General features: G+C 67.4%; 95 protein-coding genes (2 of these 95 running past the window's edge). 41 read left to right on the top strand and 54 right to left on the bottom strand.

Annotation, left to right across the window (positions count from 1 at the left end; translation table 11 throughout):
* Positions 1-1,827, bottom strand: partial view of a RelA/SpoT family protein gene (locus ACVN9Z_RS13760; protein ID WP_024068097.1) — the 5' portion only. Its footprint begins 465 nt before the window's first position; 1,827 of the gene's 2,292 nt are visible here — the first part of the coding sequence; the start codon lies at positions 1,825-1,827; its stop codon lies beyond the left edge, outside the window.
* A gap of 108 nt (positions 1,828-1,935) precedes the next feature.
* Here ACVN9Z_RS13760 and ACVN9Z_RS13755 point away from each other — a divergent pair, with 108 nt between their 5' ends.
* Positions 1,936-2,769, top strand: a complete 834-nt coding sequence (locus ACVN9Z_RS13755) for a M90 family metallopeptidase (RefSeq protein WP_020924710.1) — start codon at positions 1,936-1,938, stop codon at positions 2,767-2,769.
* Positions 2,766-3,275, top strand: a complete 510-nt coding sequence (locus tag ACVN9Z_RS13750) for a flavodoxin family protein (protein WP_026382584.1) — start codon at positions 2,766-2,768, stop codon at positions 3,273-3,275. Before ACVN9Z_RS13755 ends, ACVN9Z_RS13750 begins: the two co-directional genes overlap by 4 nt.
* 165 nt (positions 3,276-3,440) lie before the next feature.
* Here the strand turns inward: ACVN9Z_RS13750 and ACVN9Z_RS13745 are convergent, their stop codons facing one another.
* Together ACVN9Z_RS13745 and pncB are read right to left on the bottom strand one after the other, a co-directional pair.
* Positions 3,441-3,794, bottom strand: coding sequence for a RidA family protein (locus ACVN9Z_RS13745; protein ID WP_006389266.1), 354 nt, complete (start codon positions 3,792-3,794; stop codon positions 3,441-3,443).
* Positions 3,795-3,864: 70 nt separating this feature from the next.
* Positions 3,865-5,040, bottom strand: coding sequence for a nicotinate phosphoribosyltransferase (gene pncB, locus ACVN9Z_RS13740; protein WP_006389265.1), 1,176 nt, complete (start codon positions 5,038-5,040; stop codon positions 3,865-3,867).
* A gap of 156 nt (positions 5,041-5,196) precedes the next feature.
* Here pncB and fdxA point away from each other — a divergent pair, with 156 nt between their 5' ends.
* The 14 genes from fdxA (at position 5,197) to ACVN9Z_RS13670 (ending at position 18,935) form a co-directional block, all read left to right on the top strand.
* Positions 5,197-5,520: a ferredoxin FdxA gene (gene fdxA, locus ACVN9Z_RS13735; protein ID WP_006389264.1), complete on the top strand. Its 324-nt coding sequence runs from the start codon at positions 5,197-5,199 to the stop codon at positions 5,518-5,520.
* A gap of 46 nt (positions 5,521-5,566) precedes the next feature.
* A complete protein-coding gene (locus ACVN9Z_RS13730) occupies positions 5,567-6,367 on the top strand; it encodes a ferredoxin--NADP reductase (protein WP_020924712.1) in 801 nt (266 codons plus the stop codon).
* 236 nt (positions 6,368-6,603) lie between these two features.
* Positions 6,604-7,830: a polyhydroxyalkanoate depolymerase gene (locus ACVN9Z_RS13725; RefSeq protein WP_020924714.1), complete on the top strand. Its 1,227-nt coding sequence runs from the start codon at positions 6,604-6,606 to the stop codon at positions 7,828-7,830.
* Between the two features lie 62 nt (positions 7,831-7,892).
* Positions 7,893-8,534, top strand: coding sequence for an electron transport complex subunit RsxB (gene rsxB, locus ACVN9Z_RS13720; RefSeq protein WP_024068095.1), 642 nt, complete (start codon positions 7,893-7,895; stop codon positions 8,532-8,534).
* Complete coding sequence (gene nth, locus ACVN9Z_RS13715) at positions 8,531-9,166, top strand: endonuclease III (RefSeq protein WP_020924716.1); 636 nt, start codon at positions 8,531-8,533, stop codon at positions 9,164-9,166. The genes rsxB and nth overlap by 4 nt, the downstream gene beginning before the upstream one ends.
* Positions 9,167-9,534: 368 nt before the next feature.
* Complete coding sequence (locus ACVN9Z_RS13710) at positions 9,535-10,308, top strand: ABC transporter ATP-binding protein (protein ID WP_006389259.1); 774 nt, start codon at positions 9,535-9,537, stop codon at positions 10,306-10,308.
* Positions 10,305-11,015: an ABC transporter ATP-binding protein gene (locus ACVN9Z_RS13705; protein ID WP_006389258.1), complete on the top strand. Its 711-nt coding sequence runs from the start codon at positions 10,305-10,307 to the stop codon at positions 11,013-11,015. The genes ACVN9Z_RS13710 and ACVN9Z_RS13705 overlap by 4 nt, the downstream gene beginning before the upstream one ends.
* A 61-nt stretch (positions 11,016-11,076) precedes the next feature.
* Positions 11,077-12,291 (top strand): ABC transporter substrate-binding protein, encoded by a 1,215-nt coding sequence (locus tag ACVN9Z_RS13700; RefSeq protein ID WP_006389257.1) that lies wholly within the window; start codon positions 11,077-11,079, stop codon positions 12,289-12,291.
* Positions 12,292-12,389: 98 nt separating this feature from the next.
* Positions 12,390-13,277 (top strand): branched-chain amino acid ABC transporter permease, encoded by an 888-nt coding sequence (locus tag ACVN9Z_RS13695; RefSeq protein WP_006389256.1) that lies wholly within the window; start codon positions 12,390-12,392, stop codon positions 13,275-13,277.
* Positions 13,274-14,257, top strand: a complete 984-nt coding sequence (locus tag ACVN9Z_RS13690) for a branched-chain amino acid ABC transporter permease (protein ID WP_241135898.1) — start codon at positions 13,274-13,276, stop codon at positions 14,255-14,257. Before ACVN9Z_RS13695 ends, ACVN9Z_RS13690 begins: the two co-directional genes overlap by 4 nt.
* Positions 14,258-14,369: 112 nt before the next feature.
* Positions 14,370-15,380: an ABC transporter substrate-binding protein gene (locus ACVN9Z_RS13685; RefSeq protein ID WP_346507022.1), complete on the top strand. Its 1,011-nt coding sequence runs from the start codon at positions 14,370-14,372 to the stop codon at positions 15,378-15,380.
* 72 nt (positions 15,381-15,452) lie between these two features.
* Positions 15,453-16,298: a branched-chain amino acid aminotransferase gene (locus ACVN9Z_RS13680; RefSeq protein ID WP_006389253.1), complete on the top strand. Its 846-nt coding sequence runs from the start codon at positions 15,453-15,455 to the stop codon at positions 16,296-16,298.
* Positions 16,299-16,380: 82 nt separating this feature from the next.
* The gene (locus ACVN9Z_RS13675; RefSeq protein ID WP_458213472.1) at positions 16,381-18,531 is read left to right on the top strand and encodes a phosphocholine-specific phospholipase C; all 2,151 of its coding nucleotides are present in this window, start codon (positions 16,381-16,383) and stop codon (positions 18,529-18,531) included.
* Positions 18,528-18,935, top strand: a complete 408-nt coding sequence (locus tag ACVN9Z_RS13670) for an ASCH domain-containing protein (protein WP_458213471.1) — start codon at positions 18,528-18,530, stop codon at positions 18,933-18,935. Before ACVN9Z_RS13675 ends, ACVN9Z_RS13670 begins: the two co-directional genes overlap by 4 nt.
* Positions 18,936-18,957: 22 nt before the next feature.
* On the opposite strand, the gene ACVN9Z_RS13665 is transcribed toward ACVN9Z_RS13670, so the two are convergent.
* The 7 genes from ACVN9Z_RS13665 to ACVN9Z_RS13635 form a co-directional block, all read right to left on the bottom strand.
* A complete protein-coding gene (locus ACVN9Z_RS13665; protein ID WP_006389249.1) occupies positions 18,958-19,722 on the bottom strand; it encodes an ABC transporter ATP-binding protein in 765 nt (254 codons plus the stop codon).
* Positions 19,719-21,557, bottom strand: a complete 1,839-nt coding sequence (locus ACVN9Z_RS13660; protein WP_068981509.1) for a branched-chain amino acid ABC transporter ATP-binding protein/permease — start codon at positions 21,555-21,557, stop codon at positions 19,719-19,721. The genes ACVN9Z_RS13665 and ACVN9Z_RS13660 overlap by 4 nt, the downstream gene beginning before the upstream one ends.
* Before the next feature lie 5 nt (positions 21,558-21,562).
* Positions 21,563-22,600 carry a branched-chain amino acid ABC transporter permease gene (locus tag ACVN9Z_RS13655; RefSeq protein WP_020924722.1) on the bottom strand — a complete coding sequence of 346 codons (1,038 nt, stop codon included), beginning with the start codon at positions 22,598-22,600 and terminating at the stop codon, positions 21,563-21,565.
* Positions 22,601-22,733: 133 nt separating this feature from the next.
* Positions 22,734-23,897 carry an ABC transporter substrate-binding protein gene (locus ACVN9Z_RS13650; RefSeq protein WP_006389246.1) on the bottom strand — a complete coding sequence of 388 codons (1,164 nt, stop codon included), beginning with the start codon at positions 23,895-23,897 and terminating at the stop codon, positions 22,734-22,736.
* Positions 23,898-24,144: 247 nt separating this feature from the next.
* Entirely contained in the window at positions 24,145-24,702 is a 558-nt protein-coding gene (locus ACVN9Z_RS13645; RefSeq protein WP_020924723.1) for a biotin transporter BioY, read from the bottom strand.
* 53 nt (positions 24,703-24,755) lie between these two features.
* The gene (locus ACVN9Z_RS13640; RefSeq protein ID WP_020924724.1) at positions 24,756-25,352 is read right to left on the bottom strand and encodes an energy-coupling factor transporter transmembrane component T family protein; all 597 of its coding nucleotides are present in this window, start codon (positions 25,350-25,352) and stop codon (positions 24,756-24,758) included.
* Positions 25,349-26,026 carry an energy-coupling factor ABC transporter ATP-binding protein gene (locus tag ACVN9Z_RS13635; RefSeq protein ID WP_024068089.1) on the bottom strand — a complete coding sequence of 226 codons (678 nt, stop codon included), beginning with the start codon at positions 26,024-26,026 and terminating at the stop codon, positions 25,349-25,351. The genes ACVN9Z_RS13640 and ACVN9Z_RS13635 overlap by 4 nt, the downstream gene beginning before the upstream one ends.
* A 52-nt stretch (positions 26,027-26,078) precedes the next feature.
* On the opposite strand from ACVN9Z_RS13635, the gene msrB reads away from it, so the two are divergent.
* The 4 genes from msrB (at position 26,079) to ACVN9Z_RS13615 (ending at position 28,180) form a co-directional block, all read left to right on the top strand.
* Positions 26,079-26,477 (top strand): peptide-methionine (R)-S-oxide reductase MsrB, encoded by a 399-nt coding sequence (gene msrB / locus ACVN9Z_RS13630; RefSeq protein WP_006389242.1) that lies wholly within the window; start codon positions 26,079-26,081, stop codon positions 26,475-26,477.
* Positions 26,474-27,040 carry a septation protein A gene (locus ACVN9Z_RS13625; RefSeq protein WP_054496691.1) on the top strand — a complete coding sequence of 189 codons (567 nt, stop codon included), beginning with the start codon at positions 26,474-26,476 and terminating at the stop codon, positions 27,038-27,040. The genes msrB and ACVN9Z_RS13625 overlap by 4 nt, the downstream gene beginning before the upstream one ends.
* A 76-nt stretch (positions 27,041-27,116) precedes the next feature.
* Entirely contained in the window at positions 27,117-27,386 is a 270-nt protein-coding gene (locus ACVN9Z_RS13620; protein WP_006389240.1) for a BolA family protein, read from the top strand.
* 17 nt (positions 27,387-27,403) lie between these two features.
* Positions 27,404-28,180 carry a peptidylprolyl isomerase gene (locus ACVN9Z_RS13615; protein ID WP_006389239.1) on the top strand — a complete coding sequence of 259 codons (777 nt, stop codon included), beginning with the start codon at positions 27,404-27,406 and terminating at the stop codon, positions 28,178-28,180.
* A 197-nt stretch (positions 28,181-28,377) separates the two neighbouring features.
* Here the strand turns inward: ACVN9Z_RS13615 and ligA are convergent, their stop codons facing one another.
* From ligA to smc, 3 genes are read right to left on the bottom strand one after another with little or no spacing between them, the layout of a single operon-like run.
* Complete coding sequence (ligA, locus tag ACVN9Z_RS13610) at positions 28,378-30,477, bottom strand: NAD-dependent DNA ligase LigA (RefSeq protein ID WP_053514646.1); 2,100 nt, start codon at positions 30,475-30,477, stop codon at positions 28,378-28,380.
* The gene (locus tag ACVN9Z_RS13605; protein ID WP_026382595.1) at positions 30,477-31,541 is read right to left on the bottom strand and encodes a cell division protein ZipA C-terminal FtsZ-binding domain-containing protein; all 1,065 of its coding nucleotides are present in this window, start codon (positions 31,539-31,541) and stop codon (positions 30,477-30,479) included. Before ACVN9Z_RS13605 ends, ligA begins: the two co-directional genes overlap by 1 nt.
* A 46-nt stretch (positions 31,542-31,587) precedes the next feature.
* Positions 31,588-35,121: a chromosome segregation protein SMC gene (smc, locus tag ACVN9Z_RS13600; protein WP_458213470.1), complete on the bottom strand. Its 3,534-nt coding sequence runs from the start codon at positions 35,119-35,121 to the stop codon at positions 31,588-31,590.
* 312 nt (positions 35,122-35,433) lie between these two features.
* On the opposite strand from smc, the gene lplT reads away from it, so the two are divergent.
* Positions 35,434-36,750, top strand: coding sequence for a lysophospholipid transporter LplT (gene lplT, locus ACVN9Z_RS13595; RefSeq protein WP_054484616.1), 1,317 nt, complete (start codon positions 35,434-35,436; stop codon positions 36,748-36,750).
* A 64-nt stretch (positions 36,751-36,814) separates the two neighbouring features.
* Here the strand turns inward: lplT and ACVN9Z_RS13590 are convergent, their stop codons facing one another.
* Together ACVN9Z_RS13590 and tsaB are read right to left on the bottom strand one after the other, a co-directional pair.
* Positions 36,815-37,744: a uracil-DNA glycosylase gene (locus tag ACVN9Z_RS13590; protein WP_207384634.1), complete on the bottom strand. Its 930-nt coding sequence runs from the start codon at positions 37,742-37,744 to the stop codon at positions 36,815-36,817.
* Entirely contained in the window at positions 37,741-38,997 is a 1,257-nt protein-coding gene (gene tsaB / locus ACVN9Z_RS13585; protein ID WP_437263036.1) for a tRNA (adenosine(37)-N6)-threonylcarbamoyltransferase complex dimerization subunit type 1 TsaB, read from the bottom strand. The genes ACVN9Z_RS13590 and tsaB overlap by 4 nt, the downstream gene beginning before the upstream one ends.
* A gap of 131 nt (positions 38,998-39,128) precedes the next feature.
* Between tsaB and risA the strand changes: the two genes are divergently transcribed.
* The 4 genes from risA (at position 39,129) to ACVN9Z_RS13565 (ending at position 42,492) form a co-directional block, all read left to right on the top strand.
* Entirely contained in the window at positions 39,129-39,863 is a 735-nt protein-coding gene (gene risA, locus ACVN9Z_RS13580) for a response regulator transcription factor RisA (protein ID WP_003813882.1), read from the top strand.
* Positions 39,864-39,897: 34 nt separating this feature from the next.
* Positions 39,898-41,292 carry a sensor histidine kinase RisS gene (risS, locus tag ACVN9Z_RS13575; RefSeq protein WP_006389232.1) on the top strand — a complete coding sequence of 465 codons (1,395 nt, stop codon included), beginning with the start codon at positions 39,898-39,900 and terminating at the stop codon, positions 41,290-41,292.
* 59 nt (positions 41,293-41,351) lie between these two features.
* Entirely contained in the window at positions 41,352-41,900 is a 549-nt protein-coding gene (locus tag ACVN9Z_RS13570; protein ID WP_006389231.1) for a peroxiredoxin, read from the top strand.
* Positions 41,901-41,973: 73 nt separating this feature from the next.
* The gene (locus tag ACVN9Z_RS13565; RefSeq protein ID WP_458213469.1) at positions 41,974-42,492 is read left to right on the top strand and encodes a carboxymuconolactone decarboxylase family protein; all 519 of its coding nucleotides are present in this window, start codon (positions 41,974-41,976) and stop codon (positions 42,490-42,492) included.
* 115 nt (positions 42,493-42,607) lie between these two features.
* Here ACVN9Z_RS13565 and ACVN9Z_RS13560 read toward each other — a convergent pair whose 3' ends face one another.
* The 3 genes from ACVN9Z_RS13560 to ispD all read right to left on the bottom strand — a co-directional run bounded on the left by ACVN9Z_RS13560 (position 42,608) and on the right by ispD (position 46,134).
* Positions 42,608-44,665 carry a DUF4344 domain-containing metallopeptidase gene (locus ACVN9Z_RS13560; RefSeq protein ID WP_458213468.1) on the bottom strand — a complete coding sequence of 686 codons (2,058 nt, stop codon included), beginning with the start codon at positions 44,663-44,665 and terminating at the stop codon, positions 42,608-42,610.
* A gap of 303 nt (positions 44,666-44,968) precedes the next feature.
* Entirely contained in the window at positions 44,969-45,454 is a 486-nt protein-coding gene (gene ispF, locus ACVN9Z_RS13555) for a 2-C-methyl-D-erythritol 2,4-cyclodiphosphate synthase (RefSeq protein WP_047992188.1), read from the bottom strand.
* A complete protein-coding gene (gene ispD / locus ACVN9Z_RS13550; RefSeq protein ID WP_024068081.1) occupies positions 45,451-46,134 on the bottom strand; it encodes a 2-C-methyl-D-erythritol 4-phosphate cytidylyltransferase in 684 nt (227 codons plus the stop codon). Before ispD ends, ispF begins: the two co-directional genes overlap by 4 nt.
* A 29-nt stretch (positions 46,135-46,163) precedes the next feature.
* On the opposite strand from ispD, the gene mfd reads away from it, so the two are divergent.
* Both mfd and serB read left to right on the top strand, forming a co-directional pair.
* Positions 46,164-49,646, top strand: coding sequence for a transcription-repair coupling factor (gene mfd, locus ACVN9Z_RS13545; RefSeq protein WP_458213467.1), 3,483 nt, complete (start codon positions 46,164-46,166; stop codon positions 49,644-49,646).
* A gap of 23 nt (positions 49,647-49,669) precedes the next feature.
* On the top strand, positions 49,670-50,527 hold the full coding sequence (serB, locus tag ACVN9Z_RS13540) for a phosphoserine phosphatase SerB (RefSeq protein ID WP_020924737.1): 858 nt from the start codon (positions 49,670-49,672) through the stop codon (positions 50,525-50,527).
* Positions 50,528-50,534: 7 nt separating this feature from the next.
* Here the strand turns inward: serB and ACVN9Z_RS13535 are convergent, their stop codons facing one another.
* From ACVN9Z_RS13535 to ACVN9Z_RS13450, 18 genes are all read right to left on the bottom strand, one after another.
* Positions 50,535-52,802 carry a TonB-dependent receptor gene (locus ACVN9Z_RS13535; RefSeq protein WP_054471959.1) on the bottom strand — a complete coding sequence of 756 codons (2,268 nt, stop codon included), beginning with the start codon at positions 52,800-52,802 and terminating at the stop codon, positions 50,535-50,537.
* Positions 52,803-53,077: 275 nt separating this feature from the next.
* Positions 53,078-55,312 carry a TonB-dependent receptor gene (locus ACVN9Z_RS13530; RefSeq protein WP_458213466.1) on the bottom strand — a complete coding sequence of 745 codons (2,235 nt, stop codon included), beginning with the start codon at positions 55,310-55,312 and terminating at the stop codon, positions 53,078-53,080.
* Positions 55,313-55,529: 217 nt separating this feature from the next.
* The gene (locus ACVN9Z_RS13525; protein WP_024068076.1) at positions 55,530-55,859 is read right to left on the bottom strand and encodes a DUF2818 family protein; all 330 of its coding nucleotides are present in this window, start codon (positions 55,857-55,859) and stop codon (positions 55,530-55,532) included.
* A 12-nt stretch (positions 55,860-55,871) separates the two neighbouring features.
* On the bottom strand, positions 55,872-57,356 hold the full coding sequence (gene nuoN, locus ACVN9Z_RS13520; RefSeq protein ID WP_006389222.1) for an NADH-quinone oxidoreductase subunit NuoN: 1,485 nt from the start codon (positions 57,354-57,356) through the stop codon (positions 55,872-55,874).
* Between the two features lie 9 nt (positions 57,357-57,365).
* A complete protein-coding gene (locus ACVN9Z_RS13515; protein WP_047992185.1) occupies positions 57,366-58,868 on the bottom strand; it encodes an NADH-quinone oxidoreductase subunit M in 1,503 nt (500 codons plus the stop codon).
* Positions 58,865-60,901 carry an NADH-quinone oxidoreductase subunit L gene (gene nuoL / locus ACVN9Z_RS13510; RefSeq protein ID WP_047992184.1) on the bottom strand — a complete coding sequence of 679 codons (2,037 nt, stop codon included), beginning with the start codon at positions 60,899-60,901 and terminating at the stop codon, positions 58,865-58,867. Before nuoL ends, ACVN9Z_RS13515 begins: the two co-directional genes overlap by 4 nt.
* 17 nt (positions 60,902-60,918) lie before the next feature.
* Positions 60,919-61,227, bottom strand: coding sequence for an NADH-quinone oxidoreductase subunit NuoK (gene nuoK, locus ACVN9Z_RS13505; protein ID WP_006217969.1), 309 nt, complete (start codon positions 61,225-61,227; stop codon positions 60,919-60,921).
* A complete protein-coding gene (locus ACVN9Z_RS13500; RefSeq protein WP_020924742.1) occupies positions 61,224-61,874 on the bottom strand; it encodes an NADH-quinone oxidoreductase subunit J in 651 nt (216 codons plus the stop codon). Before ACVN9Z_RS13500 ends, nuoK begins: the two co-directional genes overlap by 4 nt.
* A 17-nt stretch (positions 61,875-61,891) precedes the next feature.
* Positions 61,892-62,380: an NADH-quinone oxidoreductase subunit NuoI gene (gene nuoI / locus ACVN9Z_RS13495; protein ID WP_006389216.1), complete on the bottom strand. Its 489-nt coding sequence runs from the start codon at positions 62,378-62,380 to the stop codon at positions 61,892-61,894.
* Positions 62,381-62,401: 21 nt separating this feature from the next.
* Positions 62,402-63,475: an NADH-quinone oxidoreductase subunit NuoH gene (nuoH, locus tag ACVN9Z_RS13490; RefSeq protein ID WP_006389215.1), complete on the bottom strand. Its 1,074-nt coding sequence runs from the start codon at positions 63,473-63,475 to the stop codon at positions 62,402-62,404.
* Entirely contained in the window at positions 63,475-65,802 is a 2,328-nt protein-coding gene (nuoG, locus tag ACVN9Z_RS13485) for an NADH-quinone oxidoreductase subunit NuoG (RefSeq protein ID WP_458213465.1), read from the bottom strand. The genes nuoH and nuoG overlap by 1 nt, the downstream gene beginning before the upstream one ends.
* A 15-nt stretch (positions 65,803-65,817) precedes the next feature.
* Entirely contained in the window at positions 65,818-67,185 is a 1,368-nt protein-coding gene (gene nuoF, locus ACVN9Z_RS13480) for an NADH-quinone oxidoreductase subunit NuoF (protein WP_006389213.1), read from the bottom strand.
* Positions 67,182-67,676 carry an NADH-quinone oxidoreductase subunit NuoE gene (nuoE, locus tag ACVN9Z_RS13475; protein ID WP_006389212.1) on the bottom strand — a complete coding sequence of 165 codons (495 nt, stop codon included), beginning with the start codon at positions 67,674-67,676 and terminating at the stop codon, positions 67,182-67,184. The genes nuoF and nuoE overlap by 4 nt, the downstream gene beginning before the upstream one ends.
* 46 nt (positions 67,677-67,722) lie before the next feature.
* Positions 67,723-68,979, bottom strand: coding sequence for an NADH-quinone oxidoreductase subunit D (locus ACVN9Z_RS13470; protein WP_006389211.1), 1,257 nt, complete (start codon positions 68,977-68,979; stop codon positions 67,723-67,725).
* A 3-nt stretch (positions 68,980-68,982) separates the two neighbouring features.
* The gene (locus ACVN9Z_RS13465; protein ID WP_006389210.1) at positions 68,983-69,609 is read right to left on the bottom strand and encodes an NADH-quinone oxidoreductase subunit C; all 627 of its coding nucleotides are present in this window, start codon (positions 69,607-69,609) and stop codon (positions 68,983-68,985) included.
* 82 nt (positions 69,610-69,691) lie between these two features.
* A complete protein-coding gene (locus ACVN9Z_RS13460; protein ID WP_006217960.1) occupies positions 69,692-70,168 on the bottom strand; it encodes a NuoB/complex I 20 kDa subunit family protein in 477 nt (158 codons plus the stop codon).
* A 42-nt stretch (positions 70,169-70,210) separates the two neighbouring features.
* The gene (locus ACVN9Z_RS13455) at positions 70,211-70,570 is read right to left on the bottom strand and encodes an NADH-quinone oxidoreductase subunit A (protein WP_020924744.1); all 360 of its coding nucleotides are present in this window, start codon (positions 70,568-70,570) and stop codon (positions 70,211-70,213) included.
* A gap of 420 nt (positions 70,571-70,990) precedes the next feature.
* A complete protein-coding gene (locus tag ACVN9Z_RS13450) occupies positions 70,991-72,124 on the bottom strand; it encodes a porin (protein ID WP_024068073.1) in 1,134 nt (377 codons plus the stop codon).
* Positions 72,125-72,561: 437 nt separating this feature from the next.
* On the opposite strand from ACVN9Z_RS13450, the gene ACVN9Z_RS13445 reads away from it, so the two are divergent.
* The 3 genes from ACVN9Z_RS13445 to ACVN9Z_RS13435 are packed head-to-tail and all read left to right on the top strand — an operon-like array spanning position 72,562 to position 74,050.
* A complete protein-coding gene (locus tag ACVN9Z_RS13445; protein WP_458213464.1) occupies positions 72,562-73,176 on the top strand; it encodes a TetR/AcrR family transcriptional regulator in 615 nt (204 codons plus the stop codon).
* The gene (locus tag ACVN9Z_RS13440) at positions 73,173-73,619 is read left to right on the top strand and encodes a PaaI family thioesterase (RefSeq protein WP_429927803.1); all 447 of its coding nucleotides are present in this window, start codon (positions 73,173-73,175) and stop codon (positions 73,617-73,619) included. Before ACVN9Z_RS13445 ends, ACVN9Z_RS13440 begins: the two co-directional genes overlap by 4 nt.
* A complete protein-coding gene (locus ACVN9Z_RS13435; protein ID WP_054448127.1) occupies positions 73,616-74,050 on the top strand; it encodes an NAD(P)-binding domain-containing protein in 435 nt (144 codons plus the stop codon). Before ACVN9Z_RS13440 ends, ACVN9Z_RS13435 begins: the two co-directional genes overlap by 4 nt.
* Here ACVN9Z_RS13435 and ACVN9Z_RS13430 read toward each other — a convergent pair.
* The 7 genes from ACVN9Z_RS13430 to axyZ all read right to left on the bottom strand — a co-directional run bounded on the left by ACVN9Z_RS13430 (position 74,021) and on the right by axyZ (position 81,919).
* Positions 74,021-74,788, bottom strand: coding sequence for a phosphatase PAP2 family protein (locus ACVN9Z_RS13430; protein WP_053498254.1), 768 nt, complete (start codon positions 74,786-74,788; stop codon positions 74,021-74,023). The two genes, ACVN9Z_RS13435 and ACVN9Z_RS13430, sit on opposite strands and share 30 nt — an antisense overlap.
* Complete coding sequence (locus tag ACVN9Z_RS13425; RefSeq protein ID WP_047992176.1) at positions 74,785-75,621, bottom strand: metallophosphoesterase family protein; 837 nt, start codon at positions 75,619-75,621, stop codon at positions 74,785-74,787. Before ACVN9Z_RS13425 ends, ACVN9Z_RS13430 begins: the two co-directional genes overlap by 4 nt.
* Positions 75,618-76,592 carry a diacylglycerol/lipid kinase family protein gene (locus ACVN9Z_RS13420; protein WP_049055054.1) on the bottom strand — a complete coding sequence of 325 codons (975 nt, stop codon included), beginning with the start codon at positions 76,590-76,592 and terminating at the stop codon, positions 75,618-75,620. The genes ACVN9Z_RS13425 and ACVN9Z_RS13420 overlap by 4 nt, the downstream gene beginning before the upstream one ends.
* A 76-nt stretch (positions 76,593-76,668) precedes the next feature.
* Complete coding sequence (locus ACVN9Z_RS13415) at positions 76,669-78,468, bottom strand: gamma-glutamyltransferase family protein (RefSeq protein WP_458213514.1); 1,800 nt, start codon at positions 78,466-78,468, stop codon at positions 76,669-76,671.
* A 95-nt stretch (positions 78,469-78,563) separates the two neighbouring features.
* Positions 78,564-80,066: an ABC transporter substrate-binding protein gene (locus ACVN9Z_RS13410; protein ID WP_053498256.1), complete on the bottom strand. Its 1,503-nt coding sequence runs from the start codon at positions 80,064-80,066 to the stop codon at positions 78,564-78,566.
* 231 nt (positions 80,067-80,297) lie between these two features.
* Entirely contained in the window at positions 80,298-81,194 is an 897-nt protein-coding gene (locus tag ACVN9Z_RS13405; protein ID WP_054484607.1) for a LysR family transcriptional regulator, read from the bottom strand.
* Positions 81,195-81,280: 86 nt separating this feature from the next.
* A complete protein-coding gene (gene axyZ / locus ACVN9Z_RS13400) occupies positions 81,281-81,919 on the bottom strand; it encodes a multidrug efflux transcriptional repressor AxyZ (protein ID WP_053498261.1) in 639 nt (212 codons plus the stop codon).
* Between the two features lie 242 nt (positions 81,920-82,161).
* Between axyZ and ACVN9Z_RS13395 the strand changes: the two genes are divergently transcribed.
* Genes ACVN9Z_RS13395 through oprZ form a run of 3 tightly spaced genes read left to right on the top strand, consistent with a single transcriptional unit; the run spans position 82,162 to position 87,869 of the window.
* Positions 82,162-83,337: a MexX/AxyX family multidrug efflux RND transporter periplasmic adaptor subunit gene (locus tag ACVN9Z_RS13395; protein WP_458213463.1), complete on the top strand. Its 1,176-nt coding sequence runs from the start codon at positions 82,162-82,164 to the stop codon at positions 83,335-83,337.
* 6 nt (positions 83,338-83,343) lie between these two features.
* Positions 83,344-86,481 (top strand): multidrug efflux RND transporter permease subunit AxyY, encoded by a 3,138-nt coding sequence (gene axyY / locus ACVN9Z_RS13390; protein WP_006389197.1) that lies wholly within the window; start codon positions 83,344-83,346, stop codon positions 86,479-86,481.
* Entirely contained in the window at positions 86,478-87,869 is a 1,392-nt protein-coding gene (oprZ, locus tag ACVN9Z_RS13385; RefSeq protein WP_020924756.1) for a multidrug efflux RND transporter outer membrane subunit OprZ, read from the top strand. Before axyY ends, oprZ begins: the two co-directional genes overlap by 4 nt.
* A 9-nt stretch (positions 87,870-87,878) precedes the next feature.
* On the opposite strand, the gene ACVN9Z_RS13380 is transcribed toward oprZ, so the two are convergent.
* The 6 genes from ACVN9Z_RS13380 to ACVN9Z_RS13355 all read right to left on the bottom strand — a co-directional run bounded on the left by ACVN9Z_RS13380 (position 87,879) and on the right by ACVN9Z_RS13355 (position 97,240).
* A complete protein-coding gene (locus tag ACVN9Z_RS13380) occupies positions 87,879-88,541 on the bottom strand; it encodes a helix-turn-helix transcriptional regulator (RefSeq protein ID WP_026382616.1) in 663 nt (220 codons plus the stop codon).
* A gap of 25 nt (positions 88,542-88,566) precedes the next feature.
* Positions 88,567-89,997 carry an efflux transporter outer membrane subunit gene (locus ACVN9Z_RS13375; RefSeq protein ID WP_458213462.1) on the bottom strand — a complete coding sequence of 477 codons (1,431 nt, stop codon included), beginning with the start codon at positions 89,995-89,997 and terminating at the stop codon, positions 88,567-88,569.
* A 10-nt stretch (positions 89,998-90,007) separates the two neighbouring features.
* Complete coding sequence (locus ACVN9Z_RS13370; RefSeq protein WP_006389192.1) at positions 90,008-93,127, bottom strand: MexW/MexI family multidrug efflux RND transporter permease subunit; 3,120 nt, start codon at positions 93,125-93,127, stop codon at positions 90,008-90,010.
* A gap of 16 nt (positions 93,128-93,143) precedes the next feature.
* Entirely contained in the window at positions 93,144-94,274 is a 1,131-nt protein-coding gene (locus ACVN9Z_RS13365) for an efflux RND transporter periplasmic adaptor subunit (RefSeq protein ID WP_049054705.1), read from the bottom strand.
* A 193-nt stretch (positions 94,275-94,467) separates the two neighbouring features.
* A complete protein-coding gene (locus tag ACVN9Z_RS13360) occupies positions 94,468-96,438 on the bottom strand; it encodes a BCCT family transporter (protein ID WP_006389190.1) in 1,971 nt (656 codons plus the stop codon).
* A 178-nt stretch (positions 96,439-96,616) separates the two neighbouring features.
* Positions 96,617-97,240, bottom strand: a complete 624-nt coding sequence (locus ACVN9Z_RS13355) for a TetR/AcrR family transcriptional regulator (RefSeq protein ID WP_020924762.1) — start codon at positions 97,238-97,240, stop codon at positions 96,617-96,619.
* 166 nt (positions 97,241-97,406) lie between these two features.
* On the opposite strand from ACVN9Z_RS13355, the gene ACVN9Z_RS13350 reads away from it, so the two are divergent.
* From ACVN9Z_RS13350 to ACVN9Z_RS13340, 3 genes are read left to right on the top strand one after another with little or no spacing between them, the layout of a single operon-like run.
* Entirely contained in the window at positions 97,407-98,585 is a 1,179-nt protein-coding gene (locus ACVN9Z_RS13350; protein WP_396027263.1) for an efflux RND transporter periplasmic adaptor subunit, read from the top strand.
* Positions 98,582-101,755, top strand: coding sequence for an efflux RND transporter permease subunit (locus tag ACVN9Z_RS13345; protein ID WP_024068061.1), 3,174 nt, complete (start codon positions 98,582-98,584; stop codon positions 101,753-101,755). Before ACVN9Z_RS13350 ends, ACVN9Z_RS13345 begins: the two co-directional genes overlap by 4 nt.
* Before the next feature lie 2 nt (positions 101,756-101,757).
* Positions 101,758-103,308: an efflux transporter outer membrane subunit gene (locus tag ACVN9Z_RS13340; RefSeq protein ID WP_458213461.1), complete on the top strand. Its 1,551-nt coding sequence runs from the start codon at positions 101,758-101,760 to the stop codon at positions 103,306-103,308.
* A 45-nt stretch (positions 103,309-103,353) separates the two neighbouring features.
* On the opposite strand, the gene ACVN9Z_RS13335 is transcribed toward ACVN9Z_RS13340, so the two are convergent.
* The gene (locus ACVN9Z_RS13335; RefSeq protein WP_065423603.1) at positions 103,354-104,124 is read right to left on the bottom strand and encodes an IclR family transcriptional regulator; all 771 of its coding nucleotides are present in this window, start codon (positions 104,122-104,124) and stop codon (positions 103,354-103,356) included.
* 265 nt (positions 104,125-104,389) lie between these two features.
* Here ACVN9Z_RS13335 and ACVN9Z_RS13330 point away from each other — a divergent pair, with 265 nt between their 5' ends.
* The 5 genes from ACVN9Z_RS13330 (at position 104,390) to ACVN9Z_RS13310 (ending at position 110,038) form a co-directional block, all read left to right on the top strand.
* Positions 104,390-105,403 carry a Bug family tripartite tricarboxylate transporter substrate binding protein gene (locus ACVN9Z_RS13330; RefSeq protein WP_054496711.1) on the top strand — a complete coding sequence of 338 codons (1,014 nt, stop codon included), beginning with the start codon at positions 104,390-104,392 and terminating at the stop codon, positions 105,401-105,403.
* On the top strand, positions 105,403-106,293 hold the full coding sequence (locus tag ACVN9Z_RS13325; RefSeq protein ID WP_070781284.1) for a polysaccharide deacetylase family protein: 891 nt from the start codon (positions 105,403-105,405) through the stop codon (positions 106,291-106,293). Before ACVN9Z_RS13330 ends, ACVN9Z_RS13325 begins: the two co-directional genes overlap by 1 nt.
* Entirely contained in the window at positions 106,290-107,060 is a 771-nt protein-coding gene (locus tag ACVN9Z_RS13320) for a polysaccharide deacetylase family protein (protein WP_049050917.1), read from the top strand. Before ACVN9Z_RS13325 ends, ACVN9Z_RS13320 begins: the two co-directional genes overlap by 4 nt.
* Positions 107,061-107,264: 204 nt before the next feature.
* Positions 107,265-108,401 (top strand): C45 family autoproteolytic acyltransferase/hydolase, encoded by a 1,137-nt coding sequence (locus tag ACVN9Z_RS13315; RefSeq protein WP_006389185.1) that lies wholly within the window; start codon positions 107,265-107,267, stop codon positions 108,399-108,401.
* 74 nt (positions 108,402-108,475) lie between these two features.
* Positions 108,476-110,038 (top strand): ABC transporter substrate-binding protein, encoded by a 1,563-nt coding sequence (locus ACVN9Z_RS13310; protein ID WP_054443119.1) that lies wholly within the window; start codon positions 108,476-108,478, stop codon positions 110,036-110,038.
* 466 nt (positions 110,039-110,504) lie between these two features.
* Here ACVN9Z_RS13310 and ACVN9Z_RS13305 read toward each other — a convergent pair whose 3' ends face one another.
* From ACVN9Z_RS13305 to ACVN9Z_RS13290, 4 genes are all read right to left on the bottom strand, one after another.
* Positions 110,505-112,064: an ABC transporter substrate-binding protein gene (locus tag ACVN9Z_RS13305; RefSeq protein WP_458213460.1), complete on the bottom strand. Its 1,560-nt coding sequence runs from the start codon at positions 112,062-112,064 to the stop codon at positions 110,505-110,507.
* Positions 112,065-112,246: 182 nt separating this feature from the next.
* The gene (locus ACVN9Z_RS13300; protein ID WP_006389182.1) at positions 112,247-112,867 is read right to left on the bottom strand and encodes a GntR family transcriptional regulator; all 621 of its coding nucleotides are present in this window, start codon (positions 112,865-112,867) and stop codon (positions 112,247-112,249) included.
* Positions 112,868-112,957: 90 nt separating this feature from the next.
* Positions 112,958-114,613, bottom strand: a complete 1,656-nt coding sequence (locus tag ACVN9Z_RS13295; RefSeq protein ID WP_054506978.1) for an ABC transporter ATP-binding protein — start codon at positions 114,611-114,613, stop codon at positions 112,958-112,960.
* Positions 114,610-115,343, bottom strand: partial view of an ABC transporter permease gene (locus ACVN9Z_RS13290; protein ID WP_024068057.1) — the 3' portion only. It continues 88 nt past the right edge of the window; only the last 734 of its 822 coding nucleotides appear in the window; the start codon falls outside the window, past its right edge — the gene reads right to left on this strand; the stop codon is at positions 114,610-114,612. The genes ACVN9Z_RS13295 and ACVN9Z_RS13290 overlap by 4 nt, the downstream gene beginning before the upstream one ends.

Raw genomic sequence — 115,343 nt, 5'->3', positions numbered from 1 at the left:
GGCGCTGGCGTGGCGCAGGGCGGCCGGCTGCGGCTCGGCGGCGGGCGCCGGCTGCTGGAACACGGCGTCGATCTGGCGCAGGCTGAATTCTTCCTTGGCGGCGGCCACGTACAGGTCGTCGGCGCGGGCGAACCCGAGGTTCTGCGCCAGCTGTTCGAGATTGACCGCGGTCTTGCCCAGCCGTTGCAGTTCCTTTTCGACCAGCGCCTGGCCTTGCGTGATGCGCTGCTGCAGTTCGATGGCGTTGAACCACATGCGCACCTTGGCGCGGGCGCGCGGGCTGGCCAGGAACCCGAGCTGTGGATTGAGCCAGTCGCGCGACGGGCCGCCGGACTTGGCCGAGATGATCTCGACCGTCTGGCCGGTGGCCAGGCGTGTCTGCAGCGGCACCATCTGGCCGTCGACCCGCGCGCCGCGGCAGCGGTGGCCCAGGTCGGTATGCAGGTGATAGGCGAAGTCGACTGGCGTGGCGCCGGCCGGCAGCTCGATCACCCGCGCCTGCGGCGTCAGCACGTAGATGCGCTCGTCCGTGGGAGCCGGCGTGACGGCGGCGTGGCGGCTCTTGCCCGGGCCGGACTTGGCGGCGGCGGGCTTGGCCGCATCGGACTTGTCGGCCGCGGCGCCATCGCCCGCCTCGACGTCCGTGTTCCAGGCCAGCAGTTGGCGCATCCAGGCCAGTTGCCGGTCGTACTCGCTGGAGGCCGCCACCTGCCCGCCCTTGGCGCCGGCTTCCTTGTAGCGCCAGTGCGCGGCCATGCCGTACTCGGCGAACTGGTGCATCTCGCGCGTGCGGATCTGCACCTCGAACGGCCGGCCGTCGTCGTCGGCCACCACGGTATGCAGCGAACGGTAACCGTTGGGCTTGGGCCGCGAGATGTAGTCGTCGAATTCGTCGGACAGCGGCGTCCACATCTCGTGCACCATGCCCAGCGCCGTGTAGCAGGCGCGCACGTCGTCGACGATGATGCGCAGCGCGCGCAGGTCGTACATCTGCGAGAAATCCAGGCGCTTGACCCGCATCTTGTTCCAGATGCTGTAGATGTGCTTGGGGCGGCCGCTGACCTCGGCTTCGATGCCATGTTTGGCCAGCGCCGTCTGCAGGCGTTCGATGGCGCCGGCGATGAAGGCTTCGCGCTCGACCCGCTTTTCCTCTAGCAGGCGGGCGATCTGCTTGTAGCGGTCGGGCTCCAGGAAGCGGAACGCCAGGTCTTCCATTTCCCACTTGATCTGCCAGATGCCCAGACGGTTGGCCAGCGGCGCGTACAGGTCCAGGGTTTCGCGGGCGAAGGCGGTCGAACAGGGCGTCTTGCTTTCGGCGTGCCAGCGCAGGGTGCGCAGGCGCGAGGCCAGGCGCATCAGCACGATGCGCAGATCGGCCGCCATGGCCAGCAGCATCTTGCGCTGCATTTCCTTCTGCGAGCCGGTTTCCGCTTCGGCGTCGCTGGCCTGGCGCGCGACCACGCCCAGCCGCAACAGGGCCCGGGTGCCCTGCACCAGGCGGGCGACCTCGGCGCCGAAGGTGGTGGCGACGGGGTCGTTGCGCAGCGCGGGAGCCGGCGCGGTCAGGTCGGTCGGCAAGGCGGCCAGCAGGGCCGCGGCGCGCGTGGCGGCGTCGGTGTGCAGGCCGGCCAGGATCCGCACCACGCCGGCGCCGTGCGAGGCCAGCGGTTCGCCGGTCAGGGCCTGCTGGCCCTCGAAACGGGGAACCGACCAGGCCACCGCCTGGTCGATAAGCGCAAGGCCGTCGGCGTCGAGGCCCGCCCCCGCCTCCTGTCGCCAGGAAGCGTCGAAAGGCGAAGGCGCATCAGGAACGGGCGGGGCGGACATCGCGGGCGTATTGCGGTTACGGTAATCGAGGATTCCGACACTCTACACTAGGAATCAACGCTGAAAACCCTGGCGAACGCCAGGCACATATACAAGGAACCCAAGCTTATGTTGCGCTGGCTCAAGGGCCGGGGAGCGCGCGCCGCCGAGGTGGCGCAGATGCAGGCCCGGATCGCGCCCGACCTCTGGCGGCAGGTGCTGCAGGCCCACCCCTTCCTGGCGGCGCTGGACGCCGACGAATCCGCGCAGTTGCTGGCGCGCTCGGCCTGGCTGCTGGCCAGCAAGACCATCAATGGCGCCCGCGGCCTGGAGGTCACCGACTTCATGCGGCTGTCGATCGCCGCCCAGGCCAGCCTGCCTATCCTGAACCTGACGCCCACGCTGTACGAAGGCTGGGACGAAATCATCGTGTACCCCGCGGGCTTTCGCATCCCGCGCAAGCAGATGGACGAGGACGGCGTGATGCACGAATACCTGGAGGACGCCGCCGGCGAGGCCTGGGAAGGCGGCCCGCTGGTGCTGTCCTGGGAGGACACGCAACTGTCCGAGGGCGGCTTCAACGTGGTGATCCACGAGTTCGCGCACAAGCTCGACCTGCAAGCGGGCTTTGCCGACGGCATGCCGTCGCTGGCGGCGCACGGCGATATCAAGCCGCGCGAATGGCGCCGCGTCCTGGACGACAGCCTGGACCGTTTCATCGCCGCGGTGGACGCGGTGGAGGCCGCGATTCCGCATGACGTGGACCCGGAAAGCGCCGAGGCCGACGCCTGGTACGGCCAGTTGCCGCTGGATCCCTACGCCGCCACCGACGAGGCCGAGTTCTTCGCCGTCAGTTCCGAGCACTTCTTCGTCGATCCCCATCCCATGGCCGAGGCCCTGCCCGAATGGTTCGGCCTGCTGCGGGCCTACTACCGCCAGGACACCCTGGCGCGCTACCCATGAAACGGCTGCTGATCGTGTGGCATTCCCGCACCGGCGCGGCCCGCCAGATGGCCGAGGCCGCCGCCCGCGGCGCGGCCGCGGCGGCGGCGCAGCTGGAACAGCCGGACGACCTGGCGGTGACGCTGCGCCGCGCCGCGGACGCCGGGGTCGACGAGGTGCTGGCCAGCGACGGCTTCCTGTTCTGCGCGCCGGAAAACCTGGCCAGCCTGAGCGGCGAAATGAAGGAGTTCTTCGACCGCTGCTACTACGGCGTGCTCGATCGCATATCCGGCCGGCCCTACGCCTGCCTGGTCAGCGCCGGCAGCGACGGCGCCGGCGCGGCGCGCCAGGTGGAGCGCATCTGCACCGGCTGGCGGCTGCGGGCCGTGGCGCCGGCCCTGATCGTCAACCTCGGCGCCCAGACGCCGGAACAGATCGCCGCCCCCAAGACCGTGGCCCCGGCCGAGCTGGCGCGCTGCGAGCAAGCCGGCGGCCTGCTCGCCGGGCTGCTGCTGACGGCGGGTTGACGCGGGCCAGCCGCCGGTCAGCGCGGGCCGGCCGACCCGGCACGCGTCGCCAGAGTCGGCAATTCTTCCCGGCGGTCACGGCGCCGTGATGCCACGCGACGGCCTGCGCAAACAAAAAAAGCCCTCCGGCCTGCCGGAGGGCTTTTCATCGCGCGGACGCGCCGATCAGGCGACGGCGGCGGTGACGACGATCTCGACCTTGAAGTCGGGATTGGCCAGGCGGGCCTCGACGGTGGCGCGCGGGGGCGAGTTGCCGTCGGCGACCCAGGCGTCCCAGGCCTTGTTCATGCCGTCGAATTCCTTCATGTTGGCCACGTAGATCTGGGCCATCAGGATCTTGGTCTTGTCCGTGCCGGCTTCAGCCAGCAGGCGGTCGATGGTGGCGAGCACTTGCTCGGTCTGGCCGGTGATGTCCAGCGTGGAATCGTCCGGCACCTGGCCCGCCAGGTACGCGACGCCGTTGTACACGGCCATGTCCGACAGGCGCTTGGCGACGTGGAAGCGCTTGATGCTGCTCATGAATATTCCCCTAATGACGAGTTGCGGGTTGAACAATGCGAAGAATGGCGAACTTTACCCTGGCCGGGTTTCAGGCGGGCGGCAGCTGGAACACCTGGCGCAGATAGGCCAGGTAGGCCGGATCGTCGCACATGGTCTTCTCGGGCGCGTCGGACACCTTGGCCACCGGCTGGCCATTGCAACGCACCATCTTCATGACGATCTGCAGCGGTTCGTGGCCGAGGTCGTTGGTCAGGTTGGTGCCGATGCCGAATGACACCTTGCAGCGGCCGGCGAACTGGCGCGCCAGCTCGATGGCGCGCGGGAAGGTCAGCGAATCCGAGAACACCAGGGTCTTGGCGCGCGGGTCGACGCGGTTCTTGCGGTAGTGCTCGAGCAAGCGTTCGCCCCAGACGAAGGGATCGCCCGAATCGTGCCGCGCGCCGTCGAACAGCTTGCAGAAATACATGTCGAAGTCGCGCAGGAAGGCGTCCATGCCATAGACGTCCGACAGCGCGATGCCCAGGTCGCCGCGGTATTCCTTGGCCCACACTTCCAGCGCGAACACCTGCGAATCACGCAGCCGCGGACCGAGCGCCTGGCAGGCCTGCAGGTATTCGTGGCCCATGGTGCCCAGCGGCAGGACTTCGTGCTGCTTGGCCAGCAGCACGTTGCTGGTGCCGGCGAAGTGCGGCCCCATCTGGGCCTTCATGGTCGACACGATCTCTTCATGCCAGACCTTGGAGAAGCGGCGGCGGGTGCCGTATTCGGCCACGCGGAAATCGGCCAGCGCCGGGTCGTCCAGCACCAGGTGCATCTTGGACTGCAGGCGCTTGCGGCCCTCGGCCCAGTCCGGGTTCTTGCGCGTGTTGCGGAAGTAGACCTCGTTGACGATGGCCAGCACCGGGATCTCGAACAGGATGGTGTGCAGCCAGGGGCCCTTGACCTCGATGCTGATCTCGCCCGGCCCCTCGCCCTCCTCGATGCTGATGCAGCGCTCGGGCAGGTGGAACAATTCGAGGAAATCGACGAAGTCGCTTTTGATGAAACGCAAGCCACCCAGATATTTAAGTTCGTCCTCGGTGAAGCGCAACTGGCACAACTGGTGCACTTCTTCGCGAATTTCGTCCAGGTAGGGGCGCAGGTTGACCCCCGGAGTCCGGCATTTGTAACGGTACTCGACCTGGGCAGCGGGAAACTGATGCAGCACCACCTGCATCATGCTGAATTTATACAGGTCGGTGTCGAGCAGCGAGGTGATTATCATGATTGCGCGTATCGTTTCGCGACACCATAGCATAGCGGGCCCGGCCGAACCCCCATTGCGCCACGATGTCAACAGGGTATTGGCGGCGTATCGGCCCCGCATTGGGTAAAATTGGCGCAACAAGACACAAATGCCGCCAGCCCGGAGCTCCTGAGAATGACCCACGTAGTCACCGAAAACTGTATCAAGTGCAAGTACACCGATTGCGTCGACGTATGCCCGGTGGACTGTTTTCGTGAGGGTCCGAACTTCCTGGTTATCGACCCCGACGAATGCATCGACTGCGCCGTGTGCATCCCCGAATGCCCGGCCAACGCCATCTACGCCGAGGAAGACGTGCCGCAGGACCAGCTCAACTTCATCGCCCTGAACGCCGAACTCTCGCCCGAGTTCGCCAGCATCAGCCGAGCCAAGAAGCCGCTGCCCGACGCCGACGAATGGAACGGCAAGCAGGACAAGCTGCAATACCTGGAAAAATGATCCGCGAGCGCGCGGCCGCCAGCGGCCCGCGCCGCGCGATGCGCCGATGACCGACGATTCCAAATACACGCGCCAGACCGTCACCCACGTCCATACCTGGGTGCCCGACAAACTGTTCTCGGTGCGCGTCACGCGCGACGACGCGTATGCCTTCCAGCCGGGCCAGTTCGCCCGCGTCGGTCTGCCGGGCGCGGACGACCCCGATGGCCTGCCGACGCTGTGGCGCGCCTATTCGATGGTCTCGGCGCCACACCAGCCCTGGCTGGAGTTCTATTCCATCGTGGTGCCCGAGGGCCTGTTCAGCCCGCGCATGGCGCGGCTGCAGCCCGGCGACGCGCTGTATGTCGAGAAAGCGCCCTACGGCTTCCTGACGCTGGAACGCTTCGCCCCCGGCGGCGACCTCTGGCTGCTGGCCTCCGGCACCGGCCTGTCGGCCTACCTGTCGATCCTGCGCGACCCGGCCGTGTGGCGTGCCTACCGCCGCATCGTCCTGGTGCACGGCGTGCGCACCGCGGCGGAGCTGGCCTACCGCGAGGAAATCGAAGGCTGGCGCAATGACCCCTCCCTGGCGGAGCTGTTCGCGGCCGAGCCGGACAAGCTGACCTACCTGCCGATCGCCACCCGCGAGACGCTGCCCGGCATGCCGCAGGCGCGCCTGACCGCCCTGATCGCCGACGGCGGACTGGAACGCCTGGCCGGCCTGCCGCTGGACCCGGAGCAAGCGAAGATCATGCTCTGCGGCAATCCGGACATGCTGGCCGACGCCCGCAAGCTGCTGGGCGAACGCGGCTTCAAGCCGGGCCGCCGCGGCATCCCCGGCAACCTCGCGGTGGAAAACTACTGGTGAGTCTTCGCCCGGTCCGGATCGGCCCCTCCTGGCCCGTCCGGCCTAGGGCGAAAATCCGCCGTTTTACCCTCCAATGCAACACGATTGCGCCCTAAACTGGTGCGCAAGGGATGACGGGTCGCATTTTTGCAACACAAAATCCGGTTTTCGGGCGCTTTCGTCAGACAAATTGGAAATACCGTTACTCCCCGGCGCAATAATCGGGGCACACGCACGACCCAGAAGGACTTCCCCAAATGCTGTACCAATTGCACGAAATGCAGCGCGCCTTCCTGACTCCGTTCGCTGCATTCACGGATGCCGGTTCCCAGCTGTTCTCCAGCCCTTACAGTCCCCTCGCCTACACCCCGATCTCGCGCCAGATGGCCGCGGGATACGAGCTGATGACGCGCATCGGCAAGGAATACCAGAAACCCGCCTGGAACCTGCCCGCCACGGAAATTGCCGGCAAGCCGGTCCGGGTCACGGAATCGGTCGTGCTGGACAAGCCCTTCTGCCGCCTGGTGCATTTCCATCGCGACGTGCGCCAGACCCCGCAGGACGATCCCAAGGTGCTGCTGGTGGCGCCGCTGTCGGGCCATCACGCCACGCTGCTGCGCGATACCGTGCGCGCCTTGCTGCCCGGCCATGACGTCTACGTCACCGACTGGATCGACGCGCGCATGGTGCCGCTGTCGGCCGGCCCGTTCCACCTGAACGATTACGTGCGCTATGTGCAGGACTTCATCCGCCACCTGGGGCCGGACGTGCACGTGATTTCCGTCTGCCAGCCCACCGTGCCGGTGCTGGCCGCCGTGTCGCTGATGGCCTCGGCCAACGATCCCTGCCAACCGCGCAGCATGGTCATGATGGGCGGCCCGATCGATCCGCGCCAGTCGCCCACGCAGGTGAACCGCCTGGCCACCACCAAGCCCTATTCGTGGTTCGAGAACCAGGTCATCCACCCGGTGCCGCCGCGCTACCCGGGGTCGGGCCGCAAGGTCTACCCGGGCTTCCTGCAGCATGCCGGGTTCATGGCCATGAACCCCGACCGCCACATGAAGTCGCACTACGACTTCTACCTGGATCTGCTGCGTGGCGACGACAGCGACGCCGAGGCCCACCGCCGCTTCTACGACGAATACAACGCCGTGCTGGACATGCCGGCCGAGTTCTACCTGGACACCATCCGCATGGTGTTCCAGGAATTCGCGCTGCCCAACGGCACCTGGGAAGTCGACGGCCAGCTGGTGCGCCCGGCCGACATCAAGAAGGTGGCGCTGTTCACCATCGAGGGCGAGCTGGACGACATCTCCGGCCAGGGCCAGACGCGCGCCGCCATCAAGCTGTGCAAGAACATCCCGGCCGACCGCAAGATGCACTACACCGCCCCCAACTGCGGCCACTACGGGATTTTCTCCGGCCGCCGCTGGCGCGAAATGATCTGTCCTAAAATCGCGGAATTCATCCGGCAATCGGCCTGAGGCCTTTCACCGTCCGTCCACGGGGGCCCTCGCGGGCCCCTTTGCTTTTCCCGTTGTCCGCCATGTCCTGTCGCTCACTCGCCGATCGCATCGACGCCCTGCTGCCCCAGACGCAATGCACCAAGTGCGGCTACGACGGCTGCCTGCCGTATGCCGAGGCCATCGCCGCCGGGGCCGCTCCGATCAACCGCTGCCCGCCGGGCGGCGACGAAGGCATCGCCGCCCTGGCGGCGCTGCTGGAGACCCCCGCCCTGCCGCTGGACGCCAGCCGCGGCGAGCCCGGTCCGCTGCTGGTGGCCCGCATCGACGAGGCGCACTGCATCGGCTGTACGCTGTGCATCCAGGCCTGTCCGGTCGACGCCATCGTCGGCGCCAACAAGCACATGCACACCGTGCTGCCCGACTGGTGCACCGGATGCGACCTGTGCGTGGCGCCGTGTCCGGTGGATTGCATCGAGATGGTCCCCGCCGGCCGCGCCTGGAGCGCCGCTGACGCCGCCGCCGGCCGCCAGCGCCATCGCCACCACCAGGCGCGCATGGAGCGGCTGGCGGCCGACAACGCCCGCCTGATGGCGCCCGAGCCCGCCGCCGCGCCGGCGCCCGCCGCCCCTTCCGATGACGCGCAAGGCGAAGACCGCAAGCGCGCCGCCATTGAATCCGCGCTGGCCCGTGCCCGCGCCCGCCGCAACGCCCCGCGCCCATGAACGCCGCCAAACGCCGAGAGATCTTCGCCCGCCTGCAAGCCGCCAATCCGCAGCCCACCACCGAACTCGAATACGACACGCCCTTCCAGCTGCTGATCGCGGTGCTGCTGTCGGCGCAGGCCACCGATAAGTCGGTGAACATCGCCACGCGCAAGTTCTTCCCGCGTTACGGCACCCCGCAGGCGCTGCTGGCGCTGGGCGAGGAAGGCCTGTCCGATTACATCAAGACCATCGGCCTGTACCGCACCAAGGCCAAGAACGCCATCGCCACCTGCCGCATCCTGATCGAACAGCATGGCGGCGAAGTGCCGCAGACCCGTGAAGCGCTGGAAGCGCTGCCCGGCGTCGGTCGCAAGACCGCCAACGTGGTGCTGAACACGGCCTTCGGCCAGCCCACCATGGCGGTCGACACGCACATTTTCCGGGTCTCGAACCGCACCGGCCTGGCGCCCGGCAAGAACGTGCTGGAAGTCGAACTGAAGCTGGAGAAATTCGTGCCGCGCGAGTATCTGCAGGACGCGCATCACTGGCTGATCCTGCACGGCCGTTATGTGTGCGTGGCGCGCAAGCCGAAATGCCCGCAATGCGGCATTTCGGATCTCTGTGAATTCAAAGCCAAAACTCCCGCCTGAGATCCGCGCCGCCCGCGCGGCGGATTCGCGCGGAAAGTTCGTTCGCGCATGGGCAAATCCGGGTTTTTCCCGATGATTGCAACGATGACGGATTGATGACGGTCAATACGGATTTGCTGCAACGCATTGCATGAGGATATAGGGTTTTCGCCCAGTAGCCATGCGAATTGTCCGCTATCCGACAATTCACCTTTCCGCACCGCAAAACCTATGACAAACCCTCATGGAATTTTGATTCGGAGGTGCGCATACTCGCCGGCAACTCTTATAGAAAACCGTGGCATCGCCATGATTTTCCTTACCCCGCGGGGGGCCCTGCGAATAACGCCGGGCAGGGTCCAAATAAATACAACGCCGGTGCAGCGGACATGGACGACACGATCCTGGAGACAAAAGGCCTCACCAAGGAATTCCGCGGTTTTGTCGCGGTCAATGGGGTCGATTTGCGTATCAAGCGAGGCGAGATTCATGCCTTGATCGGGCCGAACGGCGCGGGCAAGACCACATGCTTCAACCTGCTGACCAAGTTTCTCTCTCCCACCTCGGGAACCATCAAGTTCAATGGCATCGACATCACCGGTGAGCGCCCGGCGCAGATCGCGCGGCGCGGGGTGATCCGCTCGTTCCAGATTTCGGCGGTGTTCCCGCACCTGACCGTGCTCGAGAACGTGCGCATCGGCCTGCAGCGCAAGACCGGGCTGTCGTTCCATTTCTGGCAGAGCACCAGGCGCCTGGCCGCGCTGGACGAGCCGGCCCGCGCCCTGCTCGACCAGGTCGACCTCGGCGCCTTCGCCAACGAGACCACGGTGAACCTGCCGTACGGCCGCAAGCGCGCGCTCGAGATCGCCACCACGCTGGCGATGGAACCGGAGCTGATGCTGCTGGACGAACCCACGCAGGGCATGGGCCACGAAGACGTGGACCGCGTCACGCAGCTGATCAAGCGCGTGAGCGCCGGCCGCACCATCCTGATGGTGGAACACAACATGAACGTGGTGTCCTCGATCGCCAACACCATCACCGTGCTGGCGCGCGGCGCGGTGCTGGCCGAGGGCAACTACGCCGAAGTGTCCCGCCATCCCGCCGTGATGCAGGCCTACATGGGCACCACCGACGGCGAACTCCAAGGAGCGCACGCATGAGTACCCCGGCACTGGAAATCTCGGGCCTGCAGGCCTGGTACGGGGAATCGCATATCCTGCACGGCGTGGATATGCGCGTGGGGCAAGGCGAGGTCGTCACGCTGCTGGGCCGCAACGGCGCCGGCCGTACCACCACGCTGCGGGCCATCCTGGGCCTGACCGGTTCCCGCAAGGGTTCCGTGCGCATCCACGGCACCGAGGCCATCGACCTGCCGACCTACAAGATCGCCCATCTGGGCGTGGGCTATTGCCCCGAGGAACGCGGCATCTTCGCCAGCCTGTCGTGCGAGGAGAACCTGCTGCTGCCGCCCGTGGTGGGCTCGCTCGGCGGCGGCATGTCGCTGGCCGAAATCTACGACATGTTCCCCAACCTGCAGGAACGCCGGCATTCGCCCGGCACGCGCCTGTCGGGCGGTGAACAACAGATGCTGGCGGTGGCGCGCATCCTGCGCACCGGCGCCAACCTGCTGCTGCTGGACGAGATCTCCGAAGGCCTGGCGCCGGTCATCGTGCAGGCGCTGGCCCGCATGATCACCGCGCTCAAGCAGCGTGGCTACACCATCGTCATGGTGGAACAGAATTTCCGCTTCGCGGCGCCGCTGGCCGATCGCTTCTACGTCATGGAGCACGGCCAGATCGTCGAGCATTTCGAAGCCGCCGAACTTTCAGAAAAACAGGACACGCTCAACGAATTGCTGGGCGTCTGAATAACCTGTCATCCGCCGGGTTCCCGGCATCCCATACACCAAAGGGAAGAGGAGTCATCCCATGAAGCTGCACACCATCACTGCTGCACTGGCCATGGCGGGCCTGGGATTCGCCGGGGCGACCGCCCAGGCACAAGGCATCTCCGACGATGTCATCCGCATCGGCTTCATCACCGACATGTCCGGCGTGTATTCCGACATCGATGGCAAGGCGGGCCTGGAAGCGGTCCGCATGGCGATCGAGGACTTCGGCGGCAACGTCAACGGCAAGAAGATCGAGGTGCTGTCGGCGGACCACCAGAACAAGGCCGACGTGGCCTCGGCCCGCGCGCGCGAATGGTTCGACCAGCAGAAGGTCGACGTCATCATCGCCGGCACCAACTCGGCCACCAGCCTGGCCATGGCGGCCGTGGCCGCCGAGAAGAAGAAACCCTTCATCGCCATCGGCGCGGGCGCTTCGGACCTGACCAATGCCCAATGTTCGCCGTACACCGTGCACTACGCCTATGACACGGTCGCGCTGGCGCGCGGCACCGGTTCGGCGGTGGTGAAGGATGGCGGCAAGAGCTGGTTCTTCCTGACCGCCGACTACGCCTTCGGCCACGCCCTCGAACGCGACACCATGGCCGTGGTCAAGGCCGCCGGCGGCGAGATCAAGGGCCAGGTGCGCGCTCCGCTGGGCGCCTCCGACTTCTCGTCGTTCCTGCTGCAGGCGCAGTCGTCCAAGGCGCAGATCCTGGGCATGGCCAATGCCGGTGGCGACACCATCAACACCATCAAGGCCGCCAACGAATTCGGCGTCACCAAGACCATGAAGATGGCCGGCCTGCTGGTGTTCATCAACGACGTGCACTCGCTGGGCCTGGAAGCCACCAAGGGCATGTACCTGACCGACGGCTGGTACTGGGATCAATCCGACGCCTCGCGCGCCTGGTCCAAGAAGTTCGAAGCCAAGGTCGGCCGCAAGCCGTCCATGCTGCAGGCGGGCGATTACTCGTCCGTCACGTTCTACCTGAACGGCGTGAAGGCCACCGGCACCGACGATGCCGACACCCTCATGAAGTGGATGAAGTCGAACAAGATCAACGACTTCTTCACCCAGGGTGGCTATGTGCGCGAAGACGGCCGCATGATCCACGACATGTACCTGATGCAGGTGAAGACGCCGGCCGAATCCAAGGGCCCGTGGGACTACTACAAGGTCGTGGCCACGCTGCCGGGTGACGAGGTCTACACCAAGCTGTCCGAGTCGACCTGCAAGCTGGTCAAGAAGTAATTCCCGTCGATGCGACCCATTGATGCGACCTGGCCCGCGCGGCCGGGTCGCATCCTGAATTTGCCCGCTTCCCTTCGTACGCGCAGGATTTTTACAAGATGACTGATATTTTCGGCATCCCCATACAGGCCTTGTTCGGCCAGTTGCTGCTGGGACTGGTCAACGGTTCGTTCTACGCCATGCTGTCGCTCGGCCTGGCGGTTATCTTCGGACTGCTGAACGTCATCAACTTCGCGCACGGCGCGCTCTACATGCTGGGCGCCTTCCTGGCCTGGATGGGGCTGTCGTACCTGGGGTTGAATTACTGGGTCATGCTGATCCTGGCGCCGCTGGTGGTCGGATTGTTCGGCATCATCATCGAAAAGCTGTTGCTCAAGCACCTGTACAAGCTCGACCACCTCTACGGGCTGCTGCTGACCTTCGGTTTGACGCTGCTGATCGAAGGCCTGTTCCGCAGCTTCTACGGCGTGTCGGGGCAGCCCTACCCCACGCCCGACGCCCTGCGCGGCGCCACCAACCTGGGCTTCATGGTGCTGCCCAACTACCGCGGCTGGGTGGTGGCGGCATCGGTGGTGGTGTGCCTGGCGACCTGGTTCGTGATCGAACGCACGCGGCTTGGCGCCCTGCTGCGCGCCGGCACCGAGAACCCGCGCCTGGTCGAGGCCTTCGGCGTCAACGTGCCGCGCATGATCACGCTGACCTACGGCTTCGGCGTGGCGCTGGCCGGCTTCGCCGGCGTGCTGGCGGCGCCGGTGCTGCAGATCTCCCCGCTGATGGGGTCCAACCTCATCATCGTGGTGTTCGCGGTGGTCGTGATCGGCGGCATGGGGTCCATCATGGGCGCCATCGTCACCGGCCTGGGCCTGGGCGTGATCGAAGGCCTGACCAAGGTGTTCTGGCCCGAGGCGTCCAGCACGGTCGTCTTCATCATCATGGCCATTGTCCTGTTGCTCCGCCCGGCCGGGCTGTTCGGAAAAGAGAAATGAATCGTCAATTCCTGGGCTATGCGGTCCTGGCCGTCGTGGTGGCCATACTTCCTTTCGTCGGGGTGTATCCGATCTTCGCCATGAAGATCATGTGCTATGCCCTGTTCGCCTGCGCCTTCAACCTGCTGCTGGGCTTTACCGGCCTGCTGTCGTTCGGCCACGCCGCCTTCCTGGGCAGCGCCGCCTACGCGGCCGGCCACGCGCTCAAGGTATGGGGCGTGCCGACCGAGATCGGCCTGCTGTTCGGCGTTGCCGTGGCCGCGCTGCTGGGCCTGGCGATGGGCGCGCTGGCGATCCGCCGCAGCGGCATCTACTTCGCCATGATCACGCTGGCGCTGGCGCAGATGGTGTTCTTCTTCTTCCTGCAGGCCAAGTTCACCGGCGGCGAGGACGGCCTGCAGAGCGTGCCGCGCGGCACGCTGCTGGGCGTCATCGACCTGTCCAAGGACCTGAACCTGTACTACCTGGTGATGGGCGTGTTCATCATCGGCTACTTCATCATCTGGCGCACGGTGCATTCGCCGTTCGGCCAGGTGCTGCAGGCGCTGCGCGAGAACGAGCCGCGCGCGATCTCGCTGGGCTACGACGTCGATCGCTTCAAGCTGCTGGCCTTCGTGCTGTCGGCCGCCATCGCCGGCCTGGCGGGCGCCACCAAGACGCTGGTGTTCGTGTCCGCGACCCTGTCGGACGCGACCTGGCAGATGTCGGGCCTGGTGATCCTGATGACGCTGATCGGCGGGCTCGGCACGCTGACCGGGCCTATCCTCGGCGCGTTCATCGTGGTGCTGCTGGAAAACAAGGTCGGCGACTTCGGCCAGATGATGGCCAGCCTGACCGGCGTGGACTGGTTCCTGCGCCTGGGCGAATCGGTGACCATCGTGATCGGCCTGATCTTCGTGATCTGCGTGCTGGCGTTCCGCCGCGGCATCGTCGGCGAGATCGGGGCGCTGATCGAGAAGCGGCGCGCGGCGCGCGCCTGATCCGCGCGGCCGCCGGCCGCATCGCCTGCCTGACCTTCGGGGCCGCTGCACGCGGCCCCGATTGCATGGCGCCTTTACAATGACCGGCACGCAATCAGAAAGGTGCTCCATCATGCGCATGAAGCCTTTGCTCGCCGGCGTCCTGGCCCTGTCCGCCGCCCTGCTCGCGCCCGCCGCGGCCCACGCCGCCAAGCCGGTCTGCGAAGTCGACCGCCCGGTCCGCTTCAGCGGCCTGAACTGGGAATCCAACCTGGTGCTGGCCGGCATCGAACGCTACGTGATGGAACACGGCTACGGCTGCAAGACCAGCGTCGAGATCGGCGAGACGCTGCCCATGCTGGCTGCCCTGCAGCGCGGCGACGTCGACGTCACGCCCGAGGTGTGGCCGGGGCAGATCGAGGTGGCCTGGAAAAAGGCGCTGGCCAGCGGTCGGGTGCAGGGCCTGGGGCACGTCTACGACGCCGGCGAAGGCTGGTACGTGCCGCGTTACACCGTGCAGCGCCATCCCGAGCTGAAATCGGCGGCGGACCTGGCGCGCTTCAAGGAAGTCTTCGCCGACCCCGAGGATCCCGGCCGCGGCCGCATCTACGGCTGCCCGGCCGGCTGGGCCTGCGGCACGCTGAACGACAACCTGTTGCGCGCCCTGGGCCTGGAGCGCGACTACAGCCTGTTCGCGCCCGGTTCCGGCGCCGCGCAGAAGGCCGCCATCCTGTCGGCCTACAAGCGCAAGCGCGACATCGTCTTCTACTACTGGACGCCCACCGCGCTGGTCGGCGCGCTCGATCTGGTCAAGCTGGAACTGCCGGCCTTCGACCAGACTGCCTATACCTGCCTGACCGATCCCAAGTGCGCCAAGCCCGTGGCCACCGAATTCAAGCCCAACCCCGTGGTCACCGGTGTCAACAGCGCCTTCGCCAAGGAGGCGCCGCAGTTGGCCGCGTTCCTGGCCAAGCTGACCATTCCCAGCGACGCCATCGACGCCACGCTCGGTTGGCTCGAGAACGAAGGCAAGGAACCCGAGGAGGCGGCGCGCTACTTCCTCAAGCAGTACGGACCGGTCTGGCGGCAGTGGATGCCGGCCGATGCGGCCGAACGGGTGCAGGCGGCGCTCGACAAGGAGTGAGGCGGTCCGCGCCTCATGTATCCTGACGTTTCGGCGCCGAGATGCGCCAACCTGACACCGAAGGAAACCACCATGGACGCCTTGTTCTGGCACAACGGTCACTGGACCACCGAAAACCCCAAACTGCTCGGCCCCGCCGACCACGCCTTCTGGATGGCCAGCATGGTCTTCGACGGCGCGCGCGCGTTCCGCGGCCTGACGCCCGACCTGGACCTGCACTGCCAGCGCGTGGTGCGCTCGGCCGAAAAGATGCTGATGAAGCCGCAGATCAGCTGGCAGGAAATCCAGGCGCTGTGCCTGCAGGCGGTGGCCAAGTTCCCCGAAGGCAGCGAGCTCTACATCAAGCCGATGTTCTTCTGCGCCGACGGCTTCCTGCTGCCGGATGCCGACAAGACCCTGTTCGTGCTGCACGTGTTCAAGGTGCCGATGCCGGGCGACCAGGGCTTTGCCGCCTGCTTCTCCAGCTTCGCGCGTTCCTGGCCCAACATGGCGCCGACCGACGCCAAGGCCTCGTGCCTTTACCCCAATGGCCAGCGCGCCATCCGCGAGGCGATGGACAAGGGCTTCGACAACGCCATCATGCTGGACGGCGCCGGCAACGTCGCCGAGTTCGCTTCCAGCAACCTGTGGATCGCCAAGGACGGCGTGGTTTCGACCCCGGTGGACAACGGCACCTTCCTGAACGGCATCACGCGTCGCCGCGTGCTGGCGCTGCTCAAGGCCGACGGCGTGGAAGTCCAGGAACGCAGCCTGACGCGCGCCGACATCGAGGCCGCCGACGAAGTGTTCTCGTCCGGCAACTACGGCAAGGTGGTGCACGTGAACCGCGTCGAAGACCGCAAGCTGGAATACGGCCCGCTGGCGCGCCGCGCCCACAAGCTGTACATGGACTACGCCGAAAGCACCCGCAAGCAGTAGGCGCCCCGCGGCGCCACGGAACGCGCCGCCCCGTCCGGGACGGCGCCGCATGACAAGGACACCCCGCAAGGACACCCCCCGCATGCAATCCCGACGCGAATTCCTGCGCGGCGGCGCCGCGATCGCCGGCGCCGGCAGCGCCCTGGCGCTGCTGCCCGCCTCCATCCGCCGCGCGCTGGCGATTCCCGCCAACCGCAGCAAGGGCACGATCGAGGACGTCGAGCACATCGTCATCTTCATGCAGGAAAACCGTTCGTTCGACCATTACTTCGGCGGCCTCGCCGGGGTGCGCGGCTTCGGCGACCGCTTTCCCATCCCGGTGCCCGCCAGTCCCGACTTCGAACGCCGCACGGTCTGGGCGCAGTACAACGGCCGTCCCGATGCCGGCGCGCCCCGCAGCGTGCTGCCGTTCCGGCTCGACACCGGCGCGGCCTACGAGGCCATGCGCGTGGCCAGCACGCCGCACACCTGGTCCAACGCCCAGGACGCCTGGGACGCCGGCCGCATGGGCCAATGGCCGGCCGCCAAGAAGAACCATTCGATGGCGTACTACACCGAGGCCGACATGCCGTTCCAGTACGCCATGGCGCGCGCCTTCACCGTGTGCGACGCCTACCACTGCTCGTTCACCGGCGGCACCAATACGAATCGGCTGTTCCTCTGGAGCGGCACCAACGACGGCCTGGGGCGCGGCCACGGGCCGGCGCTGGGCAACACCTACAACAAGCTGGGCGGCGGCGATCCAGCCGGCGCCTACACCTGGACCACCTATCCCGAACGCCTCGAGCGCGCCGGCATCCGCTGGCGCATCTACCAGGACATGGCGGACAACTACTCGCTCAACCCGACCGCGGGCTTCAAGGCCTACCGCGACGCTTACCACGGCGTGCCGGGCTCGCTGGCCGCGCTCAAGGACAAGGCGTTGACCACCCGCGGCCTGGACCAGCTGCGCCAGGACGTGCTCGATGGCACCTTGCCGCAGGTGTCGTGGATCTGCGCCACCAAGGCCGGCTCCGAGCATCCCAGCCCCTCCAGCCCGGCGCAGGGCGCGGACTACACGGCAAGGGTGCTGGACGCGCTGACCGCCAATCCCGAGGTCTGGAGCAAGACCGTCCTCTTGCTGATGTTCGACGAGAACGACGGCTTCTTCGACCACATGCCGCCGCCCGCCCCGCCCTCGCGCGGCCCGGACGGCCGGCTGGCGGGCGCGTCCACCGTGGACACCGCCGGCGAATACCACGAGATCGTCACCGGCGCCGAAAAGGACGATACGGCCGCCCACCTGCACGGCGTCTACGGCCTGGGGCCGCGCGTGCCGATGTACGTGCTGTCGCCCTGGACCAAGGGCGGCTGGGTCAACTCCGAAGTGTTCGACCACACCTCGGTGCTGCGCTTCGTCGAGCGCCGCTTCGGCGTCGCCGAACCCAACATCTCGCCGTGGCGCCGCGCGGTCTGCGGCGACCTGACGTCGATCTTCGATTTCGCCACTCCCGATGGCGCCAACCTGACGCGCGGCCTGCCGGCCACCGCCACGCGCGCGGCGCGGGCCGCCGCGCTGCCGGGCACCATCACCCCGCCCGCGCCCGAACGGCCGGCCCTGGCGCGGCAGGCGGCCGGCACGCGGCCGTCGCGGCCGCTGCCGTATGCCTTGTCGGCGCGGGACCGCGTGGCGGATGAACGCATCATGCTGCGTTTCGACAATACCGGCAGTGCCGGCGCCGTGCTGCACGTCTACGACCGCCAGCGGCTGGAAGACGGCCCGCGCCGCTACACAGTCGAAGCCGGCAAGCACCTGGAGGATGGCTGGCAGGTGACGGGCGACGACGGCCGCTACGATCTGTGGATACTGGGCCCGAACGGCTTTCACCGCCACCTTGCCGGCCGGCTGCGCGCCGATCCCGCGCCCCTGGCGGTCGAAGCCGCCTGCGATGCCGCCGGCCCGACGCTGCGGCTGAAGATCCACAACCCCGGCGGGCTGGCGCGCGGCTTCCAGGTCGAGGCCAACGCCTATGGCCATGCCGGCCACCACGAGCCGGCGCTGGCGCCCGGCCTGGGCGCCACCCTGGCCTGGGACCTGGCCGCCAGCGGCGGCTGGTACGACTTCAGCGTGCGCGCCGACGACGCGCCCGGCTTCATCCGCCGCTTCGCCGGACGCGTCGAGACCGGCGCGCCTTCCATCTCCGACCCCGCGATGGGCGAAGAATTGATCCTGCAATGGACGCCACCCGCATGAAACCGCCCGCCCCCTACCAGGACGCCGTGACCTTCCAATTCGGCGACTCGCCCGAACTGGCCGACGAACTGCTGGCGTTGGTGCTGTCGGGCGCCAAGACCGCCACCTGCGGCGCGCTGCGCGATTTCAACGAGAAGGAGCCGGTGCCCGAGCCGGGCCGGCGCGACGTGGTGCTGGACGGCCGCGGCCGTCCGGCCTGCGCCATCGAGACGATCAGCATCGTGATCCAGCGTTTCGACGAGGTGGACGAGGCCTTCGCCCTGGCCGAGGGCGAGGGGCCCTACGACGTCTGGCGATCCGGACACATCGATTACTTCGACCGCAATGGCGGCTACGCGCCGGACATGCTGCTGGTGTGCGAGCGCTTCCGCATGGTCGAAGTGTTCAAGCGCGAGGCGGACTGAAGCGCCCGCCTCGCGGCGTGGATCAGGCTTCGGCCTGCTCCGCGCCCTTGCCCAGGCCGAGATAGCTCTCGATCACCTTGGGATCGCCAGCCAGCTCGCGCGCCGGACCGTGCAGGATGACTTCGCCGGTCTCGAGCACGTAGCCGTAGTCGGCCACCTGCAGCGCCGCGCGCGCATTCTGTTCCACCAGCAGGATCGCCACGCCGGTCTCGCGCAGGCGCGCGATGATGTGGAAGATCTCGCGCACGATGCGCGGCGCCAGGCCCAGGCTGGGTTCGTCCAGCATCAGCAGCGCCGGCTTGGCCATCAGCGCGCGGCCGACCGCCAGCATCTGGCGCTCGCCGCCCGAGAGCGTGCCGGCCTGCTGGGCGCGGCGTTCGCGCAGGCGCGGGAACAGGTCGAAGACTTCGTTGAGCGTGTCGCGCCAGCCGCTTTCGCGGGCGCGGTAGCGGCGGAAACCGCCCAGCAGCAGGTTGTCTTCGACCGACATGCTGCCGAACAGCTCGCGCCGCTCGGGCACCAGCGACATGCCGGCGGCGACGCGGCGCTCGACCGGCCAGCTCGACACATCGGTGCCCGCGTACTGCACGGAGCCGGCCGCGTGGCCGGTCTGCGGCAGCGATCCCATCATGGCGTTCAGCATGGTCGACTTGCCGGCGCCGTTGGCGCCGATCACCGTGACGATGCTGCCGGCCGGAACCGTCAGCGTGGCGCCGGCCAGCGCGCCGACCTTGCCATAGCGGGCCGACAGGTTGCTGACTTCGAGAACAGGCTTGGACGTCGTCATTGCACGCCTCCCGCGGACACCGGCTTGGCCTGGTCGGCTTCCGGCAGGTCATCGTCGATGCCGCCCAGGTAGGCTTCCAGCACCGCCGGGTTCTGTTGCACCTCGGCCGGCACGCCTTCGGCCAGCTTGGTGCCGAAATCCATCACCACCAGGTGGTTGGTCAGGCGCATCACAAAATCCATGTCGTGTTCAACCAGCAGGATGCTCATGCCCTCGGCGCGCAGCTGTTCCAGCACGCGAGCCAGGTCCTGCTTTTCCTTGTAGCGCAGGCCGGCGGCCGGCTCGTCCAGCAACAGCAGCACCGGATCGCTGGCCAGGGCCCGCGCGATTTCCAGGATGCGTTGCTGGCCCAGCGCCAGGTTGCCCGCTTGTTCGTACAGGTATTCGCCCAGGCCGACGCGCTTGATCTGCTCGGCGGCCTCATGCAGCAGTTGCGCTTCGCGCGCGCGGTCGGTGTGCAGGGCGCCCGCCCACACGCCCACGTCGGAACGCAGGTGCGCGCCCAGCGCGACGTTTTCCAGCACCGTCATGCCCGGCAGCAGCTGCACGTGCTGGAAGGTGCGGCCCACGCCCAGCTTGGCGATCTCGCGCGCCGAACGGCTGTCGATGCGCTCGCCCATGAACGTGACCTGGCCGCGCGTCACCGGCAGCACGCCGCTGATCAGGTTGAAGGTGGTGCTCTTGCCGGCGCCGTTGGGGCCGATCAGGCCCATGATCTCGCCGGAGCGGACCTTGAAGCTGATGTCGTTGACGGCGACCAGGCCTCCGAATTCCTTGCGGATGGCATCCACCTCCAGCACCACTTGACCGGCCTGCGGCCGCGCGCGCAGCGGCAGCGCCGGCGCCGGCTTGGGCGGAGCCAGGTTGCGGCGCGAGCCGTCGGCGCCGGTGAGGCTGCCCCACCAGCCCGCCAGGATCGGCCAGAGGCCGTTGCGGGCGTATTGCAGCATCAGGATCAGCAGCACGCCGAAGACGATCATCTCGAAGTTGGCGTTGGTGTCCAGCAGCTTGGGCAGCAGGTTCTGCAGCTGGTCCTTGAGCACCAGGATGACGCTGGAGCCGAGCAGCGCGCCCCAGACGTAGCCGGCGCCGCCGACCACGGCCATGAACAGGTACTCGATGCCGTAGTTGATGCCGAACGGGCTGGGGCTGACGGCGCGTTGCATGTGCGCGTAGAGCCAGCCCGAGACGCAGGCCAGCAGCGCCGCCCAGACGAAGATCACGACCTTGTAGGCGGCCGTGTTCACGCCCATCGACTCGGCCATGCCGGCGCCGCTCTTGAGCGCGCGGATGGCGCGGCCCGGACGCGAGTTCAGCAGGTTGCGGGTGGCCCACAGCGCCAGCAGCACGAACACCCAGATCAGGTAGTAGATGTGGCGGCCGCTGGCCAGCGACATGCCGAAGATGCTGATGGGCTCGATGCCGGCGATGCCGTCATGCTTGCCCAGCCAGTCGAGGTTGCCGAACAGGAAGTACAGCGACAGGCCCCAGGCGATGGTGCCCAGCGGCAGGTAGTGGCCCGACAGGCGCAGCGTGATCGCGCCCAGCAGGTACGCCACCACGGCGGTCAGGATCAGGCCGGCGGGCAGCGCCAGCCACGGCGACACATCGTATTGCGTGGTCAGGTAGGCGGTGGTGTACGCGCCCAGGCCGACGAACGCGGCCTGGCCGAACGAGGTCAGGCCGCCGACGCCGGTCAGCAGCACCAGCCCCAGCACCACCAGGCTGGCCAGCCCGATGTAGTTCAATTGCGTCACCCAGAACTCGGGCGTGACCGGCAGCAGCGGCAGCCCCGCCAGGACGACGATGAAGACGACAAGCAGAATGCGGTTCATGGCGTTTACTCCTCTTCGTCCACGTGATGGGTGCTGAACGAACGCCAGACCAGAACCGGGATAATCAAGGTGAAGACGATCACTTCCTTGTAGGCGCTGGCCCAGAAGGACGAGAACGATTCCAGCACGCCCACCAGCAGCGAGCCGGCGGCCGCCACGGGGTAGCTGGCCAGGCCGCCGATGATGGCGCCGACGAAGCCCTTCAGGCCGATCAGGAAGCCCGTGTCGTAGTAGACCGTGGTGATGGGCGCGATCAGCATGCCGGACATGGCGCCGATGGCGGTGGCCAGCGTGAAGGTCAGGCTGCCCGACATGGTGGTGCTGATGCCCACCAGGCGCGCCCCGCGGCGGTTGACGGCGGTGGCGCGCAGCGCGCGGCCGTACAGCGTCTTGCCGAAGAACAGCCACAGCGCGATGATCAGCAGCGCGCAGGTCGCGACCACGAACAGGCTCTGCGCCGACCAGGTGGTGAAGCCCAGGTCGACCTGGCCGCTCACGAACGCGGGCGTGCGCCAGCCTTCGGCGCCGAAGAACACCAGGGCCAGGCCGGTCAACGCGAAGTGCACCGCGACCGACACGATCAGCAGCACCAGCACGGTGGCCTCGGCCAGCGGCTGGTAGACGATGCGATAGACCATCGGGCCCATCGGGATCACCAGCAGCAGCGTCAACAGCATGTTGAGCCACAGGGAATTGCCGGCGGCGGTGTAGGTGACCGTCAGCCACAGCAGCGCGAGCGGCAGGACGAGACAGGTCAACACGGCCTTGGGCAGGCCTGCCGCGCTGCGGGTCCGCAGCGCGCGCAGCAGTTCAAGCGCCAGGCACACGACGCCCAGCAGCGGAAGGAGATAGGCGGTGCCGGGCACCTTGCCGTCCACCAGCATCGCGAGCGTCAGGGCGCCGAACGCCACGAACTCGCCCTGGGGAATGAAAATGACGCGCGTAACGGCGAACACCAGCACCAGCGCCATGCCCAGCAGGGCATAGATGGCGCCGTTGACGATACCGTCTTGCAGCAGAATCAGCGCAATTGAGGAATCCATCTAACAACCTTATTGATTCTTGGTGTTCCGACCCCGCCCGGAACACTGATACGACACACCGGCCGGAGAGGCCGGTGCGAAGCATTGCTCGGGCACCCTTGCAGGCGCCCGTGGATCGGGCAATCCGGGGGAATTACAGGCCGGGCTGGTAGACCCACTTGCCGCCTTCGACCTTGACGATGACGCGCGAACGCTCATCGAAACCGGCGTGGTCGGTCGGCGACATGTTGAACACGCCTTGCGACGCGGCCAGGTCCTTGACGTTCTCCAGGGCGTCGCGCATGGCGGCGCGGAATTCCGGCGTGCCGGGCTTGGCGCCGGTCTTCAAGGCGGCCGGCAGCGCGGCCACGACCAGTTGGCCGGCATCCCACATGTGGCCGCCGAAGGTGTTGGTCGAGCCGGCGCCATTGGCCTTCTCGTAGGTCTCGACGTAGGCCAGGGCCGACTTCTTGACCGGGTTGCTGTCGGGCAGCTGGGCCGCGACCAGCAGCGGGCCGGCGGGCAGGTACATGCCGTCGCAGTCCTTGCCGCAGACACGCAGCACGTCGTTGTTGGCGGCGCCGTGGGTCTGGTAGATGGTGCCGCCGTAGTTGCGGGCCTTCAATTCCTTTTGCGGCAGCGCGGACGGGGTTCCGGCGCCGGCGATCAGGATGGCGTCGGGCTTGGCGCCGATCAGCTTGAGCACCTGGCCCGTCACGCTGGTGTCGGTGCGGCTGTACTTCTCGATGGAGACGATCTCGATGCCCTTGGCCTTGGCGGCCTTCTGCATCACGTCCAGCCAGCCGTCGCCATAGGCGTCGGCAAAGCCGATGAAGCCCAGCGTCTTGACCTTGGACTTGGACATGGCGTCGGCCAGCGCGCCGGCCATCAGGGCGTCGTTCTGCGGGGTCTTGAAGACCCAGCGGCGCTTGTCGTCCACGGGTTCGACGATCTTGGCGCTGGCGGCCACGCTGATCATCGGCACCTTGGCTTCGGCAGCCACGTCCACCATGGCCAGCGAGCCCGGCGTGACCGACGTGCCGATCAGCACGTCGACCTTGTCGTCGGACGCCAGCTTGCGCGAGTTCTTGACGGCTTGCGTCGTGTCGGTGGCATCGTCCAGGACGATCCATTCGATCTTCTGGCCGGCCACTTCCTTGGGCAGCAGCGCAACCGTATTGCGCTCGGGGATGCCGAGCGACGCGGCGGGACCGGTGCTGGACACCGTGACGCCCACCTTGACCTGGGCGCTGGCCAGCAGCGGCAGGGTCAGGGCAACGGCGGCGGCGGCCGCGGACAAGCCGAAGTGCTTGCGCATGTTTTGTCTCCTGTGGTGGCTCTGTTATGCCCCGGTCGAGGCGGAAGCGAGCCTAGTTAAAGTTATACAGAAAAAAATATTATAGGGTTAAAACAGTATCAAATGACTTCGCGCAACTACGGTAAATCCCTGATGTGCTACGGAAACCATGTTTCAGCAAACGCATTCGTTAATGGCGAACTTGTACTTGAAAGCCAAACGGGCGTCAGTTGGGGGATTCCCTGGGGCCATGATCGCTGCGTCGCGCTCACCGGCCACGCATCGGCCAGACCCGCTCGACCCGCGTCGCCACCCACGCCGCCAGCGCGGCCTTGATCAGGTCGCCGGGCACGAACACCACCACCGCCGTCGCCGCCTTGGCCAGCCCCATCTTGGTGACCGTGGCCAGCCACGGCACGCCGAAGGCATAGACCACCGCGATGCCGCCGACCACGCAGGCGATGGCGCAGCCGGCCAGTTGGCCGCCGAACCCCGCCGCCCGCCCCGCCAGGCGCCGCGCCAGCCAGCCGGTGACGAAAGCGCCGGCCACCAGTCCCACCAGGAAACCACCCGTCGGCCCGAAGAACGCGCCCAGCCCCCCGCGCCCGCCCGGCAGCACCGGCAGGCCGATGGCCGCCAGCGCCAGGTACAACAGGCAGGCCAGCGCGCCGCGGCCCGGCCCCAGCATGGCGCCGGCCAGCATGGCGCCCAGCGTCTGCAGCGTGATCGGCACCGGTATGCCCGGCAGCGGGATCGGCGGAATCAGGCTCAGCACCACGATCAGCGCGGCGAACAGCGCCACCAGCACAGTGTTGTTGGATTTCATGGCAATGCCCTTTCTATCTAGAGGGACAGGGAATCAGGGATGGAGTTGGAATGTCACAGGCTGCGCGCGTCGATGGCCTCGGCCACTTCCTGCGCCCGCTTCAGCGTGAGCACCACCAGCGGCACGATCAGCGCCACCGGGTTGGCGCCGAGTCCGCGCGCCGCCTGGGCTTCGCGGATCTCGTGGAAATTGCGCCAGATCTCGGGCACGAAGCGCAGGGCCAGCGCCAGCGCCAGCGACACCTTGCCCGCGTCCAGCAGGCCGATGCGCTGCAACGGCATCAACACCCGCTCGCACACGGCGATCAGGTCTGAACTGCGGGTCGACAGCGTCACCGCCAGCGCCAGCCCGACCATCGCGGCGATCCGCAAGAGTACCGCCAACGCCTCGCGCCAGCCCTGGAACCAGGCCGTGAAGACGCCGACGGCCAGCAGCACCCAGACCAGGCCGCGCACCTGGCGCCAGACGCCGGCTGGCGTGGCGCCAGCGCACCACAGCAGCAAGCCGGCGAGCGCGCAGGCTCCCGCAAGGATGGCGGGATCGCGCAGCAGGAACAATCCGGCGCCGGCCGCGGCCAACGCCAGCAGCTTCAGGCCGGCGGGCAGCCGGTGCAGCGGCGAGTCGCCGGGAATATATAGGGGCTCGATCACGCGCAGCGGTCCCGGTACCAGCGCAGCGCGGCGGCCGGCGTGTCGTCGGCGGCGATGACGCCATCCTGGATCACCAGCACCCGCTCGAAATCTTCCAGCAGTGCCAGGTCATGGCTGACCACGATGGCGTCCTGCGGCATGGCGGCGATGGCGTCGCGCACGCGGTTGCGGTTGCGCAGGTCCAGCTGGGTGGTGGGTTCGTCGAACACCACCAGCCCGGGCCGCATCACCAGCACCGCGGCCAGCGCCACCAGCTGGCGTTCGCCACCGGACAGGGTGTGGCTGGTGCGATCCGCCAGATGCGCCACGCCCAGGGCCGCCAGCTCCGCCTCGATGCGGGCCTCGCGTTGCGCCCGATCGGGTTCCAGTTGTTTGAGGCCGAACGCCAGGTCTTCGCGCACGATCGGGAAGACGATCTGGTTCTCGGGGTTCTGGAACACGAAGCCGACCTGGCGCCGCACTGCCTTCAATTCATGCCGGGTATCCAGGCCGCCGACCCGCACGCTGCCCGAGGATGGCAGCACCAGCCCGTTGACCAGACGCGCCAGGGTGCTCTTGCCGGCGCCGTTCGGGCCGACGATGCCGATCCGGCGCCCGTCCAGCGCCGCGCTCACCCCGCGCAACACTTCCGCCTGGGGCGTCGATACAATCGCCTGGTCAAACTCGATTAACATGGGGCGGGATTATGCCCGAACCATTTCGGGCATCGGGACTCCAAGAGCTGATATGGACAAAGTACGCAAAACCGACGCCGAATGGCGGGCCCAGCTGTCCCCGGAAGAATACGTCGTCACCCGTGAAAAGGGTACCGAACGCGCATTCACCGGGCGTTACTGGAACACCTTCACCCCGGGCATCTACCGCTGCGTGGGCTGTGGCACCGCGCTGTTCGCGTCGGACACCAAGTTCGACGCCGGCTGTGGCTGGCCCAGCTATTTCCAGGCGCTCGACCCGGAACTGGTGCGCGAGGAACGCGACACCTCCCACGGCATGGTGCGCACCGAGGTCCTGTGCAACGTCTGTGACGCGCACCTGGGCCACGTCTTCCCCGACGGCCCCGAGCCCACCGGCCTGCGCTACTGCATCAATTCCCTGTCGATGACGTTCGAACCCATAGAAGAATGAAGAAGTTCCTGTTCGACCTCTTTCCGCTGTTCCTGTTCTTTCTGGCCTACCGGTTCACCGACATCTTCGTGGCGACCGGCGTGGCCATGGCGGCGGCGGTGCTGCAGATCGTCTGGCTCAAGGCCACCGGCCGCGCCACCGAAGCCATGCACTGGATCAACCTGACCGTGATCCTGGTGTTCGGCGGCGCCACCATCTGGCTGCACAGCGACGTCTTCATCAAATGGAAACCGACGGTGCTGTACTGGCTGTTCGGCGGCGCCCTGGTGTTCGCCCGCCTGCTGTTCGGTCGCAACCTGATCCGGCGCCTGATGGAAAAGCAGATCCAGCTGCCGGACGCCGCCTGGGACAAGCTCAACCTGATCTGGGCCGGCTTCTTCCTGATCGCCGGCGCCATCAACCTCTATGTGGCGTTCTCGGGGCATTTCACCGAATCCCAGTGGGTCAGCTTCAAGGCCTTCGGCCTGATGGGCCTGATGATCGTCTTCGTCATCGGCCAGTCCATCTGGCTGGGCAAGCACATCCAGGCCGACGACGGCGCCAACACCCCGCCCAAGGCCTGACGCATCCCGACCGGGCCTGGCGCCCTCCTCCCTCCCGTGGCGCGCCCCGCGCGCCGGAACTTTTACGATTGACGCCATGTCAGAGACCACCGACCGCATCACCCTGATCCGGGAGCGCCTGGCCGTCCTGGAACCGGTTTCCCTGGACATCCAGGACGACTCCCATTTACATGCCGGTCACGAAGGCAGTAAAAACGGCGCCGGCCATTATCGCGTCCACATCGTGGCGTCTTGCTTTGCGGGACTCTCCGCCGTGGCGCGACATAGGCTGGTGTATCATCATCTGCAAGATTTGATCCCCTATCCGATTCATGCGCTTGCGCTCGACGCCCAGGCTCCCAAATAGAAAGTAAAAGGATATTCATGAAACGCATCGTCATGCTGGCCGCCGCCTGCGTCATCGCCGTGCCCGCTTTCGCCCAGAACGTCGCCACCGTGAATGGCAAGGCCATTCCGCAGAAGAGCCTGGATCAATTCGTCAAGCTGCTGGTCAGCCAGGGCGCCACCGATTCTCCCCAGCTGCGCGAACAGGTCAAGCAGGAAATGATCAACCGCCAGGTCTTCGTGCAGGCCGCCGAAGCCGGCGGCATCGCCAAGCAGGCCGACGTCCAGACCGAAATCGAACTGGCCCGCCAAGGCATCCTGGTCCGCGCCCTGATGGCCGACTACCTCGCCAAGCACCCGGTGTCGGACGCCAAGGTCACGGCTGAATACGAGAAGATCAAGAAAGAACAGGCCGGCAAGATGGAATACAAGGTCCGTCACATCCTGGTCGAAGACGAAAAGACCGCCAACGACCTGCTGGCCCAGTTGAAGAGCAACAAGGGCAAGTTCGACGACCTGGCCAAGAAGAACTCGAAGGACCCCGGCAGCGCCGAAAAGGGTGGCGACCTGGGTTGGGCGCCCCCCACCAACTACGTCCAGCCGTTCGCGCAGGCCGTGACCCAGCTCAAGAAGGGCCAACTGGTCGACAAGCCGGTCCAGACCCAGTTCGGCTGGCACATCATCATGGTCGACGACACCCGTCCGGTTGAATTCCCGCCGCTGGACCAGGTCCGCACCCAACTGGAAGAAATGCTGCGCCAGCAAACCCTGGCCGACTACCAGAAGGAACTGCGCGAGAAGGCCAAGATCCAGTAAACCTGGCGTCTTTCCGCAGAAACTGCCCGCCTTGCGCGGGCAGTTTTTTTTTGTCCGGCAGAACGCCTCGCGGGGCGGCCGCAAAAGCCCGATGGAACGGCCCCGAGCGCGGTGAAAATGGAAACAGGCCGCGCGCCAAGGGCGGGCGGCCTGTTCGACAGGACCAGGCGCCGGGCCGGCAACACGGCCCGGATTAATCAGGAGGAACCCAGCAATTCCTTGAGCCCGTCCTCGTCAAGCACCGTGACGCCCAGTTCCTGGGCCTTGGTGAGCTTGCTGCCGGCGTCTTCGCCGGCCACGAGATAGGCGGTCTTCTTGGACACCGAGCCGCTGACCTTGCCGCCCGCGGCCTGGATGCGCATGGAGGCTTCCTCGCGCGTCCAGTTGGGCAGCGTGCCGGTCAGCACGAAGGTCTTGCCCGCCAGCGTGGTGTCCTGCGGCACGGCCTCGGCCACCGCATGCACGCCCTGGGCCTTGAGCTGCTCGATCACGTCGCGATTGTGCTGTTCGGCGAAGAAGCGGCGGATCGAACCCGCCACCACCGGCCCCACGTCCGGCACGGAGGACAGCGCGTCCTCGTCGGCGTCCATGATGGCCTCGATGCTGCCAAAGTGCCGGGCCACGTCGCGCGCCGTGGTCTCGCCCACGTGGCGGATGCCCAGCGCGAACAGCAGGCGTCCCAACGCCGGCGCGCGCGCCTTGTCGATGGCCTCGACCAGGTTGTCGGCCGACTTCTGGCCCATGCGGTCCAGCCCGACCAGTTCGAGCGGGCGCAGGCTGAACAGGTCGGCCAGCGATTTGACGCGGCCGCTGTCCACCAATTGCTCCACCAGCTTCTCGCCCAGGCCCTCGATATCGAGCGCCTTGCGGCTGGCCGCGTGCCACAGCGTCTGTTTGCGCTGCGCGGCACAGAACAGCCCGCCGGTGCAGCGGGCGATGGTTTCGTCTTCCAGGCGCTCGATCGCCGAGCCACAGACCGGGCAGGCCTTGGGCATGACGAACTCGCGCGCGTCGGCGGGACGCTTCTCGAGCACCGCGCCCACCACCTCCGGAATCACGTCGCCGGCGCGACGCACGATAACGGTGTCACCGATGCGCACGTCCTTGCGGCGGATCTCGTCTTCGTTGTGCAGCGTGGCGTTGGTGACGGTCACGCCGCCCACGAACACCGGCTTGAGCCGGGCGACCGGGGTGATGGCGCCGGTACGGCCGACCTGCACCTCGATGTCCAGCAGCGTGGTGGTGGCTTCCTCGGCCGGGAATTTGTGCGCCAGCGCAAAGCGCGGCGCGCGCGCCACGAAGCCCAGCAGTTTCTGCGCCGGCAGCGAATCCACCTTGTAGACCACGCCGTCGATGTCGTAGGGTAGTTCGGGCCGCAGGGCGCCGACCTTGGCGTAGAACGCCATCAGGCCCTCGGCGCCGGTGGCGCGGTGGTTGTGCTTCACATTGACCGGCAGGCCCAGCGACGCCAGCCAGTCGAGCATGGCGCCATGCGATTTCTCGGGCAGGGTCGAGGCATCCGCCGCGCCGGCCGACGCTTCGTCGAACAGGCCGCTCTGCGTGCCCGGCAGGCCCCGCACCTCGCCCCAGCCGTAGGCGAAAAAGCGCAGCGGCCGTTTGGCGGTGATGCGCGGGTCGAGCTGGCGCAGGCTGCCGGCGGCGGCGTTGCGCGGGTTGACGAAGACCTTCTCGTCGCGCTTGGCCTGGGCCGCGTTGAGTTTCTCGAAATCGGCGCGGTTCATCAGCACTTCGCCGCGCACCTCCAGCACCTTGGGCGCCGGGCCGCTCAGCTGCAGCGGGATCGCCTTGATCGTGCGGATATTGGAGGTGACGTCCTCGCCCGTCTGGCCGTCGCCACGGGTGGCGGCCTGCACCAGCCGGCCGTCCTCGTAGCGCAGGCTGATCGCCAGGCCATCGAGCTTGAGTTCACAGAAGTATTCGGCCTGCTGCGCCGGGCCCAGCAGGCCGGCGCCGCGCAGCGTATCGGTGACGCGGCGGTCGAACGCCACCACGTCTTCTTCGTCGAAGGCGTTGCCCAGCGACAGCATCGGCACCGCGTGGCGCACGCTGCCGAAGGCCGAGACCGGCGCCGCGCCGACCCGCTGCGTGGGCGATTCGGGCGTGACCAGTTCGGGATGCGCGGCTTCCAGGTCCTGCAGCTCGCGCATCAAGCGGTCGTATTCGGCATCCGAGATCGACGGGTCGTCGTAGACGTAATAGCGGACGTTGTGCTGCTCGATTTCCGCGCGCAGGCGCGCCGCGGTTTCCGCCGCGGGGGTCCCTCCGGCCTTGCTCATTATGCAAACACCCGCTGGGCGCGCTCGCTGCCGGCGGGCAGGCCGGCCTGCTCGAGCTGGCCGAACAGCACTTGCAGGCGTTCGTCGATGACGCTTTCCGAACCGTCGGCCAGCGGCTTGCCCTGGTCGTCGACCAGGTCGGCGCGCAGGCGGGCGGCCAGTTCACGGCCCACGTCCACCATGCGGCCGAAGGCGCGGCTGTCGGCCGGGCTGCAGGGCACGTCCAGCAGCAGGTACAGGCGTTCGATGCCCCCCATGCCGGCGTCGAAGGCGGCGCCATCGGCGCGCGCCAGCGTGAAACGGGCCACGCCGTTCTCGGCAGGCCAGGCCAGGCGGTTGCCATCGGCGACGAAGCCGGCGTCGCGGGCCACGTTGAGCACCTCGGCGGCCGGCTGGGCGGTGCCCAGCAACAGGGTCAGGCCGACCTGGGTATCCAGCGCGGCGCAAGTGTCGTCCAGGCGCGCGGCCTGCTCCAGCACGGCCTGCTGGTCGGGACCCTCGATGGTGGCGTCGAAGCGTTCAGCCATGTCCTGGGCGCGGGCCCAGGCCTGCGACCACTCGATGGCGGTCAGCGGGCCGCTGCGGTTGGCCAGCAGCACCGCCAGTTGCATCGAGGCATACGACTCGCCGGCATGGACACGGGCGCGATGGCGGCGCTGGTCGGTTTCGGCGAACACGCGCATGGGCTTGCGACCCACCTGGCGCAGGCTCTGCATGTAGGGGAGCAGGTCGGCGCCGCGCACCGGCTCGGCGAAGTTGATCTCGATGACCACTTCGCAGGCGGGATCGGGTTCCTCGGCATCGTCGGCATCGCTGCCCGGATCGACCGGCCTGGGCTGCTCCGGGTGCGCCTTGGGCGCGTCGCCCATGCCGGGCTCGCGACGCACGGCCGCGGCGCCCGTGGCGGCGTTGGCGCCCGCCCCCAGCAGCGGATCCTGCTCGGAGGTGGGGAAATGGCTTTGCATCTTGCGGCGGACGCGCCGGTCCTGCCACCAGTTGAAGCCCAGCACCAGCAGTATCAGCAAGACGCCCAGGGCAATCAGCCCGATCTGCAAATCACTCATGTGTAAATCCCGCGCCAGGAAGCCGGCGCCATTCTGAATATTGGGTTTATGCCGCTTCGGAGGCCATCATCTGGACGGCCGAATCTATGTCTACCGCAACGATACGCGAAACCCCCTGCTCTTGCATGGTGACGCCGATCAGTTGCTTGGCCATCTGCATCGCGATCTTGTTGTGCGAGATGAACAGGAACTGGGTCTGCTCGCTCATGTTGGCGACCAGGTTGGCGTAGCGCTCGGTGTTGGCGTCGTCCAGCGGCGCGTCCACCTCGTCCAGCAGGCAGAACGGCGCGGGGTTCAGCTTGAACAGCGCGAACACCAGCGCGGTGGCGGTCAACGCCTTTTCGCCGCCCGACAGCAGGTGGATGGTGCTGTTGCGCTTGCCCGGCGGCTGCGCCATCACCTGAACGCCGGCATCGAGAATTTCCTCGCCGGTCATGGTCAGCTTGGCTTCGCCGCCGCCGAACAGCTTGGGGAACAGTTCGCCGAAGTGGCCGTTGACGACGTTGAAGGTCTCTTGCAGCAGGTCGCGGGTTTCGCGGTCGATCTTGCGGATCGCGTCTTCCAGGGTCTCGATGGCGGTCATCAGGTCCTGGTGCTGGTCGTCCAGGAAGCCCTTGCGCTCGCGCGACGTGTTCAGCTCGTCCAGCGCGGCCAGGTTGACCGAGCCAAGCGACTCGATCTGGCGCGAAATGCGGGTGACTTCCGATTGCAGCCAGCTGGCGCGGCGCCATTCGTCCGGCTGGTTGGCCAAGTCCTGGGCCAGGGCCTCGCGGTCGACCTCGCGGGCGTTGAGCTGCTCGGTGAATTGTTCCTCGGCCAGGCGCGCGGCCTGTTCCTGCAGCTGCAATTCGGTGATGCGGGCGCGGCGCGGCTCGAGCGTGCGTTCCTGTTGCAGCCGGTCTTCGTCGGCGCCACGCAGCAGCGCCGCCAGGTTTTCCATTTCCTGGCGGGCGCGCGACAGCGCCTCTTCGCGCTCGGCGCGCACTTCCAGGGCGTCCTGCAGGCCGGCCTGGGAGGCCGAGGCGTCCAGGTCGACCAGGTCAGCCAGCAATTGTTCGAGTTCGACGCTGCCGCGCTGGCTCTGGTCGGCCGCCAGCTGCTGGTTGCGTTGCAGGTCGGTGATGCGGACCTGGATGCCGCGCTCGGCGAACTCGGCTTCCTGGGCGGCGCGCTCGAGTTCGCGCAGGCGGGCGCGGGCGGCCTCGGCCTGGGCGGCCAGGGTTTCGCCATCCATTTCGGCGTCGGCGAAACGGGACTGGTGTTCGGCCAGCTCCTCGTCGAGCGCCTCGAAGCGGGCCTCGGCCTCTTCGCGGGTGGCGCGCAGGTCTTCTTCGTGGGCCGCGATCTCTTCGAGATCCTGGCGCAAGCGCGCGGCGTGCTGGCCGGACTGCTCGGCCTGCTGCTGCAGGCGCGAGTGTTCCAGCTGGATGTCGTGCACCCGGCGGGTCACTTCGGCGACCCGCTGGCGCGCCGGCGCGATCGCCTGGCTCACCTGTTGCCAGGCCACTTCGGCGCGGGCGACAGCGGCGCGGGCCTGGTCGGCGATCAGTTGTTGCGCCTTGATCTCGCGTTGCAGGTTTTCGATCTCCTGCTGGCGCGCCAGCAGGCCGGCCTGTTCGGAATCCGGGGCGTAGAAGCGCACGCTGTGCGCATCCACCAGGTGGCCGGCCTTGACCACGCAGGCGGCGCCGGCCGGCAGCGTGGCGCGGGTGGCCAGGGCCTGGGCCAGGTCGGTGGCGGTATAGATGCCGGCCAGCCAGTCGTTGAGCAGCGTGCGCAGGTCGGGGTCGGTGATGCGCAGCAGGCTGGCCAGCGGCGTCAGGCCCGCGGGCGCCGCCGGGGCGGGCGCCGCGGGGGGCAATTGGTAGAAGGCCAGGCGGGCGGGCGGCGCGTCGTCGGAAAAGGCGCGAGCCCAGTCCAGGCTGCGCACTTCAAGGGACGCCATGCGTTCGCGCAGGGCGGCTTCCAGGGCGGTTTCCCAGCCCGGCTCGATGTGCAGCTTCTGCCACAGGCGCGACAGACCGGCCAGCTCGTGCTTTGCCAGCCAGGGTTCCAGGGCGCCCTGCTTCTGCACGTCTTCCTGCAGCTTCACCAGGGCCGACAGGCGGGCTTCCAGGCGGGCCAGGTTCTGCGCATCGGTCTGGGCGGCGGCCTGGGCGCGGCTGCGCTCGGCGTCGGCGTCCGGCACCTTGCCTTCCAGGGTGGCCAGTTCCGCCTGGGCCTCCTCGAGCTGTTCCTCGCCGGCGACGCGATCGCCGGCCAGTTGCTCCAGGCGCACCGGATCGGGGCTGTGCAATTCGCGCAGTTCCTGTTGCAGGCGCTCGCGGCGCTGCTCCAGGGCCTGCATCTGGCGGTCGGCATCGCGCTGGGTCTGCGCCACCAGGGCCAGGTTCTGTTCCACGCGGGCCAGGGCGGCGCGCATCTCGTCGCGGCCGGAGGCGGCTTCGCGCACGCGCTGCTCGACCGACGGCAGCGCGGCCTGGGCGTCCTCGGCGGCGGCGCGCGCCTCTTCGGTGCGGGCGGCGCCGGCGGCCAGGTCTTCTTCGGCCTGGACGATCTGCTCGGCGCAGTGCTCGCGCTGGCTGTTCCATTCGGCGATCTGCTGCTGCAGCTGGTCGCGCCGCGCCTGCAGGCGGTTGCGGGAATCCACCACGTGGCGGATCTCGGCCTCGAGGCGGCTGACCTGGGCGTTGGCCTCGTACAGCGCGCCCTGGGCGGTGTGGACCGCGTCGCTGGCGGCGTAATGGGCCTGGCGCCGGGATTCGAGCGCGGCCTCGCCGGCGCGCAGGCCGGCGATGGCGGCTTCCAGCTCGTTCTGGGCCTGGGCCATTTCCTGGGCCTTCTTGGCGCGCTCTTCGCGCGCGCCGGTTTCCTTCAGGAACCACAGCGCATGCTGTTTCTTTTCGCCGTCTGCCTGCAGTTCGCGGTAGCGGGTGGCGACCTCGGCCTGGGCTTCCAGCTTTTCCAGCTGGCTGTTCAGTTCGCGCAGGATGTCTTCGACGCGGGTCAGGTTCTCGCGCGTGTCGGACAGGCGGTTTTCGGTCTCGCGGCGGCGCTCCTTGTAGCGCGACACGCCGGCGGCTTCTTCCAGGAACACCCGCAGTTCCTCGGGGCGCGCCTCGATCAGTCGGTTGATCATGCCCTGGCCGATGATGGCGTAGCCGCGCGCGCCCAGGCCGGTGCCCAGGAAGATGTCGTGGATGTCGCGGCGGCGGACCTGCTGGTTGTTGACGAAGTAGCTGCTGGTGCCGTCGCGCGTCAGCACGCGGCGCACGGCGATTTCGGCGTAGGTGCTCCATTGCCCGGCGGCGCGGCCTTCGCTGTTGTCGAACACCATTTCGACCGAGGCCCGGGCCGCCGGCTTGCGGTTGCCCGAGCCGTTGAAGATGACGTCCTGCATGGACTCGCCGCGCAGTTCCGAGGCCTTGGCCTCGCCCAGCACCCAGCGCACCGCATCGATGATGTTCGATTTGCCGCAGCCATTGGGGCCCACCACGCCCACCAGCTGGCTGGGCACGGGAATCACGGTGGGATCGACGAAGGACTTGAAGCCGGCGAGTTTGAGCTGAGTAAGACGCACAGTACGATGACGACGGGGTGGGTTGAACGAAAGGCGTTAACGGACCTGCCGCACACATTGCAAACCGGCCCCTGGAGGGCCGGCTCGCGGATGGGTCGTATGATACCGCAGGCAGTCTGTCCCCAAACGTGAACAACGGTCAAGCCGGGGACTGCCCTCCCCCTTGCCGCGCGCCGCCTGACCTGCCGCAACCCGCGGGCAAACGCTGAATAGCCCTACCTGCGCCACGGGCTATACTCGCTGACACTTTTTCGCAAGACGCATAATTTTCACGCAGACCGACCGGGCTCAGGTCAAAGTACGGGGACATTCTTGAAACGAGGTTTCTATCTGGTCATGGCCGCGCAGGCCTTCTCGTCATTGGCGGACAACGCGCTATTCATCGCCGCGATCGCCCTGATACAGGAACTGCACGGCCCGGACTGGCTGGCCCCGATCATGAAATGGTCCTTCGCGCTGGCCTACGTGGTACTGGCGGCCTTCGTCGGCGCCATCGCCGACTCCTACCCCAAGGGCCGCGTGATGTTCTCCACCAACGCCCTGAAGGTGGCCGGCTGTCTGCTCATGTTCTCGTACGCCAGCATCGGCGTCGCCCCTGAATACCAGACCTACCTGGTCTGCGCCGCCTACGGCGTGGTGGGCATCGGCGCGGCGGCCTACTCCCCCGCCAAATACGGCATCGTCACCGAAATGCTGCCCCCCACCATGCTGGTCAAGGGCAACAGCTGGATCGAAGGCCTTACCGTCTTCTCCATCATCCTGGGCACGGTGCTGGGCGGCCTGCTGATCTCGACCACGGTATCGACCGCGCTGCTGCAACATTCCTTCATCGGCAAGCTGGTCCACACGCCGGCCGAGGCGGCCATCCTGGTCATCGCCTTCGTCTACCTGCTGGCGGCGCTGTGCAATTTGCTGATTCCGCCGACCCACGTGCGCTATCCGCCGCAGCAGAAGAACCCGGTCAAGCTGATGCGCACCTTCTGGGGCTACGTCCGCGTGCTCTGGAAGGACAAGCTGGGGCAGATTTCCCTGGCCGTCACCACCCTGTTCTGGGGCGCCGGCGCGACGCTGCAACTGATCGTCATCGAATGGGGCCGCAGCCACCTGGGCTACCAGCTGGACAAGGCCTCGATGCTGATGGGCGTGGCCGCCCTGGGCACGGTGGTGGGTTCGATCCTGGCCGGCCGCATTCCGCTGCGGCGCGCCCTGGCGGTGCTGCCGGTGGGCGCGGCCATGGGGCTGGTGGTGCTGCTGATGCCGCTGGTCTATTCGCCCTGGAGCGTCTACCTGCTGCTGCTGATCACCGGCGGGCTGGCGGGCTTTTTCGTGGTGCCCATGAACGCCCTGCTGCAACACCGCGGCCATGTGCTGCTGTCGGCCGGCCATTCGATCGCGGTGCAGAACTTCAACGAGCAGCTCAACATCCTGCTGATGGTGGCCATGTACACCCTGCTGCTGTGGCTGCAACTGCCGATCAACATCATCATCGTGATCTTCGGCACCGTGGTGGCCGTGCTGATGGTGGTGTTCATGCGCTGGAGCCGGCGCAACCTGGCGGCCAACCCCGAGCTGCATGACCAGATCGGCCAGGAAGGCCACGGCCACGCGCTCGACCCGCACGCGCGCTGATCATCATCGCGGCGGGCCGCCCTTGCGGCCCCGCCCATTGGCGGCCTTGCCGGCCGGGCCCGGCCTAGAGCTGCCGGGCCGCCAGTTTCAGGTCTTGCCAGGCGCGCGCCTTCTCGGCCGGACTGCGCAGCAGATAGGCCGGGTGATAGCTCACGATCACCGGGATCTCGCGCCCCTCTTCCGTCTTCATCTGGTGCACGCGGCCGCGCAGGCTGCCGATGGTCGCGTCCGTGCCCAGCAGCGTCTGGGCCGCGAACCGGCCCAGCACCAGGATGCGCTCGGGCTTGAGCAGCGCGATCTGGCGCATCAGGTAAGGACTGCAAGCCGCGATTTCCTCGGGCTTGGGATTGCGGTTGCCCGGGGGGCGGCACTTGATCACGTTGGCGATGAATACATCGCGCTCGCGGCTCATGCCCACCGCCGACAACATCGAGTCCAGCAATTGCCCGGAACGGCCGACGAAAGGCTGGCCTTGGCGGTCTTCCTGTTCGCCGGGCGCCTCGCCCACCACCAGCCAGCGCGTGGGCTGGCCGCCGTGGCCGAACACCGCATGGCGCCGCCCGCTGCACAGGCCGCAGGCGGTGCAGGCCACCACCTGTTCGCGTAATTCGTCCAGGTTGGCGTTCTTGACCGCTTCGGCCACCGGAATCGGCGCCGGAGCGGCGTCGGCCGCGACCTCGGGCTTGGGCGCCGGCTTGGGCGGCGGGCCATTGCGCAGGCCCGGGCCGGGCCCGGGGGGACGCGCGGCGACGGGCGACGCCACGGCCGCCGGCGCTGGCGCGGCATCGCGGACCGGCGTCGGCGGCATGCCATCCGGCGCCGCCGTTGCCGGCGAATCCTGTTTGGAAACAACGGTCTGGGGCTCGGACGCGACCGCGGGCCGGGGCGCCGGGCGCAGCCACAGGCGCTCCATGCCCAGCTCGCGCAGCCACAGGCGCTGCAGCGGATTGACGCGGGGCGCGGCCGCCGCTTGCGTGGGGTTCGGAGCCGTCACGCCGTCGCTCCCTTGGGCGAATCCAGGCGCTTCTGCATCACCAGGGCATCCTCGCGCCCGCCCTTTTCGGCCGGATAGTAGCCACGCCGCAGGCCGATCTGCAGGTAGCCGCGGGCCTTGTAGAACTCGACCGCCGCGGTATTGGACGGGCGCACTTCGAGCAGCACGCCATCCAGGCTGCGCTCGCGCGCCTGCTGTTCGCACCAGTCGAGCAGGACGCTGCCCAGCCCCTGGCGGTGCAGGCTGCGCGCCACCGCGATCACCAGCAGATGGGCCACGTCGGGCGCAAACATCAGGATACAGAAACCGGCCACGCGGCCATCACGGCGCAATGTCCAGGCGCCATAGCCGGCCGCCAGCGCGTCAGCGAAATTGCCGCGGGTCCAGGGAAACGACTGGACATTGGCCTCCAGGGCCACCACCTCGTCCAGGTCGGCGTCGGTCAGCGGCTGGGGATATGCCGGCGCCAGCGTGGATTGCGCCTTGGGGTTGCCGCCCTCGCCCCGCAGGCGTTCCGCGGTGGTGAAAGCCACTTTGTCTCGGACGTAGAGCGGCGCGGCCTGTTCCGGCGCGACGGCCTCGCCCCGCGACCAGGCCTCGCGCGCCAGGCGGGCGACGCTGGCGGCCTCGGGCCGCTGCGCCTCGCCGGCGCGCCGCCATCCGGCCGGTACCGACATGTCCGCGGCGTAGGCATCCCAGGCATCGCCCGCCAGCAGGGGCTGCAGCGCCCGGCCAGCGGCGCGGGACCACGCGGGCAGGTGGTGCGCCGTCCAGGGCACGACCTCGGCCGCCGCGATCAGCAAGGGGGCCTGCAGGGTTTCCCAGACGGACTCTCCATCGGCGCCGGCAACCGGGCGATAGACCGCCAGGTAGACTTCATTCATGCGGGCGTCCAGCGCCACCACGATGGCGTCGTCCGGCACGCCGCCCGCCTGGGCGGCCACGGCCTGGTGCGACACCACCGGCAATACCGGGATTCCCAGCCCCATGGCCATGCCCTGGGCCACGCCGCAGGCCACGCGCAGCCCGGTAAAGCCGCCCGGCCCCTGGCCGAACGCCACCGCCTGCAGGGCGCCGGGCGCCAGGCCGGCCTCGGCCAGCAGTTCGTTGGCCATGGGCAAAAGGCGTTCCGCGTGCTCCTGGGAGCCCTCGTGTTCGCGGACGGCGACCTCCAGCCGCCCGTCGAAGGCGCGCAAAAGGGCCACGCCGCAGCGCGACGAAGAGGTTTCCAGAGCCAGCAGGTTTAGTTCCATAGATGCAGATTGTACGAAATACCGGGGGCTTGCCCCCGTATGTAAGGGGGATTTCAACCATGGTTCGCAATGTGTAATATCTTGTGAACGCCCACTAGCCGCTGGTTCTTGTCACTGTTACATTTCCGGCCATGAATACGCAAAACACCACCCCCACCCGAAAAATCCTCGTCGTCGACGATGATCCGCGCTTGCGCGATCTGCTGCGCCGGTATCTGTCCGAGCAGGGATTCAACGTTTTCGTTGCCGAAGACGCCAAAGAGATGGGCAAACTCTGGCAACGCGAGCACTTCGACCTGCTCGTGCTGGATCTGATGCTGCCCGGCGAGGATGGCCTGTCCATCTGTCGCCGGCTGCGCGGTGGCCACGACAACACCCCCATCATCATGCTGACGGCCAAGGCGGAAGAAATCGACCGCATCGTCGGCCTGGAGATGGGCGCGGACGACTACCTGTCCAAACCGTTCAACCCTCGCGAACTGCTGGCCCGGATCAACGCGATCCTGCGCCGCCGCGGCACCGAGGAACATCCCGGCGCTCCCAGCCAGGAAAACGAATCCATCGCCTTCGGCCCCTACGTGCTGAACCTGTCGACCCGCACGCTCACGCGCAACGGCGAACAGGTGCCCATCACCACCGGCGAATTCTCGGTGCTCAAGGTGTTTGCGCGCCACCCGAAGATTCCGCTGTCGCGCGACAAGCTCATGGAACTGGCCCGCGGCCGCGAATACGAAGCCTTCGACCGCAGCCTCGACGTGCAGATCTCGCGCCTGCGCAAGCTGATCGAGCCGAACCCGTCCAAGCCCGTATTCATCCAGACCGTCTGGGGTCTCGGATACGTGTTTGTGCCGGACGGTGGCAGTTGATCGACACGCCCGCCCCGGGCAGGAGCGCAGCCTCGTGCCCCGCTTGCGCAAAACCTTCAGGAACCTGACTTCACGTCTGCGGCTCGGCTTGTTCGGCCGCACGTTCCTGTTGCTGGCCGCGCTCATGCTGGTCAGCCTGGGGGCGTGGCTACAAGTCTTCTTCAGCATGGAGCTGGGACCGCGCGCCAATCAAATGGCGCAGCGGGTGATCACGGCCGTCAATATCACGCGCACCGCGCTGATCTATTCGCACAACGGCGAACGCAGCAAGCTCCTGCTCGACCTGGCCACCAATGAAGGCATCCAGGTCTATCCGCGCGAGGTCACCGACTTCGCCGAAGCCCTTCCCGACGACGATTACTGGCAGCGCGTGGCGCAGCACATCCGCACGCGCTTCGGCCCCGAGACCCAGATCGCCTGGGGCGTGAACCAGGTGCCGGGCTTCTGGGTCAGTTTCCAGATCGAGAAAGACCTATATTGGCTGGTGTTCGAACGCGAGCAAATCGGGCTGACGGGCGGCATCGAATGGCTGGGATGGGGCGCCACGGCGCTGTTGCTGTCCCTGGTGGGCGCGGCGGTCAGCGTCGGCTTCGTCAACCGGCCACTGTCGCGGCTGGCGCGCGCGGCGCAGGTGCTGTCGCGTGGCGAGACCCCGGCGCCCCTGCCCGAGCAGGGGCCGCTGGAAATCCGCGACCTGAACGCCTCGTTCAACCGCATGGCCAAGGACCTGCGGCAGGCCGAGGCCGACCGCGAGCTGATGCTGGCCGGCATTTCCCACGACCTGCGCACGCCGCTGGCGCGCATGCGCCTGGAAATCGAGCTGAGCGGCGTGTCGGAAGACGCGCGCCAGGCCATCGACGAGGACCTGGGCCAGATCGACCACAGTATCGGCCAGCTGATGGAATACGCCCGTCCCGCCGGCACCCTGCCGCAACTGGCCACCGATATCTCGGCCGTGCTGGCCGAGCTGTACGAGCGTGAACGCAGCCACACGTCCTCGCTGGGCGGCGAACTGGACGCCACCCTCGAACCGGGCCTGCGCGCGCGCATCACCGCGCTGGACCTGAAACGCATCGTCAGCAACCTGATCGAGAACGCGCGTCGCTATGGCCGTTCGACCGACGGCATGGCCCATCTGGTCATGACACTGCAAGCTGAGGGCGGCATGATCGTCATCGAGGTGTCCGACCGCGGCCCCGGCATCGCCCCCGAAGACGTCGACCGCCTGCTGCGGCCGTTCTCGCGCGGCGAGGCCGCCCGCACCGGCGTCAGCGGCGCCGGCCTGGGCCTGGCCATCGTCGAACGCCTGCTCAAGCACGTGGGCGGCGCCCTGCGCATGCTGCCGCGCGAGGGTGGCGGCCTGACCGCCCGCATAGAGCTGCCCAAAGCGAAGTTTAGGAATTATCAATTAGACAACGATAATCCATAGCGTAGAATTTATGGTTTGAGGCACCGCCTTAATTCCACCAACAACTACTGGGAGTAAACATGAAAACTGTTGGCGACAAACTCGAGCCCTTCAAGGTTACCGGCGTCAAGCCCGGCTTCAACCAGCACGAAGAAAACGGCGTCTCGGCTTTCGAAGACATCACCGAAAGCTCGTTCCCCGGCAAGTGGAAGGTGATCTACTTCTACCCGAAGGACTTCACGTTCGTGTGCCCGACCGAAATCGTCGGCTTCAACAAGCTGGCCAAGGATTTCGAAGACCGCGACGCCGTCCTGCTGGGTGGCTCGAGCGACAACGAATTCGTCAAGCTGGCCTGGCGCCGTGAGCACCCGGACCTGAACAAGCTGGGTCACTACCAGTTCGGCGACACCACCGGCGCCCTGATCGACCAGTTGGGCGTGCGTGAAAAGGGTGCTGGCGTTGCGCTGCGCGCCACCTTCATCGTCGACCCGGACAACACGATCCAGCACGTTTCGGTGAACAACCTGAACGTCGGCCGTAACCCGGAAGAAGTGCTGCGTCTGCTCGACGGCCTGCAAACCGACGAGCTGTGCCCGTGCAACCGTACGGTTGGCGGCGCCACGCTGTAATTTCCAGCCCGGCCGGGACCTGCTCGCGGGTCCCTCGCCGGGCTTTAACTGCGCTGGATTATAGGTAAAAACTATGGAATTTCTGACGACCATTAAGGAACAGCTGCCGGATTGGGCCAAGGACATCCGCCTGAATCTGGACGCCGTGATCGCCCGCTCGACCCTGGCCCCGGAAGACGCCGTCGGCGCCGCCCTGTCGGCCGCCTACGCCGCGCGCAGCCCGGTGCTGATCGAAGCCTTCAAGAGCGTCCTGTCCGAAACCGACGCCAATGCCGCGCTGACCGCCTCGGCGCTCATGGGCATGAACAACACCTGGTACCCCTACGTCGAGATGAGCGGCGACGCCCAGCTCAAGAGCCTGCCGGCCCAGCTGCGCATGAATGCCTACGCCACCCATGGCGGCGTGGAAAAGAAGCGCTTCGAGCTGTTCGCGCTGGTGGCCTCCATCATCGGCAAGTGCCATTTCTGCGTCGGTTCGCACTACGAGAACCTGAAGCAGGACGGCCTGTCGACCGAGCAGTTGCGCGACGCCGGCCGCATCGCCGCGGTGGTCAACGCCGCCGCCCTGGCGCTGGCCGCGCAGGGCAAGTAAGCCCGCCTCCGCCACGCTGGCCCGCCCCGCCGCGCGCGGGCAATGAAAAGCCCGCCTGTTCGCACAGGCGGGCTTTCTTTATTTGCCGGAAGGCGCTTGCGCCGCCCCGCTGCCGCTATTGTCCCTGGGACTTGACGGGAGCCGTCGGCAGGCCGTTGGCGAGCCAGGCCTCCATGCCGCCGCGATACCAGTAGACCGGCCAACCCATCATGCCGGCGCGCAGCGCGGCGTTATAGGAGGAGCGGTCGTTCATGCCGGCGCCCACGATGATCAGCGGCACGTTGTGTTCTTTCTCGGTGCCCGTCTTCTTGTGCAGCCAGCCGTCAAAGGCTTCCTGCATCTGGTCCGTCACACTGCCGTCCGAACCCGCATCGCTCAGCGGGAAGGCGCCGGGAATGGTGTCGCGCAGGCCGCTGGTATCGATCACCAGGAAGTTCTTGTTCTTTTCATCGGTCAACAGGGCCACCACGTCCTTGGTGGTGATCACCTTGGCGCGGGGATGGGAGTTCGGCGTCGGGCCCTTGTAGGGCGCCGAGAACAGCAGGGTCGTCGGCGGCACGCCGCTATCCTGCAACTCGTCGAAACCGCCGTTGCCGGGCGCGCGCTGCGGCTGGCCGGCGGGCGGTTGCTGGCGCGGCTGCTGTTGCGGGGCCTGTTGCGGGGCTTGCTGCGGCGCCGCCCCGCCCTGCTTGGGCTCGCCACCGACCGTGCCCATCTCGATATCCGAGATCATCACCGCGATGTTCTCGATCAGCTCGTAGCACATGGTGATGGAGCCTTCGCGCGGGCTGTACCAGGCGTTGAGCTTGCCGCAGTCCTTGAAGACCACGTTCACCGGCCGCGGCAGCACGTAGGTCTGGCCCAGCAGCTTGATGTTGTTGGTGATGGCTTCGGACAGGTTGTTGGCGAACAGGTTGCCGATGCGGCGCGACGACGGCTCGAAGGTCACGTTCACCGGCGCGCCGGGGGCGTTCGCCGGCTGCTGGCCATCGGGCGACCACGTGCCGACGCGGGTATGCGGCGCCAGGATCCGGCGCCAGGCGCGGTTCTGCTTGGTGAATTCATCCGCGCAGCGCGCCTTGGTGCGGTCTTCGAAGCCGACCTGGTCGACCAGCGATGCGAACACGCCGGGGTTGCCGCCATACATGATGCACAGCATGTTGCGAAAGCGCTTGAGGTCGCCCGTGTGCTCGTCCTGCCAGGGCGAGTTGCCGGCGCCCTTGGCCTCGGCCAGCTTGCCGCTGTAGTACCACTGCAGGGCCGCGTACTTGGCCGCGCCCTGGGCCATGGCGTTGGTGTCCTTGTCGCTGGACGGGTACATGGTCGGCTCGACGATCTGCAGCGCCGAATAGATATCGACCGCGTCTTCCTCGGCGCCGGTCGAGGGCAGCTCCAGTTCGCCGATCAGCGCGTGGCCGAACTCATGCATGAAAATGCTGCGCATGATGCCGATGTACACCGCCACGATGCGCAGCGAGTCGCCGCCAAAGCGCGGATACGGGCCGGCCCCCGGCAAGCCGCTGCTGGCGCCGGAATCCGGCGAGGCCTGCGGCGCGCGCGTCGGCTGCTGTTGCGGTTGCCCGCCGCCGCCCTGGCCGGTGTTGGCATTGACGTTCGTGTTGATGGCGAAGTCCGCGATCCCGAAGGTGCCGACCTCGTAAGCCATGATGCCGAGCTCGGAACCCAGCGCGGGTTCGTTCTCGATATCGCCGATCTTCTGGCCATTGACGATGAAGCGCGCCGCGCCCGGCACCTCGACCACCTTGATGCGGTCGGAGCCGTCCAGCTTGGCCACATTGGGCACGTTGGCGATATCGCGGCGCTTGTCGCCGTCCAGACAGAACAGCAAGGTCTGCTTGGCGGCCGTGAGCTCGAGCAGGCACAGCCCCTTGCGCGAACGGTTGGTCAGCGCCAGGCCGATGGAAGCCTTGGGATTCTTCGAATTCAGGACCACGTTGACGTCGGTGATGCGGCCGCCTTCGGGCGGTTGCCCGACGTTCAGGTAGAGCGTCTGTTCGCTGCCGGCCGTGGCCTTGTTGCGCAGCGTGAACCAGCCATCCTCGACCCCTGCGGTCCAGCCTTGCAGCAGCTGCGTGCGGACAGCGCCCGCGAGCGGGCCGAGCTGTTGCTCGAATTCTGCATGTGCAGGCGAACCAAAGGCGACGAGAGCCACGAATAAGGCAGCGCCACGTACATGCATCCTAGTGTCCCTATTATCCAGACGTTAAGTAGCGGCAGAATATTCCAGTTCAAATGCCCCGGCAAGACGAAAACACAGGGCGTTTTCGGCCTGTGCGCCCCAAACGACGCGGGATTCACGCCAAACCGCAGCAGCTACGCGGTCCTCGCCCTTTTTTGCGGTTTGTTAATTTGTTGTGGACATGTATCCGTGCGAATAAAACAACGCTCGCGCGCGAAAAAAATGGCGCGGTAAACACCGCGCCATCGATGCCCGCAAGGTACGGGGGGCGGCGGGTCAGGCCCGGGCCAGCAGCGCCACCACCGTCGCGGAGATGCCTTCCTTGCGCCCCAGGTATCCCAGGCCTTCGTTGGTCTTGGCCTTGATGTTGACCTCGGTTTCGGCCAGGCCGGTATCGGCGGCGATGTTGCCGACCATGGCGGGCGCATGCGGGCCGATCTTGGGCGCCTGGGCATGCACCGTGGCATCGATGTTCACGGGCGTCCAGCCAGCCTGGCGCACGCGCGCCACGGCCTCGCGCAGCAACACGCGGCTATCCGCGCCCTTGAAGGCCGGATCGGTATCGGGGAAGTGGCGGCCGATGTCGCCCAGCCCGGCGGCGCCGAGCAGCGCGTCGGTGATGGCGTGCAGCAGCACGTCGGCATCCGAATGGCCCAGCAGGCCGTGGCTGTGCGGAATGGTCACGCCGCCGATGATCAGCGGGCGGCCTTCCACCAGCGCATGCACGTCAAACCCCTGGCCGACGCGGAAGGGAATACTCATAGCCATTTTTCCATCAGTTCGAAATCGTCCGGCCAGGTCACCTTGAAATTGCGCATGGCGCCGGGCACCAGCAGCGGCGCATAGCCCGCGGCCTCGATCGCCGAGGCCTCGTCGGTGACGGCAACGCCGTTCACCGCGGCCGCCGTCAGCGCATCGCGCAGCACGCCGGCGCGGAACATCTGCGGCGTCTGCGCCAGCCACAGGCCGTTGCGGTCCAGCGTGCGCTCGACCCGGTCGTGGCCGGCCTTGACGGTATCGGCCACGGGCAGCGCCAGCAGCCCGCCCACCGCATCCGCGAGGCAGGCGTCGATCAGGCGCGCCAGGGCCGGCGCCGGCAGGCCGGGGCGGGCCGCGTCATGCACCAGCACCCACGTGTCATCGGCCACGCCGCTCTCGGCCAGGGCGCCGGCCACCGTATCGGCGCGCGTCGCGCCGCCGCAGGCGCGCCAGACGGTGCGCGGCAGGCCGGCCAGGGCGTGGTCGACCCAGCCATCGCCGGGCGTCACCGCCACGCGCACCTGCGACACGCGCTCGTCAGCCAGCAGCGCCGCAACGGCATGGCGCAGCATGGGCTGTCCGGCCAACGGACGGTATTGCTTGGGCACGCTCTCGACGCCGGGGTGGCTGGCGCGGGCGCCGACGCCGGCGGCGGGAACGATTGCGATGATTGAGTCAGACATGGTGCGGTGATTTTATAATCTTCCGCTTGATGCCTGCTCCCAGTCTGATGCCCGCTCCCACCTCCTCCGCCACGGCAGCGCCGCCCGTCCCCGCGACCGCCCCCACTCTCGCCGCGCTCAAGCCCGGCACGCGCTATGCGCAACCCCGGCCACCCGGCTCGGGCGATGCCTGGCTGCTGGCCGACCTGGCCCGGCAGGCCGGCGCGCCGCTGGTGGTGCTGACCGCGGAGCCGCTGGAAGCCCAGCGCCTGGCCGAGGAAATCGCGCTGTTCGCGCCCGGCCTGCGGGTGCGCCAGCTGCCCGACTGGGAAACCCTGCCGTACGACGCCTTCTCGCCGCACCAGGACCTGATCTCCGAGCGCCTGCATACCCTGCATTCGCTGATGATGAAGACGGTGGACGTGCTCACGGTGCCGGTCACCACCGCGCTGTACCGGCTGGCGCCGCCGTCCTTCCTGGCAGCCTACACCTTCTCTTTCAAGCAGAAGGACAAGCTCAACGAAGCAGCGCTGCGCGCGCAGCTGACGCTGGCCAACTACAACCACGTCACCCAGGTCACCGCGCCCGGCGAGTTCTGTCTGCGCGGCGGCCTGATCGACCTGTTCCCGATGGGATCGGCGCTGCCCTACCGGCTTGACCTGTTCGACGACGAGATCGAGACCATCCGCAGCTTCGACGTCGACACCCAGCGCAGCCTGTACCCGGTGCGCGAGGTGCAACTGCTGCCGGGGCGCGAATTTCCCATGGACGAGGAATCGCGCAACCGCTTCCGCGCGCGTTTCCGCGAAGTGTTCGAAGGCGATCCCTCGCGCGCCCTGCCCTACAAGGACATCGGCAACGGCATCCCCTTCGCCGGGGTCGAGTACTACCTGCCGCTGTTCTTCGACGAGACGGCCACGCTGTTCGACTACCTGGCCGAAGGCACGCTCACCGTCACGGTCGGCGACATCGACGACGCCATGATGCGCTTCAGCCAGGACACCGGCAGCCGCTATGGCTTCCTGAAAAGCGACCGCGAACGGCCGGTGCTGCCCCCGTCCGCGCTGTTCCTGGACGAGCAGGCGCTGTACGCCCGCCTGAAGGATTTCCGCCGCCTGGCGCTGGCCGCGGGCCAGCCCCATCCCGACTTCCGCGCCGCGCCGGACGTGAGCGTGGCGCGCCGCGCCGAAGACCCGATCGCCAAGTTGCGCACGCATGTCGGCAAGCCGCAAGGCCGTGTGCTGCTGTGCGCCGACTCGGCCGGCCGCCGCGAGACGCTGGTGCAAATGCTGAACGAGTTCGGCGTCACCCCCGACGCGCAGCCGGACAGCATCGAAGCCTTCCTGGCTTCGGACGCCCACTTCGGCATCGTCGCCGCGCCCCTGGCCACCGGCTTCGAGTTGCCGCAGGCCAACCTGGCCTTCCTGACCGAGAACGACCTCTATCCGGGGCTGGCCAGCACCGGCCGGCGCGGCAAGCGCGACCAGGAACGCGCCAGCAACGTCGAAGCGATGGTGCGCGACCTGTCCGAACTGCGCGCCGGCGACCCGGTGGTGCACGCGCAGCACGGCATCGGCCGCTACCACGGCCTGGTCAACATGGACATGGGCGAAGGCGAGATGGAGTTCCTGCATCTCGAATACGCCAACGGCAGCACGCTGTACGTGCCGGTGTCGCAGTTGCACGTGATCGCCCGCTACAGCGGCGCCGATCCGGAAGCCGCGCCGCTGCACCAGCTCGGCTCGGGCCAGTGGGACAAGGCGCGCCGCAAGGCGGCCAAACAGGTGCGCGACACCGCCGCCGAACTGCTGGCGCTGTACGCCCAGCGCGCCGCGCGCGAGGGCTTCGCCTTCAACCTGCCGCTGAACGACTACCAGGCCTTCGCCGAAGGCTTCGGCTTCGAGGAAACGGCCGACCAGGCCGCCGCCATCGAGGCCGTGATCGCCGACATGACCTCGGGCCGACCAATGGACCGCCTGGTGTGCGGCGACGTCGGCTTCGGCAAGACCGAGGTGGCGCTGCGCGCCGCGTTCCTGGCCGTGGCCAACGGCAAGCAGGTCGCCCTGCTCTGCCCCACCACGCTGCTGGCCGAACAGCATGCGCAGACCTTCTCCGACCGCTTCGCCGACTGGCCGGTGCGGGTGGTGGAGCTGTCGCGCTTCCGCTCGGCCAAGGAAGTGTCCGCGGCCATCGAGGGCATCAACGACGGCCGCGTCGACATCGTCATCGGCACCCACAAGATCCTGTCCAAGGACGTGAAGTTCAAGCGCCTCGGGCTGGTCATCATCGACGAGGAACACCGCTTCGGCGTGCGCCAGAAGGAAGCGCTCAAGGCGCTGCGCGCCGAGGTCGACGTGCTCACCCTGACCGCCACGCCGATCCCGCGCACGCTCGGCATGTCGCTCGAAGGCATCCGCGACTTCTCGGTCATCGCCACCGCGCCGCAAAAGCGCCTGGCGATCAAGACCTTCGTGCGGCGCGAGGACGGCAGCACGCTGCGCGAGGCGCTGCTGCGCGAGCTCAAGCGCGGCGGCCAGTGCTACTTCCTGCACAACGAGGTCGAGACCATCCACAACCGCCGCGCCCGTCTCGAAGAGCTGGTGCCCGAGGCCCGCATCGCGGTGGCCCACGGCCAGATGCCCGAGCGCGACCTGGAACAGGTGATGAAGGGCTTCTACCAGCAGCGCTACAACGTGCTGTTGTGCACCACCATCATCGAAACCGGCATCGACGTGCCCAGCGCCAACACCATCGTGATCCACCGCGCCGACCGCTTCGGCCTGGCGCAGCTGCACCAGCTGCGCGGCCGCGTCGGCCGCTCGCACCACCAGGCCTACGCCTACCTGCTGACGCCGGGCGAGGATGCCATCACCAGCAACGCCAAGAAGCGGCTGGAAGCGATCCAGGCCATGGAGGAACTGGGCTCCGGCTTCTACCTGGCCATGCACGACCTGGAGATCCGCGGCACCGGCGAAGTGCTGGGCGATTCGCAGTCCGGCAACATCCAGGAAGTCGGCTTCTCGATGTACAACGAGATGCTCAACGAAGCGGTGCGCGCCCTGCGCGCCGGCGAAGAGCCGGACCTGGACGCGCCCTTCAACCTGGCCTGCGAGGTCAACCTGCATGCGCCGGCGCTGCTGCCGTCCGACTACTGCGCCGACGTGCATGCGCGCCTGAGCGTCTACAAGCGCCTGGCCCACGCCGCCGACGAGGACGACCTGATCCAGATCCAGGAAGAACTGATCGACCGCTTCGGCAAGCTGCCCGAGGCGGCGCAGACGCTGCTGACCACGCACCGCCTGCGCCTGGCCGCGCAACCGCTGGGCATCGTCAAGATCGACGCCAGCGAAACCCAGGCGCTGCTGCAGTTCGGCCCCAAGACCAGCGTCGATCCGGCCAAAATCATCGAGCTGGTGCAGCGGCAACGCCACATCAAACTCGCCGGACAGGATAAATTGCGGGTTGAGATCAAGGCCGCGCAGATCCCGGCTCGCGCCGATGCCGTGCGCGCCGTGCTGCGCGCCTTGAAGTAACCCGCCCCGACCTTCGCATTTTTATGACTATCCATCACCTCGTCGTCCAATCCCCCGGCCTGACCGTCGAACACGCCGAACAGCTCGCCGCCCTGGCGCAGGCGCAAGGCGTGGCCCGCATCAGCGCCACGGCCGCGCGCCTGCTCGACGTTCAGCACGACGACGCCACCCGCGCCGACGTGGTGGCGTGGGCCGAGCGCCATGGCATCGACACCGCCTTCGTGCCGGCCGGCCTGAAGCTGTCGCACTGCAAGGTGCTGGCGATGGACATGGACTCGACGCTCATCAACATCGAGTGCATCGACGAGATCGCCGGCGTGGCCGGCGTCAAGGACAAGGTCTCGGAAATCACCGAGGCCGCGATGCGCGGCGAGATCAAGGACTTCGCCGAAAGCCTGCGGCGCCGCGTGGCGCTGCTCAAGGACGTGCCGGCCGAAGCGCTGGAACAGGTCTACACCGAAAAGCTGCGCCTGAACCCGGGCGCAGAACGCCTGATCACCACCGCCCAGGCCGCCGGCATCAAGGTGCTGCTGGTGTCCGGCGGCTTCACCTTCTTCACCGACCGCCTGCGTGAGCGCCTGAAGCTGGACAGCGCGCACGCCAACACGCTGGAAATCGACAACGGCGTGCTGACCGGCCGCGTGCTGGGCGATATCCTGGACGCCGACGCCAAGGCCGTCTACCTGCGCGAGTTCGCCCGCACCCACGGCGCCACCAAGGAGCAGGTCATCGCCATGGGCGACGGCGCCAACGACCTGAAGATGCTGGGCGCCGCCGGCTTCCCGGTGGCCTACCACGCCAAGCCGCTGGTGCGGCAGCAGACCCGCTACGCGCTGAACGTCTCGGGCCTGGACGGCGTGCTGAACTGGTTCGAAAGCTGATCCTGCCTCAGTAGCGCATGTTCACGCTCAGGATCGCCGAGCGGCCCGGCGCGATGTTGGCGTAGTGCGCCGGATAGGCCTTGTCGTAGTAGGTCTTGTCGAACAGGTTGAAGACGTTCAGCTGCAGGTTCCAATTCTTGTTGAAGCGGTAACCGGCCATCGCATCGAAGCGCCAGTACGACGGGATGTAGGTGGTGTTGGTGGTGTTGCCGTACTGCTTGCCGACGTAGTAGGCGCCACCGCCCAGCGTGAAGTCCGGCGTCACCGCGTAGGTCGACCACAGGCTGAAGCTGTTCTCCGGCGTGTTGGGGAACGCATTGCCCTCGTCGGCGCCGGCGCCGTCCTTGAGCTTGCTCTTCATGAAGGTGTAGCCGCCGAACACCTGCCAGGCGGGCGTGATGCTGCCCGAGAAGCCCAGCTCCAGGCCGTTCACTTCCTTCTTGCCAGCCATGGCGTAGTCGCCCGACGGCAGCGTGACGCGGGCGTTGGTGGTCTCGGTGCGGAACAGCGCGGCCGTCAGCGTCATGCGGCGGTCCAGCACGTCCCACTTGGTGCCGATCTCGTAGGTCTTGTTCTTTTCCGGCGCCATGTCGGCCGCGTTCATGCCGACGTTGCCGCGGCCCGGCGTGAGGGCAAGGCTTTCGCTGCCTTCGCCCAGCGTGGCGTTGGACGGCGTCGACGAGGTCGCGTACGACACGTACACGCTGCCGTTGTCGGCCGGCTTGAACACCAGGCCCAGCTGGTAGTTCAGCAGGGTGTCGTCACGCTTGATGACCTGGTACTTGTTGGCCGGCGTATTGGTGAACTTGGTCTCGTAGCGGTCCAGGCGCAGACCGCCGTTGACCAGCCATTGCGGCGACAATTCCACCGTATCGAAGGCGTAGATCGACTTGGTGATGGTGCGCGAACGGGTCGGCTGGCCGACGCGGTCGCCGTCCAGCGTGTTGACCCAGGGATCGTGCGGATCCGGGTCGTACAGGCTGGTGCAGTTGTAGTTGGAGGCCGCGCCCAAGGACTTGCAGGCATTGGTCGCGCCGGAGCCGGAACCGCGATTGATCGCCAGCGTATCTTTCTTGCCCTCTTCCTTGGACAGCTCGATGCCCACGTTGAAGCTGTGCTTGAGCGAGCCGGTCTCGAACTTGCCCGTCAGCTCGGTCTGGTTGGCCAGGCTGTCGACGCGGCTGGCACGGGTGTTGGCGCGGCGCCAGACGCGGCCGTTGAGCACGTTGCCCTGGCTGTCGTCGGGCTGCGTCCAGACGTAGTCCTGGGTCGAATAGGTATAGCGCGTCATGTTGCGCAGGGTCAGGCGGTTCGAGAAATCGTGCTCGATGCCGATCGTGCCCATGTCGGACGTGGTCTTGCGGTAGTCGCTGGACAGGCCGTAGAAATTATTGCGGTCGACGCTGGCCGGACCGGTCTGCGTGACGCCCATGAAGCTGCCGTTGCGCTGCACCTTGGTGCTGGGATAGGCGTACGGGATGCCGCTGTCGGGCAGGTCGTCCGACTGCATGTGGTAGTAGCTCAGCGTCACGCGGGTCGGCGTGTTCACGCCGAAGGTGATGGTGGGCGCCACGCCCCAGCGGCTGTTGTTGACCATGTCGCGGCCGGCCACGTCGGCGTCGTGATACATGGCGTTCAGGCGGAAGGCGGTCTTCTCGCCCAGCAGCCAGTTGCTGTCGATCGTGCCGCGATAGTAGCTGTCGGTGCCGATGCCCAGGCTGGCCGCGGTGAAATTCTCGGCCTTGGCCGTCTTGCTGATCAGGTTGATGCTGCCGCCGGCGCCGCCACGGCCGCCAAAGGCGCCGTCCGAACCCTTGATGACCTCGATCTGCTCCAGGTTGAACACCTCGCGCGAGGTCGCGCCGATATCGCGCATGCCGTCGACGTAGGTGCTGGCCTGGGCGTCGTAGCCGCGGATGATCGGGCGGTCGCCGAGCGGATTGCCGCCCTCGCCCGCGCCGAACGTGATGCCCGGCGAGTTGCGCAGCGCCTCGGTCAGGGTGGACGCCGCCTGGTTCTGGATCACTTCCTGCGGAATGACCTGCACCGACTTGGGCGTGTCCAGCAAGGGCGCGGTGAACTTGGTGGAAGCGGAATCCTTGACGTCGTACGGCACCAGCGCATCGCCCTGCACCTGCACGGGTGTCAGCTGCGTCACGCCCTGTCCGCCCGATTGCGCCTGCGCGGCCGGAGCCAGGAACAGCGCCGGGGTCGCCAGCACCGCGGCCAGCGATCCGCTGAGCGACGTGACGGCAAAGGTGTCTTCGGATTTCAACGCTTTCTCCAGAATATGAATAGCAACGATTCTTGTTTTTTGGAAGGTTGCGATTCTGGCCTTCGAAGCTGAAAGCCTCCTGAAAGAAAGATCAATTCCCCGTAAAGTCGGGAAAAAAACAACACAAGTTAAGAGAACTTCATTGATGTGGCTTTGTATATAACGGGGGTATTCCCTGAAACCTCGCTGAATCCGCAAGGGATCCGAACGGATCCGGCCGTCACTCCTGCCTTCAAAAAAACCACCGCGAAGGTGGTTTTTTTGAAGGGTCCCGCTCAGTAGCGCAGTCTCACGGACAGCAGCGCCGCCCTGCCCGTGCCGAGCGCGGCGTGGTTCTTCGGCCTGGCCCGGGTGTAGAAAGTCTGGTCGAACACGTTCAGGACATTGAGCTGCAACGCCAGGTGGGAGCTGAACTTGTACTTGGCCATCGCATCGAAGCGCCAGTACGACGGCACCCAGCGCGCCTTGGGCGCACCGCTGGCATCGACGCCCGCGTCGGCGTTGCCGTAGACCTTGTCGACATAGTAGGCGCCGCCGCCCAACGTCAGTTCAGGCAGCACCTTGTAGGTGGACCACAGGCTGAACGCATTGCGCGGCGTGTTCGGCAGATCCTGGCCCTCGGCGCCGATGTCCTTCCGTCCGCCCCGGATCAGCTTGCTGTCCAGGAAGGTATAGCCGCCATAGATGTTCCATGCCGGCGTGATGGAACCGGAGAAGCCCAGTTCGATGCCGCGCACGCGGGTCTGGCCCGCCTGCTCGTATTCGTTCGGCAACACCTCGATGTTGGTGTTCCGGCGCGTATCCTGGAACACCGCGCCCGTCAGCGTCAGGCGTTCATCCAGGACCAGCCACTTGACGCCCGCCTCGACCGAACGGCTTTTTTCCGGCGCCGCCGCCTCGTCCGAGCTTTTCCTGAGAATGTCGGAAGCCGTGGCACCCGCCACCGCGGACGGCGTGGACGACGTGCCATAGGACGCATAGATCGTGCCTTGGGGCACGGGCTTGTAGGCCAGGCCCAACTGGTAGTTGAACAGATTGTCGGTGCGGCTGTAGCCCTGCTTTTTCTTGTCGTGGCCGCTGGTGCGGTAATTGTCCCAGCGCAAGCCGACGCTGGCCTGCCATTGTTCGTCGAACTTGAGGGTGTCGAAGCCGTATAGCGCCAGGGTGTCGGTGGCGTAGGGAGCCGGCCAGCTGCGGGCGGTGCGGCAAGGGTAGGCCACGTTCGGATCGGGATTGCGCAGCGAGGTCTGCGCCAGATCGGCCGGGCATTTGGTGACGCCATCCGAAGACAGGACCTGGTCGTTGGTATAGGCCATGGTCTGCTTCACGCTGGTGTACTCGAAGCCCAGGTCGAACCCGTGCTTGATGGCGCCGGTCAGGAACTCGCCGCTCAGGTCGGTCTGGTTCGCGAATGCCTTGGTGGTGTAGTACCTGCCGTAGGCCGGCCGGTCCACGAGCCCCGCGGGCAGGTTTGCGAGCGTGAGGTCGGGCTGGGTGGCGAGGTAATCGGCGGTTTCGCGGCCATATCGAACCACGTTGCGCAGCGTGAGCTTGTCGGAGAAATCGTGCTGGAAATCGACGGTGGCCATGCCATCGCGCGTCTTCATGAAGTCGCGTTCGGCCAGGCCGTAGAAGTTCTTGCGGCTGATCCCCAGGGTCTCCGTGACCGGCAGACCCACTCGCGGGTCGTAGGGGATGGAGTAGTCCGGCATGCTGTCGTTCTGGTAGTGGTAGTAGCTCAGCGTGATGCGGGTCGGCGTGCCCATCCCCAGCATCAGCGACGGCGCCACGCCCCAACGCTCGAAATTCACCGCCCTGTCGCGGCCCGGCACGTCACCCTTGGTGCCCATGACATTCAGGCGGAAAGCGGATTTTTCGCCCAGCCGCCAGTTGCTGTCGACGCTTCCCCGGTAGTTGCGATCGGTGCCGATCTGGCCCGTGACCTCGGTGGCATCCTTGGCCTTGGGCGCCTTGCTGACCAGGTTGATGCTGCCGCCCGCCCCGCCGCGGCCGGAATAGACCGAATCGGGCCCCTTGATGATCTCGACCTGTTCCAGGTTGAAGGTGTCGCGCGCCTGCATGCTGGCATCGCGCATTCCGTCCAGGAACAGGCTGCTGGCGGCATTCTGGCCGCGGATGACGGGCAGGTCGCCGCCGGCGCGCCCGCCTTCGCCAGCAGCGAAGGTGATACCCGGCGAGTTCTGCAGCACGTCCTGCAAGGAGCTGGCGGACTGGTCGGACATGACCTGCTTGGGCACCACCTGCACCGAACGCGGCGTGTCCAGCAGCGGCGCGGTCATCTTGGGCGACTGCGCGGCATCGGGCTGGTAGGGCGAATCCTCGCCCTCCACTTCCACCGGCGCCAGCTGCGTGACGCCATGGGCGCCGGACTGCGCCAGCGCATAGGGGCTGATGAACAGTGCGGGAACCGCCACCGCGGCAGCCAGCGAACTGGCCAGGGTATTCAATGCATACGAGTCTTCGTGCTTCACCATCAACCTCCAGAACATGCATGACAAGCATTCCTGTTTATGACAGGTTGCGATTCTGTATTGGAAAGCTGATCGAGTTCAGGCCGTGCCCGGAAATCGGACGCGGTAACGCGAGAGTGGTGCGGTGTGATGCCATTTCGCCACGAAAACGGCAATCGACGGCAACACTGTCACGCATAAGCAAAACGCCCCTTGCGGGGCGTTTGGCAGGTACTGCGAAGGCGTGGCGGGCGGTTCAGGTCCGCAGGCGGGGATGGCGCTTGAAGAGATAGCGATACACGAACCCCGGATAAGCCAGCACCAGGTACAGGCTCAACGTGATGGCGTAGAACTCCCAGGTCTGCGCGAAGCGATTGCCCAGCACGGACTCGAACGTGAAGCCCAGGGCGCCCACGATCAGGTAGAACACCAGCACTTCGACCAGGCGCATCCAGAACGGCTTGACGGCCTCGGCCCCGCCCTGCTTCCACGGCAGCACGGCGAACACGCGCTCCGTCAGGAAAGGCAGGTTCGCGCTGACCAGGGCCAGCGCGATCAGGAGCCATACCGCCAGGGTCTGGTTCATCGCCCGTTCCGCTTACAGGCTGAGCGAGCTGCGGATGGCCTGCACGCACAGGGCCATCAGGCCGCCGGGCAACAGGCCCAGCACCAGGATCAGCAGGCCGTTGACCGACAGCACGCCGCGTTGGCCGCAGGTGGCCGACATCGGGGCGGCATCGGCCGCCGGCTCGTCGAAGTACACGACCTTGACCACGCGCAGGTAATAGAACGCGCCGATCAGCGAGAACAGCACCGCGATCACGGCCAGCGTGACGTGGCCGGCGCTGACCAGCGCCTGCAGTACCGCCAGCTTGGCGTAGAAGCCCACCAGCGGCGGGATGCCGGCCAGCGAGAACATCAGCAGCAGCACGATGGCGGCATGCCACGGGCTGCGGCGGTTCAGGCCCTTCAGGTCGTCGATGTGCTCGCACTCGAAACCCTGCCGCGACAGCAGCAGCACGATGCCGAAGCTGGCCAGCGTGGTCAGCACGTAGGTCAGCATGTAGAACAGCGACGCGCCGTAGGCGGCGGACGCCAGTTCCGGCTTGCCGGCCACCGAGCCCGACATCAGGCCCAGCAGCACGAAGCCCATGTGCGAGATGGTCGAGTAGGCCAGCATGCGCTTGAAGTTGGTCTGCGCGATGGCGGTCAGGTTGCCGATGGCCAGCGACAGCACCGCCAGGATCATCAGCATCGGCTGCCAATCGGCCGCCAGGCCGTGCAGGCCGTCGACCAGCAGGCGCAGCGTGATGGCGAAGGCCGCCAGCTTGGGCGCGCCGCCCAGGATCAGCGTGACCGCGGTCGGCGAACCCTGGTAGACGTCCGGCACCCACATGTGGAACGGCACGGCGCCGAGCTTGAACGCCAGGCCCGAAACCAGGAACACGATGCCGAACACCAGGGCCAGCTTCTCGGCCTTGCCGGCGGCGATGACCTTGGAGACTTCGGCCAGGTCCAGGTGACCGGTGGCGCCGTAGACCATCGACATGCCGTACAGCAGGAAGCCCGAGGCCAGCGCGCCCAGCACGAAGTACTTCATGGCGGCTTCGGTGGCGACGACGTTGTCGCGACGCAGCGCGATCAGCGCGTACAGCGCCAGCGACATCAGCTCCAGGCCCAGGTAGATCGAGATCAGGTTGCCCGACGAGATCATCACCATCTGGCCCAGCAGGGCGAACAGCGTCAGCACGTACAGTTCGCCGCCACGCATCATGTCGCGCAACTGGGCGTAGACGCGGCCGTAGACCAGCGTGACCGCCACCGCGATGTACGAGGCGATCTTGAGCAGGTGCGACAGCTCGTCGGTGACGTACAGGCCGTTGAAGGTCGAACCCGTGACGCCGTTCTTCCACTGCAGCGCCGACACCACGGTCAGCACGCCCAGCGCCAGCATGGTCAGCAGGAACGTCGGCTTGCGCTCGGGGTGATTGCTGACCGCGTCGACGAGCAGGATAGCCAGGCCGAAAACCAGCAGGAGGATTTCCGGTGTCGCCAGGGCGAAATCGATTTGGGATTGCATCATTGTCTTGTCTTACAGTTTCGAGACGGCAACGTGTTGCAGCAGGGCCTCGACCGACACGTGCATCACGTCGGTGAAGGGCTTGGGATAGATCCCCATGTACAGCACGGCGATCGCCATCACGCCAAGAATCACGAATTCGCGGCGGTTGATATCGGTCAGCTCGCGGACGTGGTCGTTGGCGACGTCGCCCAGGACCACGCGCTTGACCATCCACAGCGAATACGAAGCGCCCAGGATCAGCGCGGTGGCCGCCAGCAGGCCGATCCAGAAGTTGTGCTCGACCGCGCCCATGATCACCATGAACTCGCCGACGAAACCGCTGGTGGCCGGCAGGCCGCTGTTGGCCATCGAGAACAGGATGAAGAACGTGGCGAAGCGCGGCATCACGTTGACCACGCCGCCGTAGTCGGCGATGCGGCGCGAGTGCATGCGGTCATAGAGCACGCCGATACACATGAACATGGCGCCCGAAACGAAGCCGTGGGAGATCATCTGCACGATGGCGCCTTCGACGCCGGCCGTGTTGAAGATGAAGAAACCCAGGGTGACGAAGCCCATGTGGGCGACCGACGAATAGGCCACCAGCTTCTTCATGTCGTCCTGCACGATCGCCACCAGGCCGATGTAGATCACGGCGATCAGCGACAGCGTGATCATCAGGCCGGCCAGGCTGTGCGAGGCGTCGGGCGCGATCGGCAGCGAGAAGCGCAGGAAACCGTAGGCGCCCAGCTTCAGCATGATCGCGGCCAGCACGATGGAGCCGCCCGTGGGCGCCTCGACGTGGGCGTCCGGCAGCCAGGTGTGCACCGGCCACATCGGCACCTTGACGGCGAAGGCCGCCAGCAGCGCCACGAAGATCAGGATCTGCGGGGTGTAGCCCAGCTTGGTCTGCTGCCAGGTCAGGATGTCGAACGAACCGCCCGAGGCATTCCACAGGTAGATGAACGCCACCAGCGTCAGCAGCGAGCCCATCAGCGTGTAGAGGAAGAACTTGAAGGCCGCGTACACCCGGTTCGGTCCGCCCCAGACGCCGATGATGATGTACATCGGGATCAGCGTGGCTTCGAAGAACACGTAGAACAGCATGCCGTCCAGCGCGCAGAACACGCCCACCATCAGACCCGACAGGATCAGGAAGGCGGCCATGTACTGCGACACGCGGCTGGTGATGACTTCCCAGCCGGCCAGCACCACGATGATGGTGATGAACGCGGTCAGGAGCACGAACCACAGCGAAATGCCGTCCACGCCCAGGTGGTAGTTGACGTTGAAGGCTTCGATCCAGGAGGTCTTCTCGACGAACTGCATGGCAGCCGTCTTGGAGTCGAACCCGGTGTACAGCGGGATCGTGACGAGGAAGCCGGCGATCGAGCCGATCAGCGACAGGCCGCGCGTCAGGCCGGGACGGTCGTCACGGCCCACCGCCAGCACCAGCAGGCCGAATACGATCGGGACAAAGATCGCAAGCGTGAGCCAGGGGAAAGTGTTGGATGCCATCTCGCTTGCCATCATTGGGGAATCAGCACAAAGAAAGTCACCAGCGCCATGATGCCGATGATCATCGCGAACGCGTAGTGATAGATGAAGCCGGACTGCAGGTGGCGGCTGATCGCCGACACCCAGCCCACCACGCGGGCGCTGCCGTTGATCAGCAGGCCGTCGATGATGCCGCGGTCGCCGGTCTGCCACAGGCCACGGCCCAGGCAGCGCAGGCCGCGGGCGATGATCTGCTCGTTGATCCAGTCGACGTAGTACTTGTTCTCAAGCACCTTGTTGACGCCCGACAGGCTCGACTTGATCGCGGCCGGGACCTTCGGGTTGATCAGGTAGCAGTACCAGGCGATGACCGCGCCGGCCACGACCAGCCAGAACGGCAGGGTCTGGAAGGCGTGCAGGCCGAAGGCGACCCAGCCGTGCCATTCTTCATGCAGTTCGTGCATGGCGGGATGCTGCGGCAGCACCGTGATCACGCCGTTGAAGAACTTGCCGAACAGCATCGGATCCACCGCCCAGGCGCCGATCAGCACCGACGGGATCGCCAGCAGGATCAGCGGCAGGGTCACGACCCAGGGCGACTCGTGCGGCTTGCCGCCGTGGTGGCCATGGTCGTCGTGGCCATGGTCGTCATGGCCGTGCGCGTCGTGGCCGTGGCCATGACCGTGGTCGCTGGTGTCGAAGCGTTCCTTGCCGTGGAAGACCAGGAAGTACACGCGGAACGAGTACAGCGAGGTCACGAACACGCCGATCAGCGTGGCGTAGTAGGCGAAACTGGCGCCCCAGACGTGGGCGGCGCCGGCCGCTTCGATGATGTGTTCCTTCGAGTAGAAACCCGAGAAGAACGGCGTGCCGACCAGGGCCAGCGTGCCCAAGAGGAAGGTGATCCAGGTGATGGGCATGTACTTGCGCAGGCCGCCCATGTTGCGGATGTCCTGGTCATGGTGCATGCCGATGATGACCGAGCCCGCGCCCAGGAACAGCAGCGCCTTGAAGAACGCGTGCGTCATCAGGTGGAAAATCGCCACCGAGTAGGCCGAGGCGCCCAGCGCGACGGTCATGTAGCCCAGCTGCGACAGCGTCGAATACGCCACCACGCGCTTGATGTCGTTCTGGATGATGCCCAGGATGCCCAGAAACAGCGCGCCGATGGCGCCGATCACGATGATGAACGACAGCGCGGTGTCCGACAGCTCGAACAGCGGCGAGAAGCGCGCGACCATGAAGATGCCGGCCGTCACCATGGTGGCGGCGTGGATCAGCGCGGAGATCGGGGTCGGGCCTTCCATCGAGTCGGGCAGCCAGGCGTGCAGGGGCACCTGCGCCGACTTGCCCATGGCGCCGATGAACAGGCAGATGCAGGCCACGGTCAGCAGCATCCAGTCCGAACCGGGCAGCGTCAGCTTGGACAGCTTGTCGGCCTGGGCGAACACTTCACCGTAGTGCATGGTGCCGGCGTAGGCGAACAGCAGGCCGATGCCGAGGACGAAACCGAAGTCGCCGACGCGGTTGATCAGGAACGCCTTCATGTTGGCGAAGATCGCGGTCGGGCGGGTGTACCAGAAACCGATCAGCAGGTACGACACCAGGCCCACCGCTTCCCAGCCGAAGAACAGCTGCACCATGTTGTTCGACATCACCAGCATCAGCATGGAGAACGTGAACAGCGAGATGTACGAGAAGAAGCGCTGGTAACCGGGATCGTCGGCCATGTAGCCGATGGTGTAGATGTGCACCATCAGCGACACCGAGGTCACCACGACCATCATCATGGCCGACAGCGGATCGATCAGGAAGCCGATTTCCAGCTTGGTCTGGCCGATCAGGCTCCAGGTGTAGACCGCGCCGTCGAAGCGCAGGCCGTTGAGCACGTCGCCCAGCACCACCACCGAACCGATGGCGGAGATGAGCACGCCCAGGATGGTGATGACGTGCGAGGCGCGACGGCCGATCGGACGGCCCAGGAACCCGGTGCCGAAAAGGCCCGCGAGGATTGCTCCGGCCAGCGGCGCCAGCGCGATGAGCAGGTAGAGATTGGGTGAGCTAGACATTTTCTTCCAATACCCCGTCAGCCCTTCAGGCGATCGAGTTCGTCAACGTTGATCGTGTTCAGGTTGCGGAACAGCAGCACCAAAATGGCCAGGCCGATCGCCGCTTCCGCGGCGGCCACGGTCAGGATGAAGAACACGAACACCTGGCCGGCGGTGTCGCCGAACCAGCTGGAGAACGCCACGAAGTTCATGTTGACAGCCAGGAGCACCAGCTCGATGGACATCAGCAGGATGATCAGGTTGCGGCGGTTCAGGAAGATGCCGAAGATCCCGATGGCGAACAGGATCGCCCCCAGGATCAGGTAATGGGCCAGCGTCAGCGTCATTGTTTTTCTCCTTGGGGCGCGGCGGGCGCGGCGGTGCCGTTCTGGGCCTGGGCGCGCTCGCTCTGGGCGGGCATGCTCACCATGCGGAAGCGGTCCTTCGAGCGCACGCGGACGGCAGCGACCGGGTCGTTGTACTTGACGTCGCGGCGGCGGCGCAGGGTCAGCGCGATGGCGGCAACCATGCCGACCAGCAGCAGCGCGGCGCCGACTTCGATGGCGTAGATGTACTGCGTGTACATCGCTTCACCGAGGGCGCGGGCGTTGTTGTAGTCGCCGGCGACCGGGGCCTGCGGGCCCGCGCCGTACCAGGTCGAACCCAGCACGAAGGCCATTTCCAGCACCATCACCAGGCCGATCACCAGGCCCAGCGGCAGGTAGGTCTTCATGCCCTGGCGCAGCGCATCCATGCGGATGTCGAGCATCATGACGACGAACAGGAACAGCACCATCACGGCGCCCACGTACACCAGCACCAGCAGCAGCGCGAGGAACTCGGCGCCCAGCAGCATCCACAGCATGGCCGCGTTGGCGAACGCCAGGATCAGGTGCAGGACGGCGGTGACCGGGCTGCGCGCGGTGATCACGCGGAACGCCGCGATCACCAGCACGGCGGCCAGTATGTAAAACAGGACAGTGGTAAAAGTCATGGATCAGGACCCTGGGCTCAACGGTAGGGAGCGTCTTCGGCCCGGCGGCGGGCGATTTCGGCTTCGTAGCGGTCGCCCACGGCGAGCAGCATGTCTTTGGTGAAATACAGGTCGCCGCGCTTTTCGCCGTGGTATTCGTGGATGTGCGTTTCCACGATCGAGTCCACGGGGCAGCTTTCCTCACAGAAGCCGCAGAAAATGCACTTGGTCAGGTCGATGTCGTAGCGCGTGGTGCGGCGGGTGCCGTCGTCACGCTGGTCCGACTCGATGGTGATGGCCAGCGCGGGGCACACGGCTTCACACAGTTTGCACGCGATGCAGCGCTCTTCCCCATTGGGGTAGCGGCGCAGCGCGTGCAGGCCGCGGAAACGCGCCGAGGTCGGCGTCTTTTCCTGCGGGTAGCGCAAGGTCACCTTGCGCTTGAAGAAATACTTGCCCGTCAGGCGCATGCCCTTGAGCAGTTCGGCCAGCATCAAGCTGCCGAAGAAATCTTTGATCGCTTCCATATCCTGCCTCTGCCTGGCGGCTTAGCGCCAAATGTTCCAGGGCGTCTGCATCCAGATCGCCACAATGACCAGCCAAACACCGGTCAGCGGGATGAAGATCTTCCAACCCAAACGCATGATCTGGTCGTAGCGGTAACGCGGGAACGACGCGCGGAACCACACGAACAACGAAACCACGACGAACGTCTTGAGACCGAGCCAGATCCAACCCGGGATCCAGGTCAGCGGCGCGATGTCGATCGGCGAAGCCCAGCCCCCCAGGAACATGATCGAGGCCATGCACGACAGCAGGATCATGTTGGCGTATTCGCCCAGGAAGAACAGCGCGAAGGCCATGCCCGAGTATTCGACCATGTGGCCGGCCACGATTTCCGATTCGCCTTCCACCACGTCGAACGGGTGGCGGTTGGTTTCGGCCACGGCCGAGATCACGTAGATCACGAACAGCGGCAGCAGCGGCAGCCAGTTCCAGGACAGGAACGTCAGGCCCTTGTCGGCGAACCAGCCGCGGTTCTGCACATGCACGATCTCGGACATGTTCAGGCTGCCGGACACCAGCAGCACCGTCACCAGCACGAAGCCGATGGCCAGTTCGTACGAGAGCATCTGGGCCGAGGCGCGCAGCGCGCCCAGGAACGCGTACTTGGAGTTCGAGGCCCAGCCGGCGACGATCACGCCGTACACGCCGATCGAGGTGATGGCCATGATGTACAGCAGGCCGGCGTTGACGTTGGCCAGGACCACGTCGGGGCCGAACGGCACCACCGCCCAGGCGGCCAGGGCCGGCATCAGCGTGACCACGGGGGCCACGACGAACAGCACCTTGTTGGCCTGGCTGGGGACCACGACTTCCTTGGTCAGCAGCTTGAACACGTCGGCGAACGGCTGCAGCAGCCCCTTGAAACCGACGCGGTTCGGGCCCATGCGCACGTGCATGGCGCCGATCATCTTGCGCTCCCAGTACGTCAGGTAGGCGACGCACAGGATGATGGGCACGGCGATGACCACGATCTTGATGATCGTCCAGAGAACCATCCAGACCGTCGGACCGAGCAATGCCGTTCCGTGGCTTTCAAGAACATTGAGCCATTCCATCAGGCACGCTCCACGCTGAGTTGACCAAATGCGCCACCCAGGGCTGCGGTATTTTCAAAGGCTGCGGCGATGCGCACGGCGCGATCGGCCACGGCGTCGTCCTGCACGGTCTCGAGCTCGACAGCGCCCTGCCCGCCCGTCACGCGCACCTTGACGCCGGCGGTCAGGCCGAGGCTGGTGAGCGTGTTGCCGTTCATGCGCGCGGCGGGCTGCTTCGAAGCCGGCGCGGCCTGCAGCGGTTCCGAGCGGCGCACCATGGCGTCGCTGCGGTAGATCGGCACGTCGGCGACGCGTTCAAGCCCGGTCAGGGGCTGGCCCAGGCCCAGCGGCGCCTTGATGTCGTTGGACAGGCGGCCTTCGACGCCACCGGCCAGCGCGGCATCGCGCACGGACTCGGAGGTTTCGTCATCGAAGCCGGCCAGGTGCAGGACGTTGCCCAGCACGCGCAGGACCTTCCAGGCCGGACGGGTCTGGCCGAACGGCGCGACCGTGCCCTTGAAGCTCTGGGCCAGGCCCTGGGCGTTGACGAACGTGCCCGAGGTCTCGGTGAACGGCGCCACCGGCAGCATGACGTCGGCCCATTCGGCGGCGGCCGAACGGTAAGGCGTCAGGGCCACGGCGAACTGCGCGCCGCGCAGCGCGGCGATGGCCTGCTGGCCGTTGTCGGCATCCAGCAGCGGCTCGGCGTGCAGCACCACGTAGGCCTTGAGCGGTTCGGCCAGCATGGCGGCGGCGTTCTTGCCGCCCTTGCCCGGGATGGCGCCGGCCAGGTAACCACCGACGGTGTTGCCGCCGGAGGTCAGGAAGCCGAACTTGCCGCCGGCCAGGTCGGCCACGGCGCGGCCGTTGGCGGCCAGGGTCGAGGCCTGGGCGCTGGCCACGGCCAGGTTGCCCATCAGCACGGCCGCGTTGGAACCCGACGCCAGGCTGGCGGCGATGATCTTGGCGTTCTCGCCCGGGGTGACCGAGGCGAACTCGGCCGGCACCGCGGCTTGCTTGGCTTGCGCCAGGGCCACGGCCACTTCGGCCAGGGCGCGCGGCAGCTCGGACGGGGCCACGGTGAGGCGGCCGGCGACCGGCATCAGGGGATCGTCGGCGGCACTGTCGACCATCAGGATCTGCGTGCCGCGCTTGGCGGCCTGGCGCAGGCGCTGGGCCATCAGCGGGTGGTCCTTGCGCAGGAACGAGCCGACCACCAGGACGCGGTCCAGGTTGTCGAGTTCGGCGATGGGCATGCCCAGCCACGGCGCGCCGGTCAGCGCGGCGTCGAACGCCGGGTCGGTCTGGCGCAGGCGGAAGTCGATGTTCTCGGAACCCAGCGCGCGGACCAGGCGGCCCAGCAGCGCGTATTCCTCGGTGGTGGCGTATTCCGACGCCAGGGCGCCGATCTGGCCGGCGCCAAAGCTGTCACGCACGCGCGACAGGCCCTGGGCCACGGCGGCCAGGGCGTCGGCCCAGGAGGCTTCCTGCCACTTGCCGTCGGTGCCCTTGATCATCGGCGCGGCCAGGCGGTCTTCGCTGTTCAGGCCTTCGTACGAGAAGCGGTCGCGGTCGCTGATCCAGCATTCGTTGATGGCTTCGTCCTCGAACGGCACCACGCGCATGACGCGGTCGCCCTTGACCTGGACCACCAGGTTGGCGCCCAGGCTGTCGTGCGGGCTGACCGAACGGCGACGGGCCAGTTCCCAGGTGCGGGCGCTGTAGCGGAAGGGCTTGGAGGTCAGCGCGCCCACCGGACAGATATCGATCATGTTGCCCGACAGTTCGGATTCGATCGAGCGGCCCACGAACGAGGTGATCTCGGAGTGCTCGCCGCGGCCCAGCATGCCCAGTTCCATGACGCCGGCGATTTCCTGGCCGAAGCGCACGCAGCGGGTGCAGTGGATGCAGCGGCTCATTTCCTCGGCGGAAACCAGCGGGCCCAGGTCCTTGTGGAACACCACGCGCTTTTCTTCCTGGTAACGCGAGGAAGAGCCACCGTAGCCCACGGCCAGGTCCTGCAGCTGGCATTCGCCGCCCTGATCGCAGATCGGGCAGTCGAGCGGGTGATTGATGAGCAAGAATTCCATCACCGACTTCTGAGCGGCGCGAGCCTTCTCGGAGCAGGTGTGCACGACCATGCCGTTCGTCACGGGGGTGGCGCAGGCGGGCAGCGCCTTGGGCGCCTTTTCCACTTCGACCAGGCACATGCGGCAGTTGGCCGCGATGGACAGTTTCTTGTGGTAGCAGAAATGCGGCACGTAAAGCCCGACTTTCTGGGCCGCATGCATCACCATGCTGCCCTCGGGCACTTCTACCGTATTGCCGTCGACGGTTAGTTCAACCATTGCTGTTCCTGAGACCTACAGATATTGCGGAACCACACACGACTTGTGCTCGATGTGGTGCGCGAATTCGTCGCGAAAATGCTTGAGGAAGCCACGCACGGGCATGGCGGCGGCGTCACCCAGGGCGCAGATGGTGCGGCCCATGATGTTGCCCGCCACGTTGTCCAGCATGTCCAGATCTTCCGGACGGCCGTGGCCGTTTTCGATGCGGTGCACCATGCGGTACAGCCAGCCGGTGCCTTCGCGGCACGGCGTGCACTGGCCGCAGCTTTCCTCGAAATAGAAATACGACAGGCGCAGCAGCGACTTGACCATGCAGCGCGTCTCGTCCATGACGATCACGGCGCCCGAACCCAGCATGGAACCCGCCTTGGCGATGGCGTCGTAGTCCATCGTGGTTTCCATCATGATGTCGGCCGGCAGCACCGGGGCGCTCGAACCGCCCGGGATCACGGCCTTGAGCTTCTTGCCGCCGCGCATGCCGCCCGCCAGTTCCAGCAGGGTCGAGAACGGGGTGCCCAGCGGGATCTCGTAGTTGCCGGGACGCTCGACGTCACCGGTGATCGAGAACAGCTTGGTGCCGCCGTTGTTGGGCTTGCCGACTTCGAGGTAGGCCTGGCCGCTGTTGCGGATGATCCAGGGCACCGCCGCGAAGGTTTCGGTGTTGTTGATGGTGGTGGGCTTGCCGTACAGGCCGAAGCTGGCCGGGAACGGCGGCTTGAAGCGCGGCTGGCCCTTCTTGCCTTCCAGCGATTCCAGCAGCGCGGTTTCCTCGCCACAGATGTAGGCGCCATAGCCGTGGAACGCGTGCAGCTGGAAGTTGAATTCCGAACCCAGGATCCTGTCGCCCAGGAAGCCGGCGGCGCGCGCCTCTTCCAGGGCCTCTTCAAAGCGCTCGTAGACTTCGAAGATTTCACCGTGGATGTAGTTGTAGCCTACGCTGATGCCCATCGCGTAGGCGGCGATCGCCATGCCTTCGATCACGATGTGCGGATTGAAGCGCAGGATGTCGCGATCCTTGAACGTGCCCGGTTCGCCTTCGTCCGAGTTGCAGACGAGGTACTTCTGGCCCGGGAAGGCGCGCGGCATGAAGCTCCACTTCAGGCCGGTCGGGAAGCCCGCGCCGCCGCGGCCGCGCAGGCCCGACGCCTTGACTTCGGCGATCACGTCTTCCGGCTTCATGCCGGTGGTGAGGATCTTGCGCAGGGCTTCGTAGCCGCCGCGCTTGACGTAGTCGGCCAGGCGCCAGTTGGCGCCGTCGACGTCGGCCATGATCTGCGGCTTGATGTGACGGCCGTGCAGGCACATCGAATTGGACAGGTCGTTCAGCGGGTTGGGCTCCAGGCCCTGCGCGAACTGCTTGTAGATGTCCGGCGCGTTCATGCCGACTCTCCTTGCGCCTTGAGGGCCGCGACCAGCGCGTCCAGCTTCTCTTCGGTCATGCGCACGCACATATGCTTGTTGTTCACGATCAGCACGGGGGAATCGCCGCAGGCGCCCATGCACTCACCCTCGACCAGGGTGAACTGGCCGTCGGCGGTGGTTTCGCGATAGTCCACGCCCAGCTTGCGCTTGAGGTAGTCGCCCGCACGTTCGCCGTCGCGCAAGGCACAGGGCAGGTTGGTGCAGACCGCGATCTTGGTCTTGCCGACGGGCTTGACGTCGAACATGTTGTAGAAGGTGGCGACTTCCTGCACCGCGATGGGCGGGACGCCGATGTAGTTCGCTACATCTTCGATGATGTCGGTAGCCAACCAGCCCTTCTCTTCCTGCGCGATGGCAAGAGAGGCCATGATGGCGGACTGCCGCTGGTCGGCCGGGAACTTGGCGAGTTCTCGGTCGATTTTCTGGTAGGCCTGTTCGGAAAGCAGCATAGTTTGAATCCGGGTTATGCGGGCGTGCTCGTGACTGTCTGGCGGATCAGCGATCGATCTCGCCGAAAACGATGTCCTGCGTACCAATGATGGTGACGGCGTCGGCGATCATGTGACCGCGCGACATTTCGTCCAGCGATTGCAGGTGGGCAAAGCCGGGGGCCCGAATCTTCAGGCGGTACGGCTTGTTGGCGCCGTCCGACACCAGGTAGATGCCGAACTCGCCCTTGGGATGCTCCACCGAAGCAAACGCTTCGCCCGGGGGCACGTGGAAACCTTCGGTGAAGAGCTTGAAGTGGTGGATCAGCTCTTCCATGTTGGTCTTCATGGCGGTGCGCTTGGGCGGGGCGATCTTGTGGTTCTCGATCATGACCGGGCCCGGGTTGTTGCGCAGCCATTCCACGCACTGGCGGATGATGCGGTTGCTCTCGCGCATTTCGGCGATGCGGACCAGGTAGCGGTCGTAGCAGTCGCCATTGACGCCGACGGGGATGTCGAAATCGAGCAGGTCGTAGACTTCGTAGGGCTGCATCTTGCGCAGGTCCCAGGCCACGCCCGAGCCACGCAGCATCGGGCCGGTGAAGCCCAGCGCCTTGGCGCGATCGGGATCGACCACGCCGATGCCGACCAGGCGCTGCTTCCAGATGCGGTTGTCGGTGAGCAGGGTTTCGTACTCGTCGACGCAGGCGGGGAAGCGGTTGGTGAAGTCTTCGATGAAATCCAGCAGCGAGCCCGAACGCGCGTCGTTCATGACGCGCACTTCCTTCTCGCCACGGTATTTGCTGGTCTCGCCGTACTGCGGCATGGTGTCCGGCAGGTCGCGGTAGACGCCGCCCGGACGATAGTAGGCCGCGTGCATCCGCGCGCCCGAGACCGCTTCGTAGCAGTCCATCAGGTCTTCGCGTTCACGGAAGGCGTACAGGAACACCGCCATGGCGCCCACGTCCAGCGCGTGCGAACCCAGCGACATCAGGTGGTTCAAGAGGCGCGTGATCTCGTCGAACATCACGCGGATGTACTGCGCGCGCAGCGGGGCTTCGACGCCCAGCAGCTTCTCGATGGCCATGACGTAGGCGTGCTCGTTGCACATCATGGACACGTAGTCCAGGCGGTCCATGTAGGGCAGCGCCTGGATGTAGGTCTTGTGCTCGGCCAGCTTTTCAGTGGCGCGGTGCAGCAGGCCGATGTGCGGGTCGGCGCGCTGGATGACTTCGCCGTCCAGCTCGAGCACCAGGCGCAGCACGCCGTGGGCGGCCGGGTGCTGCGGGCCGAAGTTGAGCGTGTAGTTCTTGATTTCTGCCATGATTCAACGTCCCAAGCCGTAGGTGTCTTCGCGCACCACGCGCGGCGTGATCTCGCGCGGGTCGATCGTGACGGGCTGGTAAATGACGCGCTTCTGTTCCGGGTCGTAGCGCATTTCGACGGTGCCGGAGAGCGGGAAGTCCTTGCGGAACGGGTGGCCGATGAAGCCGTAGTCGGTCAGGATGCGGCGCAGGTCGGGGTGGCCTTCGAAGACGATGCCGTACAGGTCGAACGCCTCGCGCTCGAACCAGCCCACGGCCGGCCAGCATTCCATCAGCGAGGCGACCATCGGGAATTCGTCGTCCGGCGCCCAGGTGCGCACGCGCAGGCGCCAGTTGTTCTCGACCGAAAGCAGGTGCGCGACCACGGCGAAGCGCGCGCGGTGCACCTTGGCGTTGGCTTCCTCGGGCAGCTGGCGCGTGCCGTTGCCCCAGGTGAGGTAGTCGACGCCACAGAGGTCGATACAGATTTCGAAGCGCAGGCCGGCTTCGGTGCGCAGCTTGTTGCAGACGGAGAACCACTGCTCCGCGGGCACTTCGAGCGTCAGCTCGCCCAGCGCCTCGGTCAGCGCGATGTCCGCGCCGAGGGTGGTCTGCAAATTGTTTTTCAGGGTTTCGAGCCTGGTCATCATCTTGTACGCTTAGGTGAACCGATACGCTGTTTCGCGGGGTCCTGCGGCGGCGTTTGCGGCGGCCGCGGACCGGTGCGCAAACTCAGCGCGCAATCGTGTTGGTCAGGCGGATCTTGTTCTGCATCTGCAGCAAGCCGTAGACCAGCGCCTCGGCCGTGGGCGGGCAGCCCGGCACGTAGACGTCTACCGGTACGATGCGATCGCAGCCGCGCACCACGGAATACGAGTAGTGGTAGTAACCGCCACCATTGGCACAGGAGCCCATTGACACCACCCAGCGCGGTTCGGGCATCTGGTCGTAGACCTTGCGCAGCGCCGGCGCCATCTTGTTGCACAGCGTGCCGGCCACGATCATCAGGTCGGACTGGCGCGGGCTGGGACGGAAGATGATGCCGAACTGGTCCAGGTCGTAGCGGGCTGCGCCCGCGTGCATCATCTCGACCGCGCAACAGGCCAGGCCGAAGGTCATGGGCCACATGGAGCCGGTTTTCGCCCAGTTAAGGAACTTGTCGGCGCTGGTTGTGATGAACCCTTGCTTGAGAATGCCGTCTATAGCCATATTCGTCTCTGATAGCGTGCGGTGATGAAATAACCCGAAGGGTCATTCCCAGTCCAGCGCGCCCTTTTTCCATTCGTAGATGAAGCCGACGGTCAACACGGCGAGGAAAACCATGACCGTCCAGAAGCCGACGATTCCAACCGTGCCCTGGGCGATGGCCCACGGGAACAGGAACGCGATTTCCAGGTCGAAAAGAATGAACAGGATCGCCACCAGGTAGTAGCGCACGTCAAACTTCATGCGCGCGTCTTCGAACGCTTCGAAGCCGCACTCATAGGGGGATAGCTTCTCGGCGTAGGGACGCCGCGGGCCAAGGAGGGAGCCGGCCGTCAGAAGCGCGAACCCGATAAGGGTGGCCACTACGATAAACAGCAGGACGGGGAAATACTGTTGCAGGTTCATTCAGGCGTCCGTCAAATGCGCAAACCTTAGGATTGTAGCATTCGCGCGGTTACTTCCGGCTGAACTCTGTAGCGTGAACAGCGGGTGAAAGACTGCATTTCTCCAGTGGAACAATCGCAATCTTTGACGGGAAGCAAACAGCTTACCGCAATCGCTCCACGCCCGCGCCGCCAGCACGATAAAACGCCCGCACAGCGGCCACGCGCGACACCATTCACACCTCCTTCGCCGCTGATCGCGCACACGTCGCGACGACACACGACACCCGCCCGCACGCACCGCCATGCGCGCGGACCTGTCGCTTAAAAAAGCAGACATTTCGGACATAAAAAAAGCCACCCCGGAGGGTGGCTTCATATGAACGGGCCGAAGCCCGCTCATGCACTACGAATCGAGGCAGGACTTGCGCCCTGCTTTCGATTAGAAGCGGTGACGCAGGCCGACGCCGACGGCGGTCGCCTTGACGCCATCGTTGAAGGCGTAGTTCTTCGAGTACGAACCGTAGGCGTACAGGTTGGTACGCTTGGACAGATCGTAGGTGTAGCCCAGCGAGTACACGTTCATCGTGGCGTCGTCGCCCGTCAGCTTGTCGTTCGACGGATCGACACGTTGCCACGAACCGAACAGGCTCGAAGCACCGCCGATCGGGGCCGACAGACCCAGCATGTACGAGTTGGCCTTGAAGCCATCAGCGAACGAGTTGTTGGTGAAGCCCAGGTCATTGCCGTTGGCCAGCGTGCCCGAAGCACCCGACGGATTCGACGTGGTGAACCAGCCGTCGGTCGTGCGAGCGTAGGCCAGAGCCAGCTTCACGACTTCGAAGTCGTAGCTGCCGCCGATCATGTACGAACGCGGGGTGGCGTCGACTTCGTCTTGGAACTGCTTGTTCGAAGCCTTCAGTTGGTCGTAGGACAGAGCCACGTTCAACGGGCCGTTGACGTAACGCAGACCGGTCGTGATGGCACGGACGTTGTCGGCGGTGCGGAAGCCCGAACGACGAGCGTCGGTGTTGCGATCATCAGCGCTGAACGAGTAGCCAACGCCAAACTGGAAGCCGCTGAACGACGGGGTTTGGTACATGACCATGTTGTCGTAGCGAGCGGTGTTGGCAGCGCTCATGCCGGTGCCGATGTTGGCGACGTTGAAGCCGGCGCCGAACGGATCGATCGAACCGAAGTACTTCGAGGCGATGTTGGTTTGACGACCGAAGTCCAGTTGGCCCCAGCTGTCGCTGGCCAGACCGACGGTGGCTTGGCGACCGAACAGACGACCGTCTTGAGCGGAGTTGCCGTTACCCGAGTTGAAACCCGATTCCAGTTGGAAAACAGCGCGCAGGCCGTCACCCAGATCTTCCGAACCACGCAGGCCCCAACGCGAACCGTTCTGAACGCCGTTGATCATGCCGATACGGCTGCCGTTGGCATCGCCAGCACCGCTGATCTTGTTGTAGCCGATACCCGTGTCGATGATGCCGTACAGGGTGACAGACGTTTCTGCCTGGGCGACACCGGCGAAACCGGCGAGCAGGGCGGCAGCGAGCAGAGTCTTTTTCATTTAAGAAATCTCCGTTGATTTGAGTGACAAGAGCAGCAATCCAGCAAACCAGCCTGCCGCCCCCCTAACTCCGCGAAGGGAAGTTGACGCTATTGCATCAAAAATCAGGGGGGCTGGCTATGGTAGACACCAGAAAAGTGCAGGTTTGCGACAGCCTTGTTGGGATATTGCAACATCAGACCAATCCCGCTAGGGCTAACCCTGAATTTTGCAAACGATCACGTATTCACGCGACTTTCAGCCCTGACCCCAATAATTCGCTGATACCGCCCTTATTTCTTTTGAACGATTTCCCCCGGTCCGCCAGCGCCCGGTTGAGGCCCTGCCGTCCCGCCGGCCCGCGCCCTTGCATGGCCTGTTGGCGATGTCTCTAATAACGTTGTTATTTAAATAAATCGTCGATATTATTTAACAACACCTCAATCCCCTGGCTGCCGATGCCTACCTCAACTCCGCGCGCTGACCGCAACGAACGCCTGAGCGCCCTGCGCCGCCAGATGATCCTGGACGCCGCGCAGCGCGTATTCGAGCGTGACGGCCTCGAAAAGACCACCATCCGCGCGATCGCCAAGGAAGCCGGTTGCACCACGGGCGCGATATATCCCTGGTTCGCCGGCAAGGAAATCCTGTACGGCGCCTTGCTGGACGAATCGTTGCAGCGCCTGCATGCGCATCTGCGGGCGGCGACCGCCGACTGCGCCCCCGCTGCCGCGGCGCGCCAGGCCATCCTGGCCTTTTTCGGCTACTACGCCGAGCGCCGCACCGATTTCTCGCTCGGGCTGTACCTGTTCCAGGGCCTGGGGCCGCGCGGCCTGGGCCGCGACATGGACGAACAGCTGAACGGCCGGCTGCGCCAATGCGTCGACGTACTGGGCCAGGCGCTGGCCCGCACCAAGTCCTGGGCCGCCGGCGCGGTGTTGGTCGAGCAGATGAACGTCTTCACCTACCTCATCGGGCTGTTGTTGCTGTTGCACACCCGCCGCCTGAAATCCCTGGGCCAGCAGGCCGACGTCCTGCTGGATCATTATTGCCACGCGCTGGAACAACGATGACCTCCATCACCCTGCCCTGCGCCCAGGCCGAGGCGCCACTGATCAGCCTGGCCGACTTCCAGCTATTGCTGGCCGAACAGCATCCCTTTTCCCTGTTGCTGGGCATCGAGGTGCAACGGATCGGCCGCGGCACCGCCCTCGCCGTCCTGCCCGCGCGCGACAGCCACCAGCGCCTGGGCGGGATCGTCGCGGGCCCGATGCTGATGGGGTTGGCCGACCTGGCCATGTATGCCGCGGTGGTCGGCGCCACCGGACAAGCCCACGCCGTCACCGCCAGCCTGACCATCAACTTCCTGCGCAAGAGCCCGGCCGGGGCGGTCCACGCCGACGCCCGGCTGCTCAAGGTGGGCCGCCTGTCGGCGGGCGAGGTCATCCTGACCGCGGCCGGCGGCGGCGAACCGCTGGCCCATATCGTCAGCACCTGGTCGGTGCCCAAGCCATGAGCCTGCGCATCAGCATCGTGGGAATGGGGCGCACCGGCACCCAGGCGGCGCGGCGGCTGCTGGCGGCCGAGCCCGATATCGCCCTGACGGTCTATGACATCGACCCGGACCGCTGCGAGGACTTCCGCGGCAGCGCGACCCTGGCCACCTCGGCGCGTGAAGCCCTGGCCGAGTCGGACACCATCGTGCTGGCGCTGCCGCGAGAACGCGAGATCGACCGCACCCTGGAGCGTTTCAGCGACGGCGAAGTGACCGCGCCCGTGGCCGGCAAGCTGATCGTCGACCTGGAACCCCCGCCGCCGGACCGGGCGCGCCGGCTCGACCAGGCGATCGCCATCGCCGGCGGCCGCTATGCCTGCGCCGCGCTGGAGTCGCGGGATATCCGCGGAACCGACGCGCGCCTACTGGATGCGCTGCTCCCGCCGCGCTGAAGCGCTCGCCCGTTCCGTCACGGCCACGCAAATGGCCAGCCAGGCGAAGCTGATGGCAAAACCCGCCGCCACGTCGCTGGCGAAGTGCACCTGCAACAGGACCCGGCTCAACCCGATCGCCATGATCAGCGCGGCGGCCAGCGCCACGCCTGGCAACCGCCAGGCCTGAGGCGCGAGACGCCAGGCCAGGTAACACGCCGCGCCGTACACCGCCATGGCCGCCGAGGCATGCCCGCTGGGGAAACTCCAGCCCAATGCCGTCGCGAAACCGTGGTCATGTTCGGGGCGGACGCGCTCGAAGCCGTGCTTGAGCAGCCGGTTGAGCGCCCCGCCGCCGCCGGTGGCAATGGCGCAGAAAGCAGCCAGGCGCCACTGCCGGTGCCACAGCAATGCGACCGTCATCGCGATGGCCAGCACCGTCAACAGGCTGCGATCGCCCAGGGTGGTGAACCACGACAGCAGCCACAGCACGGAATCCGCCATCGACATGCTCAGGGCGCCTGCCAGGGCGCTATCGAACTCGACCACCACGCCCGGTCGCGTCACGGCCGCGGCCAGCGACAGGAAGACGGCGCAGGCCAGGGCGACCGCGCCGGCGAAGCCAGCCAGGCGGGCCGCGGGCGCGGCCCGGACATAGGCCCGCGCCAGCAACACCGCCACGAGCGCGATGCCCGGCGGCGCCAGCATGAACAGGAGCAGCGCGTGGGACGCCACCCAGGCCGCGCAGGAATCGGTCATCGCGCCCCCGACGGCAGGCCGGCCTGGCCATCGCCGCCAGCCGTCGTGACCAGCGTCCTGTCGGCCGGCGCGAAAGCGTGGGCGCCAGCGGCGTAGTCCCAGCGCTCCACGTGGCAGACGCGCGTATCGCCCGCGGTTTCGCAACTGATCAGGTTGACCGAATTGGGGATATTGCCCCGCACCCGGCGCGAGCATGCGGTGCCGGCCTGCACCACCCAGCCGGCGGCCACGGCCGGGTCGACGCTGGCGGGCAGTACGTAGGGCAGGTGGATATGCCCCCCCAGGATCAGGTCGATCCCCGCCTGGGCCCAGGCGGCCAGCGCACGTTGGCGGCCGATCAGCAGGTTGGAGTGATCGGATTCGACCTTGGCGCGCATCGGGTGATGCGCCACCACCACCCGCAACTGCCCCGGCCTGGCCTGGCGCAGGCGCTGCGCCACGCGCGCGATCTGCGCATCGGAAATCTCGCCGTCCTTGCGGCGGCGGGGCCGCGTGGTGTTGACGCCAATGGCCAGCAGCCCGTCGGATTCATAGACCGGCTCGAGCACGGCGCCGAGCGCGCGCTTGTAGTTGCCGTAAGGATTGAGCGCCCGCGCGAACAGGTTGAAGAGCGGAATGTCGTGATTGCCCGGCACCGCCAGCACCGGCAGCGACAGGCGCTCGATGAACTTGCGGGCGGCGGCGAACTGGCCGCGCCGCGCGCGCTGGGTGATGTCGCCGCTGATCACGACCAATTCGGGTGAAAGTGATCGGGCCAGGTCCAGCGCGGCCTCGACCACCGGCTTGCGCTCGGTGCCGAAGTGGGTGTCGGAGAACTGCAGGATGCGCGTCATGGCCGCCCCTCTTCCGGGGCGGCGACCGGCACCACCAGCGGCAGAGGCGTGTCGGACACCTTGAATTCCAGCGGGGTGTCCATCCAGGATATTTCGCCGTCCATGGCGACCTTGACGCGGCGGCGCCCACGGATCGAGACCATCAGGCGGTCGAAGGCGAAACTGACGACGTGCTCGGCCTCGCCCAGCCGGCTGAACAGGCCGCGCAGCAACAGACCGTACAGCGCCAGCGTGCCGACCGGCCGCGCCGCCATGGCCACCAGGTGGCCGCGGTCCAGTTCGGCGGGATCGATGCCGATATGCTCCAGTTGCAGGCGATTGTTGCCCACCACCAGCGTTGGCGAACGCAGGTCGCGCACGCGGCCTTCGTAGTCGAGCCGCAGGCTGAGCTGGCGCGGCGCGCGCATCAGCGTCACGAGCCCGGACCACAGCGCCACCAGGCGGCTGCGGCCGAAGCGCTGTTTGTAGGCTTCGCGGTCTTCGAGCAGTTGCGGATACAGGCCCAGGCTGGCATTGACCAGGAACAGGCGGCCGTTGAGCAGGCCGACCTGCACCGGCCGCAGCTCGCCGCCCAGCAAGCCGCGCAGCGCGGCTTCGGTGTCCTGCGAGATGCCGTAGCGGCGGCCGAAGTAATTGAAGGTGCCTTGCGGCAGGATGCCGAACGGCACGCCCTGCCCCAGCACCTGGCCGGCGACGGCGTTGAGCGTGCCGTCGCCGCCGGCCGCGACCACGATGCCGCCGGCCTCGCGCGCCAGGGCCACGGCCTCGCGCGCGGTGGCGACCAGGCGCGACGGATCGTCGACCGGCATCAGCTGGAAGCGGCGGCCGGCCTGGTCGAGCACGCGGCGGATGATGTCCTGCAGCGCTTGCGCGTCGCCGCGCCCGGAGCCGGTGTTCAGGACGATGAAGAGGGGTTCGTGTCCCGTCAGGGGAGGAGCCCCGCTCGCCGGGCTCTGCTGGATAGGCGTCATGGGCAAAAGATAGCCCATGGCGGCAAATCGCCGCAACCGTGCCGGCGCGCGCCGGGCGGGCGCGCCGGCACGAGGCTCAGCGGCCGACCGCGTAGGCCTGCATCAGGCGCGGCGTGGCGGCCGCGTGCAGCAGGCCGTCGGCGTCGCGCGAGGCGGCGGTCAGGCGGCCGACCGACCATTGCGGCACTTCCTCGATCTGGTGGCCGCGGGCGTGCAGCGCGGCAATGGTCTCGGCGCCGAAGCCGCTTTCCACCGCCAGGTGTCCCGGCTTGCGGTCGCGCGGGTAGAACGAGGTGGGGAAATGCATGGTGTGCGACATCGGCAGGTCGATGGCTTCCTGCAGGTTCAGGCCGTGGTGCGCGTGGCGCAGGAAGAACAGCAGTTGCCATTGCTCCTGCTGGTCGCCGCCCGGCGTGCCAAATGCGAGATAGGGCCGGCCCTCGCGCAGCGCCAGCGACGGCGTCAGCGTGGTGCGCGGACGCTTGCCCGGCGCCAGCGTGCCCGGCAGCTCCTCCTCCAGCCAGAACATCTGGGCGCGGGTGTTCAGCCCGAAGCCCAGTTCCGGGATCACCGGCGAGGACTGGAACCAGCCGCCCGACGGCGTGGCCGAGATCATGTTGCCCCAGCGGTCGATGACGTCGACGTGGGTGGTGTCGCCGCGCTTGACCGAGGCGCGCATGTCGGCCAGCGTCGGTTCGTTGGTCGCGCTGCCGGGGGCCGACACCTTGGACAGCCGCTGCAGGGTGTCCATCACGCGCGCCACCTGCGCCTCGAAACCGGGGATCTGTCCGGGCCGCAGGTCCTGCGAGGCTTGCTCGCCGATGAGGGCGCGGCGCGCGTCGTTGTACTCGTCGGACAGCAGTTGCGCCAGCGGCACGTCGACGAAGGCGGGATCGCCGTAGTAGGCCTCGCGGTCGGCGAAGGCCAGCTTCATGGCTTCGGTGACGCGGTGCACGAACTCGGCGCTGGTCGGGCCGACGCCGGCCAGGTCCATATCCTTGAGCAGCGCCAGGGTCTGCAGGAATACCGGCCCCTGGCTCCAGGCGCCCGCCTTGGCCACGGTGTAGCCGTGGTAGTCATAGGTGGCGGGCTGGTCGTAGCTGGCCGACCAGCCGGCCAGGTCGTCGGCGGTGATCACGCCGCGATGGCGCTGGCCGCTTTCGTCCATGACCTCGTTGCCGCGCGCGAATCTGTCGATGGCCTCGGCCACGAAGCCGCGGTAGAAGGCGTCGCGGGCCGCCTCGATCTGGCGCTCGCGGTCGGCGCCGGCCTGTTCCGCTTCCCGCAGCACGCGGGTCCAGGTGGCGGCCAGCGCCGGGTTGCGGAACAGCTTGCGGGCCTCGGGCACGTTGCCGCCGGGCAGGTAGACCTGCGCGGTGGTGGGCCAGTGGGCCTGGAAGAAGTCCTTCAGGCCGGCGATGGTGTTGGAGATACGCGGCATCAGCGCGTGGCCGTGTTCGGCGTAGTAGATGGCGGGTTCCAGCACGTCGCGCACGCGCATCGTGCCGTGGTCGCGCAGCAGCTGCATCCAGGCATCGAAGGCGCCAGGGATCACGGTGGCCAGCAGGCCGTTGCCGGGGATCAGCGCGAGGCCTTCGGCGCGGTAGCGCTCGAGCGTGGCGGCGGCGGGCGTGGTGCCCTGGCCGCACAGCACTTCGACGCGGCCGGTGCGGGCGGAATAGAACACCGCCGGCACTTCGCCGGCCGGGCCGACCAGGTGGGGCTCGACCACCTGCAGCACGAAGGCCGAGGCGACACAGGCGTCGAACGCGTTGCCGCCGCGCTCCAGCAGCGACATGCCGGCCGAGCTGGCCAGCCAATGGGTGGACGTCACGACACCAAAGGTGCCGAGGATTTCCGGGCGAGTCGTAAACATCATGGTGCGATCCTGTTGCGGACGGCGCGAGGCCGGCGGCCGCGAGAGACAAGTAAAAACGGGACCCGCAACCGGGTCCCGTGTCTGGCTCGATGCTACTTCCCGGCCAGGGTGACGCCCTTCAGGCGAATCAGGCCATCGGGATACGGCACGAAGCCTTCCAGCTTCTTCTGCGTGCCGAAGGTCCACGGCAGGTAGAACAGGTAGACGATGGGACGCTGGTCCTGCATCACCGACAGCACCTGGTCGTACAGGGCGCGGCGCTTGGCCGTGTCCGGCTCGGCGCGGGCGTCGTTGAGCAGCTTGTCGGCCTGCGGGTCGCAGAACTTGCCGTCGTTCAGGTTGCCCTTGCAGCTCAGGTACTGGTGGATGTTGCCGCTGGGATCGACCCGGCCCGACCAGCCGCTCTGCCCGACTTCGAAGTCACCGCGGGCCAGCGACGATTGCAGCGAGGCGAACTCCACCGGACGCAGGGTGATGTCGAAGCCGGCCTCGGCGCCCATGGCCTGCACCAGCTCGAACACCTGTTGCATGGTGGTGTTGTTGCCGAAGGTGATCTCGAACTTGACGCGGTCGAAGCCCGCTTCCTTGAGCAGGGCCTGGGCCTTCCTGGGATCGCGGCCGGCGTGCTCGAACGACTTGTTGTAGGCGAAGCTGGCCGGCGGGAACGGCTGGTAGGCCGGCTGGTACTGGCCTTCGCCGATGACCTGGTTGAGCACGTCGCGGTCGATGGCCATATCGAGCGCCTGGCGCACGCGCTTGTCCTTGGCCAGGGGGTTGTTGGCGCGCGCGCCGTTGCCCAGGTTGACCGAAATCGACTGGAAGCCCAGGCCGGTGACCGGCGCCAGGCGCAGGTTGGCGTCGTCCTTGACCGCCTTGGCATCGCTGGGCGCCACGCGTTCGATGATGTCGAGGTCGCCGGCGCGCAGGTTGTTCAGGCGCACGGTGTTGTCGGGGATCGGCGTGAACACCACGCGGTCGAAGTGGTAGTTGGCGGCGTCCCAGTACTTGGGAAATTTCTCGAGCACGATGCGGTCGTTCTGCACCCGCTCCTTGAACTGGTACGGGCCGGAGCAAACCGGCTTGCCGCCGGGGTCCTTGTCGAACGAGGCGGGCGAGATCATCATGCCGGCCCGGTCGGACAGTTGCGACAGCAGCGAGGCGTCGGGTTCGGACAGGTGCAGCACCACGGTGCCGGCGTCGGGCGCGTCGACGCTGGCCACGGTGGCCAGTTCGCTCTTGCGGTTGCTGTCGGGCAGCGTGCGGGCGCGGTCCAGGTTGGCCTTGACGGCGGCTGCGTCGATCGGCGTGCCGTCATGGAACACGGCATCGGTGCGAAGCTTGAACGTCAGGGTCTTGTTGTCCGGGCTGGTGCTCCAGGACTGGGCCAGCTGCGGCACGAACTTCAGGTCCGGCGTGATGTCGACCAGCTTGTCGCACAGCGAGGCGAACACGATGCGGCCGACAAAGGTGCGGGCGCGGGTCGGATCGAGCACGTCCGGGTCGTCCTGCAGGCCGACCCGCAGGGTCGATTGGGCGTGGGCCAGCCCGCTGGCCAGCATTCCCGCCATGGCCATGGCGAGGCAGAGTTTACGCATGAATGATCTCCGTCGATTCAGGCGGCCTGCTTCCCCGCGCGCCGACGGCACGCCGCCCGGCAATGAGGGAACAGACCCCGAGCCGTGCTGCATCGCCGGGCCCATCCCCCCGTTGCGCACGTTCTTGTTGGATTCTGCGCCAGGCGCGCGGCGATTGTATAGAGCGGCGGCCGCCAGGCGCCCGCCCCTGGTCCCGGACGACCGCCTTGCGGACGGAACGACGTCGATCCTTCAGGGCAACCGGCAGGGCGCCGAGAAATCCACCGCCTCCAGCACCGCTTCACGCAATCTGGCGACCAGCGGCCGGGCGTCGTCGCGCCGGTACTGGAATGAATACGGCAGCGCCGCCGGCGCCGGCTCGCAGTGCAGCACGCACAGGCTGCCTTCCGCCTGCAAGGCCTGCGCCCAGTGGCTGGGCAGCAGGCCGACGCCGGTGCCCTCGATCAGCAGGCCGGCAATGGCGCCCCAGTTGTTGCAGCACAGGCGCTCGCCGGCCACGTCGCGCCCGGCCAGCCAGTCGTCGATGATGCGGGTGGTGCCGGCGCCCGGCGGCAAGGTCACCAGCGGCAGCTGCGCCAGCAATGCCGGCGACATGCGGGTGTCGCCCTCGAGCACGGCGGGCGCGGCGACCCAGGCGAACGCGGCTTCGCCGATCGGCGCGGAAGCGATGTTGGGCCGCGAGGAACGCCCGGCGATGACGGCGAAGTCCAGTTCGCCGTCGGCGACCCGCTGCTCCAGCACCTGGCCGATGTCCACGTAGGGTTCCAGCACCAGTTCGGGATAGGCGGCGCGCACCACGCCGATCAGGCGCGGCAGCCAGGTGAGCGCGGTCAGTTCGCCCACGCCGAAACGGCAGCGGCCGCGCAGGACCGGGGTTTCCGCCAGGGAGGCGCGAATCTGGTCGGCCGCGGCCAGCAATTCGCGCGCCTGCGGCAGCAGCCGCTGGCCGGCGTCGGTCAGCACGGCCTTGTGGCCGCTGCGGTCGAACAGCGGCCGCCCCAATGCGTCCTCGAGTTCGGCGATGCGCTTGGACAGCGACGACACCGACAGGTGCAGGCGCTCGGCCGCCACGGCGAAACTGGCGCAGGTGGCGGCCCAGTAGAAGGCTTCGAGTTGCTTGAGGGTCATGGCCGGATTGTAGGGGCACGGCCTGGCGTGGCGGCGGCCGGCGCGGCATCGGGACGCGGGCTAACGGGTCAGCCGCGTCCAGGGGGTCAAGCGGCCTGCGGCGTCCGCAGTTGCGGCGACAGCCGCAGGGTGTCGATGGCGGCGCGGAGCATGCGCTCGACGCGCGGCCAGATATCGCCCTTGAGGCGATCGGACCAGCAGATAGTGCCGAACACGCCCTCGATCAGGGAGTGCAGGTAGACATTGGACAGGCGCACGTCCAGCGCGCGCGGCAGGTCTTCGCGGCTGACCGCGACACGCAGCAGTTTTTCGGAGGTGCGCAGGGCGTGGCGTTCCCACAGGTCGCGCCGGCGCAGGAGCGGCGCGTTCTCGTCGCTGCGCTCGCATTTCAGGTACAGGATTTCAAGCACGCGCTGCACCGAGCCTTCCTCGGCGTAGATCTGCACGTACTGGCGCATCGAGGCATACAGCGATTCCAGCGCCTCGCCGTCGGTCGAGACCCGGGTCAGCGACACGGCTTCGCCCAGGGCCCGGTCGCACATGGCGATGCAGACGTCGATCTTGTTCTTGTAATGGCCGTAGACGGCGCCCCGGGAAACGCCCGCGAAATCGGCGATATCGCTCATGGTGGTACTGGCCACCCCCTTGGACAGGAACACGTGCTCGGCGGCGTCCAGGATGCGGTCGCGGGTGCGTTGGGATTCTTCTTTCGTCTTGCGGGCCATACAAAGATCTCCTTGTAAATGAACGGGTTGCGGGGAAAAACGGATCGACGTGAAAACGGCGGCCCCGTTTGCGGAGGCCGCCGTCTGCGCACTGTAAAGATGTATGCAGCCGTCAGCATACTTTTGAACAAAACAATTAATCAAGCATGACGGATTAAATGATAGACTGCGGACCCCACAGGGAAAACCCGCGCACTTTCCCTTCCTCGCCCGCCATGGGCAACCCACAATAACTTCTAAAAATGTCGCACCGAGTCCCTCTCAGAACGCTCGCACTCGTATCCGTACTGCTTCTTGTTTCCGCCTGCTCCAAGAAGGAAGCCCCCGAAGCCGCCAAGGCGCCCGCCGAAATCGGCGTCATCGTGGCCAAGGCCACGCCCACCTCGGTGGCCAGCGAACTGCCCGGCCGGCTGGAGCCCTATCGCGAGGCCGAAGTGCGCGCCCGCGTGGCCGGCATCGTCACCCGCCGCCTGTATGAAGAAGGCCAGGAAGTGGCGCGCGGCGCCCCGCTGTTCCAGATCGATCCGGCGCCGCTGCAGGCGGCCTACGATTCCGAGGCGGCCGCGCTGGCGCGCGCCCAGGCCAACCTGTCCGCCGCCGCCGACAAGCTGCGCCGCTACGCCGACCTGGTGTCGGACCGCGCCATCAGCGAACGCGACCACGCCGAGAGCGTGGCCGAGGAACGCCAGGCGCGCGCCGAAGTGGCGTTGGCCAAGGCCAACCTGCAGAGCGCCAGGCTGCGGCTGGAATACGCCCGCGTCACCTCGCCGATCAACGGCCGCGCGCGCCGCGCGCTGGTCACCGAGGGCGCGCTGGTGGGCGAAGGCCAGGCCACGCCGCTGACCGTGGTGCAGCAGCTCGACCCGATCTACGTCAACTTCTCGCAGCCCGCGGCCGAGGTCATGCAGTTGCAGAAGCAGATCCGCGCCGGCGCGCTGGAGGGCGTTGCGCCCGACAAGATGCGGGTGCGCCTGCTGCTGCCCGACGGCTCCGAATACGGCCAGGGCGGCACGCTGTCGTTCGCCGACCTGGCGGTGGACCCGGGCACCGACAACGTGACCATGCGCGCGCTGTTCGACAACCCGGACCGCGTGCTGCTGCCCGGCATGTACGTGCGCGTGCGGCTGGAGCAGGCCGTCAACCGCGACACCTACCTGGTGCCGCGCGACGCCCTGCTGCGCAATGCCGACGGCGCGCACCTGCTGGTGGCGGGCGACGACGGCGAGCTGCGCAGCGTGGCGGTGGCCGCGCACCGCCTGCTGGGGCCGAACTGGGTCATCACAGAGGGGCTCGAGGGCGGCGAACGCGTGGTCGTGGAAAACGCCGCGCAACTGGCCCCTGGCCAGAAAATCAAACCGGTCGAGCGGGCCGCGCCAAGCGCGCCCATGGCGACCGCGGGAAATAACGAAAAAAGGTAAACCGCCATGGCGCGTTTCTTTATCGATCGCCCCGTCTTCGCGTGGGTGATCTCGCTGCTGATCGCGCTGGTCGGCCTGTTGTCGATCCGCGCGCTGCCGGTGGCGCAGTATCCGGACATCGCTCCGCCGGTCGTCAACATCGGCGCCAGCTATCCCGGCGCCTCGGCCAAGGTGGTCGAGGAGGCTGTCACCGCCATCATCGAACGCGAGATGAATGGCGCCCCGGGGCTGATGTACACCTCGTCCAGCAGCGACTCGACCGGCTGGGCCAGCATCAACCTGACCTTCAAGCAGGGCACCAACCCCGACATCGCGGCGGTGGAAGTGCAGAACCGCCTGAAAGCAGTCGAACCGCGCCTGCCGGAATCCGTGCGGCGCGACGGCGTGCGCGTGGAGAAGGCCGCCGACAACATCCAGCTGGTGGTGTCGCTGAAGTCGGATGGCAGCCTGGACGACATGCAGCTGGGCGAACTGGCCGCATCCAATGTGCTGCAGGCGCTGCGCCGGGTCGAAGGCGTGGGCAAGGTGCAATCGTTCGGCGCGGAAGCGGCCATGCGCATCTGGCCGGACCCGGCCAAGCTCACCGCCCTGTCGCTGACGCCGGGCGACATCGTCTCGGCCCTGCGCAGCCACAACGCGCGCGTCACCATCGGCGAACTGGGCAACCAGGCCGTGCCGCAGGACGCGCCGCTGAACGCCAGCATCGTGGCGGGGGAATCGCTGCACACGCCGGAACAATTCGCCAACATTCCGCTGCGGGCGCAACCGGACGGCGCCACGCTGCGCCTGAAGGACGTGGCGCGGGTGGAACTGGGCGGCACCGACTACATGTACCTGTCGCGCGTCAACGGCATGACGGGCACCGGCCTGGGCATCAAGCTGGCGCCGGGCTCGAACGCGGTCGAGACCACCCGCCGCATCCGCGAAACCATGCACGAACTGGCGCAGTACTTCCCGCCGGGCGTGAGCTGGGACATCCCGTACGAGACCTCCACCTTCGTCGAGATCTCGATCCAGAAGGTGCTGATGACGCTGCTGGAGGCGGTGGCCCTGGTGTTCTGCGTGATGTACCTGTTCATGCAGAACCTGCGCGCCACGCTGATCCCGACGCTGGTGGTGCCGGTGGCGCTGCTGGGCACCCTGGGGGTGATGCTGGGGCTGGGCTATTCGATCAACGTGCTGACGATGTTCGGCATGGTGCTGGCCATCGGCATCCTGGTGGACGACGCCATCGTGGTGGTCGAGAACGTCGAGCGCATCATGGCCGAGGAAGGCCTGTCGCCGCATGACGCCACGGTCAAGGCCATGGGCCAGATCAGCGGCGCCATCGTCGGCATCACGGTGGTGCTGGTGTCGGTGTTCGTGCCGATGGCGTTCTTCGACGGCGCGGTCGGCAACATCTATCGCCAGTTCGCCGTGACGCTGGCGGTGTCGATCGCCTTCTCGGCCTTCCTGGCGCTGTCGCTGACGCCAGCGCTGTGCGCCAGCCTGTTGAAACCGATCCCGGCCGGCCACCACGAGAAGCGCGGCTTCTTCGGCTGGTTCAATCGCGCCTTCGCGCGCCTGACCACGCGCTATACGGCGCGCGTGGCCGGCGTGCTGGCGCGGCCGGTGCGCTTCGGGCTGGCCTACGCGCTGGTGATCGGCGTGGCGGCGCTGCTGTTCGCGCGGCTGCCGTCGTCGTTCCTGCCCGACGAGGACCAGGGCAGCTTCATGGCCATGGTGATCCTGCCGCAGGGCTCGCCGCAGGCCGAGACCATGGCCGTGGTCAAGGACGTCGAGCGCTACATGATGGAGCATGAGCCGGTGCAGTACGTGTATTCGGTCAACGGCTTCAGCCAGTACGGCAGCGGCCCGAACTCGGCCATGTTCTTCGTCACGCTCAAGGACTGGAAGGAGCGGCGCGATGCCTCGCTGCACGTCGATGCGGTGGTCAAGCGCATCAACGAGGCCTTTGCCGACCGCAAGAACCTGATGGTGTTCGCGCTCAACTCGCCGCCGCTGCCGGACCTGGGCTCGACCTCGGGTTTCGACTTCCGGCTGCAGGACCGCGGCGGCCTGGGCTACGAGGCCTTGACGCAGGCGCGGCAGAAACTGCTGGCGGCGGCGGCCGAGCATCCGGCGCTGACGGACGTGGTGTTCGCCGGCCAGGAAGAGGCGCCGCAGCTGCAGTTGCGCATCGACCGCGACAAGGCGCAGGCCATGGGCGTGCCGATCGACGAGATCAACACCGCGCTGGCGGTGATGTATGGCTCGGACTACATCGGCGACTTCATGCTCAACGGCCAGGTGCGGCGCGTGACCGTGCAGGCCGACGGCAAGCGCCGCGTGGACGTGGACGACATCTCGCGCCTGCACGTGCGCAACCTGCAGGGCCAGATGGTGCCGCTATCGGCGTTCGCCACGCTGAAGTGGTCGATGGGGCCGCCGCAGTTGAACCGCTACAACGGCTTCCCGTCGTTCACGATCAACGGCTCGGCGGCGCCGGGCCACAGCAGCGGCGAGGCCATGCGCGCCATGGAAACGCTGGCGGCCGAGCTGCCGCGCGGCATCGGCTTTGATTGGTCGGGCCAGTCGTACGAAGAGCGGCTGTCCGGCAACCAGGCGCCGGTGCTGTTCGCGCTGTCGGTGCTGATCGTGTTCCTGGCGCTGGCGGCCCTGTACGAAAGCTGGTCGATTCCGCTGGCGGTGATCCTGGTGGTGCCGCTGGGCGTGATCGGCGCGCTGCTGGGGGTGACCGTGCGCGGCATGCCCAACGACATCTACTTCAAGGTCGGCCTGATCGCCACCATCGGCCTGTCGGCCAAGAACGCGATCCTGATCGTGGAAGTGGCCAAGGACCTGGTGCGCGATGGCCAGGGCATCCTGTCCGCCACGCTGGAAGCGGCGCGGCTGCGGCTGCGGCCGATCGTGATGACCTCGCTGGCCTTCGGCGTGGGCGTGCTGCCGCTGGCGCTGGCCAGCGGCGCCGCCTCGGGCGCGCAGGCCGCCATCGGCACCGGCGTGCTGGGCGGGATCATCACCGCGACCGTGCTGGCGGTGTTCCTGGTGCCGCTGTTCTTTCTTATCGTGGGGCGCATGGTCGGCATGCGCGCCCGTCCCGCGCGCCCCACGGGCCGCGAACCGCTGGAGACGACGCCATGAAGCCCGTGGCAATGACCCTGCTGGCGCTGGCGCTGTCCGGCTGCTCGCTGGCGCCGACCTATGAGCGCCCCGCGGCGCCCGTGCCGGCGCAGTACGACACGCCGGCGCAGGCCGGCCAGGCCACCGCGCCGCAGGACTGGCGCGCCTATTTCAATGACCCCGCGCTCCAGGCCTGGATCGCGGCCGCGCTGGCCAACAACCGCGACCTGCGGGTCGCGGCGCTGCGCATCGAAGAGGCGCGCGCGTTGTATGGCGTGCAGCAGTCCGAACGCCTGCCGGCCATCGACGCCAGCGGCGAATTCAGCCGCGGCCGCTTTACCGAGCCGGGCCAGTCCGGCACCGCGGTGTCCAGCCGTTATCGCGCGGCCGTCGGCATCACCGCCTTCGAGCTGGATTTCTTCGGCCGGGTGCGGAGCCTGTCGGACGCCGCGCTGGCGCGCTACCTTGCGAGTGAAGAAGCGCATCGCGCCGCGACGCTGGCGCTGGTGGCGGAAACGGCCACGGCCTACTTCAACCAGCGCTCGCTGGCCGAGCAACTGCGCCTGACCGACAGCACGCTGGCGCTGCGCGAGGCCTCGCTCAAGCTGACCCAGCGCCGCTACGACGCCGGGCTGGAAACCGCCATCGGCCTGCGCACCGCGCAGATGCTGGTGGAAAGCTCGCGCGCCACGCGCGCCGAGCTGACCCGCGAAGCCAGCCTGGCGCGGCACGCGCTGGGCCTGCTGGCGGGCGATTTCGCGCTGCCGCTCGGCGTCGATCCGGCGCCGCTGGAAAGCCAGAGCCTGACGCCGCTGGCGGCGGGCCTGCCGTCCGAGCTGCTGACGCGCCGTCCCGACCTGCGCCAGGCGGAACAGGCGCTGCTGGCAGCCAACGCCGATATCGGCGCGGCGCGCGCGGCGTTCTTCCCCTCGGTGCAGCTGACCACGGACATCGGCACCACCGCCGACCGCTTCTCGGACCTGTTCAGCGGCGGCACCGGCGGCTGGAGCTTCGCGCCGCGCCTGACGCTGCCGATTTTCAACGCCGGCCGCAACCGCGCCAACCTGTCGCTGGCCGAGACCCGCAAGCACATCGCCGTGGCGCAGTACGAGGGCAGCATCCAGGCGGCGTTCCGCGACGTGGCCGACGCCCTGTCGGCGCGCGACGCGCTGCGCGACCAGATCGAGGCCCAGCGCAAGGTGCGCGACGCCGACCGCGAACGCCAGCGGCTGGCCGAGAGACGCTACACGCGCGGCGTGGCGAACTACCTGGAGATGCTGGAGGCCCAGCGCAGCCTGTTCGAATCGGAACAGGAATACATCCGGCTGCAGCAGCGCCGGCTGGTCAATGCGGTGGACCTTTACAAGGCGCTGGGCGGCTGGGACGACGGCAAGGCGCCGGCCTCGTGATGCCTGCCGTCAGGGGCGCGGGCTGATGCGGTAGGCGCAGCGGCGCGCGCCCAGCAGGATGTGCTCTTCGCGCTCGACGCGCACGTCCTCGCCCAGCACCTGGCGGAACAATTCCAGTTCGCTGCGGCAAAAGCCCATACAGGCCTGGGCGGCGGCGCAGATGGGACAGTGGTTTTCGATGAACAGGAAATCATCGCCATCACGGCGGGTTTCGGCCATGTAGCCTTCCGCCGAGCGCACCCGCATCAGGCTGTCGACGCGCTGCGCCAGGTCGCGCGCGCCTTGCAGCGCCTGGCGGTAATTGGCCAGCATGGCGGCCTCGCGCACCGAGATCAGCTTGTCGACGCCCTCGTCGCCGAACACCTGGCGCACGGCGTTGATCATCTGCACCGTCATGTCGGCGTGCGTGTCGGGAAAACGGCGGTGGCCGGCGTCGGTCAGGAACCAGATCTGCGTTGGCCGGCCGCGCCCGGCGCTGCGGCTTTCCGAATCCACCAGGCCGTCCGCGTGCAGGCGCGCCATCTGCTGGCGCACCGCTTCCGCCGTGACGTCGAGCGCCTTCGCGATGACCGCGACCGACTGCGGGCCGCGTGTCTTGAGCGTCATGAGCACGCGGTCCGCAGGCTGGTGCGGCTGCCAGGAGAGGGGGTGGGACAGGTTGTCGTCGGACATGGAAGATCGGAAAGGCGCCAAGCCCCTATGGTGCCACGGATTGCGCCTCCCAGCCGCCGCCCAGCGCCTTGTAGAGGGCGACCAGGCTGGTATAGGAAGCCGTTTCGGCCACCGCCACCGCGTCCTGCGCCCGCAGCTGCGTGCGCTGCGCGTCCAGCACCGTCAGGTACGGCGCGCTGCCTTCGCGATAGCGCAGGCGCGCCAGTTCCGCGGCGCGGCCGCTATGGGCGGCCGCCTGCGCCAGGTTGCCAAGCCGCTGCTGGGTCTGGCCGTACTGCGTCAGCGCCCCCTCCAATTCCTCGACCGCCTGCAGCACGGTCTGTTCGTAACGCGCCACTTCGCCCTGCGAACGGGCCTGGGCGGCGCGCTTGCGGGCCAGCGCCGTCGGCAGGTGGAAAGCCGGCCAGTTCACGCCGGGCGCCACGCTGAAGGCGCGGCTGGACGCGCTGCCGAAATCGGCGCCGCGCAGGGCCACGAAACCAAGGAAACCGCCCAGGTCGATGCGTGGGTACAGCTCGGCGGTGGCCACGCCCACGTCGGCGTTGGCGGCCGCCATGTTGCGCTCGGCCGCCAGCACGTCGGGGCGGCGCGCCAGCAAGGCGCCGACGTCGCCGATGGGCAGGCGCGCCGCCAGCGGCGCTTGCGGCGTGGCCGCGTCCAGTTCGCCCAGTTCCGCCGGACGCAGGCCGGCCAGCACCGCCAGCCGGTACAGCGCCAGGCGCCGGGCGGTTTCCTGCAACGGCACGCTGGCCTGCACCGTTTCCAGTTCGGCGCGGGCGCTGGCCAGGTCGCCCTCGTCGCCGCGGCCGGCCGACACCATGGCCTGGATCACGCGCAGGCTGTCGCGCTGGCTCTCAAGATTGGCGCGCGCCACCGCCAGGCGTTGCTCCGCGCCGCGCAATTCGAAGTAGTTGCGCGCCACTTCGGCCGCCACCACGATGCGGGCCTGCGCCAGGTCGGCGAACTGGGCCTCGCTGCGCGCCGCGGCGCCCTCGGCCGCGCGCCGCAGGCGGCCGAACAGGTCGATCTCCCAGGTGGCGTCAAAGCCCGCGCGGTAGCTCTTGGCGAGATTGCGCTCGCCCGTCACGCCGGGGTTGGCTTGCGACAGGCTGCGCTCGAAGCGGCCGCCGAGCGTCACCGTGGGGAACTGGTCGAGTTCCTTTTCGTCCAGCACCGCGCGCGATTCGGCCAGGCGGGCCTGGGCAATGCGGATGTCGTGATTGCGTTGCAGCGCCAGGGTGATCAGGCGGTCCAGTTGCGGGTCCTGCAGCTGCTTCCACCAATCCTGCTGCACCCGGTCGGTGGAGAACAGCGCCTGCTCGGGACTGGCCAGCGCCACCGACGCGGCCTGGGGTTTCTGGTAGTCGGGACCGACGGCGCAGCCGGCGGTGGCCAGCGCGGCCAGCAGCGCCAGGGTGCCGCGACGCAGGCGTATGGACAGGTCGGGATGTTTCATGATCGGTTCCTCAATGCGATTCGGCCGGGCGCGACGTTGCCGCCGGCAGTCCGTCCTCGGCCTGCGCCCGGGCCAATTCACGGGCGCGGGGCGTGTCGTTGGCGGCGCGGTGGTCGCGCGCCAGCACGGTGTAGACGGTGGGCAGCACGAACAGCGTGAAGAGCGTGCCGACCAGCATGCCGACCACGATCACCAGCCCCAGGCTGTAGCGGCTGTGGGCGCCGGCGCCGCTGGCGAACAGCAACGGGATCAGGCCCACCACCATGGCGGCGGTGGTCATCAGGATCGGGCGCAGGCGGATGCGGGCGGCGTGCTCCATGGCGCTGCGCCGGTCCAGGCCGTGGCTGACCTGCATCTCGTTGGCGAATTCCACCATCAGGATGCCGTGCTTGCTGATGAGACCGATCAATGTCACCAGCCCGATCTGCGTGTAGATGTTGATGGTCGCCATGCCCAGCGCGAGCGGGATCAGCGCCCCGCAGATCGACAGCGGCACGCTCACCAGGATGATGAACGGATCGCGCAGGCTTTCGTACTGCGCCGCCAGCACCAGGTAGATGACGATGATGGCGAAGATGAAGGTGATCATCAGCGCCGAGCCCTCCTGGCTGAACTGGCGCGCATCCGACTGCCAGTCGTAGCTGAAGCCGGCCGGCAGTTCCTGCGCCTGGCGCGTCAGGAACTGCACCGCGTCGCCCATGGTCACGCCGGGCATCGGGATGGCCTGGAAGGTGGCGGCGTTGAGCTGGTTGAACTGGGTCAGCTTGTTGGGCTCCACGCCCATCGACACCGAGACGATGTTCGACAGCGGCACCTGCGCGCCGCTGGCGCTCTTGACGTAGTACCGCGCCAGCGATTCGGGCGAGATGCGCTGCTCGCGCAGGCTTTGCGGGATCACGTCGTACGAGCGGCCGTCCATGCCGAAACGGTTGACGTAGTTCTCGCCCACCAGCACCGCCAGCGTGTCGCCCACCGCCTTCATGGTGACGCCCAGGCTGTTGGCCTTGGCGCGATCCACCTTCAATTGCACCACCGGGTTGTTGTAGTCCAGGTCGCTGTCGACCACCATGAACAGGCCGCTGGCGCGGGCCGCCTGCTTCAGGTTTTCCATGGCCTCGTACACCACCGGATAGTCTGCCGCGCTCATGATGACCATCTGCACCGGCAGGCCGCCGGTCGAACCCGGCAGCGGCGGCAACTGGAAGGCGAAGATATTGCTGCCCTCGATCTGGTTGACCATAGACTGCATGTCGGCCTGGATCTGGTCGGCCGAGCGCTTGCGCTGCTGCCAGTCGACGAAGTCGACGCCGCCGATGCTGTTGGACACGCCGTCCGAGCCATTGATGAGCCAGCGGCCCTTCTGCTCGGGCAGCGTCGCCATCACGTCGTCCCACTTCTTGCCGAACTTCTCGACGTAGTCGATGTTGGCGTGCTGCGGCGACTTGATCGCGGTGAGCACGGTGGACTGGTCCTCGACCGGCGCCAATTCGCGCTGGGCGGCGTTGTACAGGAACGGCAGGCTGGCCATCACCGCCACCGCCACCAGGCCGGTGACCCAGCGGTGGTGCAGCGACACGTCCAGCAGCCGGCCGTAGGCCTGGCCCAGGCGATTGAAGAAGTGTTCGGCGCGGCGCGCCATCCAGCCCTCGGATACGTGGCTATTGAGCAGGAACGAGCTCATCACCGGCGACAGCGTCAGCGCGATCACGCCCGACACCACCACCGCCCCCGCCAGCGTGAAGGCGAATTCCTTGAACAGCGAACCGGTCAGGCCGCCCATCAGGCCGATCGGCGCGTACACCGCCGCCAGCGTGATGGTCATGGCGATGACCGGGCCGGCCACCTCGCGCGCGCCGATCAGCGCCGCGCGCACTGGCGACTTGCCTTCTTCGATATGGCGGTGCACGTTCTCGACCACCACGATGGCGTCGTCCACCACCAGGCCGATGGCCAGCACCATGGCCAGCAGCGTCAGCAGGTTCACGCTGAAGCCGAACAGCGCCATGATGGCCGCGCCCCCCAGCATCGACAGCGGGATGGTGACCACCGGGATCAGCACCGCGCGCAGCGAGCCCAGGCACAGGAAGATCACCGCCACCACGATGACGATGGCTTCCATCAGCGTGTGCACCACGCCGTCGATCGAGGCGCTGATGAAGCGCGCCAGCTCGAACGGCACCTGCACGCTGGTGCCCGGCGGCAGGTTCTGCTTGATGTTGGGCAGCAGTTCGTTCAGGCGCTTGACGATCACCAGCGGGTTGCCGACCGGCGTGGCGTTCAGGCCGAAGTACACGGCCGGCTCGCCGTCCATCAGGCCGCTGGAATCGGTCGAGGCCGCGCCCAGCTCCACGGTCGCCACGTCGCCCAGGCGCACGATGGCGTCGCCCTCGCGCTTGACCACCATGTCGCGGAATTCGGCCACGTTGACCAGGTCGGTGTTGACCTTGATGTTGGACACCACGTACAGGCCCTTGGCCTGGCCGGGCGCTGCCTGCACGTTGTTCTGGCGCAGGGCCTCGGCCAGTTCGCCGGCCGAGATGCCGCGCGCGGCCAGCCGGTCGGGATCGAGCCAGACCCGCATCGCCAGCTTCTGGCCGCCGTACAGTTCCACGCTGGCCACGCCGTCGATCGACGACAGTTGCGGCTGCACCACGCGCGACAGGTAGTCGGTCAGCGCCGGCAGCGACATGGTCGAGCTGGAAAACCCCACGTAGGCCACGGCCGTCGCCTCGCCGGCGGACTTGACCAGCACCGGGTCGTAGGCGTCCTGCGGCAGGCGGTATTTGACTTCGTTGACCTTGGCCATGACCTCGGTCATGGCCTTGTTGGAATCGGCGTTGAGCTTCATGCGCACCGTGATCACGCTGCGGCCCTGGGTCGAGGACGACGACAGGTAGTCGATGCCTTCGACGGTGGCGACCGATTGCGCGATGGGCTGGGTGACGAAGCCCTGCATCAGGTCGGGCGAGGCGCCCGGGTACTGCGTGGTGATGGTGATGGTGGTGCTTTCGGTCAGCGGGTACTGGCGGATCGGCAGGCCGCTCAGGGCGCGCAGCCCCATCAGCAGCAACAGCGTGCTGACCACCAGCGCCAGCACCGGCCGGCGCACGAACAGATCGGTGAACTTCATGATCGGCTCCGCGGGCTCAACGGGCTTGCGCCACGGATTGCGGCGCGGCGTCCAGCGCCACGGTGTCCTGGGCGCTGATTTCCACGGGCGCGCCGTTGTGCAGGCGCAACTGGCCCGAGGTCACCACCCGGTCCCCGGGTTTCACGCCCTTGGTCACCACCACCCGCCCGCGCACGCGCTCGGCGGTCTGCACGTAGGCCTGGGTCACTGTCGGCGGAGCCGACGTGTCGCCCGCCTTGGGCGGCGTCACCACATAGACCGAGTCGCCATAGGCGCTGTAGCTGATGGCGGTTTCCGGCACGGTGAGCACGCCGGGCCGCGCCGGCAGCATCACCTGTCCGTGGGCGAACATGCCGGCCGCCAGCGCGCCGTCGGCATTGGCCAGCGTGGCCTGCACCCGGACCGTGCGCGAGCCGGGATCCACCTGAGGCTCGATCGTGGTGACGGTGCCTTCGAATACCCGTCCGGCATGGGCATCCACGGTGATGCTGACCGGCTGGCCCATGCGCAGCGCGCCCAGCGCCTGTTCCGGCAAGGTGATGTTGGCGTAGACGCTGGCCGCGTCGGTCAGCGACACCAGCGGATCGCCGGCGCGCGCGAACTGGCCCAGGTGGACCCGGCGCACGCCGAGCACGCCGTCGAACGGGGCCTTGACGCGCTTTTGTTCGATCAGGGCCTGGATCCGCTTGATCTCGCCGGCGGCCTGGTCGTAGTCCGCCTGGGCCTGGTCCAGCTGTTCGCGGGTGGCGGCCTGCTGCGGCACCAGGCGGCGGGTGCGCTCCAGCAACGCCCGGGCATTCCTGGCCTGGGCTTGCAGGCGCGCCAGTTCGCCCTGCTCGGGCGCGTCGTTCAATTGCACCAGCAGTTGGCCGGCGCGCACCCGCTCACCGGGGGTGAACAGGATCTGCGCCACCCGGCCGTCGACTTCGGCCGGCACCAGCACCTGGCGCGTCGCCTCGAGCGAGGCGATGCCGGACAGCGCCACCGGGAAATCCGCCTGCAGCACCGGGGCCACCGCGACCTTGGCCGGCGCCATGGCCCAGCCGCCCTTGTGCTGCGCCCCGCCGAATTTCCAATACAGCCCGCCGCCCGCGGCCACCGCCAGGACCAGCACCCCTGCCGTCCATGCGCCAGATTTCGCCTTCATGATTCTCTCACTATTTATCAAAGGAATGGCTTGGATAATCCCTGAAAAATCAGACGAAGTCAAAAAACCTAAAGTAATGTTGAGGATTGAGGAATCCTATCGGCGAAAAAAGGCGCAAAAAAACCGCCGGCAACGGCCGGCGGTCTGCGGGAAAAGGACGGGCGCCGGGCGCGGGCCGGCGCGGAGATGGCTTCTAGGTACGAACCATGTGCAGGTAGTGGCGATGGCGCTCGTACTGGTCGAGGATGTCGCCGATGACGGCGTCGCGGCTCCAGCCCATGATGTCGTAGTCCTGTCCGCCCTCGCGCAGGTGGACCTCGGCGCGGAAGTACTTGCGTTCCTCCTCGTCGGCGGCCTCCTCGGGCGTCAGGCTGGGCCGCACGAAGGCCTGCGGCTGCACCGAATAGAAGAAGTCCAGGTGCTCGCCGTGGTTCACTTCCAGCACCGCGCCGCCCTCGACGTCGCCTTCCTTGACCGCGACCGCGTAGCCCTGCTTGCGCAGTTCGTCGGCCACGTCCTCCAGCGCCGGCGTCACCACGTCCGCGATGAAGCGCAGCACGTGGGCGCGACGCGGCATCATGACCATGTTGCGCAGCCGCCGCTCCCAGGACTGGCCGCCGCGCGCCGGGCGCGACAGTGTCAACGACTGGTAGCGGATGCCGCGCTTGGTGGCGTCGAGCTTGAGCGCCTTGAACAGCCCCCACAGCGACAGCAGCAGGATGACCGAGAACGGCAGCGCGCTGGCGATGGTGGCCGTCTGCAGCGCCGTCAGGCCGTCGGCCAGCAGCAGCGCGATGGCCACCGCGCCCATCGATAGCGACCAGAAGATGCGCTGCCACACCGGCGTGCGGTCGGCGCCGCCCGAGGCCAGCAGGTCCACCACCAGCGCGCCGGAGTCGGCCGAGGTGACGAAGAACACCGCCACCATTGCGATCGCGAAGATCGATATCACCCCGCTCCAGGGCAGCAGCTCGAAGAATGCGAACAGCGCCAGGGAGTTGTCGTCCTTGACGGTGTCGGCGAAACCCTTGATGCCGTCGACGAGGATGAAGTGGATGGCGGTGTCGCCGAACACCGTCATCCAGAACAGCGTGAACCCGGCCGGCACCAGCAGCACGCCGCTGACGAATTCGCGGATGGTGCGGCCGCGCGAGATGCGGGCGATGAACAGCCCCACGAACGGCGACCAGGCGATCCACCAGCCCCAGTAGAACAGGGTCCAGCCGCCGATCCAGTCGGTCGGCTCATACGCATACAGGTTGAAGGTCTTGTTGACGATGTCCGACAGGTAGGCGCCGGTGTTCTGCACGAAGGTCTGCAGCAGGAACACGGTGGGGCCGGCCACCAGCACGAACAACAGCAGGATCACCGCCAGCACCATGTTGGCTTCGGACAGGATGCGGATGCCCTTGTCCAGGCCGCTGGCCACCGACAGCGTGGCCAGCCCGCAGGTGATGACGATCAGGACGATCTGCGGCATCACGCCGACCGGGATGCCGAACAGGTGGTTCAGGCCGCTGTTCATCTGCGCCACGCCCAGCCCCAGCGAGGTGGCCACGCCCAGCACCGTGCCGATGATGGCGAAGATGTCGACGGCATGGCCGATGGGGCCGTGGATGCGGTTGCCGATCAGCGGATACAACGCCGACCGCAGGGTCAGCGGCAGGCCGTGGCGGAAGCTGAAGAACGCCAGCGTCAGCGCCACCACGGCGTAGATGGCCCAGGCGTGCAGGCCCCAGTGGAAGAAGGTGATCTTCATGGATTCGCGCGCGGCGGCCGCGGTGGCGCCCTCGCCCACCGGCGGCGACATGAAGTGCATGACCGGCTCGGCCACGCCGAAGAACATCAGGCCGATGCCCATGCCGGCCGAGAACAGCATGGCGAACCAGGTGAAGTTGCGATAGTCGGGCTCGCTGTGGTCGGGCCCCAGCTTGATGTCGCCATAGCGGCTGATGGCCAGGAACGCCACCGAAAGCAGGATAATGGCGACCACCAGGATGTAGAACCAACTGGCGTTGCCCAGGATCCAGGCCTGGATCGATTCGAACAGGTTCTGCGCGGTCCTGGGCGCCATGATGGCAAAGCCCACCAGCAGCAGCGTGAATACCGCCGCTGTGTAGAAGACCGGGCGGTTGATGGTGGATGGTCGGGTTTCTGAAGACATGCTGCCGCTCCTTTCGCCCGAGGGATGCCTGAGGCTGCGGCGCTGGCCCCCTCAGTCCAGCCGGCGCGCCGTTGTAATTACTATCACGCGAACGAGCACCGTGACAATGCCCGCGATGCCGCGGTCGCCGCGGCCATGGCCCGATTGCCCGGCAGTGTGGCGCTCGCGGGCGGCCGCGCTAGCCGCTGTCGCGCTCGCCGAACACCACGCGGCGGAAGAATCCCGCCAGCACCGATTCGGTCGTCTCGGCGCTGACGTTCTGCGGATCGAAGGCGAAGCTGAACTGCATGCCGTCGGACAGCGCCAAGAGGCCGATGGCCAGTTCGCGCGCGGGCAGCGGCAGCGGCGTGCCGACGCGCTCGGAAAACTGGCGGATGTACTCGGTGGTGGCGTCGCGCAGTTCGCCCATGCAGGCGATGAAGCCGATGCGGAACTCCGGGTCGCGCGCCGCCTGCAGCTTGGCTTCCATCCACAACAGGAAGCACTCGTTGTCGCGGAAATGGTTGCTGTAGTAGTGCAGCACGCTGTCCTCCATCTGCTGGCGGGTTTCCCCGGCCTCGAAGATGGCGCGCATGTCGCTCATGACGTTTTCGTGGTCGCGCTTGAGCAGCTGCAGGAACAGTTCGGACTTGCTGGCGAAATTGGAATAGAAAGCGCCGCGGGTATAGCCGGCCAGTTCGGCGATGTCCTCGACGCTGGCGGCGACGAAACCCTTGGTCAGGAAGATCGATTGCGCGGCATCGAGCAGGCGCTGGCGCGTCTGGTCACGGCTTTGCTCTCGGGTAAGGCGGACTTTTGACATGCGCAGATTCTATCATCTGGAACGATTTCAGATTCACCCTTGTATTTGAATACATAGCCGCATTAGAATCCATCCCGTATCGGATTGCCAAGGCGCCGCGCCGGCCTGTAACGGCCGGCCGCCCCGCGTCCTGTTCCCCCCTCCTGCCCGCGTCGCGAGGTGTTTCGTGAATTCTCCAGGTTCTTGCGCGCCCGTCGTCGCGCGCAATCCCGCCGCCCGTGTCGCGGCGCTTTCCCGCTCTCCCCTGCGCCGCCCCTGGCCGGCGCTGGCCCTGGCGCTGACGCTGGCGCTGGCCGGCTGCGGCAGCAAGGAGGCCGAGGCGCCCGCGCCGCGCCCGGTGGTGGCCATGCCGGCCAAGGCCGACGCCGCGCTGCCGGCCTGGACCCTGCCCGGCGAAGTGCAGGCCCGCTACAGCACGCCGCTGTCGTTCCGGGTGGGTGGCAAGATCATTGAACGCAAGGTGCGCCTGGGCGATACGGTCAAGCCCGGCCAGGTGGTCGCCCGGCTCGACCCCGCCGACGCCACCAAGAACGCCGCCGCCGCCCGCGCCCAGCTGTCGGCCGCGCAGCACCAGCTCGACTACGCCAAGCAGCAGCTGGACCGCGACCGCGCCCAGGCCCGCGAAAACCTGATCGCCGCCAACCAGCTCGAGCAGACCCGCAACGCCTACGCCTCGGCGCTGGCGCAACGCGACCAGGCGGCGCAACAGGCCGCCCTGTCGGCGGATCAGCTCAACTACACCACCCTGGTGGCCGACCACGCCGGCGTCATCACCGCTGAACAGGCCGACACCGGGCAGAACGTGACGGCCGGCCAGGCGGTCTACAACCTGGCCTGGTCGGGCGACGTCGACGCGCTGTGCGACGTGCCCGAAAGCGTGTTGGCGGGCCTGGCCATCGGCCAGCGCGCCACCGTCACGCTGGCGCCCCTGCCCGGCCAGACCTTCAGCGCCGTGCTGCGCGAGATCGCGCCGGCGGCCGATCCGCAGAGCCGCACCTATCGCGCCAAGCTGACGCTGGAGTCGCCCTCGCCCGAGGTGCGGCTGGGCATGACCGCCAACATCAGCTTCGACAACCGCCAGGCCAACGGCGCCACTACCTACACGGTGCCGGCGACGGCGCTGTTCCATGACGGCACCGAGCCCGCCGTCTGGATCGTCAAGCCGCAGGAAGACACGCTGGAGCTGCGCCGCGTGCAGGTGCTGCGCTACGACGCGCGCAGCGTCACCCTGTCGCAGGGCGTGCAGGCCGGCGAGCGCGTGGTGTGGCAAGGCGTGCACGCCGTGTCGGCCGGCGAAAAGGTCCGCGCGGTGCCGCCGCTGCACCCCGAGGACTTCGCATCATGAGCGCGCCGGTTCCCGAGAATCAGAACGCCGCGCACCGCCACGAGGAAGGCAAGTTCAACCTGTCGGCCTGGGCCCTGCGGCACCAGCCGCTGGTGATCTTCCTGATCACGCTGGTGACGCTGTTCGGCGTGCTGTCGTATTCGCGCCTGGCGCAGTCCGAAGACCCGCCCTTCACGTTCCGCGTGATGGTCATCAAGACCCTGTGGCCCGGCGCCACCTCGCAACAGGTACAGGAGCAGGTCACCGACCGCATCGCCAAGAAGCTGCAGGAAACGCCGTCCACCGACTTCCTGCGCAGCTACTCGCGCCCCGGCGAATCGCTGATCTTCTTCACCATGAAGGACTCGGCGCCGGCCAGCGAGGTGGCCAACGAGTGGTACCAGGTGCGCAAGAAAGTCGGCGACATCGGCGCGACCTTGCCGCAAGGCGTGCAGGGGCCGTTCTTCAATGACGAGTTCGGCGACGTCTACACCAACATCTACACCCTGGCCGGCGACGGCTTCTCGCCGGCGCAGCTGCGCGACTACGCCGACAATCTGCGCACGGTGCTGCTGCGGGTGCCGGGCGTGGCCAAGGTCGACTACTTCGGCGAACAGCCCGAGCACGTCTATATCGAGATCAGCAACACGCAGCTGACTCGGCTGGGCGTGTCGCCGCAGCAGATCGCCGAGGCCATCAACAGCCAGAACGCGGTGGCCAGCGCCGGCACCCTGACCACGGCCGACGATCGCGTGTTCGTGCGTCCCAGCGGCCAGTTCCAGGACACCCGGGCGCTGGCCGAGACGCTGATCCGCGTCAACGGCAAGTCGATCCGGCTGGGCGATATCGCCACCATCCACCGCGGCTACGACGATCCCCCGGCCGAGCAGATGCGCACGCGCGGCGAGCCGGTGCTGGGCATCGGCATCACCATGCAGCCGGGCCAGGACGTGGTGCACCTGGGCAAGGCCCTGGAGGCCAAGTTCGGCGAGCTCAAGGCGCGCCTGCCCGCCGGCCTGACGCTGACCGAGGTGTCGAGCATGCCCAAGGCGGTGTCGTTCTCGGTGGACGAATTCCTGCGCTCGGTGGCCGAGGCCGTGGCCATCGTGCTGATCGTGAGCCTGGTTTCGCTGGGGCTGCGCACCGGCATGGTGGTGGTGATCTCTATCCCGGTGGTGCTGGCGGTGACCGCGCTGTTCATGGACATGTTCGGCATCGGCCTGCACAAGGTCTCGCTGGGCACGCTGGTGCTGGCGCTGGGCCTGCTGGTGGACGACGCCATCATCGCGGTCGAGATGATGGCGGTGAAACTGGAACAGGGCTGGAGTCGCGCGCGCGCCGCCGCCTTCGCCTACACCAGCACCGCTTTCCCGATGCTGACCGGCACGCTGGTGACGGTGGCCGGCTTCCTGCCGATCGCGCTGGCCAAGTCCAGCACCGGCGAATACACCCGCTCGATCTTCCAGGTGTCGGCGATCGCCCTGATCACCTCTTGGTTCGCCGCGGTGGTGCTGATCCCGCTGCTGGGCTACCGCATGCTGCCCGAGCGCAAGCGCGAGGCGCACCTGCCCGACGACCACGAGCACGACATCTACAACACCCGCTTCTACCAGCGCCTGCGCGGCTGGGTGGCGTGGTGCGTGGACCGGCGCTGGCGCGTGCTGCTGGCAACGGTGCTGGTGTTCATCCTGTCGATGGCTGGCTTCGGCCTGGTGCCGCAGCAATTCTTCCCCAGCTCGGACCGCACCGAGCTGCTGGTCGACGTGCGCCTGCAGGAAGGCGCCTCGTTCGAGGCCACGCTGCGCCAGGTCGAGCGGCTTGAAAAGACACTGGACGGCCGGCCCGAGATCGCCCATTCGGTGAGCTTCGTCGGCACCGGCGCGCCGCGCTTCTACCTGCCGCTGGACCAGCAGCTGGCCACGCCCAACTTCGCCCAGATCGTCATCACCGCCAATTCGGTGGAAGACCGCGAGAAGCTGGCGCACTGGCTCGAGCCGGTGCTGCGCGAGCAGTTCCCGGCGATCCGCAGCCGCCTGTCGCGGCTGGAGAACGGCCCGCCGGTGGGCTTCCAGGTGCAGTTCCGCGTGAGCGGCGACAAGATCCCCGAGGTGCGCCAGGTGGCCGAGAAGGTGGCCGCCGAAGTGCGCGCCGACAGCCGCTCTGTCAACGTGCAGTTCGACTGGGACGAACCGTCCGAGCGCTCGGTGCGCTTCGACATCGACCAGCAGAAGGCGCGCGAAGTCGGCGTAAGCTCCAACGACATCTCCAGCTTCCTGGCGATGACGCTGTCGGGCTACACCGTGACGCAATACCGCGAGCGCGACAAGCTGATCAACGTCAGCCTGCGCGCGCCCGACAGCGAGCGCATCGACCCGGGCCGCCTGGCCACGCTCGCCATGCCCACGCCCAACGGCCCGGTGCCGCTGGGCAGCCTGGGCCAGGTGCGCTACGGTTTGGAATACGGCGTGATCTGGGAACGCGACCGCCAGCCCACCATCACCGTGCAGGCCGACGTCACGGCTGGCGCCCAGGGCATCGACGTCACCCATGCCATCGACCGCAAGCTGGACGCGCTGCGCGCCGAACTGCCGGTCGGCTATCGCATCGAGGTCGGCGGCCCGGTCGAGGAAAGCGCCAAGGGCCAGTCGTCCATCAACGCGCAGATGCCCATCATGGTCGTGGCGGTGCTGACGCTGCTGATGGTGCAGTTGCAGAGCTTTGCCCGCGTGCTGATGGTGGTGCTGACGGCGCCGCTCGGCCTGATCGGCGTGGTGGCCGCGCTGCTGCTGTTCGGCAAGCCGTTCGGTTTCGTCGCCATGCTGGGCGTGATCGCGATGTTCGGCATCATCATGCGCAACTCGGTGATCCTGGTCGACCAGATCGAACAGGACATCAGCGCCGGGCACAAACGTGTCGACGCCATCGTCGGCGCCACGGTGCGGCGCTTCCGCCCCATCACCCTGACGGCCGCGGCCGCGGTGCTGGCGCTGATCCCGCTGCTGCGCAGCAACTTCTTCGGTCCCATGGCCACCGCGCTGATGGGCGGCATCACCAGCGCCACGGTGCTGACGCTGTTCTTCCTGCCCGCGCTGTACGCGGCCTGGTTCCGCGTGCGCCACGACGAGCGCGAAGAGCCCGAAGGCGTGCCGCCCGGCGCCCACGCCGGCGACAACGTAGAACGAGGAGCCTGACGATGTCCCTCCGTCTCCCGACCCCGGCCTGGCGCCTGGCCACCCTGCCGCTGTTGCTGGCGCTGGGCGCCTGCGCCTTCGCCCCCGATAGCAAGCCGCCGGCGATGGCGCAGCCGGCGCAATACGGCGTCGAAGCGCTGCCCGCCGCCGGCGCGCCGGCACAGGGCGTGGCGCAGCGTTATGCGCGCGAAGGCCGTCCGGTGCCTGAATGGTGGAAACGCTTTGGTTCGGACGCGCTCAACGCCATGGTGGAGGAAGGCCTGGCCAACAGCCCCGACCTGGCCGCGGCCGAGCGCAATCTGGCCGGCGCGCGCGAACAGTTGCGCGGACAGGTCAATTCGTCGCTGCTGCCATCAGTGGATGCCGGCGCCGACGTTTCGCGCAAGCGCGCGCTGACCATGCCGAACCTGCCGCAACCCACGGCGCTCTACAACGTCTTCACCGGCCAGGTCCAGGCCAAGTACGACCTCGACCTGTTCGGCGCGGCGCGCTTCGAGAACGTGTCGCGCGCGGCCCAGGTGGAACAGCAGGCCTATCAGCTCGAATCGGCGCGCCGTTCCCTGGCCGGCAACATCGTCACCGGCGCCATCACCTCGGCGTCGCTGGCCGAGCGGGTGGCGTTGACCGAAAAGCAGGTGGTGCTGGCGCGCCAGGTGGCGCGCGACACCCAGCGCCGGTACGAACTGGGCTCGGCCTCGCAGAACGACGCGCTGCAGGCCGACCAGGACGCCGCCACGCTGGAAGCCTCGCTGCCGGGCCTGCGCGCGCAATGGCAGGCCACGCGCCACGCGCTGGCGGTGCTGATGGGCCGCAGCCCCGACCAGGCGCCGCCCGACCTGGCCTTCGCCATGATCGCCGTGCCCGAGGAGGTGCCGGTGCTGGTGCCGTCCGAACTGCTGGCGGCGCGGCCCGACATCCACGTCGCCGAGGCCGTGCTGCGCGCGGCGGCAGCCGACGTCGGCGTGGCCACGGCGCAGTTGTTCCCCAGCCTGTCGCTGTCGGCATCGATGGGCAAGGGCGGCTTCAGCTGGCCCACGGCGCTGTCGGGCGCGGGGTCGATCTGGGCAATCGGCGCGTCGCTGACGCAGCCGATCTTCCACGGCGGCGCGCTGCTGGCCGAACGCAGCGCCGCCAAGGAGCGCTATGAGGCGGCGGTGCTGCAATACAAGCAGACCGTGCTGACCGCCTTCCGCGACGTGGCCGACACCCTGGCGCAACTGGAGGCGGACGGTCAGGCGCTGGCCTCGGCCGAGGCGTCGCGCCGGGCCGCGGAGCAGTCGCACCGCAACACCGCCAACCGCGTGCGCCTGGGCGCGCTGGCGCCCTACACCGCGTACGCCAGCGAACAGCACTACGTCGCGGCGCGGGTGCGGGAAGTGGAATACGCCAATGCCCGCCTGACCGAGACGGCGGCGCTGTTCCAGGCGATGGGTTCGCCGGTGCGCGCGCCACAGGCGTCGGCGCAACGGGCCACCGACGATGCGGCGGCCAGTCCGCAAGCGCCTCAGCAGCAGCAGCAGCAGCAGCAGCAGCAGCAGCAGCAGCAGCAGTGACCGCTACGCCGCGCTGCCCGCGCGGCGCCCACGGCCCCCCGCCGCCTACGGCGCGGGGGCCTGTTCCTTGATGCGGGTTGCCAGCGCCAGGGACTCGATGCGCCGCGCCGCCGCCTGCAGCAGCGCCGTGGTCTTGTCCTGCGCGATGGTGTTGAGCCGGGTCGCCAGGAAGGTCACGGTCAGCGCGCCGAAGACCCGCCGGTCTTCCTGGAACACCGGCACCGCGATGCCGGCGCGTTCCGGCGAAATCTCGCCCACCCCCAGATACGCCCCCCGCACCCGGATCTCGTCCAGGTGGCGGATGAACTCGGCCTGCGTCGCGCCCAGGCCCGCGGCCTCGACGTCGGCGGCATGCCCTTCGTAGAGTTTGCGCTGGTCCTTGCGCGGCAGGAACGCGAGGATGGTCTTGGCGGTGGCGCCCCGAAACAGCGGGTGGGCGCGGCCGCGGCCGTGCGGGATGCCGAGCGCGTCGGGACCGCGCTCGTGGTGGATGTTGAGGATCCGCAGGCCGTGGATGACGCTGAGCAGCACGTCCCCGCCGACCTGGTCCACGACCTCTCGCATGATCGGACGGGCCACGCCCAGCACCGGATCGCCGTCGATGATGAGATGGTCCAGCTCGATGATGCGCGGTCCCAGCTTGTAGCCGCCGCCCGTCATGCGCAGCAGGTAGCCCAGGTCCGACAGGTCGCGGATGTAGCGGTAACCGGTGGGCGCTGAATAGGACAGCTTGGAGATGATCTCTTCGGCCGTCAGCACCGGCGTGGCCAGGCTGAAGAGGTCGAGGATCGCGAGGGCGCGCTTCAGGGTGGACATGGAATCGGCGGACATCGGGCGAGGCGGAATCGGCGCAGCGTATCACAGCGATCCCGGAACCCTAAGGCGCCATAACCCCCTGCTATCAGCCCATGCGAGGCACTTGGATCCATACTATCAACTTCTGTATTTTTATCATTTATAGATAAAAACTAATTGGCTAAGATTGTTTTTTATCGAATAATGATACTAAAGCAGCAGACCAGCGGACAGCGAAAAGTCCGCGGCCCGCCTCGCCCGGCATGCACATCCAAGGGGAAATCGCATGAAGCAGTCCAGCAGCAGGCCCGGCGGCATCAACCGCCGGCAATTCATGGCGGCGTCGGCCGCCTCGTTGGCGGGCGCCGCGTTCGCCCGTCCCGGCCTGGCCCGCGCGGCCGGCTACCCGTCGGAACACCCGATCCAGTTCATCGTGCCGTTCCCGGCGGGCGGCGGCACCGACCTGGTGGCGCGGCCGCTGGCCCAGGGCATCGGCGAAGCGCTCAAGCAGAGCGTGGTGGTGATCAACAAGGGCGGCGCGGCCGGCATCATCGGCACCCAGCAGGCGGCGCGTTCGGCGCCTGACGGCTACACCGTCGCGCTCGGCTCCACCGGCACCCACACCGTGAACCAGAGCCTGTACGAGAACATCGCGTACGACCCCATCAAGGACTTCGAGCCGGTCTCGATGGTCTGCTACTACAACAACGTGCTGGTGGTGCATCCGTCGTTCCCGGCCAGGACCCTGCAGGAGTTCGTCGCCCTCATCAAGGCCAACCCCGGCAAGTACTTCTACGGCATCACGCAGAACGGCAGCTCGGCGCACCTGGCGATGGAACTGCTCAAGGCCACGGCCGGTCTCGACCTGCCCGGCGTGCCCTACAAGGGCGCGGCGGCGGCGGTCAACGATTTCCTGGGCGGCCAGTTCCCGGTGCTGATGGACGTGGTGATCAACCAGCAGCAATTCATCCAGGGCGGCAAATCACGTCCGCTGGCGGTGACGTCCGCCGCGCGTTCGCCTGCCCTGCCCGACGTGCCGACGGTGGCCGAGTCCGGCTATCCGGGCTATCAGGCGATCGGCTGGAACGGCGTGTTCGTGCCCGCCGGCACGCCGCCGGCCATCGTCCAGACGCTCAACGGCGCGGTGCAGAGCGCGCTCAAGCAACCCGCCCTGGCGCAGCTGACGCAGAACGGGCTGGAACTGCACGGCGGCACGCCGGAAGAACTGCGCCGTTTCGTCGCCACCGAAAGCGAGAAATGGCGCACCCTGATCAAGAACGCCAATATCAAGGCCACCTGATGCAAGCCATTCCCTATGGCGTCCCGCTGGACGCCGCCGCCAATCCCTGGCTGGCGCTCGACCATGAACTGCGCGCCGAGGGCCGGCGCGCGCCATCGGCCCCGCCGGTGCGCGCCGTGGTTTGCGTGACCGTGCACGTCGACGGCCCCGCCGTCGAGGTCGGCCGCAAGCAGTTTCCCAGCGGGGGCATCCATACCGCCGGCCGCTACGCCATCCGCCGCGGCGTGCCGCGCCACCTGGAGATCCTGGCGCGCCACGCCATGCCGGCGACCTTCTTCGCCTGCGGCTACGACGTCGAGCATTACCCGGACACCTTCCGCGCCATCCTGGCCGCCGGCCACGAGATCGCCGCCCACGGCTACCTGCACGAAGCCTGGGACCTTGGCGAGGACGAGCCCGCGTTGCTGGAGAAGACCCACAGCCTGATCCAGCAGCGGCTGGGCGTGACGCCGGTGGGCTGGTGTTCGCCGTCGGGCCGCAAGAGCCACCGCACCCTGCCCACGCTAAGGCGGCTCGGCTACCGCTATGACGCCAGCGAAAAGGACCGCGACCGCCCCTACCTGCCGGCCGACGGCGACGACGACTTCGTCATGCTGCCGAACAACACGGTGTCGCTGGACGACTATCCGTTCTATTTCACCGGCCACAGCCTGGCCGCCGAGGCCTGCGACAACTGGATCGAGGAATTCGAGGCGCTGCGCCAGGCCGAGGGCTACATCCACCTGACGGTGCACCCGAAGGCCGCCGGCGGCTCCGGCACGCCAGCGCGCGCCGCCGCCATGGACCGCTTCCTGGCCTACGTCGGCGCCCAGCCGGACGTGCACTGCATGACGCTGGATGCGCTGGCCCGCCACTGCCTGGCCCACCCCGACGCCTGGAGAACCGCATGATGGCCACCAAAACCGTACTGGTCACCCTCAACGTGCAGGGGGTCGGCCCCGAAGCCGCCACCCGCCCGGAACACGAACTGCACGGCCGCGACGGTCACGGCCGCTACGCCTATGGCGGTGGTCTGGCACGGGTGCTGGACATGCTGCGGCGCCAGCAGATCCGCGCCACCCTGTTCTGGCCGGCCTTCGAGGCCGAACGCTGCCGCGACCTGCTGGAACAGAGCCTGCGCGACGGCCATGAGGCCGCCTCGCAGGGCAACGCCTTCGAAGACCTGGCCACGCTGGGCGAGCGCGAGGCCGACGTGCTGCAACGCGGCCGCGACCGCCTGACTGCGCTGACGGGCCAGGCGCCGCAGGGCTTTCGCTGGACCGGCGGCGGCTTCAGCCCGCGCACCCTGCCGCTGCTGCGCGAGCTGGGCTACCGCTATGACAGCAGCGCCATCGACGACGACGCGCCCTACGCGCTGGACGCCGACGGCGCGCCGGGCATGGTCGAACTGCCCTGGAGCGAAGGCCTGTGCGACGCCAGCCATTTCAGCCGCCGCGTCACCCAGGACCGCGCCTATGCGCACCTGGCTGAACAGGGCGAAGCCCTGCTCGCCGCCGAGGGCTACGCCTGCCTGACGCTGCACCCGCGCGCCGACAACGGCGTGGGACGCGCCGCGCGGCTGCAGATGGTCGAGCGGCTGCTCGACCGCTTGCGCGTCGCCGGCGCCGGCTTTGCGCGCTGCGGCGATCTGGCGCGCGAACACGCGGCGGGCCCCTGACGATGCTGCGCGCCCCTGCCGACACGGCCTGTCCGCCCGCCCGGCGGGCGGCACCCCCGCAATGTGGCGGCGGTTTGCGCTCACGTCGTGCCAGCGCTTCATCCTCGGGCAAACCCTCGGTAATATTGGCGCCAAAATAAGCTAATATTTTTGCAACATTCTCCCCTTCCCTGACCTCACGGCGCCTCGCGCCGCTATCCGTCCATGACCCAGATCACCCAATTCCCGTTCGTATCGGTCTCCGGTACTCCCGAGGCCCGCGGCCGCGCCTATGGCCAGCAGGCCGCCGACCGCGTGCGCAAGAGCGCCGCCATGTACGGCCAGACGCTGGTCGACCTGGGTTACGACGCCATGGCGCGCAGCCGCCTGATCGAGAGCTTCGCGCGCGAGATCGAGAACTTCGCGCCGCACTACCTCGAGGAAATGCGCGGCATCGCCGCCGGCGCCGACGTGCCGTTCGAAGACATCGTGATGGTCAACGCCCGCACCGAAGTCATCGCCAAGGCCCGCGCCGAAAAGAAGAAGGCCGCCGAACTCGAACCCGGTGACGGCTGCACCGGCGCCCTGATCCTGCCGACCCGCTCGGCCAACGGCCGCCTGATCCACGGCCAGAACTGGGACTGGCGCGCCGAATGCGCCGAAACCGCCATCGTGCTGCGCGTGCGCAACGACAACGGTCCCGACATCCTGACCTTCGTCGAAGCCGGCGGCCTGGCCCGCAGCGGCCTGAACAGCGCCGGCGTGTCGATCACCGCCAACTACCTGGAATCCGACCGCGACTTCCGGCAGTTGGGCGTGCCGCTGTCGCTGATCCGCCGCAAGGTGCTGGAACAGGAGCACTTCGCGCTGGCCATCAAGGCCGTCAGCACCACCCCGAAGTCGTGCTCGAACAACATCATGATCGGCATGGCCGCGGGCTTCGGCGTGGACTACGAATGCACCACCGATGAAGCCTTCCCGATCTACCCGGGCGCCGATGACCTGATCGTGCACGCTAACCATTGGGTCAGCGAAGTCGCCCTGGGCAAGCTGCGCGACACCGGCCGCGCCAGCACTCCGGAAAGCGCCTACCGCGACTGGCGCGTACGCCGCCTGCTGAACGAAAAGGACAAGCTGACGCGCGCGGACCTCAAGCGCGCGCTGTTCGACGACTTCGGCACGCCCTACTCGGTCTGCCGCCCGCCGCGCCCCGGCAGCCACGACAACCTGTCGGCCACGGTGGCCATGGTCGTCATGGAGCCGGCCGCCGGCCTGATGGAAGTGGCGCCGCTGCCGGCGCTGAATCGCACCTTCACCCGCTACAGCCTGGACGCCGAGCCGGAACTGCTGGCCGCGGCCTGAACGCTCCCGGCCCCTTGAACCGTTGGCGGCGGCCGGCCTGCCCGGCCGCCCATGCAACCCGTGGAAACGCATCGATGAAAACCAAACTCCTGAATACCGCGGTTGCCCTGGCGCTGGGCGCGCTGGCCGGGACCGCCTGCGCCCAGGCGCCGGCGCCGCTGCGCATCTCGTTCACCGCCGACATCCGCTCGACCGAGCCGGGCGTGAACCGCGACAGCAACAGCGACGCGGTGGTGCTGCACATCGTCGAGGGCCTTGTGGCCTACGGCGAGGATGCCGAAGTGCGCCCGCTGCTGGCCGAATCCATCGACATCAGCCCCGACGGCAAGACCTACACCTTCAAGCTGCGCCAGGGCGTCAAGTTCCACAACGGCGCGCCGCTGACCTCCGCCGACGTGCTCTGGACCTGGCGGCACTACACCGCCGCCAACTCCGGCTGGCGCTGCGCCAGCGAATTCGATGGCCGCGGCACCGTCAAGGTCACCGGCGTCGAGGCGCCCGACGCCCAGACCGTGGTCTATCACCTGGAAAAACCCAGCAGCCTGTTCCTGGCCTCGCTGGCGCGCGCCGACTGCGGCGGCACCGGCATCCTGCAGCAAGCCTCGGTCAAGGCCGACGGCACCTGGGACAAGCCCATCGGCACCGGCCCCTTCGCCTTCGCCGAATGGAAGCGCGGCGAATACGTGCGCCTGACCCGGTTCGCCGACTACGCCAACCGCGACGGCAAGCGCGACGGCTACACCGGTTCCAAGCGCCCCCTGGTCGATGAAGTGCGCTTCGTCATCGTGCCCGACGACTCCACCGCCAAGGCCGCCCTGCAACGCGGCAACATCGACATCATCGAGGACGTCTCCAACAACGACGTGCCGGTGCTGCAAGGCACCCCCAACGTCAAGGTCGCCTACGCGCCCGTCATGAGCATGACCGCGTTGCTGCTGCAGACCCGGGACCCGCTGCTGTCCAATCCCAAGCTGCGCCAGGCCCTGGCCCACGCCATCGACTACGACCAGTTGGCCGCCGCCGTCACCGAAGGCCTGGCCAAGCCCAACAACTCCATCGTCCCGCTGGTCTCGCCGTACAACGATGCGACGCAGAAGGAAGGCTGGAAATACGACCCCGCGCTGTCCCAGAAGCTGCTCAAGGAAGCCGGCTACAAGGGCCAGGAGATCGAACTGATCACCACCAAGCGCTATCCCCAGTCGTACAACTCCGCCGTCATCATCCAGGCCATGCTGCAGGCCGTCGGCATCAACGCCAAGCTGTCCGTGTCCGAATGGGCCACCCAGCTCGACCGCTACAACGCCGGCACCTACCAGATGATGACCTTCCCGTACTCCGCCCGCCTGGACGCGGCGCTGAACTACGAAATGGTCACCGGCGACAAGGCCAGGCAACCGCGCAAGGTCTGGGACAACCCCGACGCCCAGAAGCTCCTGGACGCCGCCTCGGTCGACACCGACCACGCCAAGCGCCAAGCCGCCTTCGACCAGCTGCACAAGCTGTTCCTGGCCGACGTCCCCAGCATCCCGCTCTACAACGGCCTGGACATCGGCGCCTTCCGCAGCGATATCAAGGGCTACACCCCCTGGGCCGTCAAGAAGCCGCGCGCCTGGGAAGTGGAACGCGTCGCGAAGTAACCCGCCACGTCGACGCAAGAACGAAGAGGCCGCGAAAGCGGCCTCTTTGCATTGCACGCATGATGGAAGACAGCGGCAGCCATCACCTCCTCCCCGCACGCAGCGCCAACGCCAACCGCAAGACACCACGTAAGCTCAAAAAGGCCGCCCGCGCGGCCGGCTTTGAGCGGGCCCCGCAAGACCCTCCCCCCACACACCGTTGCAGCCAGGAACCCCAAGCAAAAAAAACCGCCCCGGCAGCCGTCAAGTTTCAACGGTGGAGTCCGGGGCGGCGTTGGCCTGGCGTGCGCGGGGCGTGTAGATGCGCCCGAGGGAAACCGAAGGCAGCCGCCGCAGGCGGCAACGAGGTTGACGCAGGGGCAGTCCGGAGCGAAGGCTCCGGACCGCAATCGTAGCCCCGCGCACGCCAGGCCAACGCCGCCCCGGACGGCCCCATAAACAAGACCGCCCCATACAAAACACCTACTTACTTGCCTACAACCTTGGTCTCCCAAGCCCGCGGCTTCCCCTCCCAAACCGAAAACCCCTGCACCCGCTTGTTGGTAGCCCAGGCATCCGCCCCGTTATAAAGCACCAGAAGAGGCGTCTGCTCCAGCATCAACGCATGCAGCTGGTCAAACAGCTTCTGCCGCTTGTCCGGATCCGACTCCAGGAAACTCTCGTCGATCAGCTTCTGCGCCGCCGGATCATCCCAGACCTTGCGCGGCTGCTTGCTCTTGTCGCCCGCGAACTGCTCGAAGCTCAGCGCCGGATCGATGCGCGACGAGAACGTGAACGAACTGATCTGGTACTTGCCCGTGTTGTAGCGGTCCAGCTGCGTGGCCCATTCCAGCACCTCGATCTTGGCATTGATGCCCACTGCCTGCATCATCGCCTGCGCGATCACCGCCACCTGATAGCTCGGCACGTGCGCGCGCTTGTTGGCGTAGATCACGATCGGCTCGCCCTTGTAGCCCGCTTCCTTGAGCAACTGCTGCGCGCGCGCCGGATCGTATTTGTAGGTGCGCTTCTCGGCTTCCTGGTAATAGGCCGAGCCGGCATACACCGCCGAATTGTTCAGCTGCCCCAGGCCCTCGGAAGCCGCCGCCACCACCTGCGGAATGTCCAGCGCCGCCGCGATCGCCTGGCGCAGCTTGACGTTCTTGAGCACCGGATCCTGCGTCTGGAACAGCAGCGTGTGCTTGGTCGCGTCGTGCGGGCTCATCACCGACACCGCCGCATTGTTCTTCAGCTCGGCCACGTCGGTAATGGTGATCTGGCTGGCGTCGATCGCGCCCGACACCAGGCCGGCCTTGGCCGTCGATGGGTCCGGCACCACCAGGAAGCGCACCTCGTCGGCCAGCGGGCGCTTGGCGCCGACGTAGCCGTCCGGCTTGTCGCCGGCGCCGGGCGACACGTAATCCTTGAACGCCGTCAACAACACGTACTCGCCGCGCTTCCATTCCTTGAACTGGTACGGACCGGTGCCGACCGGCTGCTTCCACGAGCCATCGGCGTTGACCGAATCCTTGCTCAAGATAGCCGTCATGCCGCAATCGGTGCGCGCGAGCGAATCCAGGAACACCGCCGACTTGCGGTCGATCTTCATGACCACCGTCTGCGCGTCCGGCGCCGACACGTCCGTCACCTTCAGTCCGTTGCGGCCGTCGAAGTCGCTGCGGCAGCGCCAGTCCGTCTTCGGATCCATGTAGCGCTGCCAGCTCCACAGCACGTCGGCCGACGTCAACGGCGCGCCGTTGTGGAACTTGACGCCGTCGCGCAACTTGAAGGTGTAAGTCAGGCCGTCTTCGGACAGGTCGACCGACTTGGCCAGCAGCGGCGCCACCGTGCCATTCTCCCGGTAGCCAACCAGGCCCTCCACCATGTTCAGCACCACGCCGTCGGTGGTGTTGTCGCGGTTCACGCCCGGATTGGTCGAGCGGATGTCGGCCGGCTGGGCAATGGTCAGGGTAGCGGCCTGGGCCGCGCCCGCGGCGGCCAGGGCCAGGCTGAGCGCGAGCGCGCGGGAAACAGGATGGTGGTGCATTGCAGGAACTCCCCCGGGGGCATGCGACGCCGGATTCATAACTATATTGGCGCCAAAAATAGCTACCCATTATGAAGGCTTGTGGCGGTCGCGGTATCCGGGGTATCCCTGAAAGCGGCCCGGAAACGAGCGCGGCGGCCTCCTTTGCAGGAAGGCCGCCGCGCGTGCCGGGCGCTGTCGGGTCAGGAAATGTCCTGGCCGACGTGCTGGGCGATGATTTTCTGCAGGCGCTTGACGTCGCGCGCTTCCAGCGCCTCGACCATGTCGAAATGCTCGCGCGCCGAGATCTCGATGCGCGACCGCGTCACCCATTCCTTGGCCGGCGCCGCCGGGCCGCGCGCCCGGGTTTCCTGGATCAGGGCGGCCAGCTCACGGTTGGAACACATGTCGTACATGCCGGCATGGAAGGCCAGGTTGACCTCGTACTGTTCCAGCAGCGTGCCGTCCTGCAACAGCTTGGCGAAGCGCTCGGCCAGCGCGCGCAGGGCGCGCACCTTGGCGGCGGTGACGTTCGGCATGAGGTCCGCCGCCGCGCCGGTTTCCAGCAGCACCCGGATATCGCGGATCTGCAGGTGCTGGTCCGGGTCCATCGTATAGACGTGATAGCCCCGGTTGGGGATGTGCGCGATCAGCCGCTTGGCCGTCAATTGGTCGAGCGCCCGCCGCACGTCCAGGCGCTTGGCGCCGTAGCGTTCCTGCAGGTCGATCTGTTTCAGCCATGCGCCAGGGCCGTATACCCCCGATTGAATATCCAGGGCAATACGGTCAACCAGGCCCGGCTGTGTCGCCGCCGCTTTCGGCATGGACCACTCCCGTGAATCTAATCCAAACCGCGTATTTTATGCGTAAGTCCGCGCCGCAACGGTAAGCCCGCGCGGCGCGGCCCCGCCCCGTCAGGCCATGGCCCGCGAGGGCTCCGGCTGGTCCAGGCGCCAGCGCAGGCGCACACCGCCGGTTTCGGTCGATTCCAGGGCCGGAATCGCCGACAGCAGGCTGCGGGTGTATTCCTCGCGCGGCCGGTCGAACACCGTGTCGCGCGAGCCTTGTTCCACGATGCCGCCGTCGCGCATCACCACCACCCGGTCGGCCACCTGCTCCACCACGCCCAGGTCGTGGCTGATGAACAGACACGAAAAGCCGTGGCGTTCCTGCAGGTCGGCGAACAGGTCCAGCACCTGCGCCCGCACCGTCACGTCCAGCGCCGACACCGGCTCGTCGGCAATGACGAAGGACGGCCGGCGCACCACCGCCCGGGCGATGGCGACGCGCTGGCGCTGGCCGCCCGACAGTTCGTGCGGAAAGCGCTTGGCGTATTCCGAACCCAGGCCAACTTCGGCCAGCACCTCGTCCACGCGGCGGCGCTTGTCGACCGCCGGCATGTCGACCAGCATACGCAGGCCTTCGCCCACCAGTTGGCCAATGGTCATGCGCGGGTCGAGCGACGAGTATGGGTCCTGGAACACCATCTGGCAGTTCAGGCGGTAGTCGCGCCAGGCCGGCGAGCGGCGGCTGACCGGCTGGTCGCGGAACAGGATCTGGCCTGATGTCGGCGCCAGCAGGCCGGCGATGGCGCGGCCCAGCGTGGTCTTGCCGGAACCCGAGCCGCCCACCACCGCCACCACTTCGCGCGGCTTGACGTGCAGGTCGATGCCGTTGAGCGCGCGCTTGGCGCCGGTGCGCGAGAACAGGCGCTGGTGGCCGGCGTAGTCGACCACCAGGTTCCGGACCTCGACAATGGGCGCTTCCTGGATCGGCGCGCGCGCCGGCAGGCGGCGCGGCATGGCGTCCAGCAGCTTGCGGGTGTAGGGATGTTGCGGGCGTTCGAGGATGCCGGCGGTGGTGCCGGTTTCCAGCACCTTGCCGTGCTGCATCACCACCATGCGCTCGGTGTAGCGCGCCACCATCGGCAGGTCATGGCTGATCATCAGCACGGCGGTATTGTGCTCGCGCGTCAGGTCGACCATCAGTTCCAGCACGTCGCGCTGCACCACCGCGTCGAGCGCGGTGGTGGGCTCGTCGGCGATCAGCAGCGCCGGCTCCAGCAGCATCACCGAGGCCAGCATCATGCGCTGGCGCATGCCGCCCGAGAACTCGTGCGGCCAGGCCTCGACGGCGGCCTTGGGGTCGCGGATGCCGACGCGGCGCAGCATCTCCAGGATGCGTTCACGGCGCTGCGCGGTCGACAGGTCGCGGCGATGCAGCTTGAGGCCCTCGTCCAGCTGGCGCCCGATGGGCATGGACGGGTTGAGCGAGGTCATGGGTTCCTGGAACACCATGCCGATGCGCGCGCCGCGCAGCTTGCGCAGCGCGGCCGGGCGTGCCTGGGTGACTTCCACGCCTTCGAAGCGGATCGAGCCGCCGGCCACCACCAGCGGCGGCGGCGTCAGGCCCATGATGGCGCGCGCCGCCTGGGTCTTGCCGCTGCCGGACTCGCCGACGATGCCGACCATTTCGCCCGGCGCCACCTCGAAGGACACGCCGCCGACGATCTCGCGACCGCCGCGGCCGACGGTCAGGGACAGATTCGATACGGTAACCAGTGCGCTCATTGCACGCCCCTCATGCGGGGATCGAGGCGGTCACGCACCGCGTCGCCCAGCAGGTTGATCCCGAGCAGCGCGAGCGCGATGGCCAGGCCGGGAAGAATGGAAAGGTACGACGCCTGCGCCATGAACGGGCGGGCGGCGGCCAGCATGTTGCCCCAGGTGGGCGCGGGCGGCGGCACGCCCAGGCCCAGGAAGGACAGCGCGCTTTCCGCCAGGATCACCCAGCCGAACATCGAGGTGGCCAGCACCGTCAACGGCGCGACGCAGTTGGGCAGCACGTGGCGCACCATGGTGTAGATCTCGGAGTTGCCCAGCACGCGCGAGGATTCGATGAACTCCTTCTCGCGCAGCGACAGCACCGTGCCGCGCACGATGCGCGTCACCGACGGCGTATAGGCCAGGCCCAGCGCCAGGATGATGCCGTACTTGTTGGCGCCGACCACCGCCAGCAGGCCCAGCGCCAGCAACAGGCCGGGAAAGGCCAGCAGCGCGTTGTTGAAGGCCATGATGATGCGGTCGGTCCAGCCGCGCACGAAGCCGGTCAGGGTGCCGACGATGGTGCCGGCGACGATGGCGAAGCCCACCGTCAGCAGGCTGATCCAGACGCTGCTGGAGGCGCCGGCCAGCAGGCGCGACAGTTCATCGCGGCCGAACTCGTCGGTGCCCAGCAGGAAGTCGCCGCCGGGCGGCTTCAGGCGCGCCACGAAGTTGATCTTGAGCGGGTCGTGCGGCG

The sequence above is a fragment of the Achromobacter sp. KK8 genome, from assembly GCF_054188005.1.
The sequence above is the reverse complement of the archived record's forward strand: the minus strand, read 5'-3'. Positions and strand labels throughout refer to the sequence as shown.

Coding starts and splice junctions, on each gene's coding strand:
- ACVN9Z_RS13380 (WP_026382616.1), bottom strand. CDS start 88,541: ATGTCCGACGACAACCTGTCCCACCCCCTCTCCTGGCAGCCGCACCAG.
- ACVN9Z_RS13340 (WP_458213461.1), top strand. CDS start 101,758: ATGTCCCTCCGTCTCCCGACCCCGGCCTGGCGCCTGGCCACCCTGCCG.
- ACVN9Z_RS13370 (WP_006389192.1), bottom strand. CDS start 93,127: ATGAAGTTCACCGATCTGTTCGTGCGCCGGCCGGTGCTGGCGCTGGTG.
- ACVN9Z_RS13365 (WP_049054705.1), bottom strand. CDS start 94,274: ATGAAGGCGAAATCTGGCGCATGGACGGCAGGGGTGCTGGTCCTGGCG.
- ACVN9Z_RS13725 (WP_020924714.1), top strand. CDS start 6,604: ATGCTGTACCAATTGCACGAAATGCAGCGCGCCTTCCTGACTCCGTTC.
- ACVN9Z_RS13730 (WP_020924712.1), top strand. CDS start 5,567: ATGACCGACGATTCCAAATACACGCGCCAGACCGTCACCCACGTCCAT.
- ACVN9Z_RS13645 (WP_020924723.1), bottom strand. CDS start 24,702: ATGAAATCCAACAACACTGTGCTGGTGGCGCTGTTCGCCGCGCTGATC.
- ACVN9Z_RS13530 (WP_458213466.1), bottom strand. CDS start 55,312: ATGTTCTGGAGGTTGATGGTGAAGCACGAAGACTCGTATGCATTGAAT.
- nuoN (WP_006389222.1), bottom strand. CDS start 57,356: ATGATGCAATCCCAAATCGATTTCGCCCTGGCGACACCGGAAATCCTC.
- ACVN9Z_RS13425 (WP_047992176.1), bottom strand. CDS start 75,621: ATGACGCGCATCCTGCAGTTCTCCGACACCCACTTCGGCACCGAGCGC.
- ACVN9Z_RS13455 (WP_020924744.1), bottom strand. CDS start 70,570: ATGAACCTGCAACAGTATTTCCCCGTCCTGCTGTTTATCGTAGTGGCC.
- ACVN9Z_RS13315 (WP_006389185.1), top strand. CDS start 107,265: ATGACCCAGATCACCCAATTCCCGTTCGTATCGGTCTCCGGTACTCCC.
- rsxB (WP_024068095.1), top strand. CDS start 7,893: ATGTCCTGTCGCTCACTCGCCGATCGCATCGACGCCCTGCTGCCCCAG.
- nuoI (WP_006389216.1), bottom strand. CDS start 62,380: ATGGAAGCGATCAAAGATTTCTTCGGCAGCTTGATGCTGGCCGAACTG.
- ACVN9Z_RS13360 (WP_006389190.1), bottom strand. CDS start 96,438: ATGTCTTCAGAAACCCGACCATCCACCATCAACCGCCCGGTCTTCTAC.
- ACVN9Z_RS13470 (WP_006389211.1), bottom strand. CDS start 68,979: ATGGCAGAAATCAAGAACTACACGCTCAACTTCGGCCCGCAGCACCCG.
- ACVN9Z_RS13460 (WP_006217960.1), bottom strand. CDS start 70,168: ATGGCTATAGACGGCATTCTCAAGCAAGGGTTCATCACAACCAGCGCC.
- ACVN9Z_RS13750 (WP_026382584.1), top strand. CDS start 2,766: ATGAAACGGCTGCTGATCGTGTGGCATTCCCGCACCGGCGCGGCCCGC.
- ACVN9Z_RS13305 (WP_458213460.1), bottom strand. CDS start 112,064: ATGCACCACCATCCTGTTTCCCGCGCGCTCGCGCTCAGCCTGGCCCTG.
- mfd (WP_458213467.1), top strand. CDS start 46,164: ATGCCTGCTCCCAGTCTGATGCCCGCTCCCACCTCCTCCGCCACGGCA.
- ACVN9Z_RS13355 (WP_020924762.1), bottom strand. CDS start 97,240: ATGTCAAAAGTCCGCCTTACCCGAGAGCAAAGCCGTGACCAGACGCGC.
- ACVN9Z_RS13605 (WP_026382595.1), bottom strand. CDS start 31,541: ATGAGTGATTTGCAGATCGGGCTGATTGCCCTGGGCGTCTTGCTGATA.
- ACVN9Z_RS13410 (WP_053498256.1), bottom strand. CDS start 80,066: ATGCGTAAACTCTGCCTCGCCATGGCCATGGCGGGAATGCTGGCCAGC.
- ACVN9Z_RS13325 (WP_070781284.1), top strand. CDS start 105,403: ATGCAAGCCATTCCCTATGGCGTCCCGCTGGACGCCGCCGCCAATCCC.
- ACVN9Z_RS13320 (WP_049050917.1), top strand. CDS start 106,290: ATGATGGCCACCAAAACCGTACTGGTCACCCTCAACGTGCAGGGGGTC.
- ACVN9Z_RS13330 (WP_054496711.1), top strand. CDS start 104,390: ATGAAGCAGTCCAGCAGCAGGCCCGGCGGCATCAACCGCCGGCAATTC.
- ACVN9Z_RS13345 (WP_024068061.1), top strand. CDS start 98,582: ATGAGCGCGCCGGTTCCCGAGAATCAGAACGCCGCGCACCGCCACGAG.
- ACVN9Z_RS13660 (WP_068981509.1), bottom strand. CDS start 21,557: ATGAACCGCATTCTGCTTGTCGTCTTCATCGTCGTCCTGGCGGGGCTG.
- ACVN9Z_RS13665 (WP_006389249.1), bottom strand. CDS start 19,722: ATGACGACGTCCAAGCCTGTTCTCGAAGTCAGCAACCTGTCGGCCCGC.
- ACVN9Z_RS13525 (WP_024068076.1), bottom strand. CDS start 55,859: ATGAACCAGACCCTGGCGGTATGGCTCCTGATCGCGCTGGCCCTGGTC.
- ACVN9Z_RS13300 (WP_006389182.1), bottom strand. CDS start 112,867: ATGCCGAAAGCGGCGGCGACACAGCCGGGCCTGGTTGACCGTATTGCC.
- ACVN9Z_RS13620 (WP_006389240.1), top strand. CDS start 27,117: ATGTCAGAGACCACCGACCGCATCACCCTGATCCGGGAGCGCCTGGCC.
- nuoH (WP_006389215.1), bottom strand. CDS start 63,475: ATGGAATGGCTCAATGTTCTTGAAAGCCACGGAACGGCATTGCTCGGT.
- nuoK (WP_006217969.1), bottom strand. CDS start 61,227: ATGACGCTGACGCTGGCCCATTACCTGATCCTGGGGGCGATCCTGTTC.
- oprZ (WP_020924756.1), top strand. CDS start 86,478: ATGAAGCCCGTGGCAATGACCCTGCTGGCGCTGGCGCTGTCCGGCTGC.
- ACVN9Z_RS13395 (WP_458213463.1), top strand. CDS start 82,162: ATGTCGCACCGAGTCCCTCTCAGAACGCTCGCACTCGTATCCGTACTG.
- ACVN9Z_RS13635 (WP_024068089.1), bottom strand. CDS start 26,026: ATGTTAATCGAGTTTGACCAGGCGATTGTATCGACGCCCCAGGCGGAA.
- ACVN9Z_RS13655 (WP_020924722.1), bottom strand. CDS start 22,600: ATGGATTCCTCAATTGCGCTGATTCTGCTGCAAGACGGTATCGTCAAC.
- ACVN9Z_RS13415 (WP_458213514.1), bottom strand. CDS start 78,468: ATGTTTACGACTCGCCCGGAAATCCTCGGCACCTTTGGTGTCGTGACG.
- ACVN9Z_RS13745 (WP_006389266.1), bottom strand. CDS start 3,794: ATGAGCAGCATCAAGCGCTTCCACGTCGCCAAGCGCCTGTCGGACATG.
- ACVN9Z_RS13650 (WP_006389246.1), bottom strand. CDS start 23,897: ATGCGCAAGCACTTCGGCTTGTCCGCGGCCGCCGCCGCCGTTGCCCTG.
- nuoF (WP_006389213.1), bottom strand. CDS start 67,185: ATGAACGCGCCGGACATCTACAAGCAGTTCGCGCAGGGCCTGGAGCCC.
- ACVN9Z_RS13445 (WP_458213464.1), top strand. CDS start 72,562: ATGCCTACCTCAACTCCGCGCGCTGACCGCAACGAACGCCTGAGCGCC.
- msrB (WP_006389242.1), top strand. CDS start 26,079: ATGGACAAAGTACGCAAAACCGACGCCGAATGGCGGGCCCAGCTGTCC.
- axyY (WP_006389197.1), top strand. CDS start 83,344: ATGGCGCGTTTCTTTATCGATCGCCCCGTCTTCGCGTGGGTGATCTCG.
- ACVN9Z_RS13435 (WP_054448127.1), top strand. CDS start 73,616: ATGAGCCTGCGCATCAGCATCGTGGGAATGGGGCGCACCGGCACCCAG.
- ACVN9Z_RS13570 (WP_006389231.1), top strand. CDS start 41,352: ATGAAAACTGTTGGCGACAAACTCGAGCCCTTCAAGGTTACCGGCGTC.
- ACVN9Z_RS13335 (WP_065423603.1), bottom strand. CDS start 104,124: ATGTCCACCCTGAAGCGCGCCCTCGCGATCCTCGACCTCTTCAGCCTG.
- fdxA (WP_006389264.1), top strand. CDS start 5,197: ATGACCCACGTAGTCACCGAAAACTGTATCAAGTGCAAGTACACCGAT.
- nth (WP_020924716.1), top strand. CDS start 8,531: ATGAACGCCGCCAAACGCCGAGAGATCTTCGCCCGCCTGCAAGCCGCC.
- ACVN9Z_RS13515 (WP_047992185.1), bottom strand. CDS start 58,868: ATGATGGCAAGCGAGATGGCATCCAACACTTTCCCCTGGCTCACGCTT.
- ACVN9Z_RS13675 (WP_458213472.1), top strand. CDS start 16,381: ATGCAATCCCGACGCGAATTCCTGCGCGGCGGCGCCGCGATCGCCGGC.
- nuoE (WP_006389212.1), bottom strand. CDS start 67,676: ATGCTGCTTTCCGAACAGGCCTACCAGAAAATCGACCGAGAACTCGCC.
- ACVN9Z_RS13450 (WP_024068073.1), bottom strand. CDS start 72,124: ATGAAAAAGACTCTGCTCGCTGCCGCCCTGCTCGCCGGTTTCGCCGGT.
- serB (WP_020924737.1), top strand. CDS start 49,670: ATGACTATCCATCACCTCGTCGTCCAATCCCCCGGCCTGACCGTCGAA.
- pncB (WP_006389265.1), bottom strand. CDS start 5,040: ATGATAATCACCTCGCTGCTCGACACCGACCTGTATAAATTCAGCATG.
- ACVN9Z_RS13710 (WP_006389259.1), top strand. CDS start 9,535: ATGGACGACACGATCCTGGAGACAAAAGGCCTCACCAAGGAATTCCGC.
- ACVN9Z_RS13705 (WP_006389258.1), top strand. CDS start 10,305: ATGAGTACCCCGGCACTGGAAATCTCGGGCCTGCAGGCCTGGTACGGG.
- ACVN9Z_RS13700 (WP_006389257.1), top strand. CDS start 11,077: ATGAAGCTGCACACCATCACTGCTGCACTGGCCATGGCGGGCCTGGGA.
- ACVN9Z_RS13420 (WP_049055054.1), bottom strand. CDS start 76,592: ATGACGCCTATCCAGCAGAGCCCGGCGAGCGGGGCTCCTCCCCTGACG.
- ispD (WP_024068081.1), bottom strand. CDS start 46,134: ATGTCTGACTCAATCATCGCAATCGTTCCCGCCGCCGGCGTCGGCGCC.
- ACVN9Z_RS13440 (WP_429927803.1), top strand. CDS start 73,173: ATGACCTCCATCACCCTGCCCTGCGCCCAGGCCGAGGCGCCACTGATC.
- risA (WP_003813882.1), top strand. CDS start 39,129: ATGAATACGCAAAACACCACCCCCACCCGAAAAATCCTCGTCGTCGAC.
- ACVN9Z_RS13310 (WP_054443119.1), top strand. CDS start 108,476: ATGAAAACCAAACTCCTGAATACCGCGGTTGCCCTGGCGCTGGGCGCG.
- ACVN9Z_RS13685 (WP_346507022.1), top strand. CDS start 14,370: ATGCGCATGAAGCCTTTGCTCGCCGGCGTCCTGGCCCTGTCCGCCGCC.
- ACVN9Z_RS13565 (WP_458213469.1), top strand. CDS start 41,974: ATGGAATTTCTGACGACCATTAAGGAACAGCTGCCGGATTGGGCCAAG.
- ligA (WP_053514646.1), bottom strand. CDS start 30,477: ATGAGCAAGGCCGGAGGGACCCCCGCGGCGGAAACCGCGGCGCGCCTG.
- ACVN9Z_RS13430 (WP_053498254.1), bottom strand. CDS start 74,788: ATGACCGATTCCTGCGCGGCCTGGGTGGCGTCCCACGCGCTGCTCCTG.
- ACVN9Z_RS13500 (WP_020924742.1), bottom strand. CDS start 61,874: ATGACTTTTACCACTGTCCTGTTTTACATACTGGCCGCCGTGCTGGTG.
- ACVN9Z_RS13690 (WP_241135898.1), top strand. CDS start 13,274: ATGAATCGTCAATTCCTGGGCTATGCGGTCCTGGCCGTCGTGGTGGCC.
- nuoL (WP_047992184.1), bottom strand. CDS start 60,901: ATGTCTAGCTCACCCAATCTCTACCTGCTCATCGCGCTGGCGCCGCTG.
- ACVN9Z_RS13670 (WP_458213471.1), top strand. CDS start 18,528: ATGAAACCGCCCGCCCCCTACCAGGACGCCGTGACCTTCCAATTCGGC.
- tsaB (WP_437263036.1), bottom strand. CDS start 38,997: ATGGAACTAAACCTGCTGGCTCTGGAAACCTCTTCGTCGCGCTGCGGC.
- ispF (WP_047992188.1), bottom strand. CDS start 45,454: ATGAGTATTCCCTTCCGCGTCGGCCAGGGGTTTGACGTGCATGCGCTG.
- ACVN9Z_RS13465 (WP_006389210.1), bottom strand. CDS start 69,609: ATGATGACCAGGCTCGAAACCCTGAAAAACAATTTGCAGACCACCCTC.
- axyZ (WP_053498261.1), bottom strand. CDS start 81,919: ATGGCCCGCAAGACGAAAGAAGAATCCCAACGCACCCGCGACCGCATC.
- ACVN9Z_RS13625 (WP_054496691.1), top strand. CDS start 26,474: ATGAAGAAGTTCCTGTTCGACCTCTTTCCGCTGTTCCTGTTCTTTCTG.
- ACVN9Z_RS13615 (WP_006389239.1), top strand. CDS start 27,404: ATGAAACGCATCGTCATGCTGGCCGCCGCCTGCGTCATCGCCGTGCCC.
- ACVN9Z_RS13695 (WP_006389256.1), top strand. CDS start 12,390: ATGACTGATATTTTCGGCATCCCCATACAGGCCTTGTTCGGCCAGTTG.
- ACVN9Z_RS13295 (WP_054506978.1), bottom strand. CDS start 114,613: ATGAGCGCACTGGTTACCGTATCGAATCTGTCCCTGACCGTCGGCCGC.
- ACVN9Z_RS13755 (WP_020924710.1), top strand. CDS start 1,936: ATGTTGCGCTGGCTCAAGGGCCGGGGAGCGCGCGCCGCCGAGGTGGCG.
- nuoG (WP_458213465.1), bottom strand. CDS start 65,802: ATGGTTGAACTAACCGTCGACGGCAATACGGTAGAAGTGCCCGAGGGC.
- ACVN9Z_RS13680 (WP_006389253.1), top strand. CDS start 15,453: ATGGACGCCTTGTTCTGGCACAACGGTCACTGGACCACCGAAAACCCC.
- ACVN9Z_RS13405 (WP_054484607.1), bottom strand. CDS start 81,194: ATGACCCTCAAGCAACTCGAAGCCTTCTACTGGGCCGCCACCTGCGCC.
- ACVN9Z_RS13375 (WP_458213462.1), bottom strand. CDS start 89,997: ATGAAACATCCCGACCTGTCCATACGCCTGCGTCGCGGCACCCTGGCG.